We start from the raw sequence: 112,557 nt of genomic DNA on the forward strand, positions 1-112,557 counted from the left end.
CCGTCGTCGCCTTGGTGAGCCATTACCTCACCAACAAGCTGATAGGCCGCGGGCTCATCCTTCACCGCCGGAGCTTTCCAACCTCCAAGATGCCTAGGAGGCTCGTATCCGGTATTAGACCCCGTTTCCAGGGCTTGTCCCAGAGTGAAGGGCAGATTGCCCACGTGTTACTCACCCGTTCGCCACTAATCCCCACCGAAGTGGTTCATCGTTCGACTTGCATGTGTTAAGCACGCCGCCAGCGTTCGTCCTGAGCCAGGATCAAACTCTCCGTGAATGTTTTCCCGTAATCGGGATGAACACCACGAGAGCGGTGCGAGAGGAGGAATAGTCCTCTCGCACACAGCGTCCTCGCTGTGTTTTTCAAAGGAACCTCGACCATCGGATGATTCCGACGGACGGGGTATCAACATATCTGGCGTTGATTTTTGGCACGCTGTTGAGTTCTCAAGGAACGGTCGCTTCCTTTGTACTCACCCTCTCGGGCTTTCCTCCGGGCTTCCCTTCGGTGTTTCAAACTCTATCAGGGTTTTTCCGTCTCTCTGACCACCACCCTGCAGGCATGCAGAAGGTGATCCCGAGATAGGATCTGACGAGTTTGGGTGCTGCTTAACGGAGGCGCTTTCGCGTCGCTCTCCCTCAAGCAGGAGTACGACTGTACACGGGCCCTGGAAGCGCGTGCAAATCGACCGGGCTGGTGGTCTAGACCACTACCTGGTAGCTTCCATACGGAACCGCCACTTCATATGACATACGCTGCTGCTCAGTGCCGTCCGGGACAGGCAGTGACGGCCCGTACGCAGCTCCACTCCTGGGAGGCTTCCCATGACCACCGTGACGTCCCCTCTTGCTGGACTCGCCATCGGACTGGCCGCCGTGCCGGATCCGGTCTTCTCCGGGGCCATGGTCGGCCCGGGCACTGCGATCGACCCCGTGCGTGAGCCCTCCGAGGCCGTGGCGCCGGTGGACGGCGTCATCGTCTCCCTGCACCCGCACGCCTTCGTGGTGGTCGACGAGAACGGGCACGGCGTGCTCACCCACCTCGGTATCGACACCGTCCAGCTCAACGGCGAGGGCTTCGAGCTGCTCGTCGACAAGGGCGACACCGTGACGCGTGGTCAGAGCATCGTGCGCTGGAACCCGGCCGCGGTCGAGGCCGCCGGCAAGTCGCCGGTATGCCCCGTCGTGGCACTCGAGGCCAGCGCCGAGTCCCTCACCGACCTCCGTGACGGCGGCGACGTGAAGGCCGGCGACGGCCTCTTCTCCTGGAACTGACGACAGTGCCGTCGCAGGACGGCGTACCGGACAACCACCGCGGCGGCGGGACCCGCCGCACTATCGGAGACGGGTGAGATGGAGACAACGCTGCGAGGCGTCGGCGTGAGCCACGGTGTGGCGATCGGCGAGGTTCGGCACATGGGAACGGCGGTGCTCGAGCCGCCGGCCAAGCAGATCCCGGCGGAGGAGGCGGAGCGCGAACAGGGGCGGGCGCGCCAGGCCGTGGACGCTGTGGCGGCCGACCTGATGGCGCGCGGCAATCTGGCGGGGGGCGAAGCCCAGGCCGTGCTCGAGGCGCAGGCCATGATGGCGCAGGACCCCGAGCTGATGGCGGACGTGGACCGGCGGATCGCCGTCGGCAGCACGGCGGAGCGTGCGGTGTACGACGCGTTCGCCGCGTACCGCGAGCTGCTGGCCGGTGCCGGGGAGTACCTCGCCGGGCGCGTGGCCGACCTCGACGACGTGCGGAATCGTATCGTCGCCCGGCTGCTGGGCGTTCCCATGCCGGGTGTCCCGGACAGTGACGAGCCCTATGTACTCGTGGCGCGCGATCTGGCTCCGGCCGACACGGCGCTGCTGGACCCGACTCTGGTGCTCGGTTTCGTGACCGAGGAGGGCGGGCCGACCAGTCACAGCGCGATCCTGGCGCGGGCGCTGGGGGTTCCGGCCGTCGTGGCGCTGCCGGGTGCCGGTGAGCTGGCCGAGGGCACGGTGATCGCGGTCGACGGCAGCACCGGCGACATCTTCGTGAACCCGAGCGAGGAGAAGAAGGCGCAGCTGGAGGCCGCGGCTGCCGAGCGCAAGGCCGCGCTGGCCGCTTCGACCGGCCCGGGTGCCACGGCCGACGGGCACAAGATGCCGTTGCTGGCCAACGTCGGCGGACCGGCGGACGTGCCAGCGGCCGTGGAGGCCGGGGCCGAGGGTGTGGGCCTGTTCCGTACCGAGTTCCTGTTCCTGGACGACAGCAAGAACGCGCCGTCCGAGCAGAAGCAGGTGGAGGCCTACCGGCAGGTGCTGGAGGCGTTCCCCGAGGGCCGGGTGGTCGTGCGCGTGCTGGACGCGGGCGCCGACAAGCCGCTGGACTTCCTGACGCCCGCCGACGAGCCGAACCCGGCGCTGGGCGTGCGGGGTCTGCGGACGCTGCTGGACCACCCCGAGATCCTGCGTACCCAGCTGACCGCGCTGGCGAAGGCCGCGGAGGGGCTGCCCGTCTACCTTGAGGTCATGGCGCCCATGGTGGCGGACCGTGCGGACGCCAAGGCGTTCGCGGACGCCTGCCGGGAGGCGGGGCTGCGGGCCAAGTTCGGCGCGATGGTGGAGATCCCGTCGGCCGCGCTGCGGGCGCGTTCGATCCTGCAGGAGGTCGAGTTCCTGTCGCTGGGGACCAACGACCTCGCGCAGTACACGTTCGCGGCGGACCGGCAGGTGGGTGCGGTGTCGCGGCTCCAGGACCCGTGGCAGCCCGCGCTGCTCGACCTGGTCGCGCTGTCCGCCGAGTCGGCCAAGGCCGAGGGCAAGAGCTGCGGTGTGTGCGGTGAGGCCGCGGCCGATCCGCTGCTGGCCTGCGTGCTGACGGGTCTGGGCGTCACCTCTCTGTCCATGGGTGCGGCGTCGATTCCTTATGTCCGGGCGACGCTGGCGAAGTACACGCTGGCCCAGTGCGAGCGGGCCGCCGCGGCGGCGCGTGCGGCGGACAGTGCCGACGAGGCGCGCAGTGCGGCTCAGACGGTGCTGTCCGGCGAGTAGTCCGGCCGGCCTCGTTGTGTGCCGGGTTCAGGGGCGTCCCGCCTGCGGGTGGGGCGCCCCTGGCGCGTTCAGTGGCGGTGTCCCTGTGCCGTGCCCTCCCCTCCGAGGTGGGGTGGTGTGCAGTAGTCGACGCCTGGCTCGGGGGAGATGAGGTCGCCGGATTCGACGTCGGTGCAGTAGGCGTCGAAGACCTCGGACGCGGTGAGGGGTTCGAGTCCGCCGCCGCGGAGCCGCCAGCCGTAGACGCGGTCGTCCGTGTCGGCGGCGGTGATGCGCATGACGAGTCCGCCGGGGCTGTCGGTGGCGAGGCCCAGGGCGAGGACGCTGGTGAATTCGAGGGCTTCGGCCTCGTCGAGTTCGGTGGTGCCGTCGGTGTTCTCGTCGGCGTGGAGGACGGAGACGAGTGTTTCCGGCGGGCCGGAGACGCTGCAGACGAGGTGCCGGTCTCCGGGCGGGGCGGTGTCGAGGATGCGGGCGAGGAGGTCGGAGGCGCGGGTGAAGGCGGCGCGGCCGATGTCCTCGCCGCAGGTGCGGCAGGGGCCGAGCCGGGTCAGGAGGGTGGTGGCGTACTCCCAGGTGGCCTTTCGTACGGCCTCGTCGACGAGGGCGGGCACGAGGGTGGCGAGGGGGCTGCCGTCGTAGGGGATGGTGGGGCCGGTGGCCGCGAGTTCGGCGGTGAAGCGGGTGCGGCTGGCCGGGGCTTCCGGGTCGAGGCCGGTGCCGGCGCAGAATTCGGCGTACTCCTCGGGGTCGAAGAGGGCCAGTGTGGTGTGGTTGCCCTGTGCCGCGCGGCTCCTGAGGAGCGCTTCCACCTGCTGGAGGTAGATGGTGTGGTCGTCGAAGGCGAAGCTGCGGTAGCGCCGCATGGCATGGAAGTCGTGGTCATCGGTGAGCAGGCCGATGGTGCCGGCGATTTCGCGGCGCAGGACGCGTCGCATGGTCTGGTGGTCGGTGTGCGCCATGTTTCCCCCAATGCGCAGTCGATCAATGCTCACTCACGGTAACCGGCGGCACTGACAACGGGCTCGGCTGGAGGCGGTCGCGGTCCAGACGGCGCTGGATTGTGCAGGTCAGGGGGATGGCGCGCGGCTGGCCTCGGACTTCGTTGCCGTGTTCGGCGAGTCCGAGGCCAGCGGTGGACGGGCGGGGTGCCGGCGGGTCAGGAGCGCTTGCGGGCCAGTTCCTCGTAGAAGCCCAGCAGGCCGAGGTTGTCGATGGAGCCGGGGTTGACGGCCTTCTCCAGGGGGGTGCCCTGGAGAAGGCGCTTGACCGGGACCTCGATGCGCTTGCCGGTGAGGGTGTGCGGGATGCCCGGGACCTCGATGATCTCGTCGGGTACGTGGCGTGGCGAGAGCTGTTCGCGGATGGCCTGCTTGATGCGGTTCAGGAGTGCCTCGTCCAGGACGGCGCCGGGCACCAGGTGCACGAACAGGGGCATCCAGTAGCCCCCGTCGGGCTGCTCGATCCCGATGACGAGGGACTCCTTGATCTCGGGCAGGCGCTCGACCACCTCGTAGATGTCGGCCGAGCCCATGCGCACGCCCTGCCGGTTGAGGGTGGAGTCGGAGCGGCCGTGGATGATCACGGAGCCGCGTGAGGTCAGCGTGATCCAGTCGCCGTGGCGCCAGACGCCCGGGTAGGTGTCGAAGTAGCTGTCGTGGTATCGGCTGCCGTCGGGGTCGTTCCAGAAGTGGATGGGCATCGAGGGCATGGGGTTGGTGACGACCAGCTCGCCGACCTCGTCGACGAGGGGCTTGCCGCTCGGGTCCCAGGACTGCAGGTCGGTGCCGAGGCCGGGCGCCTGGAGTTCGCCGATGTACACGGGCACGGTCGGTACGGCTCCGGCGAAGCAGGAGCAGACGTCCGTGCCGCCGCTGACGGAGGCGATCCACAGGTCCTCGCGGACCTCGTCGTGCAGCCAGCGGAACCCGTCGGGCGGCAGGGGGGAGCCGGTGGTGGCGACACACTGCACCCCGGAGAGGTCGAAGTCGCGGGAGGGGTGCACGCCCGCCTTGCGGCAGGCCATGACGTAGGCGGCCGAGGTGCCGTAGAGGGTGGCTCCGGTGCGTTCGGCGATGCGCCACTGCGCTCCGGTGTCCGGGTAGCCGGGGCTGCCGTCGTACAGGACGATCGTCGTGCCCGTGAGCAGGCCGGAGACGAGGAAGTTCCACATCATCCAGCCGGTCGAGGTGTACCAGAAGAAACGATCCTCGGGGCCGAGGTCGCAGTGCAGGCCGAGCTGCTTGAGGTGCTCGACGAGGATGCCGCCCTGGGACTGGACGATGGCCTTGGGCAGACCGGTCGTGCCGGAGGAGTACAGGACCCACAGCGGGTGGTCGAAGGGGACCTGCTCGAAGACGGGCTCGGTGTCGGCGGCCGTGAGCGCCGACCACTCCAGGGCGCCCTCGGGTGCCTCGGTGCCGAGGAGCGGGACGTGGACGACGGCGCGCAGTGTGGGCAGCTCACGGCGCAGCTCGGCGACGACCTCGCGGCGGTCGTGTTCCTTGCCGCCGTAGCGGTAGCCGTCGACGGTGAACAGTACGACCGGTTCGACCTGTTGGAAGCGGTCGAGGACGCTGCGGGCGCCGAAGTCGGGGGCGCAGGAGGTCCATACGCCGCCCACGGCGGCCGTGGCGAGGAACGCGACGACGGCCTGGGGGATGTTCGGGAGGTAACCGCTGACGCGGTCGCCGGGGCGGACGCCGAGGTCGCGGAGTTCGGCGGCGAGGGAGCCCACCTGGCGGCGCAGCTCGGACCAGGTCACCGGGCGCGGTTCGTGGGTCTCGTCGACGCACAGGAGGGCGGGCTCGTCCGCTCTGTCGGCGGCGGCGCGCAGGGCGTGCTCGGCGTAGTTGAGGGTGGCTCCGGGGAACCACTGGGCGCCGGGCATCGAGCGGTCGCCGAGCACGCGCGCGTAGGGGGTCGAGAACCGGACGTCGAACCACTCCGTCACGGCTTTCCAGAAGGTGTCCAGCTGTTCGACGGACCACCGGTGCAGTGCCGGGTAGCCTCCCTCGGCCGGGGCACCGTGGTGCTCGGCGGCCCACGCCTGGAACTTGGTGATGCGTGCCTGGGCGATCCGCTCGGGATCAGGCTGCCAGAGCGGCTGGGGGTTCGCTGTCGACATTGGGGCGGCTCCCGGGCTGTGCGCGTCGTGTGCGTCGGTCCGCGCACGAGCTGGGGTGTGCGCGTGACGCGGCTGACAGGGACGATGCCATGTGATCGACTTCTACACCAGGGTGCGCCCCACATAGTCCGTGTCGTGAAGATGTGGTCCTGGCACGGGTGAACGGCAGTTGAACGACACGCGCGCGTGGGGCGGTCAGTGGCAGGGTGAGCAGCATGGACGGTCGTGACCTGGTGCGTTCGGTGAGTGTGGTCGGTTCGGGGAGGGCGGCTCAGGGGTTGCGTACCGTGCGCGCCGCATGGCGTAGGAGGCGTATCGATGCCGCGGGGCTGCCGCCGCGCGGCGCCGAGCGCGCGCGGGTGCCGGGGCAGCTGCAGGGCGTGGAGCCCGGGCCCGGGGGCGGTCTGATCCGGTTCAGCCGGTCCGAGCTGCGGATCACCGTCGCGGTGAACGGGGCCGTTTTCTGGGGCTGGGACGGGGCGGGTCCGGAGCCGTCGTACGCGCTCGCCGGGAGCTGTCCCGAGCCGGATCCACGGGTGGTGCTGGAACCGGACAAGGACGGCGGCTGGCGGGTGGTGGCCGAGCGGGTGACGGTCGTCGTCTCCCGGCACGGCGCGCTTGAGGTGTGCACGCCCGGTGGGGTGGTGCTGCGGCGGGACATGCCGCCGCGCTGGTGGGAGCCGGTCGACGGGGGTGCGGCTCGGTGGATGCAGCGGTCCGAGGTGGCCGCGGACGCCCGCTTCTTCGGCCTGGGCGGGCGCGCCGCGGGTCCGCGGCTGCGGGACGGCACGTACCGGCTGTGGAACACCGACCAGGGCCGGGCGTTCGGTCCCGGGGACGATCCGCTGTACCTGACCATGCCGGTGCAGCTCGTGGTGGCCGACGCCGCGGCCCATCTGGTCTTCCACGACACCTCCTGGGACGGCACGGTGACCTTGCGGGAGGGCGAGGAGGGCGCGGGGTCCGGGCACGACCGCGTGGGGCGCTGTGAGCTTCGGATGGACGGCGGTCCGCTGCGCGGCTGGGTCATGGTGGGCACCCCCGCGCGCGTGCTGCACGCCTGGGCCTCGCTGACCGGGGCGCCGGCGCTGCCGCCCGCGTGGGCGCTCGGCCATCATCACGCGCGCTGGGGGTTCGGCAGCGAGCAGGAGGTGCGTCGGATCGTCGCGGGCTACCAGGAGCGCGGTCTGCCGCTGGACGCCGTCCACCTGGACATCGACCACTACGCGGACCACCAGGTGTTCACCGTCGACCAGGAGCGTTTCCCGAAGCTTCCGGGGCTCGCGGAGGAGCTGCGCCGGGACGGGATACGGCTGGTGTCGATCGTCGACCCGGCGGTGAAGGCCGCGCCGGGCAACGCCGTCTACGACAGCGGGAAGGCGATGGACGCGTTCGTGCGGGACGCCTCGGGGCGGACGGTGCGGGGTGAGGTGTGGGCCGGCGAGTCGGTCTTCCCGGACTTCACACACGCGCGCGTGCGCAAGTGGTGGGGCGGGCTCTACGAGGAGCGGCTGGGACAGGGCTTCGCGGGTTTCTGGCACGACATGAACGAGCCGACGTCGTTCAACGCCTTCGGTGAGCCGACGCTCCCGCGTTCGGCCCGGCATGCCCTGGAGGGGCGCGGCGGCGACCACCGGGAGGCCCACAACGTGTACGCGCTGTGCATGGCCAGAGCGGGCTATGAGGCGCTGCGCGAACTGTCGCCCCAGCAGCGGCCGTTCCTGTTCTCACGGTCCGGCTGGGCGGGTTTGCACCGCTACGGGGGGACGTGGTCGGGAGACGTGGCGACGGGCTGGCCGGGGCTGCGGGCTTCCCTGTCTCTGGTGCTGGGGCTCGGCCTGTGCGGCGTGCCGTACTCGGGGCCGGACATCGGCGGCTTCGACGGGTCTCCGTCGCCGGAGCTGTATCTGCGGTGGTTCCAGCTCGGCGCGTACCTGCCGCTGTTCCGTACGCACGCAAGTCTGCGGGCGGGGCGCAGGGAGCCCTGGGAGTTCGGCCCCGAGGTGCTGGAGCACGCGCGCGCGGCGCTGCTCGAACGCCGGCGTCTGCTGCCGTACTTCATGACGCTGGCCCACCTGGCCCGGCGCACCGGCGCGCCCTATGCGCGGCCGCTGTGGTGGGGGGCGCCGGAGGACCGCGCGTTGCGCGACTGCGAGGACGCGTTCCTGCTGGGCGACAGCATCCTGGTGGCGCCCGTGCTGGACCCGGGGGCGGACCGGCGTGCGGTGCAGCTGCCGCGAGGCCGCTGGTACGACACGGTGACGGAGGAGGCGTACGAGGGCCCGGCGCAGGTTCTGGTCGACGCGCCGCTGTCGCGGATTCCGGTGCTCGCGCGCGCGGGTGCGGTCGTTCCCGTGCGTGGCGAGGACGGCGGGCTCGAGCTGGAGGTCTGGGCGCCCGCCCGGGGACGGACCGGGGGTGGACTGGTCGTGCCGGACGCGGGCGACGGGTGGGACGAGCCGGAAGTGGAGCGGTACACCGCCCGCTGGCAGGGCCGGCGGGTTGTCGTCACCCGGGAGCGGGAGGACGGCGCCGGTGAGCCGTCTCACCCGGTGCACATTCGGGGACTCGGCTGAGCGGTCCGCTCAGATGTAGCGGCCCTCGAACCATGCCCGCACGGCCGCAGTGTGCAGCGGGAAGGCGAGTTCCTCGGGCCTGCGCAGCAGGTGCCAGCCCTCGGTCTCGTCCGTGGCGTCGGAGGGCGGCAGTCCTTCGGCCGGGCGTTCCGGGAGGAGTCCGAACAGCAGCAGATGCCCGTCGGGCGAGCTCATGGCGTCCACGAGGCGCACGTCGCGGACGGCCGCGTCGATGCCCGTCTCCTCCTTGAGCTCGCGGACGACGGCGTGCCTCCAGTCCTCCCGGTCGTCGATGTAGCCGCCGGGCAGTGCTGTGCCTCCGCGCGCGGGGGCGATGGTGCGGGTGATGACGACCAGGGCGGTGCCTTTGGTGTCGTACACGGGCAGGAGCGCGATCGCGACCGGCAGGGGATTGCGATAGGCGACGGTCCCGCAGGACGGGCAGGTGCGCGGCCACCCGGAGACGCCCTCTCCGTAGGACGCTCCGCAGCTCGAACAGTGGGAGTCCCGAGCGGAGTTGGCAATCGGGTGCTGAATTTCGGACACGCGCGGACTGTATCCGATCAGAGGAAGGACGTGTTCCGTCAGCGGCGAGCAGTGCGGCGGCTGGGTCCGGAGGGGCGTCCGGGACCACCCCCGTCGACCCCGGCCGCCCCTCCTGATACCACGACGCCGGAAGGGGCCGTCCGGTTCGCCGGGACGCCTGCCCATTTGCAGATGCCCGTGACAGACTTCTGATGCATCGTCAGATAGCTGTGCCGGGAGGAACATTGACGCGCACACGCACACCCGCGGTCTCCGACTGGTTCACCGGCGAGGGGGACGACTTCCGGCTCCTGGGCACCCGTTGCACGTCCTGCGCCTCGGTCTTCTTTCCGCGCGAGGACGTCCACTGCCGCAATCCGCACTGCGCGGGCGGCGCCGCCCTGGAGGAGGTCCCGCTGTCACGAACGGGTCATATCTGGTCGTACACGGACAGTCGTTACCGCCCTCCGTCACCCTATGTGAGCAATCCGGAACTTCCGTGGGAGCCGTACGCGTTGATCGCGGTGGAGCTGGAGTCTGAGCGGATCGTGGTGCTGGGACAGGCGGTTCCCGGGGTCACCGTCGCCGATCTGACGGTGGGCATGGAGGTGGAGGTCGTCCCCGGGGTGCTCGACGAGGGCGCGGAGACGACCTGGACGATCTGGCAGTGGCGGCCGACGGGGGTGACGGCATGACGGCGGACGTGGCGGTGCTCGGCGTGGGCATGCATCCCTGGGGCAAGTGGGGGCGCAGCTTCGTCGAGTACGGGACGGCGGCGGCCCGCGCGGCCCTCGCCGACGCCGGTCTCGACTGGCCGGATGTGGGCTCGGTCGTGGGCGCGGACACGGTGCGTGGCGGATATCCGGGATATGTGGCGGGGGCGACGTTCGCCAAGGCCCTGGGCTGGCAGGGAGCCCGGGTCGCCAGTGTGTACGCGGCGTGTGCCTCCGGCGCGCAGGCGATCGCGACGGCGCGGGCGCAGATCCTCGCCGGGCTCGCGGACGTCGTGCTCGTGGTGGGGGCGGACGCCGCGCCCAAGGGGTTCTTCCGGCCGGCGGGCGGGGATCGGCCCGACGATCCGGACTGGCTGCGCTTCCGCCTGCTTGGTGCGACCAACCCGACGTACTTCGGGCTGTACGCGCGCCGTCGGATGGCGGTGCACGGTGACACCCCGGAGGACTTCGCGCTGGTCAAGGTGAAGAACGCGGCCCTCGGGGCGCTCAACCCGTACGCGCGCTACCGCAAGCGGGTCACCGCGGAGGAGGTGGCCGCCTCCGCCGTGGTCGCCGATCCGCTGCGGCTGCTCGACATCTGCGCGACCTCCGACGGCGGGGCGGCGCTGGTGCTGTCCAGCCTGGACTTCGCCCGGCGGCACGGTGCGGCGCGGCCGGTGCGGATCCGGGCCGTGTCGACAGTGACCCCGCGGTTCCCGAACACGGTGCTGGACCTGCCGGACATCGCCACGGACTCCGCCGTCGCGGTGCCGGCCCCGGACGAGACCTTCCGGGCGTCCATCGCCCGAACCGCCTACGAGGAGGCGGGCATCGGCCCCGAGGACCTGTCCCTGGCGGAGGTGTACGACCTGTCGACCGCGCTGGAACTGCAGTGGTACGAGGATCTGGGACTGTGCGGCGAGGGTGAGGGCGCCAAACTCCTGCGGGAGGGCGCGACGGCCCCTGGCGGCCGCATACCCGTCAACACCAGTGGCGGGCTCGCCTCCTTCGGTGAGGCGGTACCGGCCCAGGCCATCGCCCAGGTCTGCGAGGTGACCTGGCAGTTGAGGGAGGCAGCGGGCGACCGGCAGATCGCCGGGGCGCGCGTCGGGATCACGGCGAACCAGGGGCTGTTCGGGCACGGATCATCGGTGGTCGTGATGCGCTGAGCGGAGCCCCGCCCGGGCATCGCATGACGGGAGAGACGCATGAGATCTTCCACGCTGTGTGACCACCCCGGAATCCTGCGTGAACGTCTCATGAACTGCCCCTGGGCGTACGCGGGCAGCGCAATCATGCTCCCGTGCACTCCTGGACGGATACTCTCCGCTTCGCCTTCCAGCCAGTGGTCAACCTGAGGACGGGCGCGGTCGCCGCACTGGAGATACTCGCACGCCCGGAGACCGGCGACATCCTGGCCGAGGCCCGTCGTGACCCCGAACTCGACGGCAGGCTGGCCGTGTTGGCGCTTCGGGCGGCAACGCGCAAGGAGACGCTGCTGCCGCTGCACGTCAACGTGTTCGCGGCCACGCTCGCCGACCTCGGCGGCCTCACCCCGCTGCACGACGCCGTGCGCGCGGTGGGGCGGCTGCCGTGGGAGGTGACCCTCGACATCGTGCCGCCCTACACGCACGTGCCGCAGCGGGCGCTTCTGGAGGCGGTGGCCTCGCTGCGCGAGCAGGGGTTCCGGATCAGCGCGGACGGCATCGGGGACGGGGACGTGCCCCTGAGACTGCTCACCGACCTCTCCCCCGACCTGGTCAAGCTCGACAGCTCTCTGCTGTCCCGGCCGGCCGCGGTGCGGGCGATGCGGACGCTGTGCGAGCAACTGGGCGCGCTGGTGGCGGTGGAGGGCGTGGAGACCGAGCTGCAGTGCGCGGCCGCGCTGGCGGCCGGTGCCCAGCTCGCCCAGGGCGAGCTGTTCGCGCCGCCGGCCCGGATCCCGGCGGCGGACGTATACGTTCCGCCCCGCTCCCCCGGCGCCCTGGCCATGCCCCGGCCCGGGCCGTCGGTGAGGGAGTTCGTGCGGCCCGCCGCCGTCCTGCCGGTCGCCGCTTCGGCCGGGCAGGTGCGGGCGCTGCTGACCGGCTCGCCGGAGGTCTCCGGGGTGTTGCTCGTGGACCAGGCCGGGGTGCCGGTCCGGTCGGTACACCGGTCGCGCTTCCTGCTGTCGATGTCCGGCCGGTACGGACACGCCCTGTACGCGGACCGGCCGGCCTTCAAGCTGAGCGACGCGCCACGCACGGTGGGTGTCGACGCCACCGCCTGGGAGGTGCTGGACGTGGTGGCGATCGGCGGCCGCGACCGCACCTCGGACGACGTGGCGGTCGTCGACCACCGCGGACGGTGCGTGGGCGTCGTACGGCTCGCGGACCTCGTACGGGCGCTGGCCGAGAACCGGGTGGAGGAGGCGGCCGGACTCAATCCGCTGACCCGGCTGCCCGGTTCGGACGCGATCACGAGTGAGGTGGACCGGCGGATCGGCGACGGGCGGGCATTCGCGCTCAGCTGGCTGGACATCGACCACTTCAAACAGGTCAACGACGGTGCCGGGTTCGCGGCGGGTGACGAGCTGATCCGCTCGGTCGGCCGGGCGCTGGAGCAGGCGGCGGCGCGGGACGCGCGCGTGGGGCACATCGGCGGCGACGACTTCCTGCTGCTGGCCGAGGAGGAGGTGCTCGATCCGCTGGTCGCCGGGGTACTCGACGCACCCTGGTCGGCGGGCGGGCGCCCCGTCACGCTGTCCCTGGCGACCGTCGTGTGCCTGCCCGGCAGCGTGTCCGACCACCGGCAGGCCGCCGCCCATCTCGCTCCGCTGAAGAAGGCGGCGAAGGCGCTGCGCGGGACCAGCTGGGTGCTCGCGCGCGCGGGGCTGCCCGGACACGAGATCCGGCGCGGTAGCGGAGCGGCCCCGGCCCAGGCGGGGTACGCGACGGTCGAACCCCTCGGATGAACGGACCTGCCGTATACGGCCGTTGAGTGCTCACCTGCAGGAAGGAAGCGGTCGGCTGCCGTTCCCGGGTAACCGCTGTCACCGTTGCCGTCAGCAACCTTGACGGTCCCGTGGTGCCGGTGAACACTTCCGGGTGTCAGCCGACATCGCCGTACATTCTCGGCGTAATCAGGCACTGCGCCACGGGCCTTGTGCTGCTCTGCGCCCTTTCCCCAGAGGCGATCCGGCTGCGAAGGCACGCTCGTCACGGACGCCGGGCGGGGCACGGGGCCCTCCCTGCCTTCGGCTGAAGTCGCCAAGGGAACCGTTCCTGCACGGAGGGCCGGGGCGCTCGCCCCGTACCGGCGCCAAGGGAGCCGCCATGAGCAACGGAGACATTTTCATCGGCGAAGTCATCGGCACCGCGATCCTGATCCTCCTCGGTGCCGGTGTCTGCGCCGCCGTCACTCTCAGACACTCCAAGGCACGCGCGTCCGGCTGGGTCGTCATAGCGTTCGGCTGGGGATTCGGCGTGCTCGCGGGCGCGTACACCGCCGCTCCCCTCTCCGGCGGCCAGCTCAATCCCGCGGTCACCATCGGCATCGCCGTGGACACGGGCAAGTGGGGCAAGGTCTGGATCTATCTGCTCGGCCAGATCGTCGGCGCGATGCTGGGCGCCGTCCTCGCCTACCTGGTGTATCTCGCGCAGTTCCAGGCCAACGTCCGCAAGGAAGGCACGGACGAAGGAAGCGCCGACGAGCCGGTGGCGACGCTCGGCATCTTCTCGACCATCCCGGAGATCCGGAACCCGGTCGCCAACCTCATCACCGAGATCATCGCGACGATGGCCCTCGTGCTGCCGATCCTCGCCTTCGGGCTGACGAAGGGGCTCGGCGAGTCCGGCATCACGGTGCTGATCGTCTCGCTGCTCGTCGTGGGCATCGGACTCTCCCTCGGCGGGCCGACCGGATACGCCATCAACCCGGCGCGTGACCTCGGCCCGCGCATCATGCACACCTTCCTGCCGATCCCGAACAAGGGCACGTCCGACTGGGGTTACGCATGGATCCCGGTCGTCGGCCCGCTGATCGGCGGTGCACTCGCGGGCCTCGTCTACAACGTGGCCTTCTGACCCAGCGACCCGACCCAGCGACCCAGGGACAGCCATGACGGATTCCGCCGAGAAGTACGTCGCCGCCATCGACCAGGGCACCACGTCCAGCCGCTGCATCATCTTCGACCACGGCGGCGCGATCGTCGCCGTGGACCAGCGCGAGCACCGCCAGATCTTCCCCAAGCCGGGCTGGGTGGAGCACGACGCCACCGAGATCTGGTCCAAGGTGCAGGCCGTGGTGGCGGGGGCGCTCGCCAAGGCCGGGCTGCGCGCCGACCGGTTGAGCGCCCTCGGCATCACGAACCAGCGGGAGACCACGGTGCTGTGGGACCGCGCCACGGGCAAGCCCGTGCACAACGCGATCGTCTGGCAGGACACCCGTACCGCGGCGCTGTGCAACGAACTGGGCGGCGCCGACGGCCAGGACCGCTTCCGCGACCAGACCGGACTGCCGCTGGCCAGCTACTTCTCCGGGCCCAAGGCGGCCTGGCTGCTGGACAACGTGCCGGGCCTGAGGGACCGCGCCGAACGCGGCGAGATCGCCTTCGGCACCATCGACTCCTGGCTGATCTGGAACCTCACCGGCGGCACGGACGGCGGCCGGCACGTCACCGACGTCACGAACGCCGGCCGCACCATGCTGATGAACCTGGAGACTCTCCAGTGGGATCCCTCCATCCTCTCCGCGATGAACGTGCCCGAGGCGGTGCTGCCCGAGATCAAGTCGTCCGCCGAGGTGTACGGCACCGCCGTCGGTCAGCTGACCGGTGTGCCCGTCGCCTCGGCGCTGGGCGACCAGCAGGCCGCCGTGTTCGGGCAGGCCTGCTACGACGTCGGCACCGCGAAGAACACCTACGGCACCGGCAGCTTCCTGCTGCTCAACACCGGTGACCGGCCGGTGCCGTCCAAGAGCGGGCTGCTGACGACGATGGGCTACAAGATCGGCGGTGAGGCGCCGGTGTACTGCCTGGAGGGGTCCATAGCGATAACGGGTGCGCTGGTCCAGTGGTTCCGCGACCAGCTCGGCATCATCCGCAGCGCCGACGAGATCGAGACGCTGGCGGCGAGCGTCGAGGACAACGGCGGCGCCTACATCGTGCCCGCCTTCTCGGGGCTGTTCGCTCCCTACTGGCGCTCCGACGCGCGCGGGGTCGTCACCGGGCTGACCCGGTACGTCACCAAGGCCCACCTGGCGCGCGCGGTGCTGGAGGCGACGAGCTGGCAGACGAGGGAGGTCGTGGACGCCATGTACCAGGACTCCGGGGTGCGGATCACGACCCTGAAGGTCGACGGCGGCATGACGAAGAACAACCTGCTCATGCAGCACCAGGCGGACGTGCTCGGCGTGCCGGTGATCCGGCCCCGGGTCTCCGAGACCACCTGCCTGGGCGCCGCCTACGCGGCCGGCCTGGCAACAGGCGTGTGGAACGACCTGGACGAGCTGAAGTCGCACTGGCAGAAGGACGCGGAGTGGACGCCGGCGATGGAGGCGTCGGCGCGTGACCGCGAGTACCGCAACTGGCGCAAGGCGGTGGAGAAGAGCCTCGGCTGGCTGGAGGACGACGAAGCCTAGGAGTCGCGCGCACCACACGCGCGTGCGGCCCCGCCCAGAGCCCACGGCCCGTACCCCGGTCGGCGGGGGTACGGGCCGTGCCGTGGCTCAGGTGGTGAGGGCCTGGCGGCGTTCGGCCGCGTACTCCATCGCATGCTGGACGACCCCGATGAGGACCTCCTTGACAGACTCCCGGTCGCGGGCGTCGGTCAGCAGGACGGGCACGTCGTCGTCCAGGTCGAGGGCCTGACGGACGGCGTCTGCGGGGTAGCGGGCAGCGCCCTCGAAGCAGTTGACGCCGACGACGAAGGGTATGCCGCGCCGCTCGAAGTAGTCGACGGCGGCGAAGCAGTCTTCCAGGCGGCGCGTGTCGGCGAGGACCACGGCGCCGAGCGCACCCTCGGACAGCTCGTCCCACATGAACCAGAACCGTTCCTGCCCGGGCGTTCCGAACAGGTACAGCACGAGGTCCTCGCGCAGGGTGATGCGGCCGAAGTCCATGGCCACGGTGGTCGTGTGCTTGCCCTCCACGCCGCTGACGTCGTCGACCGGGCGCCCGGCCTCGGTCAGCGACTCCTCGGTGCGCAGCGGCCTGATCTCGCTGACCGCGCCGACAAGGGTCGTCTTGCCCACGCCGAAGCCGCCGGCCACCAGGATCTTGAGCGTGACGGGCTCGACCGGGGGCATGCCGCGTTCAGTACGCCCGAGGATCATCGATCTCTTCTCCTGCTTGATGGTGGTCGGGCGACGGTCGGCCGTAGCCGCCGCCACCGGGGGTTTCGATGACGAGTACGTCGCCGGGACCGACGTCCGCCGATCCGCTTCCGCCGAGTTCGGTGACCGTGCCGTCGGCCCGCTCCACCCGGTTGGCGCCGAGCGCGCCGGGCTCGCCGCCCGCCATGCCGTACGGCGGCACCCGGCGGTGCTGGGAGAGCGTGGAGACGGTCATGGGTTCGAGGAAGCGGATGCGGCGCACGGCACCGTCCCCGCCGCGCGAGCGTCCGGCGCCGCCGCTCCCCCGCCGGACGGCGAACTCCTCGAGCCTGACGGGTAGCCGCCACTCCAGCACTTCGGGGTCGGTGAGCCGCGAGTTGGTCATGTGCGTCTGTACGACGTCGGCGCCGGGGAAGCCGTCGCCGGCACCGGATCCGGAGGCGACCGTCTCGTAGTACTGGTGGCGTTCGTTGCCGAAGGTCACGTTGTTCATGGTCCCGGAGCCCTCGGCCTGGACACCCAGCGCGGCGTACAGGGCACCGGTGATCGCCTGGGAGGTCTCGACGTTGCCCGCGACGACGGCGGCGGGCGGCTCGGGGGCGAGCATCGAGCCGGGAGGCACGACGATGTCCAGGGGGCGCAGACAGCCGTCGTTGAGCGGGATGTCCTCGGCGACCAGGGTGCGGAAGACGTACAGGACGGCCGCGTTGACCACCGAGAAGGGGGCGTTGAAGTTGGTGGCGAGCTGCGCGGAGGTGCCGGTGAAGTCGATGGTCGCGCGGCGCCCTGCACGGTCGACGCGCACGCGGACGCGGATGACGGCGCCGGAGTCCGTCTCGTAGGCGTACTCCCCGTCGTCCAGGGCGTCGACGACCCGGCGGACCGCCTCCTCCGCGTTGTCCTGGACGTGCCGCATGTAGGCCTGTACGACGTCGAGGCCGAACTCCTCGATCATGCGGCGGACTTCGTCGACGCCCTTGCGGTTGGCGGCGATCTGGGCGCGCAGGTCGGCGAGGTTGGTGCGGACGTTGCGGGAGGGATAGGGCGCCTCGGCGAGCAGGCGGTGGGTCTCCTCCTCGCGGAAGCGGCCGTTCTCGGCGAGCAGCCAGTTGTCGAAGAGGACGCCCTCCTCCTCGATGGTGCGGCTGTGCGCGGGCATGGAGCCGGGGGCGATGCCGCCGATCTCGGCGTGGTGGCCGCGGGAGGCGACGTAGAAGAGGATCTTCGGCTCACTCTCCGTGTCCGTCGCGGAGTCGATGTCGAAGACCGGGGTGATCACGGTGACGTCGGGCAGGTGGGTGCCGCCGTGGTACGGGTCGTTGACGGCGTAGGTGTCACCGGGTCGCATCGACGTGCCGCGGCGGCGGATGACCTCTTTGACGCTGGTGCCCATGGAGCCCAGGTGGACGGGGATGTGGGGCGCGTTGGCCACCAGGTTTCCGTCCGGGTCGAACAGGGCGCAGGAGAAGTCCAGACGCTCCTTGATGTTGACGGACTGGGCCGTGGACTCCAGCCGGGCGCCCATCTGTTCGGCGATCGACATGAAGAGGTTGTTGAAGACCTCAAGCCGAACCGGGTCGGCTTTTGTGCCGAGATCGGAACTCTGCGTAACCGCCGCGCGTTCCATGAGCAGATGCCCGTCGTCGGTCGCAGCGGCCCGCCAGCCGTCGTCGACGACGGTCGTGGCGCCGGGCTCGGTGATGACCGCGGGTCCGGTGACGGTCTCGCCGGGCGGAAGGGCCTCCCGGCGGTGGAGGGGTACGTCGTGCCAGGCGCCGCCGGTGTGGAGGCGGACGGTCTCGGGGGCGGCGGGGTGGCCCTCGTACGGGGCGAGGGCGGAGAGATCGGGGGGTGCGGTGATGCCGGTGGCTTCGACGGAGAGGGCTTCGACGACGATCGGGCGGTCGAGGGTGAAGGAGTACGTGGCGCGATGACGTTCTTCGAAGGCGTGCCTCATGGTGTCGGGCCCGGTGAGCGCGACGGTGAGGGTGGTGTCCGTGCCGTCGTAGCGCAGTTGGGCGCGGCGGGTGACCTCGACGCGGTCCTCCGGGACGTCCTCGGCGAGGAGTTCGGCGCGCGCGGCGGCCTCCAGGTCGTCGGCCGTCTTGCGGATGCCGGGCATGGAGGCGGCCTCCAGGGGGGCCTCGACGGACTGTTCGCGCATGGCTGTGGTGTCGGCGAGGCCGATGCCGAGGGCGGAGAGGAGACCGGCCATGGGGGGCACGAGGACGGTGCGGATGCCGAGCGAGTCCGCGACGCTGCACGCGTGCTGGCCGCCCGCGCCACCGAAGGTGGTGAGGGCGTAGCGGGTGACGTCATGGCCCTTCTGGACGGAGATCCGCTTCACGGCGTTGGCGATGTTGGCGACGGCGATCTGCAGGTAGCCCTCGGCCACCTGCTCGGGGGTGCGGTCGTCACCGGTCCGCTCACGGATCTCGCGCGCGAGGGCGGTGAAGCGTTCGCGGACCAGGGCCGCGTCCAACGGCTGGTCGCCGTCCGGGCCGAACACCGTGGGGAAGTGGGCGGGCTGGATGCGGCCGAGCATCACGTTGGCGTCGGTGACGGCGAGCGGGCCGCCGGCGCGGTAGCAGGCGGGGCCGGGGTCGGCGCCGGCCGAGTCGGGGCCGACGCGGTAGCGAGAGCCGTCGAAGTGGAGCACGGAGCCGCCGCCCGCGGCGACGGTGTGGATGTCCAGCATGGGGGCGCGCAGCCGGACGCCCGCGATCTGGGTGGTGAAGACGCGCTCGTACTCGCCGGCGAAGTGCGAGACGTCGGTGGAGGTGCCGCCCATGTCGAAGCCGATGACGCGGTCGAAGCCGGCCCGCTGCGACATCCGGGCCATGCCGACGATGCCGCCGGCCGGCCCGGAGAGGATGGCGTCCTTGCCGCGGAACTGCCCCGCCTCGGTGAGCCCGCCGTTGGACTGCATGAACATCAGCCGCACACCACGGAGTTCGTCGGCGACGTGCCGGACGTAGCGGTGCAGCACGGGCGAGAGGTAGGCGTCGACGACGGCGGTGTCCCCGCGCGGGACGAGCTTCATCAGGGGGCTGGTCTCACTGGACAGCGAGATCTGCGGGAAGCCGGTGCGGGCGGCGAGGTCACCGATGGCGTGTTCGTGGGCGGGGTGGAGGTGGCTGTGGAGGCAGACGACGGCGACCGCGCGGATCCCGTCGTCGTACGCCTGCTGGAGGGGGCCCGCGAGGGCGTCGAGGTCGGGGGCTCGCAGGACGGTGCCGTCGGCGGCGATGCGCTCGTCGGCCTCGATCGCGCGTTCGTAGAGCAGTTCGGGCAGTTCGATGCGGCGGGCGAAGATGCTGGGGCGGTTCTGGTAGGCGATGCGCAGGGCGTCGCGGAAGCCGCGGGTGATCACCAGGAGAGTGCGTTCGCCCTTGCGTTCCAGCAGGGCGTTGGTGGCGACGGTGGTGCCCATGCGGACGGCGTCGATGGGCTCCGGGGCGCCGTCGAGCAGTTCGCGTACGCCGGCGACGGCCGCGTCCGCGTATCGGGCGGGGTTGTCGGAGAGCAGTTTGTGCGTGAGCAGGCGGCCGTCCGGGCGACGCGCGACGATGTCGGTGAAGGTGCCGCCTCGGTCGACCCAGAACTGCCAGCCTGTCACGTCACTACTCCGCTTCCGCGCCGGTCACAGCGCCCGGAGGCCGTTGATCACGTCGCGCAGAATACTCTCGTCCGGCAGATCCGCCGGGGGCACCGGACGCGTCACATGGACGAGTTCCGCGTGCACGAGGTCCCCGATGAGGACGCGGACCACCCCGATGGGCAGGTCGAGCTCCGCGGCGAGTTCCGCGAGCGACTGCGGTGCCGTGCGGCAGAGCCCGACGATCTCCACGTGCTCCGGGGAGAGCGTCGGGTCCGTCTCCGGGTCCCCGGCGTCGGATTCGGTGACGACCACCGCGATCAGATCGAGGCGGTGCTGGGCCGGACTGGTGGTGCGGCCGCGCGTCATGGCGTACGGACGGACGACCGGTCCGGCCTCGTCGTCGAACCAGTGGCTTCTTCCCTGACCGTCTACGCTCATGTCATCCCACTACCCGCCTGCGGGCAGATCGGTGCGCGGAGCGGCGCCCAGATGTACACCGACCCGCTTGACCAGCAGCGTCATCTCGTAGGCAACCTGACCGACGTCGGAGTCGGCGTCCGAGAGGACCGCGAGGCAGCTGCCGTCCCCGGCGGCGGTGACAAACAGGAAGGCGTCGTCGAGCTCGACCACGGTCTGCCGGACGCTGCCCGCCTCGAAGTGCCGGCCCACGCCCTTGGCGAGGCTGTGGAAGCCGGACGCGACCGCGGCCAGGTGCTCGCTGTCCTCCCTGGTCAGGTCCTTGGACACGCCCGTGGGCAGACCGTCGCCGGAGAGCACGACGGCCTTGCGGATGCTGGCGACCCGGTCGACGAGCTCGTCCAGGAGCCAGTTCAGCTCGCCCTTGTTGGTCTCCGTGTGGCCGGTGGCCTTCGGTGCGGTCATCGACCGTCCCCCTTAGTCGTTCCTTGTGCTGTGCCGTTCCGGGCGTCGCCCGCGGCGTTCTCCTCACGGCCACGCTGCCAGCCCCGCTGGAGCGAGGCCATCCGGCTGCGGACCTCGTCGGCGTCGCGGTCGGCGGGCTGCGCCGCGGGTTCCGGGCGCCGTTCGGCTTCCTGCTTCAGCTGCGGGGCCAGGTTGGCCTGTCGTACGCGCCGGGGCAGCGGCCCGGAGGCCGGGCCGCCGGTGGGCGGGACGCCGTCGTCCCGGCCGCCGCCGGAAGCGGCCGCCGCGGGCCGGGTCCGTCTGGGCAGCGCCGGGGCCTGGGAAGTCTGGTTCCCACCGTCGGCCGCGGTGGCCGTGCGCTCGTCGACGCGGTCGGCGAGTCCGGTGCGCCGATCGGCCTCAGCGCGTCGGCGGGCGGGCAGGGGAGCCAGTCCCCCGGTGTCGGGGCGGCGCGGGCCGGCCGCAGGCTCGTCCGGTTCGCCGCGGCGGGACCGCTGCTCGGTGACGGGCCTGCCGTGTGAGCTGACCAGCTTCGGCGTCTGGCGCCGGGGCAGCGGTACGGGTCCGCCGGAGCGGTCGGCGGCCGGGGTGTCGTCGGCGCGCGGGGAGGCGGGCTGATGGGGCTCGATCAGCCGGGAGGCCCCGTCGTCCTCGGCACGGCCGCGGGGGCGGCGGGGGCGGAACAGGCCGCCGCGCTCGCTCTCCTCGTCGGTCAGGGCACCCGGGAAGTCGGCGATGGCGTCCAGGTCCACGGGAGCCTCCAGCTCGACGGGGCCGTCCAGCAGGGAGGTCGGCAGGCCGGGCAGCTGCACCGGGGCCTGCAACCGGGCGGGGGTGAGGCTCGCCGCCGGCTCGGCTTCCTTCGAGGGGCGGTCGAGGCGGAAGCCGATGCCGTTGGTGTCCGGGACGTCGTCGGTCAGCAGCGCGTCGGGGACGAACACGACGGCGGTGGTGCCGCCGTAGGGGGACGGCTGCAGGGAGACGCGGACGTTCTGGCGCTGGGCGAGACGGCTGACCACGAACAGGCCGAGCCGGTCCGTGTCCGAGAGTTCGAACTCGGGGGTCTCGGCGAGCCGGAGGTTGGCGTCGAGCAGCGCCTCGGCCGTCATGCCGAGTCCGCGGTCGTGGATCTCCAGGGTGAAGCCGTTGGCGACCCGCTCGCCGAGGACCTGGACGGCGGTGTGCGGCGGCGAGAAGACCGTGGCGTTCTCCAGGAGTTCGGCCACGAGGTGGGTGACGTCGGCGACGGCCGGACCGGTGACCGCGACCCGTGCCAGCCGCCGCACCTCGATGCGCTCGTAGTCCTCGACCTCGGCGACGGCGGCCCGGACGATGTCCATCAGCTGCACCGGGCGGCGCCACTGCCGCGACGGTGCGGCGCCGGAGAGGATCACCAGGCCCTCGGCGTGGCGGCGCATACGGGTGGTGAGGTGGTCCAGGCGGAACAGGTCGGCGAGTTCGTCGGTGTCCTCGGTCCTGCGCTCCATGGTGTCGAGCAGGGTGAGCTGCTTGTGCAGGAGGACCTGGCTGCGGCGGGCGAGGTTGACGAAGACCTCGGAGACACCGGCCCGCAGTTCGGCCTGTTTGACGGCGGCCTCGACGGCTGCGCGCTGGAGGGTGTTGAGGGCCTGGCCGACCTCGCCGATCTCGTTCTTGTCGTACTCCAGCCGGGGCACCTCGGTCTCGACGTCGACCTGTTCCCCGGCGGAGAGTCTGCGCATCACGCTGGGCAGCCGCACACCGGACGCCTCGTGCGCCTCCAGGCGCAGCTGCCGCAGGTCGCGGATGAGACTGCGGCCGACGCGCACGGACAGGACGATCGAGAGCAGGAGCGCGACGAGACCGAGGACGCCGGCGACGGCCGCCTGCACGATCACGCCCATGGCCACCGGCTCCGTGCGGTCCTGGAAGCGGTCGCCGACCTGGTCGTCCAGGGTGCCGAGTTCGCCGAGGACGCTCGCCGCGGTCGAGTCCCAGCTCTGCGCCGTGACACCGCGCGGGGCTCCGGAATTCGTGCCGATGGCGGTCTGTTCGGCCGCGCGCAGCGGGGCGGTGGTGGCGCTCTTCCAGAAGCGTTCGTACCGTTCGCGCTCCGAGGCGGGCAGCAGCGGCAGGCTGATGTCGTACAGCAGGGTGCGCTGGGCGACGAGATCGGAGATGCCGCGGCTCTCGTCGTGGAAGAGCCTGCCGACCACCAGCGCCGAGCCGAGCAGGGCGTCCTCGCGGGAGAGCAGTTCGCGGGCGCGGTTCACGTTGACCAGGGCCCTGGCCTGCTTGTCCATGTCGACGTCGTCGATGCCGTCGAGGGCGTCCAGCAGGGTGTAGCAGGGGTCGACGAGCCGGTTGTAGCGGTCGAGGGCCTGGGCGCGGTCGACCGTGCGCTGCTCGACGCTGCGGCGCAGGGAGTCGAGGCTGTCGAAGGCGTCCAGGACGGTGGTGAGGCGCTCGTCGTCGTCCGCGTCCATGGCGTCGCGGACGTCGTGGTCCTTGGCGTTCCTGCGGATCTCGGCGACGGCCCGGTCGGTGGCGGTGCGGGTGCGGTGCAGTGCCGTGAGGGCGTCGGCCGCGCGCGGGTCGGCGAGGTAGACGAGGGTCTGTCGGCGTTCCTGCTGCAGACCGCGGACGGTGTCCTCGGTGGGATAGGCGACGTTCTGGACGATGTCGGACACATGGAAGAGCCGGGTGACCTCCCGCCCCGTGAGCACCGTGGCGAAGCCCCAGATGGCAGTCAGGGACACCAGCGGCACGAGAAGCAGCGCCACGATCTTCCGGCGGATCGACTTCCCGCGAAAGCGCATGGCCTCCCCCAGCTCGACCCCCGCCGGTCGGGGGTACATATGTCCGTCAGCAAACGTGCGCGAGCCTACTACCGCCCCACAGGTAACTCGAAGACATGTCCGGAGGGTGAAGTTCCGCACCGGCGGCGAGACATGGCGAGTTGTCCGGGCATTGGGGGAGATTGCGCCCGGGATCCGGGTGCCCGTGACGGGACGGGCCGAAGCTGTACGGACAGTCAGTTGGCTGGAATTTTTCGCAAGTGGGGAATCTTCGAGGGTGGTTGTTCGTCTTTCTCTACGGGAAATGGGGGCGGAATCGGCCACAGGAGCCGCATCCCGCACCCCGGCGGCGTAAAACAGCGCAAGCCGGGCAGCCACTGGGGAGTCGGTGTCCGCGGACACCGGGGCGAGCGGTGTGCCGGCGGTGGGGAGTGACACGGTGATGGGCACGGCGGAGCGGCGCGGGGCGTCCGAGAAGAGCGTGGCGGTGCGCTCGGCGGCGCGGCGGGAGCACGAGGCGCCGGATCGCGACATTCCGACGCATGGGCCTGCCGGGGAGTCCACCGACGGTCAGGAGCAGCCGTATCACCGGCAGCTGTGGATCGAGGAGCCGGCCCGCCGGCGCCGGATGCCCGACCCGGTGCGTACGGCGGCGGTGCGGGCGGTGCTGATCATCGCGGTGACGTTGATCCAGGCCATGGTGGCGTTCCTGTGCACGCTGGCCGGGTCCTGGCTGGCGTTCCCGATGGTCATCAGCAGCGTGGTCGGCACGGTGGTGGCCACGTGGGCCGTGGTCGACGTGTGGGTGACCCGCCAGGTGTGGAGCCAGCGCAACGGAGTGGTCTCCGAGCCGAGCAGCACGGCCCGGTCACTGCGCCGCGAGCGCCGGGCCCGCCGGCGTCAGGAGCGGGCCGCCCTGCGGGAGCAGGAGCGGATACGCCGGCGGGGCGGCTCCGGGCAGCTGTCGCACTCCTGACCTGCGGGCGGCCGGCAGGCGGCCCCGCGCCCCTCAGGGCGTTGTGGCTGCCGGCTTCTTGAACATCCGCGTCGCCGTGATCTCGCTGTGCACCGCCTCTCCGGCCTGGGGCTGCTGCGGCAGTCCGGGCCGGAGGTGTTCCTCCACGCTGATGTACTTCAGGCCCGCCCTGAGGTCGGCGTCGTTGCGCAGCCGGATGACCAGCGGGAACTCGGCCAGCGCGGTCGTGTCGAACAGGCCGGTGGTGTACAGCAGCTGGACGCCCAGCGCGTCGGAGACGGCCCGCTGCAGCTCCAGCAGATACGTCGCGTTGGCGCGGCCGATGGGGTTGTCCAGGAACAGCGTGCCGGCGTGCCGGTGCTTGTCGCGGCCCCGGTCGTTCGAGCGCAGGGCCGCCATCGTGCAGTACAGGGCGATGGCGGCCGTCAGCAGCTGACCTCCCGAGAACACGTCGCCCATCTGCCCGACGGGCACGCGCTCGGCGCGCAGTACGGCATCGGGCTTGAGGATCTCGACGGCCACGCCCTTCGGCTCCAGCGCCGCCGCGACTCCGCGCAGCAGCAGGGACATGCCGTCCCGGCGCAGGTCGGAGTTCTTCTTGACGGCCGCGCGTGTGGCCTCGTCGATGACCTCGCCGAGCCGCTCGGTGAGCGTGGCCTGGTCGGGCTCCTCGAAACGGATGCGCAGGAACTCCTGCCCTGACCACTCGCCGAGCCCCTCCGGGAGGCGGGAGAGCCGCTGGGCGGAGCGCAGGGTGGCGAGGGCCGACTCGACCAGCCCCCTGAGCCGGTCCACGATCGAATCCCGGTTGCGCTCCAGCTGTGCCAACTCGTCGGTGAGGACGCGCAGTCGAGGCGCGAACGCGTCCGCCCACCGCTGGGCGTGCTCGGGCAGCGCGGAGGCGGGCAGCTCGCGGATCTGCTGCCGCGCGGGGGTCCGGACCTGCTCGTACCGCGTGGAGTTGGCGTGCCGGACGAGCACGTCGCTCGCTTCGCGCACGGCCGACTCGGCGGCGGACAGGTCGGCGGAGCAGCCGCGCAGCGAGCGGCGGGCCTCGGCTGCCGAGTGCCGGGCCTCCTCCAGGTTGCCGGGGTACGGCTCCGGCTCCTCCTGCTCCTCCTCGGGGGTGTGCTCGCGCAGCAGATCGCGGAGCATCGCGGCGATCTCGTCGAAACCGCCGGCCGCGTCCTCGGCGGCCCGGTGGGCGTCGAGCAGCTCGGCGTGGGCCTCCCGGGCCTCGGCCAGAGCCTCGGTGCGCGTGGCGAGTTCGGCCGTGGCAGTGCGCAGGAGGGCCTGGGCGTGCTCGGCGTCGCGCGGGACGAGTTCCTCGGCCAGATCGGTGTGCGCCTCGGCGTCCTCGGGGGCGTGCCGCTCCGCCTCGCCGCGCAGCCGGCCGAGCTGTTCGCTCGCGGTCGACATCCGGGTCTCCAGGAGCTGCACCAGCTCCTCCGCGCGCGCGGCTGCAGCCTGCCGGGAGGGGCCGTCAGAGCCGTCGGGCGACTGGAGCAGCTGTTCGGCGCGGGTGCGGACCTTGTTGCTGAGCCGGTCAAGTTCGGCGAGGGAGGCGCTCTCGTCGCTCTCCGCGCGGGCCTGCTCGGCGCGCAGGTCGGCACCGACGCCGACCTTCTCGTAGACCTGCGAGGCGGCCCGGTAGGCCTCGCGCAGGGCCGGCAGGGACGCCTTCGGGGCGTCCGCGTCCGCCACCGGTACGTCGTCGGGGGCGCCGGCGATCTCGGAGCGCTCGGCGCGCAGGGCACGCGCGGTGCGGCGGGCGTCGTCGGCGGCCCGCTGGGTGGCGCGGCGGTCCTCGTCGGCGGCGCGGGCGCGGTCCAGGCAGGTCTGGGCGCGGGCCTCCGACTCGGCGGCATCGTCGGCGAGTTCGCGGAGCTTGACCTGCCAGCCGGCGCGCTCGCGCAGCCGGTAGGCGAGTCCGGCGAGGGCGTCGGCGGCACGGCGGGCCTTCTGCGCGGCCTCCTGCCGTTCGTCACGGACCTGCGTGGCCTCGGCGGCGGCCTCGTCGGCCTCCGCGCGCGTGGTGCGCGCCTCGGCCAGCTCGGCCTCGGCCTCCTCCGTGAACGCGCGCGCCTCCCGGGCGGCCTCGGCGAGTTCGGTGAGGCGTCCGGCCGGACAGCCGGTGCGCCAGGACGCGAGCCGCGCGGCCAGTTCGCGGTCCTTGCCGAGGCGGGCGGCGAGGGCGCGGATCTCCTCGTCGCGTTCGGTGGCCCGCGCGCGCAGCGCCTGCCGCTCCTCGTCGGCCGCGTGCTCGTCGTGCATGGCCGGGTTCGGCGGCACCAGGAAGACGTCACCCGGGGCGGCGTCGGGCGCAGGGGTCGGGGCGAGCAGGGCGGCGGCCGTGCCGACGGCCACGGCGGAGCGCGGCAGCAGGGCGGCGTCGCTGAGCGCCTCGCGGGCACGCGCGTGCGTGTCCGGGTCGGTGATGATGACGCCGTCGACCAGTTCGGGGCGGGCGGCGAGCACGCGCGCATGGTCGGCGGGGTCGACGGCCTGCGCGAGGTAGCGCCAGCCGGGCAGCGCGGGGATGCCGTGCTCGCCGAGGAACTCAACGGTGGCCAGCACGTCCGGCCCGGGCGGCAGCAGTCCGCCGTCGCCGAGGGCACCGAGGATGCGGGCGTCGTCGGCCGCGGCGGTGCGCAGTTCGAAGAGGTGCCGTTCGGCGGTCGACACGGCGTCGTCGAGAAGCCCGCGCAACTCGTCCGCGAATCGGTCGAGTTCCTCGGGGCTGAGCGGGCTCTCGGCGAGGGAACGCGAGCCCTCGGACGAGTCGCCTCCGCGCGCGGGCGAGCCGTCGGCCGCTCCGGACCTGGGGCCGGGCACTCCGGCCCGCGCCGTCCCGGGCGCCCCCGGCAGGCTCAGCAGCTCCGCGAGCCGTTCCTCGGCGGCGAGGGCCTCGGCGAGGCGCCGCTCGGCCTCGTGGCTCCGCTCGGCCGCCGTCGCCGCGTCCGCAGCGCGGGCCGCGGTCAGCTCCGCGCGGGACTCGGCGGAGGCCGCCTCGCGCGCGTGCTCGGTCGCCTTGCGAGCCGCCTCACGGGCGGTGTCCCAGGCGGCCACGGCGGTCTTCTCGGCGTCGCTGGCGGCGAGGGCGGCCCGGGCCGGGTCGGCGTCCGGTGCGCTGTCGTCGAGCCAGCCCGCGCGGACCGCCTCGGCCGTCTCCTGCTCGACCTCGGCCAGACGCTGGCGCAGGTGCCCGGCCTCACTGCGGGCGCGCTGCGCCTCGGTGGCGGCGGAGGTGGAGTCCCGGTAGGCGGAATCGCTGGCCTCCTGGAGCGCGGCGGAGCGCTCCTCCTCCTCGTTTGCGAGGGCCTCGGCGCTCTCGGCGGCCGCGTGCAGGGCCCGTACGAGGTCCACGGCGGCCTTGGCGCGGGCGGCGAGCGCGGGCGCGGCGTCCCGCTCGGCCTCCTGGATCGCGGCGGACACGCGCGCGACGCGGTCGGCGGCGGCGCGGTGCCGCAGCACGGCTTCGGCGGCCTGCCAGGCGGAGTGCAGCGTGCGCGCGTCGGCCAGCTCGCGCTTCTGCGCGGCGGCGGACTTCTCGGCGGCGGCGAGTGCCAGGGAGGCGTGCCGGAAGGCGAGTTCGGCGGCGATCAGCGCGCTGCGCTCCCGGGCGCCCTCGGAGTGCGTGACGGCGTAGGCGGCGGCCGTGACGCGCTGCGCGAGGTCGGCGGCCCGCACCCGCTCCTGCACGGCCCGCGCGGAAAGGCGCCGGGCCAGCGTGCGGGTACGGCGCTCGGCGCCGGCGTGGATGTCACGCGCACGTGAGCGTGCCTCGGCGGCCTCGACGATCCGCCCGAGCAGGTCCACGGAACCGGCCGTGAAGTCCCGTTCGGCGATCAGCTCGGCACGCCGGCCCAGCTTGTTGCCGAAGCCGCTGACGAGGTCGGCGAGGCCGTCGGTGTCGCGGGTGTCGGTGACCGCGCGCAGCAGCAGGTCGGTGAAGTCGGAGTCCTTCTTGACCGCGAAGAGCCCGGCCGCCTCGCCCTCGTCGGCGTTCATCTCCCGCTGGTAGCGGAAGAGTTCGGGGTCGAGGCCGAGGTCGCCGAGGTGCTCGATCCAGCGGTCGTGGATCTCCTCCCAGTGCACCTCCAGATGCGGGTAGGCCTTGCCGGCCTCGGTGAGGGCGTCGCGGAAGCCCTTCATGGTGCGGCGGCGACCCTGGGCGCCGGAGGCACCCTCGACGGGCGGCCGTACGGCGGTGGACTCGGCGACGGGCAGGTTGTCCAGGCTCAGGCCGGGGCCGGGCCGGAAGGAGTACCAGGCTTCGGCGAACTTCCGTGGATCGTTGGAGACCTGGCGTCCGCGCCACTCGCTGACCTTGCCGACGACCACGCACTCGCCGGTCAGCACGTGCTGCCACTCCAGCGCCACGTGCCCGCAGTCGTCGGCGAGCAGGAACTTGCGCAGCACGCCGGAGCTGGCGCCGCCGAGGGTGTTGCGGTGGCCGGGCAGCATCACCGAGAAGATCAGCTTGAGCAGCACGGACTTGCCGCCGCCGTTCTCCAGGAACAGCACGCCCGCGGGCGCGGGGCGGCGCGGCGGTCCGGCCGGCTCCTCCTCGAAGAACTCCGCCTGCATGGGCGCGGGGTCGGGCACGGGCTCGCCCACGTCCCGCAGGTCAAGCACGGTGTCGGCGTAGCGCGCACCGGCCGGCCCGATGGAGTAGAGGCGGACCCGGGACAGCTCGTACATGGCGGACTCTCGTCAGTCTTCTGGCAGATCGGGGAGGTTGTCAGGGGTGCGAAGGCGCGTGGAACGGCAGTCCGGCGTCGGCCACCAGGTCCAGATCGTCGGTGTCGTCGGCGGGCAGCAGGCTGGCCGTGCCGTCGGTGACCGGGACGACGCCCAGCTCCAGCAGTTCGGCCATCGCGGCGCTGCCGGCCATGTCGCGCACCTGGAGCTGGTAGCGGGCCGTGGTGCGGTAGGTGCCGCCGTGGTCGTCACCGGTGCGCTGCAGGAACCCCGAGTCGGTGAGGAAGGCCGCCGCCTTGCCGACGATGCCCGTGGTGGATCCGGCGAGCCGGCGGGCGTCCTTGGTGGCGCCGGTCGCGCTGCGTCTGGCCCAGATCCGCCAGGCGGCCTCCAGCCCGGGTGCGTCGGTCGCCGGGTCGGTGTTGTCGCCCTGCTCCTCGGCGCGCTCCTCGAGGCGGCGGCACGCCTGGCGTACGAAGGCGTCGACGCCGTTGACGGTGATCCGGCCGATGTAGGAGTCGTCGGCGAGGTCCTCCGGGCGCGGGAACGCCAGCGCGGCCACGGCGAGATGGGCCAGTCCGTGCAGGAACCGGTCCCCCGAGTCGGCGGCGGTGCGACGCGCGTAGTCGCCCATGCGGACGGCGAACACCGAGTCCTCGGCGGCCGTCACGGCCATCCCCGCGCGCGGGGACACCTCCAGCACGACGAGTCCGAGACCGGCGGCGACGGCGTCCGCGAGCCGCGCGAACGCCGGGTCGTCACGGTAGCGGCGCAGCAGCTCCGTGTACTCCTGGTCACGCGCCGGCTGCAGCTTGGGCTGCAACCCGAAGGCGACGAGCCGCGCCGCGTCGGCGGCGTCGGCGGGGGTGACGGCGGTGGTCGCCGACGGGGCCGGGGCCTCCGTGTCACTCCACTCGACGTGCTCGCTCACGACTGCAACTCCTCGGTCTTGAAAACAGGGCTGGGGGCAGGCGCCCCGAAAGGGGCGCGGGGCTGCATCCATTTGCGGCTCCGCCGCGGGGCGCGACCAGCCACCACCGGCCCGCGCCCGGCAGACGACCTCACGCCGCCTCCGTCCGATCCGCCGCCATCCCGGCCGCATCCAGCAAGGCGGTCCCGACGATCAGATCAGCCCCACCGAAGTCCGGATCATCCAGCTCGGTCCCGTCGTCCACGGCGAACAACAGCTTCTCCTCGCCCTGGCGATACGCCGTACCCACGGCGGGACTGGCCGCATGGACCGCCAACAGGGCCACCAGGTACGCCAGATCGAACCCACCGGAATCCCTGGCCTCCGCCAGCAGCCCGGACAAGCGCCGCGGCGCATCGGCGGGCAGATCCAGCAACTCCATGGCCACGGCCAGCTGTTCCTCGCTGAACCGGCTGTCGTCCGGCGTCGCGATCAGGTCGGGCTCGGGCATCTCCGCGCCCAGGTGCTCCCGCTCCACCGGTGGCGTCAGCAGTATGTCGACGAGGTCGGCGACCCGCACCGACACCGGCGTACGCAAGCCCGTGCCGTTGGCGAAGAACGCGTCCGTGACCCGGATCGCCTGTTCCAGGGGCAGCGGCAGCACGGGCGCGACCAGGTGTCCGTACAGGTCGATTCCGGAGGTCGCGGCGGGTGTGGCGAAGGCCTGCCGGTCCTGTTCGGCGCGGAACAGGGGGCCGGCCTCCAGCAGGCGCGACTGGAGCTGGGTGTGCCGTCGGATGCAGTCCTTGACGATGTCCACCAGCTCGGCGGCGCGCCGCTTGTGCTCGGAGTCCTCGGTCTCGTCGCGGGCCTTGCGGATGTTGGTGAGGATCGCGTTCTCGTGGCGGTACCGGTCGGCCACGTGGTCCAGGGCTTCGGCGATCATGTCGGGCACGGCGTGGAGCCAGTCGACCGCGCGGACGTTGCGCCGGGTGGCGTCGAGGGCGCGGCGCAGGGTCTCCGAGTACTGCACGGTGCGGTAGCGGGCCTGCTCGGCGGCGAGCTGGGCGTCGGCGAGGCGGCCGCGGTTGATCAGCACCTCCAGCTTGACCTCGGCGGCGATCTGCGCGCTGGTGACATCGGTGTCCAGGGCGCCGACCAGGACGTTGACCGCCTCGTCCGTCGTACGGAGGTAGACCGTGCCGCCGGGGCCGGGGACCTCCTCGATCAGCTTGAAGTCGTAGTCACGGCGGACATAGGTGCCGTCCGACGCGAACGTGCCGTACACCGCGCGGAAGCCGCGGTCCACGCTGCCGACGTTGATCAGGTTCTCCAGGACCCAGCGGGCCACGCGCTCGTGCTCGGCGACGGGGCGGTGCGGGGCCTGGGCGGCGATGCGCGGGACGAGCCGGGCCACGATCTGCTCGTGGTCGGCGCCCGTGTCGAAGTCCATGTTCAGCGTGACCAGGTCGATGGCGGCCAGGGCCACCTCGGCCATGCCGTACACCGAGTACTCGCCTGCCAGATTGGCTTTGCGTGCGTCGAGGTCGTGCAGCGGCGCGGTGCAGGCGAGCGCGCGCAGCCGACGGGCCAGCCCCTCGTCGGCGGCCGGGCCCGGTGCCGGGCGCGGCCCCGCGCTGAGCTGGGCCGGAACGCTGTCCGTCGATGCAGGCGAAGTCACGGTGCACAGACTAGGTCCTCGGTCTGACAACGACTAAAACGGCGCAGAAACGACGGCCGTCACAGACGCACAAGAGGCGTAGGCGCGGCCCGCAGCTCAAGAGACGCCTGTGCGGCCCACAGCTCAAGAGACGCCTGTGCCGTCCTCGCCAACCCTCCGCAGATACACCTCGACGACCCGCTCCAGCGAGTCCGCGAGATAGGTCTCCAGCAGCCGCTCCGCGCCGCGCCGGTCCCCGTCCTGCAGCGCCTGGAGGATCTGGCGGTTGCGGGCGAGGTAGGGCTCGTGCAGCCGGTGCGGGTCGTCCACGACGTGGAAGGCGAGCCGCAGCTCGGCGAAGACGCTGCGCATCAGCTCGTCGGTGCGTTCGCTGCCGGCGAGGGCGACCAGTTCCCGGTGGAAGTGGATGTTGGCCGTACCCAGTGCTTTCCAGTCATTCTCGTGGGTCGCCAGCTGCCCCTCGGTGACGGCGGCGGCCAGGCCGTCGAGCCGGTAGGGCGGCTCGCCGAGGCCCCGGACGACCGCGCACTCGACCAGGGCCCGGGTGCGGTAGATGTCCTCGACGTCCGCCACGGTCAGGACCCGGACGAAGACCCCGCGGTTGAGTTCGTGTACGAGCAGACGCTCGTGGGTGAGCAGCCGGAACGCCTCGCGCAGGGTGTTGCGGGAGACCCCGAGCGCGCCGCCGATGGCGTCCTCGGACAGGCGGGTGCCCGGCGGGAAATAGCCCTCGGCGATCCGGCTCCGGAGGATGTCGGAGACCCGTTCGGCGGTGCTGGTGCGCCCGAGGAGGGCACGGTCGTCGGCCAGTCCCGTCAGCTGCTCTGCCATGCCCGGAATTCAATCGCAGACCCCGGAACGAGACAACGTGGGTATTGAAGGATCGTTGAACGATCCTCTACGGTGCTCCGCACGCAACAGCTTCAGCACGGCACAGCTTCCGCACGGCACTGCTCAGTTCCCGCACCCTCCGTCCCCTCTCTGCGAGGTGCCCATGAGCACGACCCCTCCGCCCCGGCCCGTGACCGCGGGCGTACGACCGGAACAGGGTGAACGCGCCGCCGAGGACAGCGCGTTCGGCTGGCTGCACGCCCTCGGCCCGCGCGGCCGACGCGCGTTCGCCGGAGCTTTCGGCGGATATGCCCTTGATTCGTACGACTACTTCACTCTGCCGCTGAGCATGGTGGCGCTCGCCGCGTACTTCGGCCTGGACAGCGGCCAGACCGGCCTGTTCACCACCGTCACGCTGGTGGTCTCCGCGATCGGCGGTGCCGTGGCGGGCGTGATCGCGGACCGCGTGGGCCGCGTCCGGGCCCTGATGGTCACCGTGATCACGTACGCGGTCTTCACCGTGGCCTGCGGCTTCGCGCCCAACTACGAGACTCTGCTGGTCTTCCGCGCCCTGCAGGGCCTCGGCTTCGGCGGCGAGTGGGCGGTCGGGGCGATCCTGGTCGCCGAGTACGCGAGCGCGAAGCACCGGGGCCGTACGCTCGGCGCGATCCAGAGTTCCTGGGCGGTCGGCTGGGCACTGGCCGCGATCGTCTACACGCTGGTGTTCTCCTTCGCCGGTGACGATCTGGCCTGGCGCATCATGTTCTGGACCGGGGCGCTGCCCGCGCTGCTCGTGGTGTGGCTGCGCCGCCGGGTGCACGACGCGCCCGCGGCGACGGCGGCCCGTGAACAGAACCCGCGGCGCGGCTCGTTCGCGGCGATCTTCCGGCCGGGCAGGGACGGCGAGCCCGGCCTGCTGCGCACGACGGTCTTCGCGGGCCTGCTGTCCACCGGCGTGCAGGGCGGCTACTACACGCTGGCGACCTGGGTGCCGACGTACCTGAAGACCGAACGCGGCCTGTCCGTCGTCGGTACCGGCGGCTATCTGACCTTCCTGATCTCGGGCGCCTTCCTCGGCTACCTGACCGGCGGCCACCTCACCGACCGGCTCGGCCGGCGCCGCAACATCTGGCTGTTCGCCCTGCTCTCGGCCGTGTGCATCCTCGCGTACGCGAACATCCCGCACGGCGCCGACACCCTGCTGCTGGTGCTCGGTTTCCCGCTCGGCTTCTGCATGTCGGCGATCTTCAGCGGCTTCGGCTCCTACCTGAGCGAGCTGTATCCGACGGCGGTGCGCGGCACCGGGCAGGGCTTCACGTACAACACCGGCCGCGCGGTAGGCGCGGTGTTCCCGACCCTGGTGGGCTTCCTGGCCGACAGCTGGGGCGTGGGCGGTGCGCTGGTCTTCGGCGCGATCGGCTACGGCCTCGCGGCACTGGCGCTGCTCGGGCTCCCGGAGACGCGCGGGAAGGAGCTGACATGACGCGGGTGAACCGTACCGAGGACCGGCCCGTGGCCCTCGCCGATGAGCACGCGCACGCGTGGAGCGCGAAAACGGCACGGGCCCGCTTCCGGGAGGGCCTGGCGGGTCCCACGGCGGGCGTCGCGGCCGGCAGCACTCAGGCGAACCTGATCGCGGTACCGGCCGACTGGGCCTACGACATGCTGCTGTTCTGCCAGCGCAACCCGAAGCCGTGTCCGGTGCTGGACGTCACGGACGCGGGCGCCACGGCCACCGTCCTCGCGGAGGGCGCGGACCTGCGCACCGACCTGCCGCGCTACCGGGTGTGGCAGGACGGCGAGCTGGTCGAGGAGCCGACGGACGTGCGCGCGCACTGGCGGGACGACCTGGTGTCGTTCCTGCTCGGCTGCAGCTTCACCTTCGAGTGGGCGCTGGCCGGTGCGGGCGTCCCGATCCGGCATGTCGAGCAGGGCCGCAACGTGCCGATGTACGTGACCGGCAGGCAGTGCCGCCCGGCGGGCCGGCTGCGCGGCCCGATGGTGGTGTCCATGCGCCCGGTGCCGCCGGAGCACCTGCGCGCCGCGATCCGGGAGAGCGGCCTGCTGCCGGCCGTGCACGGCGGCCCCGTGCACTGCGGCGATCCCGCGGCCCTGGGCATCGCGGACCTCGGTCGGCCCGACTTCGGCGACGCGGTGGACGCCGCTCCCGACGACATCCCGGTGTTCTGGGCGTGCGGGGTGACCCCGCAGGCGGCCGTGATGACCTCGCGACCGCCGTTCGCCATCACCCACGCACCGGGCCAGATGTTCCTGACCGACGCCCGCGACGAGCAGTACCGCGTGGTGGGCGTCGACTGACACCGGCGAGCCGGCCGACGCCGGCGAGCAGCACGCGACACGAGAACCGGAGACACGGAAGACCATGACCGCGATCGATCTGAACGCCGACCTCGGCGAGGGCTTCGGCCGCTGGCGGCTGACCGACGACGAACAGCTGTTGTCCGTCGTCACCAGCGCCAACGTGGCCTGCGGGTTCCACGCCGGAGACGCGGCCACCATGCGCCGGGTGTGCGAGCTGGCCGCCGAGCGCGGGGTCAGGATCGGCGCGCAGGTCTCCTACCGGGACCTCGCCGGGTTCGGGCGGCGCGCGATGGACGTGCCGCCCGCCGAGCTGGCGGCCGAAGTGGCCTACCAGATCGGTGCGCTGGACGTGTTCGCGCGGGCGGCGGGGGCGCGCGTGGCGTACGTCAAGCCGCACGGCGCGCTCTACAACCGGGTCGTGCACGACGAGGAGCAGGCCGCGGCCGTCGTCGACGGCGTCCTGCTGGCGGACGGCTCGCTGCCGGTGCTCGGGCTGCCCGGCTCGCGGCTTCTGGAGCTGGCCGCGAAGGCCGGCCTGCCGGCCGTCACGGAGGCGTTCGCCGACCGCGCCTACACCGACGAGGGCACGCTGGTGCCGCGTGGCCGGGGCGGCGCCGTGGTGACCGATCCGGACGCCGTCATGGAGCGCTCGGTGAGCCTCGCGCGCTCCGGCGCGGTGGTGACGCACTCCGGCGCGAACATCCAGGTGCGCGCCCGCTCGCTGTGCCTGCACGGTGACACGCCCGGCGCGGTCGAACTGGCCCGCCGGGTGCGCGAGCGGCTGGTGGCGGCGGGCGTGCGGGTGGAGGCCTTCGCGTGAGGGCACTTCCTGTCGGTGACGACGCTTTGCTGGTGGAGGTCGCCTCGGGCGAGCAGGCGCAGGCCCTGCACGCGGAGCTGCTGCGGCGCCGCGCGGAGGGCTCGCTGGCCGTCCGCGAGATCGTCCCGGCAGCCCGTACGGTCCTGCTCGACGGCCTGGCCGACCCGGTCCGTTGGGCATCCGAACTGACCTCCTCCGAGGTACCGCCCGCTCCCCCGCGCGCGCGGGAGCTGATCGAGCTGCCGGTGCGCTACGACGGCCCGGACCTCGCCGAGGTCGCCGCCCACTGGGACGTGTCCGAGCACGAGGTGGCCCGGATCCACGCGAGCGCCGAGTTCACCGCGGCCTTCTGCGGGTTCGCGCCCGGCTTCGGCTACCTCACCGGGCTGCCCGCCCGCTACGACGTCCCGCGCCGGGCCACCCCGCGCACGGCGGTACCGGCCGGTGCCGTGGCGCTGGCGGGGGCGTACACGGGCGTGTACCCGCGTTCCTCGCCGGGCGGCTGGCAGCTGATCGGCACGACGGAGGCGGTGCTGTGGGACCACGCGCGCGTACCGGCCGCGCTGCTCTCACCGGGCGCGCGCGTGCGCTTCGTACCGGTGGGAGAGGCATGACCGGCCACCCCCGCAACGGCCTCGCGCCCACGGGGGCCGTATGACCGACCGTGCGCTTGTCGTCGTGCGCGCCGGGGCGCTGACCACCGTGCAGGACCGTGGGCGGCCCGGGTACGCGCACCTCGGCGTGCCCCGCTCCGGAGCGCTCGACCCGCAGGCGGCGGCCCTCGTCAACCGGCTGGCCGGCAATCCGCCGGACGCGGCCGTCCTGGAGACCACCCTCAACGGCTGCGCCCTGCGCCCCCGTTCGACGGTGACCGTGGCCGTCGGGGGCGCGCCCTGCCCGGTCGCCGTGGGCGGCCGCCCGGCGGCCTGGGGCGCCCCGGTCGTCGTGCCCGCCGGTGCGCTGCTGGAGGTGGGGGCGGCCGTGGCCGGTGTGCGCGCCTATGTGGCCGTGTCCGGCGGGATCGCCGTGGAGCCGGTCCTCGGCAGCCGTGCCACCGACCTGCTGTCCGGACTCGGCCCCGCGCCGCTCACGGACGGCACGGTGCTGCCGCTGGGCACCCCGGCCGGCCCTCCCGCGCGCGTGGACGCCGTCCCGCAGCCGGGTCCGCCGGCCGAACTCGTGCTCCGGGTGACGCCGGGCCCGCGCGACGACTGGTTCGCCGCGCGCGCGGTCCGGGATCTGACCACGCGCGCGTACCGGGTGTCCTCGGCGAGCAACCGGATCGGCCTGCGCACCGAGGGGCCCGCCCTGGAGCGGGCCCGGACCGGCGAACTCCCCAGCGAGGGCATGGTGCTCGGCGCGGTGCAGGTACCGCCGGACGGCCGTCCTGTGGTGTTCCTGGCCGACCATCCGACCACCGGGGGCTACCCGGTGATCGCGGTGGTCCGCGCCGCCGATCTCCCGGCGGCCGCACAGGCGGTCCCGGGCACCACGGTGCGGTTCGTGGCGGTGCGGCGCCGCTGAGCCTCGGCGTCGGCACCGCCGGCATCGGGCTGCTCCGTTCTCGTCAGCGCGGCCAGCGCCTCGGACACCGCGGCGGAGGCGTGCAGGTCGAGGCGGGCGCTGGTGCCCCGCGCGCGGTGGCGTACTTCGTCGGCGGCCAGCCGCAGCAGTTGCGGCAGCAGATCGTTGCAGCGCCGGATCACCCAGGCGGTGCCGGCGGTGGCGAGCCACAGCAGGCTCGCCGAGCGGGTCGGGGCGGGGAACTCCGGTTCGGGTGACGGCGGCGTGCCGGTGGCCCGGCCCGCCACGGTGAGCAGGCCGTGGAAGTGCACGGCGAGCCGCCGGTGGCCGCGCTCGCCCGGGTGCAGCCGGTCCGCGCTCCACAGGGCGCGGTCGGTGAGCCAGGTGCCCTCCGCGGCGTGCAGGTGGACGGCCCCGTACCGGTCGGACAGTTCGTGGACGACCGCGTTGACCGCCCGCTGCCGGCGGGCCAGCGGGCGGGCGAGGGCGCCCGGGAGGCCCAGCATCGCGCCGGGGTCGGGCAGGCAGGCGGTGAGCAGCGTGGCGCCCTGGGCGGTGAAGGCCGCGTACACCTGGTCGAGCCGGCCCGCCACGGCATGGATGTCGAAGGTGTGGCGCAGCGTGTCGTTGACGCCGATGACCACGGACACCACGTCGGGGCGCAGTTCGAGACCGGCCGGGGTCTGCCGTTCGAGCACGTCCTGTGTCTGCGCCCCGCTGACGGCGAGGTTCGTGAACTCCACCTGCCCGGCGTCCTCGGCGAGGCCGCCGGCCAGCAGCGCCGCCCAGCCCCGCCAGCCGTCCCCGGCGGGGTCGCCGACGCCCTCGGTGAGCGAGTCCCCGAGGGCCACGAAGCGGACGGGTCTCATGCCACGCCCTCCCGGGCACCGGGCCGGGCCGGGGCGTCGGTGCGCTTCAGCACTTCCGTGTCGTGCGCCACGAGGAACGCCTCCACCGCCGTTCCCCAGCCGAAGCACTCGGCACGCGCGCGTGCGGCTTCCCGTCGCTCGGGCTCGGTGCGCGACAGGAGCAGTTCCACGGCGTCCGCGAACGCGTCCGCGCGGTCGGCGGCCGCGGCGCCCGCGGCCCCGATCACCTCGGGCAGCGCCGACGAGGCGCTGGCCACCACGGGTGTCCCGCACGCCAGGGCCTCCAGGGCGGCGAGGCCGAAGGTCTCGGCGGGCCCGGGCGCCAGGCACACGTCGGCGGACGCCTGGAGGGCACCGAGCGCGGCCCGGTCGGCGACGTACCCCAGGAACGTCACCGGCAGCCCGCGCTCCCGCGCGCGCTGCTCCAGCCGCGCGCGCAGCGGGCCGTCCCCGGCCACCACGAGCACTGCCCGCCGGCCGCGCCGCAGCAGCGCCTCCAGGGCGTCCAGGGCGGTGCCGGGCCGCTTCTCCACGGACAGCCGGGAGCACATCACGAGCAGCGCCTCGTTCCCGCGCGCGTGCACGGCGCGCAGCGCCGGGTCACGCAGCGCGGGGTGGCGTTCCATCAGGTCGACGCCGAGGGGGGCGCGTACGACGTTGCGCGCGCCGATCCGTACGAACTCGCGCTCGGCGAACTCCGTGGTGCACACGATCCGCGAGTAGACGTGCGCGGTGCGGGTGTTGAGGGAGTCGGCCGTCCGGGCGGCGAGCTTCTCGGACAGGCCCCAGGTGCGCAGCACGCCGTCGGCGGTCTCGTGGGAGACCATCACGGCGGGCACGCGCGCGCGCCGCGCCCAGCGGCCGGTCCACCGCAGGGTGGTGCGGTCGGAGACCTCCAGGCGGTCCGGGGCCAGGTCCTCCAGGAGGGCGGCCACGCGCCGCTTGTCGGTCAGGACGCGGTAGCCGCCGGTGCCGGGCAGCACCGGTCCTGGCAGGGTGATGACCCGGCCCTGCTCCGTGTCGCGGTCGGTGTGCCGCTCGCCCGGCACGATGAGCACCGGCTCGTGGCCCGCGGCCCGGAAGCCCTTGCCCAGTTCGTGCAGGGCCGTGCGCAGGCCGCCGGAGGCCGGGGTGACGAAGTTGGCCAGCCGGACGATGCGCAGGGGTGTACCGGTCATACCGTCACCACCGTCTTCTGGCGCGCGGCGAGCACGTCCTCGTAGTGCGCGATCAGCTGGTCGCCGACGGCGGCCCAGGTGCGACCCTCGACCATGGCCCGCCCGGCGGCGCCGTACGCGGCCAGCAGGTTCGGATCGGCGGTCAGGGTGCGGACGGCCTCCGTGACGGCGTTCGCGTCGCGCGGCGGGACGAGCAGTCCGGTGCGGCCCTGGTCCACCAGGTCCAGCGGGCCGCCCGCGGCGGGTGCGACCACCGGAACGCCGCTGGCCATGGCCTCCTGGACGGTCTGGCAGAAGGTCTCGAAGGGGCCGGCGTGCACGAACAGGTCCAGCGAGGCGAAGATCCGGGCGAGTTCGTCGCCGGTGCGGCGGCCCAGGAAGACCGCGCCGGGCAGGGCCTCGTCCAGGTGGGGCCTGCTGGGGCCGTCGCCGACGATCACGACCTTGACGCCCTCCAGGCCGCAGACACCGGCCAGGAGTTCGACCTGCTTCTCGGGGGCGAGCCGGCCGACGTAGCCGACGATCAGCTCGCCGTTCGGGGCCAGTTCGCGGCGCAGTGCCTCGTCGCGGTGCTCTGGCCGGAAACGGACGGTGTCGACACCGCGCGGCCACAGCCGTACCCGGGGTACGCCGTGTGCCTCCAGGTCGTGCAGGGCGGCGCTGGACGGGGCGAGGGTGCGGTCGGCGGCGGAGTGCACGGAGCGGATCCGGCGCCAGGCGGCCGCCTCTCCGGCGCCCATGTAGGTACGGGCGTATCCGGCCAGGTCGGTCTGGTAGACGGCGACGGCGGGGATGCCGAAGCGGGCGGCGGCGGCCATGCCACGGACGCCGAGGACGAAGGGACTGGCCAGGTGGACCACATCGGGGCGGTGCTCGGTGAGCGCCGCCGCGAGGCGCCGGCTGGGGAGGGCGACGCGGACCTGGGGGTAGCCGGGAAGGGGGAGGGAGGGGACACGGACGACGGGGCACGGAGCCTCGTGGGCGTCGGCCTTGGTACCGGGTGCGGTGGCCGGCGCGACGACGAGCGGGTGGTGGCCGCGATCCACGAGGTGCCGGGCGGTCTGGAGCGCGCAGTGGGCGACGCCGTTCACATCGGGGGGAAAGGATTCGGTCACTATGACGACACGCATACGGGTGTTGTCGCCGCGCCGGACGTGGCGGCGTCAACGTCGATCTTTCCGGACGGGGAACGTCCCATGAGCGTTGGACTGCACACCCGAGCAGGTCAGCCGGCCGCCATGTCCGCCTGACCCGCGGGTCACCCGGTGTTCACCCGACGGGCGGTCTCCCGCCCGTCCCGTATGCGTGTGACGGTGCGCGGCGAGGTCACATGGTCTGTGCGTCCGGTCCGAAGCGGCTGCGGACCGCTGTCTGCACCTCGTCCTCCTCGGCCGGATCGGCGGCGAGGCGGCGGAGTCGTTCGACGACCCGCGCGTCGCCGGTCTCGGCGTGCCGGGCGGCGATCTCCCGGGTGGTCTCCTCGCAGTCCCACAGGCACTCGACGGCGAAGCCGGTGGCGAAGGAGGGATCGGTGGCGGCCAGGGCGCGGGCGGCGCGGCCGCGGAGATGGGAGGAGGCCGTCTCCCGGTAGATGTGGCGCAGGACGGGGGCCGCGCAGGCGATGCCGAGGCGTCCGGTGCCGTCCACCAGGGTCCACAGGGTGGGCGCGTCGGGGCCTTCACCCCGTACGGCCTCACGCAGGGCGCCGAGGACGAGGTCGCTGTCCTGGGCTCCGCCGCGGCAGGCGAGCATGCGCCCGGCGGCGGTGCCGAGGGCGTCGGGGCGCTGGGCCCAGCGGCGCGCACGGTCCACGGCGGCGATGCTGCGCATCCGTTCGAAGGCGTCGACGGCGGCCTCCACGACGACCGACGCTCCGTCGGCGACGGCGGCCTCGATCAGGTCGAGGGCGTCGGGGTCGTTGCTGTCGGCCAGGTAGCGCAACGCCGTGCAGCGGGCGCCGTCGATGCCGTTCCGCGCGGCCTGGAGGATCTCCGGCCGGTCCTCGGGGCCGGCCACGGCGACCAGGCAGCGGGCAGCCGGGACGTGCAGCGCGGCACCGCGCTCGATGCCCTGCTGGGCCCACTCGAAGACGGCTCGCACGCTCCACCCGGGGCGGGGCCCGGTGGGCCGCATCTGGCGCTGCCAGCGGTCGAAACAGCCGGTCTCCTGGGCGGCACGCACGCGCGTGGCGATCGATTCGCGCGGATCCTCGGCCCACAGCCGCCAGGGCCTCGGCTCGAAGGCGTCGCGCACGGCGGCGGCCAGCTCGGCCTCGCCCTCGGGGTCGATGGAGAAGCGGGCCAGGACCGGGGCGGCGAGGGCGCGCAGGCCCGCGTCGTCGTCCCTGAGGGCCAGCTCGTCCAGGGCCCAGGCCCAGCTGGCCCCGTGAGCGGCGTACCTGCGCAGCAGTTCGAGCGCGTCCCGCCTGCCGTAGGAGGCGAGGTGCCCGAGGACCGCCAGGGCCAGGCCGGTGCGGGACTCGTCGGTGTCGAGGACGTCCTCGGGGTCGAAGAGGTGCGCCTCGATGGCGTCCAGCTCGCCGTTCAGGTCGAGGTAGAGCCGGGCGTAGTAAAGGGAGCGGTTCTCCACCTGCCAGTCGTGGCGGGGGTCCCGCAGCACACAGTGGTTCAGGGCCGCGAGCGCCTCCGCTCGCGGGGCGGTGAGCGCGTGCAGCGTGCCGTCGCCACGGCCGCGCTGGAGCAGGCCGAGCAGCGTACCGCTGGGCGCTATGACCGGATCGAACATGGGAAACAGCCTCACATCAAGCGTCGACGCAACCGGGAAACACGCACTACCTGGCCGCGTGACACAACGTCGGAGCGCCCGCCGTCTCTTGCTTGCTGTAGACCATTTCTCTCTGCCTCTCGTCGTTGGCCCATGCGGACCGCATCACGGTCCGCGCGGTGCGGCAACACCTGCCCAGCCATCGCGTCCGTGAATCACGTCGTCATGATGACCCGCGGTGTGTGCTGCCGCGACCGTATTTCCGGCGGCCCTGTACCGCCTCCCCCGTTTTCTGTGTCGTACCTGGTCAGGACGTCCGCATCAGTGTGCGCCGAACAGTTCCAGGAGTTCCGTCTTACCGAACATGCGTGCCGTTTCCACGGCCGAGGGAGTACCCGCGGCGGGATCGGCACCGCCCTCCAGGAGGGCCCTGATCACTTCCGTCTCACCCTTGAAGACGGCCCCCGCGAGCGGGGTCTGGCCTCGGTCGTTGATCCGGTCCACGTCCCCGCCCCGGGCGAGCAGGGCGCGCACCGCGTCGGCGTGACCGTGGTAGGCGGCGAGCATCACGAGGGAGTCGCCGCGGTCGTTGGTGAGGTTGGCCGGAACGCCCTTGTCGACGTACGCCACCAGCTCCTCGGTCTGCCCCTGCCGGGCCAGATCGAAGATCTTGGTCGCCAGCTCCACGACCTCGGGGTCGGGGGCTTCGCTCATCGGCCGGACCGCCTCTCTTACAACCGTTCAGGTGAATCGCAAGGGTACTGGCTCGCGCCTCACATGACCCGAAGTGCCCGAGGTAAAGATCACCGCAGAACCCGCCGGACGCAAGCGCCCTGCTCAACCGGCCCATGACAGCTCCGCCACCCGGGGGAAATCAACCGAATTTCACCCAGTTGCACCTTTTGTCGTATAGACACATCCTGTGATCCTGGAAGTACTCATGGTGACTGTCCCCTCTCGACACCAGGAGACCTCAAATGATCCTCTCCCTGTCAGGCGTGCTCCTGCTCGGCATCATCGTCTTTCTCTTCTTCAGGAAGGACGGGCTCAAGGGTTCGCACGCCGCCGTCTCGGCCCTGTTCGGCTTCTACCTGTCGAGCACGGCCATCGCCCCCAGCATCAAGGCCGGCGGCGAGAGCCTGGCGAGCCTCCTCGGCGGCATCAAGTTCTGACGCCCCACCTCCCGCCCGTACGCACCAACAGGAGACAGCAGTGGCCCGGCGCCCTCTCCCCCGCATTCTGAGCAAAGACAGCGCGCAGATCGCCCGGACGCAGATCGCCCGGAGCCGGGAGCTGGCCCGGACGGCGGCCGACAGTGCCACCGATGTCCTCCACCCGCTGATCACCATCTCGCGCGGGCTGCGCCGGCTGGCCTCGGCCGGACGGCGCAGGTGGGCCGAGACACCCAAGGACAAGCGTGGGCCGCTGCTGTTCCTGGCGGCCACCGTGGTCCTGTTCGTGGTGATGGTGCCGTACGGACCGCTGCTCGCCGCCATCACCCTGATGGCGGCGGCGGCCTGGCAGGGCCGCGACCGCACCCCGCAGGCCCCCGAAGGGCCGGACGAGTCCCAGGCCGAGCGGCTCCAGTCCCTGTACGAGGCGCTGGTGCCGTACTTCTCCACCGCCGAGGACCCGGCACCGCTGTACGCGCACGGCGGAGAGTGGGAGAAGGCCTTCGACACACACGAGTTCGACGACGGCGGGCGCTTCGGTCATCTGGTGATCCGCTACCCCGCCTACTTCCCGGACGGCGAGCCCGCGGCCCGCGCGCGGATCGAGCAACTGCTCACCGCGAAGGCCGGGCGGGGCCGTGAGTACCACTTCGAGTGGGACGAGGAGGGCAACCGGCTGACGGTGACCGTCCTCGCCCCGCTGCCCACCGACATCGCCGCCCAGCGTTTCGTCACCGCGCCGGGCGAGACCGTGCTCGGGTTCACCGATCCGAGCGAGGTCCAGCGGACGCTTCCCCTCTCCTACGGAGAGGAACAACGCGACGTCCCGCCGGTCGTCTGGCGCACCGGCATCCGCTCGACCGAGCCGCACCTGCTGGCCATGGGCCACCCCGGCAGCGGCACCTCGACCCTGCTCCGCTCGATCGCCCTGCAGGCGCTCCAGTACGGCGACGTACTGATCGTCGACGGCGGCGGCACCGGCGAGTACGCCTGTCTGATCGGACGGGACGGCGTGCTGGCAGTGGAATGCGCGCCGGCCGGGGCGCTGGCCAGCCTGGAGTGGGCCGCGCAGGAGACCGAGCGGCGACTCATCGCCATCAACCGGGCCCGGCAGGCGGGCGACGCGCCGCCCGAGGACACCCGGCGCCCGCTGTGGATCCTGCTGGACCGGCCGAGCGTCTTCACCCACCTCATGGCGGCGGACGGCCGCAAGGATCCGCAGGCCCTCCTCCAGATGCCGTTGCGGCACGGGCGCGCGGCGAACGTGACCGTGGCCGTGGCCGAACAGTTCGACAGCGCGGACACGTTGAGCGAGGGCGTACGTCAGCACACACGCGCGCGTGTCGTGCTGGGGCCTGCGGCGCCTGAACAGGTGGAGGCGGTGCTGGGGATGCGGGCGCGCACGACGGCGCCGGCACAGGTGCCGCCGGGGCGGGGCTATGCGCGGCTGGGGTCGGGGCCGGTGCATCGGCTTCAGGTGCCGTCGACCCCCGATCCCTACGACGACGCGACCACCGACGCCGACCGGCAGGCGGTGCTGGAGTTGCTGCCGCCGCGGACGACTCCTGTCGAGGCCGCCCCTGAGACGGAACCGCTGGCTGCGGAGGCAGTGGCCGCCGAGAGTTCGTAAGTGCCCGTCGGCTGCGGTTGGGCTGGGGTGGGCTGCGCTCACCCGCGCTCGCGGGGTGCCGCTGCGCCCGCACTCCCCCAACCACCCAGGGGCGCGGGGCTGTATCGACATGCGACTGCGGGTGCGTGGGCGCGACCAGCCCCACACACCCGCAGCCGAACTCCGAGCGACCGACTCATCTACGCCACGAACGTACGGGGCGCCTCGGCGTCACCAGTCGCCCCCGTCTCCACCAGACGCGCCGCCGCCGCAAGGCGCGCAGCCGCCTCATCCGCCACCGCTCCGCCGACCGTGAACGGGAGGCGGAGGTAGCCCTCGAAGGCGCCGTCGACGCCGAAACGGGGGCCGGAGGGGACGCGGACGCCGACCCGCTCCCCCGCTTCGGCGAGCCGCGAGCCCGAGAGGCCGCCGGCGCGGACCCACAGGGTCAGGCCGCCCTGGGGGATCTCGAACTCCCAGTCGGGCAGTTCGCGGCGCACCGCGGCCACCAGGGCATCCCGGTTCTCCCGCGCCTGGCTCCGCCGCAGGGCGACGGCCTGTTCCCAACCGCCCGTGCTGAACAGCCAGTTCACGGCCAGCTGCTCCAGCACAGGGGTGCCGAGGTCGGCGTACGCACGCGCCGCGACCAGACTGCGGATCACGTCCGGGGCGGCACGCACCCAGCCGATCCGCATGCCGGCCCAGAACGCCTTGCTGGCCGAGCCGACCGTGACGACGGTCGAGCCCGCCGGGTCGAAGCTGCAGACCGGGCGCGGCATGGCACCCTGGCCGAACGACTCGTCGAGCCACAGCTCGGTCATCGTCTCGTCGGCCACGAGCACGGTCCCGGCCGAGCGGGCCGCGTCCACCAGCCGGCGCCGCTGGTCCTCGTCGGCGAGCGCGCCCGTCGGGTTGTGGAAGTCGGCGACGACATAGGCGAGCCGGGGCGCGGCCTCGCGCAGGACCTGGCGCCAGCGGTCCATGTCCCAGCCGGTCAGCCCCTCGGCCATGGCGACGGGCACGAGTCGCGCGCCCGCCTCCCGCATCAGCTGGAGGATGTTGGCGTAGGACGGCGACTCGACGGCGATGCGCTCACCGCGGCCCGCGAAGAGATGGCAGATCGCGTCGATGGCGCCCATCGCGCCGGTCGTCACCATGATCTGCTCAGGCATGGTGGGGATCCCGCGCGCGGTGTAGCGCTCGGCGATCATCGCCCGCAGGGCCGGAAGTCCGGCCGGGTAGTCGCCGTGTGTGTGGGCGTACGGCGGCAGTTCCTCCAGCGCCCCCTGCACGGCACGGGTGAGCCACGGCTCCGGGGCCGGCAACGAGGCGCAGCCCAGGTCGATCACCGAGCCGAGGGACTCCGGGGGCAGCGGCTCAAGTCCGCGCGCGGGAAGCGGGTTGCCCGCCGGTACGGCCGTCCAGCTGCCGGCGCCGCGCCGGGACTCCAGGAAACCCTCGGTGCGCAGGGCCTCGTAGGCGGCCGCGACCGTCGTACGGCTGACGGAGAGGGACAGGGCCAGTTCGCGCTCGGCGGGGAGCCGGGCGGCCACGGGCACGCGGCCTTCGAGCACGAGGAGCCGGATGCCGTCGGCGAGGGCGCGGTAGGCGGGCGGGCGGCGCGTGCCGGGGCCTGCCGGGCGGTCCTGCTGGGAGGTGAGCAGCCGGGCGAGCTGCGCGGCCCCCACCGCTGAGGTCCACTGCGCCATGACGATCAGTCCACCTTCCCCGAATTGGCCATGGATGGGTTTTCATCCCAAGCCACAGAGTGACATGCATCAGGCCACTGCCACCACCCAGGGGGGTATTTCGTGTCCGCTCCCAGTCGCCCCGGTCGTCTCGGAACCGGTCGTCCCGGATCCACTCGTCTCGGCCGACGTCTGTTCATGCTGTACGCGGGGCTCGCGCTGTACGGCGCCAGTTCCGCGCTCCTGGTGAAGGCGGGTCTCGGGCTGGAGCCCTGGAACGTCCTGCACCAGGGGCTCGCCGAACTCACCGGGCTCAGCATGGGTCTGGTCCTGACGATCGTGGGGGCGGCCGTCCTGCTGCTGTGGATCCCACTGCGGCAGCGCCCCGGGCTCGGCACCGTCTCCAACGTCCTGGTGATCGGGTTCGCCATGGACGCCACCCTTGCCGTGCTCCCGGACGTGCGCTCCCTGGCGGTCCGCGTGCCCCTTCTCCTCGCGGGCGTCGTGCTCAACGGCATGGCGACCGGCCTCTACATCTCCGCCGCCTTCGGGCCGGGCCCGCGCGATGGCCTGATGACCGGGCTGAACCGGCGCACGGGCCGCTCGATCCGGCTGATCCGCACCGTCGTTGAGGTCACCGTCGTCGCGACCGGCTTCGCCCTGGGCGGCACCGTCGGCATCGGCACCGTCCTGTACGCGCTGTCCATCGGACCGCTCGCCCAGTTCTTCCTGCGCGTCTTCGCCGCCCCTTCGGCACCGGGGCGAAGCACAATCGTTGCCACCGGGCAACCGGAAGGGGCGATACTGCGTCCGTGACCACCGCGATACGCCACCCCTATCTCGACCACCCGGGCCCCATCGCCTTCGCCCACCGCGGCGGGGCGGCCGACGGGCTGGAGAACACCGTGGCGCAGTTCCGGCGCGCGGTCGACCTGGGCTACCGGTACATCGAGACCGACGTCCACACGACGGCGGACGGCAAGCTCGTCGCCTTCCACGACGGCACGCTCGACCGGGTCACCGACGGCGCGGGCCGCATAGCCGACCTGCCGTGGCAGGACGTGTCCCGCGCGCGCGTGGGAGGACGGGAACCCGTACCGCTCTTCGAGGAGCTGCTGGATGCCTTCCCCGAGGTCCGCTGGAACGTGGACCTCAAGGCGGAGCCGGCTCTGCGGCCCTTCCTGGAGCTGATCGAGCGCACGAACGCCTGGGACCGGGTCTGCGTGGGCTCCTTCTCCGAGGCGCGGGTGCTGCGGGCGCAGCGGCTGGCCGGGCCGCGCCTGGCCACCTCGTTCGGCACGCGCGGGGTGCTCAGTCTGCGGCTGCGCTCCTGGGGGCTGCCGGCCTCGGTGCGCCGTTCCGCGGTCGCCGCGCAGGTTCCGGAGGCCCAGTCGGGCGTCCCGGTGGTCGACGAGCGCTTCGTCCGTGCCGCCCACGCGCTCGGGCTGCAGGTCCACGTGTGGACGATCAACGAACCGGAGCGGATGCACCGGCTCCTCGACCTCGGTGTCGATGGCATCATGACCGATCACATCGACACGTTGCGCAAGGTCATGGAGGACCGCGGCGTCTGGGTCTGAGCACCCGGGGCGACCGGGCCGCGCCTTCGCACAGCACTTCTGCGGGGAAGCGAGGGCACGGGTGGGCACCGAGACCGTGCGGACACAGGCGGCCGACGAGGCCGCGGGGCTGCGGCGCGAACAGCGCGGCTGGTACTTCTACGACTGGGCGTGCTCGGTCTATTCGACGACCGTCCTGACCGTCTTCCTCGGCCCGTACCTCACCGCGGTGGCCGAGAAGGCAGCCGACGCCGACGGCTTTGTGCATCCGCTGGGGATACCGGTCCGGGCGGGCTCCTTCTTCGCCTACTCGGTGTCCCTGTCGGTGATCGTGGCCGTCGTCCTGATGCCTCTGGTGGGTGCGGCGGCGGACCGCACCGGCCGGAAGAAACCGCTGCTCGGTGCGGCCGCGTACACGGGGGCGGCCGCGACGACGGGCATGTTCTTCCTCGACGGCGACCGCTATCTGCTCGGCGGGCTGCTCCTCGTCGTGGCGAACGCGGCGCAGTCCGTGGGGATGATGCTCTACAACTCCTACCTGCCGCAGATCGCCCCGCCCGAGGAGCGCGACGCGATCTCCTCCCGGGGCTGGGCCTTCGGCTACGCGGCGGGCGCCCTGGTCCTCGTGGCCAACCTCGTCCTGTACTCGGCGCACGACTCCTTCGGCCTCTCCGAGACGGCCGCGGTCCGGGTCTGTCTGGCCTCGGCCGGACTGTGGTGGGGCGCCTTCACGCTCGTACCGATGAGCCGGCTGCGCGACCGGCACGCGCGCGTGGAGCGTGCGACGGCCCCCGGGCTGCGGCAGCTCACGGCGACCGTCCGGGACATGCGCCGGCATCCGCTGACGCTCGCGTTCCTGCTGGCGTACCTCATCTACAACGACGGCATCCAGACGGTGATCTCCCAGGCCTCGGTCTACGGCTCCGAGGAACTGGGACTCGGGCAGTCGACGCTCATCGGTGCGGTGCTGCTGGTACAGGTGCTGGCCGTGGCGGGGGCGCTGGCGATGGGACGGCTGGCCCGGACCTACGGGGCGAAGCGGACGATCCTCGGTTCGCTGGTGGCCTGGACGGTCACGCTGGGGGCCGGCTACTTCCTGCCCGCCGGGGCGCCGGTGTGGTTCTTCGTGCTGGCGTCCGGAATCGGACTGGTCCTCGGCGGCAGCCAGGCGCTGTCCCGGTCGCTGTTCTCTCATCTGGTGCCGCCGGGCAAGGAGGCCGAGTACTTCTCCGCGTACGAGATGAGCGACCGCGGGATGAGCTGGCTGGGCCCGCTGCTGTTCGGGGTGACCTACCAGCTGACCGGGAGCTATCGCTCCGCGATCATCTCGCTGGTGGCCTTCTTCGTCATCGGTTTCGTCCTGCTCGCGAGGGTTCCGGTACGGCGGGCGATCGGCGAGGCGGGAAACCCCGTTCCGGAAAGGATCTAGGAACGATTTAGCGCTCGACGCGAAAGGGCGGTAGTGTACGCGTTTGGCCTGCCAGGCGTACCGTTACTGCGCGTCAAAGATGCCGAAACGCTGGGTGACATCTGCTAGCAGATGTGACAAACCGGGCGCCTGTGGGTAGAACAAGGGGCGGCTACGACGGCGACGCATGACCCGGAACGGGACTCGGAACGGGAATCTTTACCGCCGACCGGACGTTGACCGGATGACGACGACAGCGACACCTGTCCTGTGGGCGACAAGCCCGGGAGGCACGATTCATGAGTGAGCGAGCTCTTCGCGGTACGCGCCTCGTAGTGACCAGCTACGAGACGGACCGCGGTATCGACCTGGCTCCGCGCCAGGCCGTGGAGTACGCATGTGAGAAGGGGCACCGCTTCGAGATGCCCTTCTCGGTCGAGGCGGAGATCCCGCCGGAGTGGGAGTGCAAGGTCTGTGGGGCCCAGGCACTCCTGGTGGACGGCGACGGCCCTGAGGAGAAGAAGGCCAAGCCCGCGCGTACCCATTGGGACATGCTGATGGAGCGGCGCACCCGTGAGGAGCTCGAAGAGGTCCTCGAGGAGCGCCTGGCGGTTCTGCGCTCGGGGGCGATGAACATCGCCGTTCACCCGCGAGACAGCCGCAAGAGCGCGTAACGCGAGACACACGAGTAACCGCGGGCGCCGTATGTGAAGACGTACGGCGCCCGCGGTTTCGTGCTGCCCGGAGACGTCCTGCCCGGAGACGTCTGGGCGACAGCTTGGAGAAAGTCGCGCGGCCAAGATCTCGACTCAGCCGCGCAGCCGAGCCTCACTCAGCGGGTCAGGGGCGGCCACTGCTCCCCCGGCTCCCGGCTGGTGTCCTCCCTGATCACCTCGCCCTGCACCACCTTGCCGTCGGGGCGGTGGATGCGGGCCTGCTGGAAGGCGTCGCCCAGGGTGCCCGGGGCGGCCTTGCGCAGGCTCCGGTCGAAGGCGCGCTCCGCGAAGCGGCTCACGGCCTTCTGGACAGGCGGGAGCAGCAGGAGCAGGCCGGCCGCGTCGGAGATCAGGCCCGGGATCATCAGCAGCAGGCCGCCGAGCATCATCAGGCCGTTGCCGCCGCCGCGCGTCGGTGACCCGCCACGCTGCAGCGCCTCGTTGAGGTTCTGGAAGGCGCGCCGCCCCGCCCGCTTGATGACCACGGAGCCGGCGGCGAAGCCCGCCACCAGGAGCAGGAACACGGTGAGACCGCCCGCCACACCGGCGACCTGCGTCAGCAGCCAGATCTCCAGCACCAGCCACGCGGCGATCCCCAGGGGCAGATACCTGCGCAGCCGGGAACGCCGGGGCCGGACGGTGGACGGAGAGGTGGGAACGCCAGTCGTCATGCTCCCAGTGTGCCTGGACGCGGCTCAGTGCGGGATAAGGGGCCCTAGGCCTCCTAGGCCTGCTTGTCCTTGCCCGTGAGCTTGCCGACGCGCTCGCCGAAGCCCCAGGCGGTGACCCGCCACAGCGCCTCCACGACGATGTCCCGGCTCATCTTGGAGTCGCCGAGTTCCCGCTCCACGAACGTGATGGGCACCTCGACGACGTGGTAGCCGGCCTTGACCGCACGCCGGGCCAGGTCGACCTGGAAGCAGTACCCCTGCGAGGCGACCTTGTCGAGTCCGAGCCCTTCGAGGGTCTCGCGGCGGAACGCGCGGTAGCCGCCGGTCACGTCACGGATCGGCACGTCGAGCATGAGGCGCGAGTAGGTGCTGCCACCGCGCGAGAGGAACTCCCTGGACTTGGGCCAGTTCACCACCCGGCCGCCGGGCACCCAGCGCGAGCCGAGCACCAGGTCGGCACCCTTGAGGGCGGTGAGCAGCCGGGGCAGCTCCTCGGGCTGGTGGGAGCCGTCGGCGTCCATCTCGACCAGCACGCCGTAACCGTGCTCCAGGCCCCAGCGGAAGCCCGCGAGGTAGGCGGCGCCGAGGCCCTCCTTGCCCTTGCGGTGCAGCACCTGGACGTGGTCGTCCTCGGCGGCCAGCTCGTCGGCCAGCTTGCCCGTGCCGTCGGGGCTGTTGTCGTCCGCCACCAGGACGTGCGCCTCGGGGACGGCCTTGCGCACCCGGCCGACGATGGTCTTGATGTTCTCCGCCTCGTTGTAGGTCGGGATGATCACCAAGGCCGTGCCGAGCGGACCGAACTGCCTCCCCTGGGCCTTGGCCTCGAGGGTCCCGTCGCCGTCGTTCACTGCTGCCCCTTCATGTCGTACGCAGGCGTCCACCATAGTGGCCGCGGCCTGGGATGACGCGCCCTCCCGTTCGTACGCTGGTGTCGATTCCACAAGAGTGGGGTAAGAGCGTACTTTTCGGCACCTGCGTGCCGCGACGGATGGGGGCCCGGCGCCCTTCGGGCCGACCTGGGCCCCGCTGGCTGCGGGACGACCGAAAGCCGTTGTCTACTGAGCGCCCGGGCCCCACCCGGGTCACACCTTGCCGACCGGCCGGAACGTTCCCTCGTCGGCGCGGGCGCTGAGCCTGGCTCCCAGTGACGGTGCCCCGGTGCGGCACACCGTCCCTGACCCAGCGGCGCTGCGACGAGTGAACACTCCCCGGTCGGGCGTCCGGTGGTGGACTCGGCCGAACCTATCGGCCCCCGGCCGTCGACTGTCAACAACCGCCTGACCTGCACTGATGCCTACCCGACGGTGGTGAACCCAGAGGATTCGCAGGTCGGGCGACGCCGCGGCGGGCAACGATCACCACCGCGCCACCCCGGGAGATCACTCGCCCGGCCGTACGAACACGGTCCGTCCGCCCACGACGGTGCGCAGGCAGACCGGCAGGTCACGGCCCGGTGTGAGGTCGGGCAGGCCGGGGGTGCCGGAGCGCGGGTCGGTGGACCAGCGGGCCACGCGGTCGTCGGGGGCCTGGACGATCAGTTCGTCGGTTCGCCAGACGGCGTAGTCGGCGGGCGCGCCGGGAATCAGGACGCCCGCGTCGTCGCGGCCGGTGGCCCGCCAGCCACCGCGCGTGTGCGCGGTGAACGCGGCTCGTACGGAGACCCGGTGCTCCGGGGTCCGGTGGAACGCGGCGGCGCGGACCGTGCCCCAGGGGTCGAGCGGGGTGACCGGGCTGTCGGAGCCGAACGCGAGCGGCACGCCGGCGCGCAACAGGGTGGCGAACGGGTTGAGGGTGCGGGCCCGCTCGGCGCCGAGGCGGTGGGCGTACATGCCGTCCTCCCCGCCCCACAGCGCGTCGAAGGCGGGCTGGACCGAGGCGATCAGGCCCAGCTCGGCGAAGGCGGCGACGGTCTCGGGGGTGAGCATCTCGGCGTGCTCGACGCGGTGCCGGGCGGCGCGGACGCGGGCGAGGCCGACCTTCTCGGCGGCTGCGCGCAGGCCCTCCACAACCGCGTCGACGGCGGCGTCGCCGATGGCGTGGAAGCCCGCCTGGAGCCCGGCCTCGGTGCAGGCGACTACATGGTCGGCGACGGCGTCGGCGTCCAGGTAGGCGGTGCCGGTGTGGGCAGCGTCGGCGTAGGGCTGGTGCACGCAGGCGGTGTGCGAGCCGAGGGCGCCGTCCACGAAGAGGTCGCCCGCGGCGCCGTGGGCGCCCAGCGCGCGCGCCTTGTCGACATCCTGTTCCGCCCAGTAGCCGATGACGCGCGGCCCCGGCACCTCGCCGGCGAGCCCCAGCAGGTCCGTGAAGTCGTCCTCGGAGGAGATCTTCGGGCCGCCGCACTCGTGCACGGAGCCGATACCGAGGGAGGCGGCGTGGGCGAGGGCGGTGCGCTGGGCCTCGGCGCGCTGGGCGGGGGTGATGGCGGCGAGCGCGGCTTCGCGCACGGCGTGGTGGTCGTCGGCGGTCAGCGGGCCGTCGACCGGGCCGAGACCGGGCACGAGGTCGAGCAGTGCCGAGGTGACGACGGCCGAGTGGACGTCGATGCGGGAGAGGTACAGGGGGCGGCCGTCGGTGGCCGCGTCGAGTTCCGCGCGGGTCGGCGGGCGGCCGCCGGGCCAGCGGGCGGCGTCCCAGCCGTGGCCGAGCAGGACCCGGTCGTCGGGGCGGGCCGCGGCGAAGTCGCGGACGAGCGCGAGGGCCGCTTCCAGGGACGGGGCGTCTGACAGGTCCAGGCCGGTCAGGGCGAGGCCCGTGGCGGTGGTGTGCACATGGGCGTCGGTGAACGCCGGGGTGACCAGGGCGCCGTCGAGGTCGACCACCTCGTCCACGCCGTTGGCGAAGGCGTCGGCGGCGCCCTCGGAGCCGACCCAGGCGACCTGGCCGTGCTCCACCACCATCGCGGTGGCGAAGGGGCTGGCGGGGCTGTGGACCTCTCCGCGGCGCAGCAGGACGGTCTTGGGGTCGGCGGACTGCTCACTCATGCCCCACAGTCTCTCGCGTACGCGGGAGACCGGGGGCACCGGGGCGGCCGGTTCAGATCTTCGGGGGACGCGCCTCGTAGGGGGTGGACAGCACGACGGTGGTGCGGGTGGAGACGCCGGCCAGGGTGCGGACCCGGGCGAGCAGCTCCTCCAGTTCGTGCGGGGTGGCCACGCGCACCTTGAGGATGTAGTTCTCGTCGCCGGCGACGCTGTGGCAGGCCTCGATCTCGGGGACGCCGGCGAGGCGGTCCGAGATGTCGTCGGGGGCGCTGGGGTCGAAGGGTTTCACCGAGATGAACGCCGTCATGGGCAGCCCGACGGCCTCGGGGTCGACCACCGCGGCGTAGCCGCGGATGACACCACGCTGTTCGAGCCGGCGCACCCGCTGGTGCACCGCCGACGTGGACAGGCCCGTGGCCTTGCCCAGGTCGGTGTAGCTCATCCGCCCGTCTTTGACGAGCAGCTGCACGATCTGACGGTCCAGCTCCTCCATGGCGCCAAAACCTACAGTGCGGTTGATCTCCTCGGATAGCTCAGCAACGCAGGTCACACCCGCTCCGGCACAAAAAGGACCGCACCGGGCACCTGCGCACGGCATGTGACGAACGCCACAGCTCTCGAACGGGCTCCGTGATGTTCTCGTGATTACCGCCGAGAGCGGGCGGGAAGTGCTTGCTGTGGTCGAGGCCGCAGCGCCGTCACGGCCCAGCCTTAGGGGGAGAAACCCATGCAGAGTCTCAAGCGCCCTGGTCGTTCCGCGTCCAAGCGGCAGCAGCCGGTCGTCGAGCCCGAGCCGGAGGGCGTCGAACCCGACGCCCTGGAAGCCGACGAGTTCGACGCCTACGACACCTTCGAGATGTACCGGGTGATCTGCCCGGACTGCGCGCAGCCGATCGCGCTCCTGGCGGACGAGGAGATCCTGCCGGAGCACGCGCTGTGCGCCTCGCCGTGGAACCCGTTCGGGCTCACGGTCTGCGCGGGCACCGGCCGTGCGGCGGCCGACGCCCGCCCCGCGGACGAGTCCTTCGAGCCGCAGGAGCAGGACATGGCCCTGCTGCTCACGCTCCCCCAGGGTCTGAACTGGCGGACGCAACCGTTCTCGCACGTCGGCGGCCCGGGCTCGCGCCCGATGCGCGTACCGGAGATGCGCCGCCAGGCCGCCTGAGTCCGCGCGGACCGGCCCGGCTCAATCCCAGTAGCTGCCCTGCACCATGGCGCGCAGACTGCCGTGGTGCAGGATCAGTGTGTCCGGGTCCGCCGGGACGGCGACCTCTCCGAAGTACGCCTGACGGTAGGCGACGCGCAGCATGACGATCGCGTGCCGCAGGGCCGCGTAGAGGGTGTAGAACTCCATGTCCCGCGGGGCGTGGCCGGTCAGTCCGGTGTAGCGGTCCTCGACGCGGTCTCGGCGCAGGAAATCGGGCAGTCCGCGCTGTCCGGAGGCGATCGTGAGGTCGTGGAAGAAGCGGTGCAGGTAGATGGTCCAGCCGAGGTCCACCTCGCGCGGGGCGAGGGCCGCCATCTCCCAGTCGAGGACGGCGACGGGGTCGAAGCCGTCGTAGACGACGTTCCCGATCCGTGCGTCACCCCAGTTGAGGACGGGTGTGCCGGGCTCGCGCGGCCACAGCTGCTCCAGCCGGTCGAACGCGGCCTCGATCAGGGGTGAGCGGGCGAGCCCGTCGATCACCCAGGAGTAGTAGGCCCGTTGGGCCGTCATATGCCGGCGCAGGGCGTCACCTTCGCCCGGCAGGGCGAGGAAATCAGCTTCATGCAAGGGAACTTGGTCGTGGAGCCGGGCGAGCAGAGCGATGGTGGCGGCCTCCAGGTGCTCGCGCTCCGCGTCGCTCGCCGCGTGCAGCCAACTGCCCTCGTACGTGTACGGCATGACATCCGGCGGCACCCGTCCGGCGACCCTTTCCATGACGAAGAACGGCGCCCCGAGCGGCCCCGGGTCCTCCTCAAGCCACAGCACCCGGGGCACCGGAACGTCGGTGCGGTCGGCCACGCGCTGCAGGGTGCGGTACTGGCGGGCCATGTCGTACTCCGGGAAGACGGTGTACGCCGCCGGGTCCGCCGCGAGCCGCAACGCGCAGGAACGCAGGGGTGGTCGGGGGTGCTCGATGTCGAACAGCAGGGTCTCGCTGGACATCCCGTTGGAGGCCGGGACGGTGACGCCGACGGCCTTGGCCCCGGGCAGCCGGGTGCCGAGCCAGGCCGTGAGGCGCCGGGTGAGTTCCTCGGGGTCGCGGGTGCTGGTGCGCGGACGCGGTGCCGTGGCCATCTCGTCCTCCCTCAGGGTGCGACCGAGTCGAAGCCCGTGAAGCCGCTCGGGTCGTGCCGGCCGAACGAACCGTGCTCGAAGATGCCGTAGCCCGTCCGTCCGTCCATCCGGAAGCGGGCGGAGTGGTCGGTGACGCCGTAGGCGGCCACGGGGTGCGGCGACGCCATGTCGTACGTACGGCGGTCGGCCCATCCCCGGCCCTGCCAGGTTCCGTGCTGCCAGTCGTCCGCCGGCGGATAGCCCGCGCCGACCGCGAGCGGCGAGGAGGCCAGGATCTCCGCCTCCAGCTCCAGCGGTTTGCGAGGGTCGCCGAGGTGGACGACCGCGCGCTCGGGGTGGCGGGTGCCGGAGCGGTAGGTGATCTCGGCCTGGGGCCAGCCCAGTTGGCGGTCGCGGTGGCCGGGGCGGAGCAGGGTGGCGTCGTTCAGGGAGCGGTGACCGTCGGCGTCCTCCTGGGTGATGAGCATCAGGAAGCGGTTTTCGAAGCGGACCGGGCACCAGATCCAGTGGAAGCCCTCGGTCGGGTGGTCCTCGGCGAGCCGTCCGCCCTCCTCCCCCGGCACCGGTCGCACGCCCCAGCTGCGGTCCCGGGTACCGGTCCAGCCGTCCGAGGAGACCTCGAACTCCGTGCCGCCCGCCTCGATCACGCCCGTCACCGTGCCCGCCTGGACGAACCTGCGCCCCTCCAGGGTGAGCCGGTCGCCGCGGCGCTGGAGGTGGTGGGGTTCCCACAGGGCCGGGAAGGCCGCGGTCCAGGTGAGGTCGTACGACAGGTCGTCCTCGCAGACCAGGCGCAGCCGCCTCAGCGGTTCCTGGACCTCGATGCGCAGCGGGCCGACGGCGAGCCGCATCCGGTCCTCGCCGAGCGCGTCCGAGGCGCGGACGGCGTGCAGGGTGTCCCCGGTGCGAAGGGTCGCGTAGGCGTCGATCACGCCCAGGTTGGGGTAGACCCCGAGGCCGAGGATGAGCAGGGCGCGGCCGGCGTGGTCGAAGACGTGGAAGATGCAGCGGTCGTAGGCGTTCCGGTCCCCGGTCGCCACGTGCTTCATGGACAGCGGCACCTGGTGGACGGGGTATTCGTCGAGCGGTACGGGACGGTCGTCGGCCACGGACACCCCCTGGGAGACAGTCCGCTGACGGTACGTCAGGTGCTTGGAGGAGGCCAGAGCCGGAACCGGACGTCCGTGAACTCGCGCTCGATTCCGCCCGGCCGTGACCTGCCCGGTGTCCGTCGCGTTCCCCAGGCATGACCACCGCCACGTACTGGGCGACCGGGCGTCAGCGCCGCATCTTCGCGCCCCGCCCTGCAGAATCGGTTCCGCCGCCCGCGCCGCAGGACCCGCCCATCTACCGTGCCCTGATGCGCACCTGGGAGGACCGGGGCCGCACCCTGCCGGGCCGCCACGACCCGGAGTGGGTCAGGCTGGCGGCTCCGGCGGTCCTCAGGGGGCAGTTCAGCGACCCTCCGACCCTGCCACGTGACGGGCGATGACCATCCGCTGGATCTGGTTGGTGCCCTCGACGATCTGCAGGACCTTGGCCTCGCGCATATAGCGCTCGGCCGGGAAGTCGGCGGTGTAGCCGTAGCCGCCGAGGATCTGCACGGCGTCCGTGGTGACCTTCATCGCCGTGTCGGTGCAGTGCAGCTTGGCCATGGCCGCCTGCTTGGCGAACGGCTTGCCCGCGTCGCGCAGCCGGGCTGCCGCAAGGTACAGCGCGCGGCCGGCCTCGATCTGGGTCGCCATGTCGGCGATCATGAAGCGCAGGCCCTGGAAGTCGGCGATGGGACGGCCGAACTGCCGGCGCTCGGTGGCGTAGCCGACCGCTTCGTCCAGCGCGGCCTGGGCCACGCCGATGGCGCAGGCCGCGATGCCGAGCCGCCCCGAGTCGAGCGCGGACAGGGCGATGGAGAAGCCCTGGCCCTCCTCCCCGATGCGCCGGTCGTCGGAGACCCGGACGCCGTCGAAGTGGACCTGGGCGGTGGGGCTGCCCTTCATGCCCATCTTCTTCTCGGGCACCGCGGCGCTCAGCCCCTCGGCGTCGCCCGGCACCAGGAAGGCGCTGATTCCGCGCGGGCCGTCCTCGCCGGTGCGGGCCATCACGGTGTAGAAGTCGGCGATCCCGCCGTGCGTGATCCAGGCCTTGGTGCCGGTGATCACCCAGCCGTCGCCGTCCCGGACGGCCTTGGTGCGCAGGGAGGCCGCGTCCGAACCGGAGGACGGCTCGGAGAGGCAGTAGGCGCCGAGCAGGCCGCCGCCGAGCATCGCGGGCAGGTGCTCGACCTGCTGCTGCTTGGTGCCGTAGGCGGCGAGGGCGTAGGAGGCGAGCGTGTGCACGCTGACGCCGAGGCCGACGGTGAGGCGGGCCGCGGCCAGCTCCTCCAGGACCTGGAGGTAGACCTCGTAGGGCTGGTCGCCGCCGCCGTACTCGGAGTCGTACGGCAGGCCCAGCAGGCCCGAGTCCGAGAGCAGGGTGAAGACCTCGCGCGGGAAGCGTCCGGCGTCCTCCTCCTCGGCCGCCTTCGGCGCGATCTCGCGCTGCGCGATCTCACGGACGAGTGCGAGCAGATCCCTCGCCTCTTCCGTGGGCAGTTGACGCTCCACCGGCTGCGGGTCGCGGTCGGACATCGCGTCGGTCTCCTCCCTGTTCGGGCACATCAGCGGATGCGCCGTGGGTGGGGCGGCTCCGCCTGGTCGTTCATGTTCGCCGAAGGCGCCCGCTCCCGGGTCTCGGAAGCGGCTGACCAGCGGCTCTGTGCCGTGAGTATGCCCGATCAGCGGCCTCCCGTCACCAGTTAACGACCGCTTACTTCAAGAATCCAATCGGAACTCTCCCCACCCCTCAAATTGGTCCGAACCATTGACGCAGTGGTCTAGTCCTCCTACTGTGCATGACCAACGCTTTACCGCGTTCATGCCAATCGGCGCGCGTTCCCCTCTCCCCCACGAGGAGCCACCCGATGCACACTTCCCACCGCCCCCGCGCCTGGTTCCGGGCGCTTGTCGCCACCGCGTGTTCCGCCGCGCTCGGCGCCGGGCTGCTGGCCGGGGCGGGCACCGCCACCGCGGCCGCGCCGGCCGCTCCCAAGATCAAGGCCGGCTCCAAGGTCGTCGGCTACTTCACCGAATGGGGCACCTACGACCGCAAGTACTACGTCAAGAACATCGAGACCTCGGGCTCCGCGGCCAGGCTGACCCACATCAACTACGCGTTCGGCAACGTCACCGGCGGCAAGTGCGCCATGGGCGACTCCTACGCCGCCACCGACCGCGCCTACACCGCCGCCGAGTCCGTGGACGGGGTCGCCGACACCTGGGACCAGCCGCTGCGCGGCAACTTCAACCAGCTGCTGAAGCTGAAGAAGAAGCACCCCGGCCTGAAGGTCCTGTGGTCCTTCGGCGGCTGGACCTGGTCCAGCGGCTTCGGCGAGGCCGCGAGGAACCCGGCCGCCTTCGCCCAGTCCTGCTACGACCTGGTGAAGAACTCCAAGTGGGCGGGCGTCTTCGACGGCATCGACATCGACTGGGAGTACCCGAACGCCTGCGGCAACACCTGCGACACCAGCGGCCGGGAGGCCTTCAAGAACGTCATGGCCGCCCTGCGGTCGAAGTTCGGCTCCTCCAGCCTGGTCACCGCGGCGATCACCGCCGACGCCACCGGCGGCGGCAAGATCGACGCGGCGAACTACGCGGGCGCGGCCCAGTACGTCGACTGGTACAACCCGATGACGTACGACTACTTCGGCGCCTGGGACTCGACCGGGCCGACCGCCCCGCACTCCCCGCTGAACTCCTACTCGGGCATCCCGAAGGCGAACTACTACACCTCGGCGACCATCGCCAAGCTGAAGGGCCTCGGCATCCCGGCCGCCAAGCTGCTGCTCGGCATCGGCTTCTACGGGCGCGGCTGGACCGGGGTCACGCAGGCGGCGCCGGGCGGCACGGCGACGGGCCCGGCGGCGGGGACGTACGAGCAGGGCATCGACGACTACAAGGTGCTCAAGGCCAAGTGCCCGGCGACCGGCACGGTGGGCGGCACGGCCTACGCCAAGTGCGGCAACAACTGGTGGAGCTACGACACCCCGGCGACCATCGGCACGAAGATGACGTACAAGAACCAGCAGGGCCTCGGCGGCACCTTCTTCTGGGAGCTGAGCGGCGACACCACGAACGGTGAGCTGATCAAGGCGATCAACTAGCCCCGGAGCAGGGGGCCTGGAGCGGAGGACCACGAGCCTCCGCTCCTCGCCGTCAGGCCTCGCGGCGGGCCGGGAGCGGGGCCGGGTAGGACGGGTCCAGTTCCTCGACGGCGCGCAGGGATCCGCCGAGCGCCTTCACCAGCAGGTCACGCATGGTGTCGCGGGAGAGTGCGGGGCGGTCGATCCAGTCGAGGGTGGCCCCCTCGACGCTGCACACCCAGGAGAGCAGGCCCATGCGGGCGAGCGGGGCGATGTCGCTGCGGCCGTAGGCGCCCTCGGCGATGGTGTCGATGATCGCCTCGCGCACACCGTCCCGAATGGCGTGCACCTCGGTGTCGAAGCCGACCCCGCCGCTGACGATGGTGCGGTAGGCGGCCTGGTGGTGCTCGGCGAAGCGCAGGTAGCTGTCGACGGTGCGGTGGACGCGGTCCACGGCGGGCAGTTCCAGACCGCTCGCGGCGAAGGTGACCAGGTCGGCGACGGAGTCCTGGATGATCGCCAGGTAGTAGCCGCGCTTGGACTGGAAGTAGTAGTAGATCAGCCCCTTGGCGACATGCGCCTGCCGGGCGATGTCGTCCATGGACAGCGCGTCGTAGGACGTGTCGGCGAACAGCTTCCGCCCGATGGCGATGAGTTCGGCGCGACGCGCCACGGAACGCTCGGTGCCGCGCGCCCGGGGACGGACGGCGGCACGCTGTTGACGCATATTCAATTTCGACCCTGGTCTAGGAGGTCGGTGGGACATCCGCAGTATGTCAGAACATGCCGACCGGGTAAGACCTCGGGTCAGAGCAGGCCGAGCTGGGTCACGAGCATCGCGATCACCGCGACAAGCACCCAGCCCATGACGTGCTCGAGGATCTTCGGGCCGTCTTCCTGGGGGCCGCCGGTGCGGACGCGGGTGGCGGTGGCCTGCTGTGCGGTCATGGTTTCTCGCAGAGGTCGGACGTACGGAGTGGAATCCCCCCACCCTTTTGTCCACCTTGCCACCCGCGACGGCGTTTGCGGCGGAGACGTTGCTCACACGGAGCGGGTCAGCACACCCCCACCGCTTCGAGCGCCTTGCGCTGGCGCGGGTTCGGGTGGGCCGGGAAGTAGAGGTAGCAGACCCCTCCGGTGCCGGAGACGACCTTGCCGGAGGCGTTGTACCGCTTGGTCCTCAGCCAGATGTTCTCGAACTCGCGGCGCAGGTAGACCCGCCGTACGGCCGCGTCGTCCGCCGAGGCGGGGTCGTTGGCGATCACGTCGCCGCCCGCGGTGAAGCCGATCACCGTCATCAGGTGACCCGAGGTGCCGTACCCGGCCCCGGTCAACTCGGTCTTCAGGAAGGACTGGGACGTTATGGCCGGGATACCGGCCCCGATCAGCGTCTCCAGTTCGGTGAGCGAGGCGAGCCGGGTGACCACGCCCTGGAGGTCCTTGAACGTGGCCGCGTAGGCCGCGTTGAAGGGCCAGTTGCCGCAGCCCTGGTACTGGTAGTCGAAGGTGAAGCGGGCCGCGTGGTCCACCTGCGGGTCGGCGTAGGACGGGTCGACCCAGGACAGCTGCTCGGCGGTGAGCCGGCCGCCCCAGTACTCCACGATCATCTGCGAGGAGGTCGGGCTGCACCAGGCCTCGCCGCCGTTGTCGTACTCCGGGTACTGGCCCTTGTGGATCTCCTGCGAGTAGCGCGGGACGCCCAGTTCCCCGGCGAGCCCGGGAGCGGAGGCCGGCACGGTGAAGCGGTCGGGGATGTCGGAGCCCATGGCGCCCAGCCGCCAGACGGTCGGCGTGAGCCGGGTGTCCGGCCTGCGGTAGAGGGTCAGGCGCAGCCGGTACGAGGCCAGCCGCAGGCCGGTGCTCGCGTCGTCGATGGCGAAGGTGTCGGTCCAGATCGTGCTCCTGCCGTCCTTCTGGCCGTCCACCGAGGTCCGCTTGATGTCCTCATCCCCGGACGCCCAGCGGCCCATCACGTACCAGGGCGTGTCGGTGCCGTCGGAGTACGTGCCCCGCAGCTCGACCTGGAGCCAGGTGCCGTCGGGGGTGTGCGCGTTCCAGGAGGCGATGACCTCCGTCGCGGGCACGGCGAGCCGGTGGACCGGGGAGGTCCAGGTCGCGTACTCCCAGCCGGCGGTGGTGCCGGTGTGCGGGTCGGTGTAGTCGGTGCGGCCTGCGGCGGTCTCGATCTCGACGCCGGGGCGAAGGCCGGAGACGGCCCGGACGCCCTCGGCGGTACCGGAGCGCCAGTCGCTGTACGTGGTCCAGGCGTGGTAGTCGATGGGTCGGGCCGGCACCCGGGCCCGGTCCTCGGCGGCGGGCGCCTTCGCGGTGGCGGCGGCCGCGGGTACGGCCCCGTAGGCGACCGCGGCGACCATGGCGGCGGTGAGGACGGTGCGGCGGGACGGCTGCTGGGCTCTGCTCATGGGCTCGGTTACCCCCAAGTATCCGAGTCGTTCCTGGTCCGGTGTGGTTGTGCGCCAACTATGGAGGAGACTGCATGCCCCGGCCAGCACTTGCGCACACGGCGCGCCACCAATATTGGTCTGGGCCACTGAAATGACTCACGCGGGGTGCACGACGGCCCCGGCGCGGACGGGTTGCCGTGCGCCGGGGCCGTGGCCGGTGCGGGTCAGACGAGGTCCATCGCGGCGACCTCGTCGGGGCGGCCGTAGCTGACCGGGCCCTGGAAGCGGCGGCGGGCGGTGGCGAACCACCACACCGTGGCCACGACCAGGACGACGGCCAGCGCGATCGGCGCGTAGTTGAAGGAGTCGACGGTGATCGGCGAGGCCTGCGGCAGCATGAACAGGACGCTGCTGAGCCCGATCCAGATCACCGCGAGCCAGCCGATCGGCCTGCCCCAGCGGCCCAGGTGCCAGGGGCCGGGCTGGAACTCGTCGCCGAGCCGCAGCCGCAGGAAGATCGGCACGGCGTAGGCGAGGAAGAGTCCGACCACGTTGACGCTGACGATCGCGGTGAACGCCGTGTGCGACCACCAGCCCGGGACCACCAGGGCGAGCGAACAGGCCACCGCGAGCCACACGGCCTTCACGGGCGTACGGGTGCGCGGGGAGACCGAGTGCCACAGGCGGGAGCCGGGCATGGCGCCGTCCCGGGAGAAGGCGAAGATCTGCCGGGTGTTGCTGGTGAGGTTGGCGAGGCCGCAGAAGAGCATCGCGCCGATGACGATGAGGAGCATCACCTTGGCGGTGCCCAGTCCGAGGCCGTCGATGAGAATCTGGACGGGCGGAGCTTTGGAGCCCGCCACCTTGCCGTAGTCGCTAATGCTGTAGACCAGTGCAAGCATCAGGATCAGCCCGGTGATCGCCGAATAGCCGATGGAGCGGGTGATCCCCCGCGGTGCGTTCACCGTCGCGCGGACCGTTTCCTCGGACATGTGGAAGCTGCCGTCGAACCCGGTGAAGGTCCAGCTGGTGACCAGCAGCCCGAGCATGCCGCCGTAAAGGCCGCTCGTGAAGCCGGTGTTGTTCTCGAAATGCGTCACGAAGGACGCCGGCTGATGATGGTCGGGCATCACTATGAGTGTGCTCACGATCACCACGAGTCCGATCAGCAGCCACCACACGGAAATCCGGTTCAGTACGGCGACGAGCTGGACCGTGTACGTGTTGGCGAGGCCCTGCAGCACGATGATCACAGCCGTGATCAGGACGGTCTGGTGCGCGGTGGGCCGGTACGAGGTCCACTGCAGGGCGACGAAGGCCTGGATGAAGGTGGCCGCGGCATAGCCGGTGGCGGCGGTGCCGCCGATCTGGCCCACGAAGTTCAGCCAGCCGGTGAACCAGGACCAGGCGCCCTTGTGCCGCTTGGCGAGTTTGCCCGCCGAGAAATACAGCGCACCGCTCGTCGGATAGGCGGAGGCGACCTCTGCCATTGCGGAGCCGATGAACAGCACCATGACGGACACGCCGATCCAGCCGAACACGAGAATGCGGGGGCCGCCCGCGTTCATGCCGTATCCGAAGGACGAGAAAATACCCGAGATGATATTGATGATGGTGAAGGAGATCGCGAAATTGTCGAACGCCTGGAAACGCCGGGTGAGTTTCCGGGGATATCCCATCGCATGCAGGGTCGCGTCGTCGTCGATCACGACCGGGTCCTCTCCCCCACGAGCCTTCGCCCGGGAAGTCGATATCCGTTCGGACACAGATCTGCCTTTCTCTCGGTGGGGGGTCAGAACACGTGCGGCGTCAGGCGGCTCCCGGGACGGGCAGGCCGCAGGCGCGCCGGGCCCGGGAGAGCTGCTCGGCGGGGTCGCCGAAGGCACTCCAGGGCATGCGCGAGGCGTACGGCCCCATCGCAGTGAAGACCGCCCGTGCCTCGAACTCGCGCTGGGCCATGACCAGCGCGTGCGCGAGGTAGGCCAGGTCGAGCACCGGGGTGAAGCGGTAACCGGCCGCCGCGGGCAGCCAGTTCTGGTAGATCGCCAGCGCGGTGGAGCGCCACTGGGGCTGTTCCCAGACGCGGTCGGCGAGCAGTTGGGTGGGGTTGTAGCTCTCCACCAGGGCGACCAGTGGCAACAGCCGGAGAGCGGAGTCGGCCGCCGCCCGCTGGCTGAGGAAGGCGGCGACGTCCCAGGCCGCGTTGACCGAACCGCCGTGGCGGGTGAAGAAGCACGACAGGAAGCGGTGGTGGCCCTCGCGGTGCCACGGGTCCAGGGACAGGATGTGCGCGAACAGCCGCCAGGGTCCGGGCGGGGCGGTGAGCAGACCCTGCGGGGCGGGGTCGCGCAGCCGGTGCAGCCGGGCCATGGCCAGCTTGGCGACCCAGGGAGTGGGGTCTTCGGGGGCCATGGCGGCCGCCCGGTCGCAGGCGGTCAGCGCGATCCGCTCCAGCGCCTCGGCGCGCCCGTCGCGTGCGTCGGCGGCCCGCGTCGCGCGCTGCACCGCGACCCGGGCCCACATCAGCGCCGCCTCGGGGGTCGGTTCCTCGGCGAGCCAGCGTTCCACCAGGTCGGTGCCGGCCGCCTCGGAGGCCAGCACCAGCGAGCGGTGGGCGCGCAGGGCGAAGTCGGAACGCGTCTCGGCGAGGGCCTCGGACGCGTATCGATAACGGCCGGCGCGCACATCGACGCATACGCTCGCCAGGACACGGTCGTCGGCCGCCGGATGCCATACATAGTGCCCTTCGAATAACTCCGCGACCATGTCCCCCTGTCCGTCCCCGTTCGGCGCATCGCAGTTGCGCACCAGGCACCTTACTCAGCATTCGGTGCACCGGGAACGCCGGGTTTCACATGCCGGTCAGCGGGACGGAAATGATAATGCTTTCGATTGACCGGCGGTCAGCCAGTGGTTCAAGGAGTGACTTTTTCGGCCACCCGATTGGTCCAGTCACTATGGGCCGCTACTAGACTGTTTCCGGAAAACACCCCCACACCGCATCACACCTCACACCGCACCACACCTCGGGAATCGCCATTCACGACCTCGCCGCCCGGCTGCGCGGGCTTCCCCCCTCCGTGGGGCCGGTCCGGCTGATCGCCGTCGACGGGCACGCAGGCTCCGGAAAGTCCACCTTCGCCGGGCAGTTGGCCGCCGCGCTCGGCGGGGCGCCCGTGCTGCACCTGGACGACATCGCCAGTCACGAGCAGCTCTTCGACTGGACCGACCGGCTCCTGACCCAGGTGATCGGTCCCCTCTCCCAGGGCGAGAGCGCGCAGTACACCCCTTACGACTGGCACGCCCGCGCGTTCGGACCGCCGCTCCCGCTGCCGCCCGCTCCCGTCGTCGTGATCGAGGGGGTCGGCGCCGGCCGCCGGGCGCTGCGGCCGTATCTGGCCGAGCTGCTGTGGATGGAGCTGTCTCGCGAGGACTCCTGGGCACGGGGTCGGCTGCGGGACGGAGAGGAGCAGCGGGAGTTCTGGGCCGGGTGGGTCGAGGCGGAGCACGCGCACTTCGCCGCCGACCCCTCGCGCCCCCATGCCGATCTCCTGGTGCGCCAGACGCCGCAGGGGTACGCGGTGCTGCCGGGGCCCGCGAGGACCGCTGAACCGGACCGGATGGTCACCCAGGGTGAGGGACCGCCCGCAGTGTGCTGAACTTGTGAAGACCCTTGCGGGGGAACTTCTTTGAGTGCTTCGAGGGCGCTTGACCCGGGGACCGTACAGGACTTACGTTCTGAATGTGCGGCCATTCGAAGCCGCCCTCATACGCGAAGCCCCCGGTTGTTCCCCCGTGATCGGGGGCTTCGTTCTGCCCGCGGCCGGTTTTCCGGGCGCCCCGCGCACCGATCCGCTCACCCTCGGTCACCGTCCCGTGTGCGCCCCGTCTGCTCCCACCTCGTCAAACGGCCCGTGCGGCACCCTTCGGTGCGCGGTCGTCCCACGGGTACGATGCCCTCGGTGCGACCTTCGAGCGGCTGCCTCGCGCACCTGCAACTCCGGTCCGCGGCACGGCGGTTCGACCGCGGCGGCCGTCGGGCGACTGCCCGGCGGTGAACCAACGGGGGCACGGTCTGTGGGGGACGTGATGGACTTCGGCACGCAGGGCCCCGAGGCCCCGGCCGACCTCGCCTGGCTGCGAGGTGTGGACGCCTACACGATGGGTGCCTATCCGCAGGCGGAGGAGGAGTTCCGCGCCGCGGCGCGGATGGACCCGGGAATGGCGGACGCCTGGCTCGGGCTGCACGCGCTGCGGGTCGACACGACGACAGCGCTGCTCAGAATGTTCCGGCACCGGGACCGCTTCGGGGAGCAGCGCGCCCGGCACCGTCGGACCCTCAACTCCTGGTACTGGCTGGGCTGGTGGGTGCAGCCGGTGCTGGAGAGCCCCCGCGATCTGCTGCTGGCGCACGCCTCGCACTGGCTCGACGGCCGGCACGTCCCGGAGCTGGACCGGGCGCTGGCCGGGCTGCCCCCGGTGGACACCGACCCGCAGGTCCGCTTTCTGCACGCCTGCCGCGCCTATCTCGTCAAGGACTGGGACCAGCTGGTCCGGCACACCGATCCGCTGCTCGACGATCCCCTGCTCGGCATCGAGGCGGGCCTGTTCGGCGGCATGGCCCGGGTCCGGCTGGAGATGTACGGCCAGGCCGAGCCGCTGCTCTCGGCGGCCCTGATGCGCTGCCGCAGCGAGCAGCCGCAGCGCAAGGAGCTGCGGTACTGGCTGGCGCGGGCGCACGAGGGGACCGGGCGCAGCGCGGCGGCCATGCCGTTGTACCGCGCGGTGCACCGGGTGGACCCGGCCTTCATGGACACCTCGGCCCGGCTCGCCGCGATCGCCGAGGGCGACGGGTACGACGATCCGGCCGACCTCGCGGCGATCACCCTGACCGGCGCCGGCGCGGACGCCATGGACGGCCCGGACACGCTCGACCCGCTCTTCGGCACCGAGGGGCGCGATCTGCGCCTGCCGGACCCGGACCTGCCGACCGGGCCGGTGCCGTCGGTCCCCGATCCGGGGGTGCGGGTGAAGAGCGGGATGCCGTCCTCGCCCCTTCCGGCGGGGCCGACCGACGCCGCATTACTCGAGGAGGCGCTCGCCGAGCTGGAGCGCATGGTGGGTCTCGAACCGGTCAAGCGCCAGGTCAAGGCCTTGTCCGCGCAGTTGAACATGGCGCGGCTGCGGGCCGGGCAGGGGCTGCCGGTGCAGCCGCCGAAACGGCACTTCGTGTTCTCGGGTCCCTCGGGGACCGGCAAGACCACGGTCGCCCGGATCCTCGGCCGGGTGTTCTACGCACTCGGTCTGCTCGGCGGGGACCACCTGGTGGAGGCGCAGCGGGCCGATCTCGTCGGGGAGTACCTGGGGCAGACGGCCGTGAAGGCCAACGAGCTGATCGACTCCGCGATCGGCGGGGTGCTCTTCGTGGACGAGGCGTACTCGCTGTCCAACTCCGGGTACGGCAAGGGGGACGCGTACGGGGACGAGGCGCTGCAGGTGCTGCTGAAGCGGGCCGAGGACAACCGGGACCACCTGGTGGTGATCCTCGCCGGCTATCCCGAGGGCATGGACCGGCTGCTCGCCGCGAACCCCGGGCTCTCCTCCCGTTTCACCACCCGGGTGGACTTCCCCTCCTACCGGCCGCTGGAGCTCACCGAGATCGGCAAGGTGCTCGCGGCGGAGAACGGCGATCTGTGGGACGAGGAGGCGCTGGAGGAGCTGCGGTCCATCGCCGGGCATGTGGTCGATCAGGGGTGGATCGACGAGCTGGGGAACGGCCGGTTTCTGCGGACGCTGTACGAGAAGAGCTGCGCTTACCGGGATCTGCGGTTGTCGACGTATCCGGGGGCGCTGTCCCGGGAGGACCTGGCGACGCTACGACTGCCGGACCTGATGCAGGCGTACGGAGAGGTCCTGTCGGGTCGGGGCCCACACGATCCGTCGGCCATGTAGGTGCGGTGGGCGGCGGCTGGGCGGGGGCGGGGACGCTTGTCGGCGCTGGCAAGGTGCCGCTGCGCCCACCTTTGTCGATCTGCGGCTCCGCCGCGTGGGCGCGACCAGCCCCCGCCCGCCCACGGACGGAGACGGCGTCAGGTAGCCAGTGCTTCCTCCGGTTCGCCGCTGGTCCTCGGCTCGGAGAGCTTCGGTTCCGGGGTCTCGCGGTGGGCCGGGTCGCGGACCTCGCCCACCAGGAGTTCCAGGGCGTCCTCCAGGGCCACCAGGCCCAGGACCCTGCCGGAGGCGTCCGCGACCTGGGCCAGGTGGGTGGCCGCGCGGCGCATGACCGTCAGGGCGTCGTCCAGGGGGAGTTCCGCGCGCAGGGTGGCCATGGGGCGCCACACGTGCTGGGGAACGGCCCGGCCGGAGTCCTCAAGATCCAGGACGTCCTTGACGTGGATGTAGCCCATGAACGCTCCCGTCCCGGCCGCCACCGGGAAGCGGGAGTAGCCCGTGCGGGCCGTCAGGTCGACGATCTCCCCCGGCGTGACCGACGGAGTCACCGTCACCAGGGACTCACGCTGCAGCAGGACGTCCGTCACCGGGCGGGAGCCCAGCTCCAGGGCGTCCTCCAGCCGCTCCCGCTCCTCGGGGCCGAGGAGGCCCGCCTGCCCGGAGTCCTCCAGCAGGCGGTTCAGCTGCTCGCTGGTGACGACGGCCTCGACCTCATCCTTGGGCTCGACGCGGAAGAGCCGCAGGATGGCCTGGGCGCAGGCGCCGAGGGCCACCGTGATCGGCCGGCACACGCGGGCGAAGGCGACCAGACCGGGGCTCAGCCACAGCGCGGCCTTCTCGGGAGCCGCCATCGCGAGGTTCTTCGGCACCATCTCGCCGATCACGAGGTGGAAGAAGACCACGGCGGCGAGGGCGATCACATAGCCCAGCGGGTGGATCACGCCGTGCGGCAGGTGGATCGCCTCGAACAGCGGCTCCAGCAGATGCGCCACCGTCGGCTCGGCCACCGCGCCGAGCGTCAGGGAACAGACGGTGATGCCGAACTGCGCGGCCGCCATCATCTGCGGCAGCCGCTCCAGGCCGTACAGCACCTGCCGGGCCCGGGCCGTGCCCAGCGGTTCGATCTGGCTGCGGCGCACGGAGACGAGCGCGAACTCGGCGCCGACGAAGAAGCCGTTGGCGAGCACCAGCAGCGCGGCGAAGACCAGTTGGAGGACGCTCATCGGACGGCCTCCATGACATTCACCGCGGGGACCGTCCTGACCAGGCGGACCCGTTCGGCGCGGTAGTGGCCGACCTGGCGCACGGACAGCCGCCAGCCGGGCAGTTCGGCCCGGTCGCCGGGGGCCGGGATCCGGCCGAGCAGGTCGGCGACCAGGCCGGCGACGGTCTCGTACGGCCCCTCGGGCACGTCGAGGCCTATCCGCTGCAGGATGTCGACACGGCAGCTGCCGTCGACGTCCCAGGCGGGCCTGCCCTCCTCCGGCGGGGCGGGGGCCAGATCGGGCATGTCCTTGGCGTCGTGCTCGTCGCGGACCTCGCCGACGAGTTCCTCGACGATGTCCTCCAGGGTGACCACACCCGCCGTGCCGCCGTACTCGTCCACCACGACCGCGATGGGCTGCTCGCTGCGCAGCCGGGCGAGGAGGGGCTGGACCGGCAGCGTCTCGGGGACGAGGAGCGCCTTGCGGGCGATACGGCCGACCGGCGTGCGCAGCCGGTCGCGCACGGGGACCGCCAGCGCGTCCTTGAGGTGGGCCATGCCCACGATCTCGTCGATCTTCTCGCGGTAGACCGGGAAACGGGACAGACCGGTGGCGCGGGTCAGGTTGACGACGTCCTCGGCGGTGGCCGTGTCCTGGAGGGCGCTGACCTTCACGCGCGGGGTCATGACGTGCTGCGCGGTCAGGTCGCCCAGCGACAGGGTGCGCACGAACAGGTCGGCCGTGTCCTGCTCCAGGGCACCGGCCTGGGCCGAGTGCCGGGCCAGGGACACCAGTTCGCCCGGGGTGCGGGCGGAGGCCAGTTCCTCGGCGGGTTCGACGCCGAGGGCGCGCACCAGCCGGTTGGCGACCGTGTTGAGCACGGCGATCACCGGGCGGAACAGGCGGGAGAAGTGGTGCTGGGGGCCCGCGACGAAGCGCGCGACCTGCAGCGGCCGGGACACCGCCCAGTTCTTGGGCACGAGTTCGCCGATCACCATCTGGACCGCGGAGGCCAGCAGCATGCCGACGACCACGGCGACACCGGAGACGGCGCCCTCGGGGATGCCGATCGCCGTGAACGGGCCGCGCAGCAGCTCGACCAGGGCCGGTTCGGCGAGCATGCCGACGACGAGGGAGGTGATGGTGATGCCGAGCTGGGTGCCGGAGAGCTGGAAGGACAGTTCCTTCAGCGACTCCACGACCGTACGGGCGCGCTTGTCGCCCTCGGCGGCGGCCTTCTCGGCGTCCGGACGCTCGACCGTCACCAGGCCGAACTCGGCCGCCACGAAGAAGCCGTTGGCGAGAATCAGCAGGAACGCCGCTCCGAGGAGCAGCAGGGGGATGGTCATGATGCCGCCGCCTCGGTATGTCGGGAGGGGGCGGCGCAGGTACTACAGGACGATCCGTCCATCGCTGGAGGGAGTCACTCCTCGGGTAGCAGGGGGCCTCTGAAGACCAGGGGGCAACATCAGTGGCGGAGGCGCAACGAAAACGCCTCCGCCAACAGATTAATCAAGACATGGCCGTCTACGGCAGATCCCGCATCGAGCGGGCCTCGGCCAGCGCCCGGAGAGCCTTCGCGTCGGCGATGGCGTGCTGCTTGGCGATGCCCGGCTGGATGCCGAGCGCGGGCAGGCTGGTGCCGTCGCTGAGGTTGAGGAACACCCAGGGGTCGCCCGGACGGAGGTTCACCTGGACGATCTCCGCCCAGTCCAGGTGCCGCTTGCTGGCGATGTTGACGACGGTGACGCCGGTCTCGTCGGCGACCACCTTCACCCGGGCGAACTGGGCCAGCGCCCAGAAGATCAGTGCCCCGGTGATGACGAAGCTGAGCCGCTCTCCCGGGCCGAGGTGCTCCAGCAGCATCGCGATCCCGGAGACCACCAGGAAGATCACGACGCCGGCGGTGAGCAGGACCGCCCGGGTGCGGCCCGGCCGGAAGGTGACGGGGAGGGTGGGCAGGGGGGTCTGGTCGGACATCTCGGTGCGTACCTCTCAGAGGCGGCAGGCGTGGATGGCCGTGGTCAGGATGGCCCGCGCACCGATCTCGTACAGGTCGTCCATGATCCGCTGCGCCTCCTTGGCGGGGACCATGGCGCGGACGGCGACCCAGCCCTCGTTGTGCAGCGGGGAGACGGTCGGCGACTCCAGGCCCGGCGTCAGGGCGACGGCCTTCTCGAGCTGCTCGACGCGGCAGTCGTAGTCCATCATCACGTACGTCCGCGCGACCAGGACGCCCTGGAGGCGGCGCAGGAACTGCTGGACCTTCGTCTCCTCGCCGCCTGCGCCGGTGCGGCGGATGACGACCGCCTCGGACTTCATGATCGGCTCGCCGAAGACCTCCAGGCCCGCGTTGCGCAGCGAGGTGCCGGTCTCGACGACGTCGGCGATGACCTCGGCGACGCCCAGCTCGATCGCGGTCTCGACGGCGCCGTCGAGGTGGACGACGGAGGCCTCGACGCCGCTGTCGGCGAGGTGCTTGGCGACGATCCCCTCGTAGGAGGTGGCGACCGTCTTGCCCTTCAGGTCCTCGACGCCGTTCGACGTGCCGGGCTTGGAGGCGAAGCGGAAGGTGGAACGGGCGAAGCCGAGCGGCAGGATCTCCTCGGCGTCGGCGCCGGAGTCGACGAGCAGGTCGCGGCCGGTGATGCCGATGTCGAGGCGGCCGGAGGAGACGTAGATCGCGATGTCGCGGGGGCGGAGGTAGAAGAACTCGACCTCGTTCTCCGGGTCCACGATCCGCAGCTCTTTGGACTCCCGGCGCTGCTGGTAGCCGGCCTCATGCAGCATCTCCGCCGCAGGGCCGGACAGTGAACCCTTGTTGGGGACGGCGATGCGCAGCATGAGGTCGGCTTCCTTTGCGTGAAGGGGAGTGTGCTGGGGGCTCTTTACGGCGTGGGGTTTACAGGTGGGCGTAGACGTCGTCGAGGGAGATCCCGCGGGCGACCATCATCACCTGGACGTGGTACAGCAGCTGCGAGATCTCCTCGGCGGCCGCCTCCTTGCCCTCGTACTCGGCGGCCATCCAGACCTCGGCGGCCTCCTCGACGACCTTCTTGCCGATGGCATGGACGCCCTTGCCGACCAGCTCGGCGGTGCGGGAGGAGGCGGGATCGCCGTGGGCGGCCTTGTGCTGGAGCTCGGTGAACAGCTCCTCGAACGTCTTCTTGGACATGGTGAGCCCCACCCTACGCGGTTCGGGGGACTCCCTAGTGCCAGGGTTCAGATACTGAGCGGAGCGTGGCCGCCGTGGCCACCGCGGCCGTCACGGCCTCGTGCCCCTTGTCCTCGTTGGAGCCCTCGATGCCGGCCCGGTCCAGGGCCTGCTCCTCGGTGTCGCAGGTGAGCACGCCGAAGCCGACGGGGACGCCGGTCTCGACGGCCACCTGGGTGAGGCCCTGGGTGACGCCCTGGCACACGTAGTCGAAGTGGGGGGTGCCGCCGCGGATGACGACACCGAGCGCGACCACCGCGTCGTAGCCGCGGCCCGCGAGGACCTTGGCGGCGACCGGCAGCTCGAACGTGCCGGGGACCCGGATCAGGGTCGGCTCGTCGATGCCCAGCTCGCGCAGGGCGCGCAGGGCGCCGTCCACCAGACCGTCCATCACCTTCTCGTGCCACTGCGCCGCGATGACGGCGACCCTGAGGTCGCTCGCGTTGCGTACGGACAGTTCCGGTGCACCCTTGCCGCTCACGTCTCTCCTTAGTGCTTTCGCTTACTGGTAGTGCTTTCGCTTACTGGTTGGCACAGGTGGCCGCGGATGCGGCCACAGGGGCTGTCGCGGATGCGGCCACAGGGGCTGTCGCGGATGCGGCCACAGGGGCTGTCGCGGATGCGGCCACAGGGGCTGTCACGGCAGGCGTGTCCAGCCAGGGCAGGTCGTGCCCCATCCGGTCCCGCTTGGTGCGCAGGTACCGGAGGTTGTGCTCGCCCGCCTGGACGGGCATCGGCTCGCGGCCGGTGACCTTCAGGCCGTGGCGCAGCAGCGCGTCGGTCTTGTCGGGGTTGTTGGTCATCAGGCGGACGCTGCGGACGCCGAGGTCGGCGAGGATCTGCGCGCCGGCGCCGTAGTCGCGGGCGTCGGCGGGCAGGCCGAGTTCGAGGTTGGCGTCCAGGGTGTCGTGGCCCTGCTCCTGAAGCTCGTAGGCGCGCAGCTTGGACAGCAGGCCGATGCCGCGTCCCTCGTGTCCGCGCAGGTAGACGACGACTCCGCGGCCCTCCTCCTGGATGCGGTCCAGGGCGGTGTCCAGCTGGGGGCCGCAGTCGCAGCGCAGGGAGCCGAAGACGTCGCCGGTGAGGCATTCGGAGTGGACGCGGACCAGAACGTCCTCGCCCTCGCCGATCTCGCCGTGCACGAGGGCGACATGCTCGACGCCGTCGAGGGTGGACCGGTAGCCGTAGGCGGTGAAGGTGCCGTGCGCGGTGGGCAGGCGGGTCTCGGCCTCGCGGCGGACGGTGGGCTCGCTGCCTCGGCGGTAGGCGATCAGGTCCTCGATGGAGATGATCGTCAGGCCGTGCTTGCGGGCGAACGGGATCAGCTCGGGCAGCCGCAGCATCCGGCCGTCCTCGCCGGCGATCTCGACGATGGCGCCGGCCGGGCGCAGGCCCGCGAGCCTGGCCAGGTCGACGGCGGCCTCGGTGTGGCCGTTGCGGACCAGGACGCCGCCCTCCCGGGCGCGCAGCGGGAAGATGTGGCCGGGGCGGACGAAGTCGGTGGGCTCGGCGGTGCCGTCGGCCAGCAGCCGGAGCGTGGTGGCGCGGTCGGCGGCCGAGATGCCGGTGGTGACACCGTGCGCGGCGGATGCGTCGACGGAGACGGTGAACGCCGTCTTCATCGACTCGGTGTTGTCCGCGACCATCTGCGGCAGCTGCAGCCGGTCGAGTTCGTCGCCCTCCATGGGCGCGCAGATCAGGCCCCGGCACTCGCTCATCATGAAGGCGACGATCTCGGGGGTCACCTTCTCGGCGGCGACGACGAGGTCGCCCTCGTTCTCCCGGTCCTCGTCGTCGACGACCACGATCGGGCGGCCGGCGGCGATGTCGGCGATGGCCTGCTCGACCGGGTCGAGCGTGAAGTCCTCGATGTCGTCCGCGCTGTAGAGGACGGGTGCCGTAGTCATGCCGGTGCTCCTTCCAGGACCGGCTGCGCGGTCCGGCGGGAGCGCAGCCACCAGTCGCGCATGCCCCACAGGACGAGCGCGCCGTAGATGACGTAGACGAAACCGGAGAAGGCGTAGCCGTTGGCGAAGTTGAGGGGCACGCCGACGAGGTCGACGAGCAGCCAGGCGAACCAGAACTCGACCATGCCCTTGGCCTGGGCGTACATGGCGACGATGGTGCCGACGAAGATGTAGGCGTCCGGCCAGGGGTCCCAGGACAGCTTCGGGTAGGCCGTGAACAGCAGGGCGACCGCGACGGTGCCTGCGGCGGCCGCGGCGAGCATCGCCGCGCGCTCGCGCCAGGTGGCGAACCGGGGGGCGATGTGCCCGTCCTCGGCCGTGCCCTTGCTGCGCTGCCACTGCCACCAGCCGTACAGGGCGACGGCCATGACGACTGCCTGCTTGCCCGCGCTGCCGGTCAGGTGGCCGTAGAAGGCGGCGAAGAGGACGAGGCCGGACAGGAACTGCACCGGCCAGGTCCACAGGGAGCGGCGCCAGCCGAGGGCGAGGGTGATGAGGCCGAGGATGTTGCCGACCATGTCGGACCAGATGATGTGCTGGCCGAACATGGTGAACGCCTCGGAGTTCAGCCAGCTCACCGGCCGGCCCCCTGACCGGCCGCGAGCAGCCGCTCCACGTACTTGGCGATGACGTCCACCTCGAGGTTGACCGGGTCGCCGGGCTGCTTGTGGCCGAGCGTGGTCAGGTCGAGGGTGGTCGGGATGAGGCTGACGGTGAAGTAGTCCGGGCCCGCTTCGACGACGGTGAGGCTGATGCCGTCGACGGTGATGGAGCCCTTCTCGACGACGTAGCGGGCGAGTTCCGCGGGCAGCGAGATCCTGACGATCTCCCAGTTCTCGGAGGGCGTGCGGGCCAGCACCTGCCCGGTGCCGTCCACGTGGCCCTGCACGATGTGCCCGCCGAGGCGCGCGCCCACGGCTGTGGGGCGTTCGAGGTTGACCCGGGAGCCGACGGTGAGCACGCCCAGGCTGGAACGCTTCAGGGTCTCGGCCATGACGTCGGCCGTGAACTCGTCACCCTCGTGCTCCACGACGGTGAGACAGACGCCGTTCACGGCGATGGAGTCGCCGTGCTGCGCGCCCTCGGTCACGACGGGGCCGCGGAGCCGGAAACGGGAGGCGTCGCCGAGATTCTCGACGGCGGTGACCTCACCCAGCTCTTCGACGATTCCGGTGAACACTTCCCGGGTCCTCCTGCCTCGTTCGGGCACGGACTCCGGGGCCTGTCGATGACGACAGAATGTACGGGTGAGCAAGACCGTGAACTCAGCCGACGCCGAAAAGGGACCCGTCCGCACACGGACGAGCCCAGATACGGCGGCGCGCACACGAACATGCCCGCCCGCCGCGCACTGCCTCCCATCCGGACTTTAACCGTCGGTCCAGGAATTTCACCTGGTCAACCGGCCGCTGGAAGCGACCGGGTCGCGGACTGTAACCGCCGGTTCGGACTTTCACCGACCCCGGAGTGCGCTGCTTCTGGTACACGGCCAGTGTGCCACGCCGGGTCGCCTTCCAGACAGACGGAGGGTGTGGGCTCCCTCACAGCATGTGTCGCTGGACTTGCGCACTGGAACCGGCCTGGTCAACTGCCCTGCAAAGAGCGAGGGTTGACCTTGGTCCGGACCCATTGACCGCACTGGTCTAGTCCTTTTAGGGTGCGGGCGGGCCCGGTGGCGGTGACGACGGCCCTTGCCCGCCGCCGGGTCGCCATGCCTCTGACAAGGTGGACCCATGACGACGCCACCCCTGCTCGCCGACGAGTTCGAGTCCCACCGCCCCCGGCTGTTCGGCCTGGCCTACCGCCTGCTCGGCTCCGCGCAGGAGGCGGAGGACGCGGTGCAGGACGCGTATCTGCGGCTCAGCGGCGTCGACCGCGCGGGCATCGAGCATCTCGGGGCGTGGCTCGCCAGGACCGTCACCAACCTGTGCCTGAACCGGCTGACCTCGGCCCGGGCGCGCCGCGAGGAGTACGTCGGTCAGTGGCTGCCGGAGCCGGTGGTCACGTCCGACGGGACGCTCGGGCCGCTGGAGTCGGCGGAGGCGCGCGAGCAGGTCTCGATGGCGATGCTGGTGCTGCTGGAGCGGCTGACGCCCACCGAGCGCGCGGTGTACGTGCTGCGCGAGGCGTTCGGGTACGGCCACCGGGAGATCGCGGACGTCCTGGACCTGAGCGAGGCCAACTGCCGTCAGCTGTACCGGCGGGCGGTGGGCCGGGTGGCCGCGCCGGAGCCCCGGTTCGACCCCGCTCCCGAGCGACGCGAGGAGCTGGTCACGTCGTTCCTCACGGCGGCCCGGGAGGGCGACCTCACCGGCCTGGAGAAGCTGCTCGCGGCGGACGTGACCTGGTGGAGCGACGGCGGCGGCAAGGTCACGGCGGCCCTGCGGCCGATCGAGGGCCGGGAGAAGGTCGCGCGCTTCGCGGCGGGCGCCTCGCAGCGCTTCGCCGTGGGTCTGGAGTACACGGTGGTCGAGGTCAACGGCGCGATCGGGGTGGCCTCGTGGGTGGGCGACACGCTGGTCGGGATCGTCGAGTTCGAGCTGGTGGACGGGTTGGTCGCGGGCGTGTGGGCCGTGATGAACCCGGACAAGCTGGAGTATGTGCGGCGGCAGCTGACCCGCCCGTAGCCGGGGCCCGCCGGGGCTTGTCACATTTCCCGGGGCTGCGCGGTCTCAGCTGGCGAAGGGCGCTCCGACCGGGGGCGTCCTGGAGTCCGGAGGGACGGAAACAGCATGACCACGATCCTGGTGACCGGCGGAACCGGCACGCTCGGACGGCTCGTCACCGAGCGGCTGCGGGCGGACGGGCACGAGGTACGGGTGCTCAGCCGGCACACCCAGCCCTACGCCGTCGACCTGCGCGAGGGCGGGCCCGGCCTGGACGCGGCCCTGGACGGCGTGGAGACGGTCGTGCACTGCGCGAGTTCTCCGCGCGGCGACGAGCAGGCGGCGGACCACCTGATCGCGGCGGCGCGGCGGGCCGGGGTGGGCCATCTGGTGTACATCTCCATCGTCGGCGTCGACCGGGTGCCGTTCGGCTACTACCGGTCCAAGCTCGCGGTGGAGCGGCGGATCGAGGAGTCGGGGCTCCGCTGGACCGTGCTGCGCGCGACGCAGTTCCACGACCTGGTGGTGACGATGCTCCAGAAACTGGCCAAGCCGCCCGTCGTGCTGGTGCCGGCCGGGGTGTCGGACCAGCCGGTGGAGGTGGCCGAAGTGGCCGACCGCCTGGCCGAGTTGGCGCTCGCGGCACCGGCGGGGCGGGTGCCGGACATGGGCGGGCCGCACGTGCGGACGTTCGACTCGCTGGCCCGCGCCTATCTCCGGGCGACGGGACGGCGCCGGCGTGTGCTCGGCATGCCCCTGTTCGGAAAGACGTACCGCGCCTTCCGCGCAGGCGGCCATCTGGCTCCGGAGCAGGCGGTGGGCAAGGGGACGTTCGAGGAGTACCTGGCTCGCCGCTTCGGGCAGTGACGCCCCGGTACGGCCGGCGCTCCGCCGGCGCCCTGGACGACAGACCCTGGTGCCAGGCGTCGCGGGGCAGGCGGGAACTGTCGGACAGGACCTAGCGCTCCGCCGGTGCGAACAGTTCGTCCTGGGCCCGGTCCCGGGCCGTCAGCAGGGCTCCACGCAGGACCGCGGCGCCGCCGAGGCCGCTGGCCCGTACCTCGGTGGCCAGCGGTGACATACGGCGGAGCCGCTCCTCCACGCGGGTGGCGAGCGCCGCTCCCCCGGCCTGCCCGACCTCTCCGCCCAGGACCACGCAGCCCGGGTCGAGGATGGAGGCGACGGAGGCGGTCCCGATGGCGACCCGGTGGGCGAGGGCGTCGAGGAAGCGGTCGGCGGGGCCGGAGCCCCCGCCGGGCGTGCCGGTCACCTCCGCGACTGCCTCGCGCACCACCACCGCGACGCCGGGCCCGTCCATCGGCTCCGCTCTCGGCAGGCCGAAGTCCCGGGCCAGTGCGCCGACCGCCGCCGCTCCGGCCAGCGAGTGGAAGCCGCCGTCGCAGTCCGTCGCCGAGGGCAGCGCGGTCGTCCCCGGGACCGGCAGGAAGCCGATCTCGCCCGTGCCGCCGGAGGCGCCGCGGCGCAGGGTGCCGTCCAGGACGACCGCGGCGCCGACGCCATGGCCCAGCCAGAGCAGGACGAAGGTGTCCCGGTCGCGGGCGGCGCCCTCGCGCTGCTCGGCCAGGGCCGCCAGGTTGGTCTCGTTCTCCACGGTGACCCGGCCCTCGGGCAGCCGTTCCTGCAGGGCCGTGGCCAGGCGCCGGTGCCAGGCGGGCAGGCCGCCGGAGTCGCGCAGGTCGCCGGTGGCGGGGTCGACGAGACCGGGCGCCCCGATGCCGACGGTGTGCAGCCGGTCGGCGCCGGCCTCCTTCGCGGTGCGCTCCACCGCCGCGACCACCTGCTCCACGGCCGGCCCGGTCCCGGTGTCCCCGCCGATCGGCACGGCCGCCTCGGCCAGCACCCGCCCGACGAGGTCGGAGACCAGCACGAAGGCGCCCCCGGTGCGGACATCGAGCGCGGCCAGGTGGGCGCGGTCGGCGACGATGCCGTAGAGCCGGGCGTTGGGGCCCCGGCGCTGCTCGCCGGACTCGCCGACCACCGTGATCAGACCGGAGGCGGTGAGCCGTTCGACGAGGTCGGCGACCGTCGGCCGGGACAGTCCGGTCAGCTGCTTCAACTGCCCTGCCGTCAGCGGGCCTTCCTGCTGCAACAGGCGCAGGGCGAGCCGGTCGTTGATGGCCCGGGCGGTGCTGGGTGATGCGGGCATGACCGGAATCCTCCCAGACGTGGACGGCCGTAATACTCACTATCTATCAGGCAGGCTCCCTGATAGTTTACGGCGGCGCCGCGACGAAGCGGTGGGAGAACTCCCGGGGAGGGGCTGGAACATGGGTGACGTGGGGTACACGCGAGACGAGGTCAGGCGCGCCCGCTATGCCGTGGCGGCCGTGTTCGCCGTGCACGGTGCCGTCACCGGCTCGTTCGCGACCCGCGTGCCGTGGATCCAGGACCACGCCTCGCTGAGCACGGGACAGCTCGGGTTCGCACTCGCGTTCACGGCGTTCGGCGCCTCGTGCGCGATGCCGCTGGCGGGCCGGATCAGCCACCGCTTCGGCAGCCGTACGGCGCTGCGCGGGCTGCTGGCGCTGTGGACGCTGTCGCTGGTCCTGCCGTCCTTGGCGCCGAACCTGTACACGCTGTGCCTGGCGATGTTCACCTTCGGGGCGAGCGCGGGCATGGCCGACGTGGCGATGAACGCGCTGGGTGTCGAGGTGGAGCGGCTGCTCGGGAAGTCGATCATGTCCGGACTGCACGGCATGTGGAGCGCGGGCGCGCTCATCGGCTCGGCCGCCGGCACGCTCGCCGCCCACCTGGGCTCGGACGCGCGCCTGCATTTCGCACCGGCCGCCACCGTCCTCACCCTGCTCGGCCTGCTGGCCTGCACATGGGTGCTGGACCTGCAGCCCGCCGCGGACGAGGAGCCGCCGCCGCGGTTCGCGCTGCCGCCCCGCTCGGCCCTGCTGATCGGCGCGGTCGGCTTCTGCGCGGTGTTCGCGGAGGGGGCGAGCCTGGACTGGTCGGCGGTGTTCCTGCGGGACCGGCTGGACACCTCGGCCGGTCTGGCGGCGGCGTCGACCACCGGGTTCATGCTCACGATGGCGGTGGCCCGGATCGCCGGGGACGCGGTGGTGAACCGCTTCGGCGCGGTCCGCACCGTCCGGGCCGGCGGGGTCCTGGCCGGTCTTGGCGGCCTGCTGGTCGTCGTCGCGGGGCATCCCGCGGTGGCGATGGCCGGGTTCGCGCTGATGGGGCTCGGGATCGCCGTGGTCGTGCCGCTGTGCTTCGCGGCGGCCGGTCACGCCGGCCCCAACCCCAGCCAGGCGATAGCGGGCGTGGCGACCATCACCTACACCTCGGGACTGATCGCGCCCAGCCTGATCGGCGGGGTGGCGCAGGCGACCAGCCTGGTGGTCTCGTTCGGCGTGGTGACCGTGCTGGCCTGCGGACTCGCCGTGTTCGCGGGGGTGCTGCGCACCGCCGGGGGCGGCGGCCGGACGCAGGTCAGTCCGCAGGCCGCAGCAGTTCCCGACCCGCGGCCCTGAAGGAGTCGCTCCACGGCGCGGGGCGCAGGGTCGTCGCGTCCAGCCGGACCAGGACCCGGGCGCCCTGCGCGTAGGTCTGCGTGCCGTCGGCCGAGCAGAAGCGGAAGCCGTAGGTCAGGCCGGTGGTGCCGAGCCGTTCCAGCCAGAGGTGGACGGCGTAGCCGCCGGGGCGGGTCACGGGTGCCTCGTAGCTGATCCGCAGTTCGCGGACGGCGTTGCAGGCGTCACCGGCGGCCACCCAGTCGCCGTCGAACCGGATGCCGTACTCGTTCCACAGCTCGGCCCAGGCGCGCTCGACCATCAGCGGATAGCGGGCGTTGTGGAGCAGCCCGAGCGCGTCCAGGTCGTCGAAGTGGACGGTGACGGGGATCAGCCGGCCATGTGCGACGGCGGGGGCGATCGGGGCTTCGGCGGTCACGGGAGGGGCTCCTGAACGTGCGGTACGGGGCGGTGGGGACACTCCATACTAAGCGACCGCTCAGGAGCCCCGGTCGGGAAGGGGCCTGGTCAGACCTGGCCGGACCCGGTCAGCCCGCTATCGGGTCCACCGGTCAGCCCGCTATCGAATCCAGCTGCTCGGCGGCGGGCCGCAGCGCCCACAGGTCACCTCCGGGAGGCGCCTGGAGGTCGGGCACGGCCGCCTTCGCCGCCGCGTCACCGGCGTCCGCCGCCGCGTGGACGACGTCGCTCGCCGCGTAACGATGGAACTCCAGCTCGGGGTGCGGCCAGGCGGCGGCTCCGGTCGCGGCCGGCAGCAGGTAGTCCACCGCCTTGAACACGCTCTGCCCGTCCGGCCCCTGGTAGGCCCAGAGGTTCACGCCCACGTGCCGGCCGATGGCGGCGAGGCGGGTGTAGGCGACGAGGTCGAAGGTCGAGTAGTGCCAGCTGCGGGTGCGGGCGAGTTCCTGCGGCTGGCTGCCGTCGGCGGCGATCTGCGGGTCGATCCGCCCGGCGCGCGCGTCGAGGACGGTCCGCCGGGCCAGGTCCGTGTCGCCGGTGGCGTAGGCGAGGGCGGCGAGCTGCAGGTCGTAGAAGGTTCCGTGGTTGTTGGCGGCCGCTGCCTCCTGCCTGCCGAAGTCGCTGTTCTTCAGCCAGCCGAGGAAGTCGGTGTTCCACTTGTCCATCGCGGTGCGGTCCCGGGCACTCCAGCCGGGGGCGCCGGTGGCGAGGATCGCCTGGGCGTCCAGCACGCTCGTGTACGACTGCGAGAAGTCGATGATGCCGATGGCCCGGCCGTCGTACTTGCAGGGGATGAACTGGGCGTGGTCCAGATTGGGGTTCATCCGGGTGGCCGGGGCGAGGAACCAGGTGCGCAGGATCTGCCCGGCCTTCTCGGCATAGCTCCGCTTGCCGGTGTAGTACCAGGCCAGCGAGAGGTCGTACGTGGAGTCGAAGACCTTCTCCACGTCCTGCCGGTCGGTGCCGCTGTCCACCTCGGGATTGCGCTGACCGTCACGCTGGACGTACGGACAGCCCCAGGGGTTGTCGGCGGTGGGGTTCGTGGTGGGCCACCAGTAGGGGGCCTGGCTCAGGTAGTCGTGGACGTCGCCGCCGGGTGCGGGTTTCGGCTTGTCGACGACCGTCCAGGGGCCCTGGTCGAGCCAGGCGTCGGCGCGGGTGGTCAGGTCCTCGAGCGCGCGCCGGAGTCGGGGGTCGTGGTCCAGACGGGACCGGGTCTGCTGGAGGCGGGTGCCGTCCAGGACGGCCGTCCGGGGGGCCTTGGGTGCCGCGTGGGCGGAGGGGACGAGCACGGCCGCGAAGGTCACCACGGCGGCCAGCAGCACGGTCGCACGGGATCTTCCACTCATCGAGCACTCCGATCATCATGGTCAGGTTGATCAGTCGATCAAGTATGTGAACGTGGTTCATGAATAGGACCGTGCGAGCGTAGAGCGGCCAGGTAACCGTGACAATGGTCCGGACCGTCTTCACGTACAGAGAAAGCGAAACCCCACCATGGACCTCGGCGTGCGCTGGAAACTGCACGGTGACGGGCGCACGCCCGCACCCGGAGCGGTGGTACGCCCCGACGAGCGGCTCTCCTGGCCGCGCACGGTGGGTCTAGGCGCCCAGCACGTCGTGGCGATGTTCGGGGCGTCCTTCGTGGCACCCGTCCTCATGGGCCTCGACCCGAACCTGGCGATCATGATGTCGGGCGTGGCGACCGTGATCTTCCTGCTCGCCACCCGTGGCCGGGTGCCGAGCTATCTGGGCTGCTCCCTGTCGTTCGTGGGCGTGGCCGCCGTCATCCGCGCGCAGGGCGGTACGAGCGCAACGGTGACCGGCGCGGTCTTCGTGGTCGGTGCCGCGCTGTTCGGCGTGGGTCTCGCGGTGCAGCGCTTCGGGGCGCACATCATCCACGCGGTCATGCCGCCGATCGTCACCGGTGCGGTGGTCATGCTGATCGGCTTCAACCTGGCCCCGGTCACGGCCTCCACGTACTGGCCGCAGGACCAGTGGACGGCGCTCCTGGTGATGCTCTTCACCGGTCTGGCGGTCGTCTGTCTGCGTGGTTTCTGGTCCCGTATCGCGATCTTCCTGGGCCTGGTCTTCGGGTACGGCATCTCCTGGGCCTTCGACCAGATCTTCGGGAAGATCCACTCGGTGGACGCGAGCGGCAAGCTCACCGACCACTGGCGGCTCGACCTCTCCGGCGTCGCCAAGGCCGACTGGATCGGACTGCCCACCTTCCACGGGCCGTCCTTCCAGTGGTCGGCGATCCTGGTCGCGCTGCCCGTCGTCATCGCGCTGGTCGCGGAGAACGCCGGGCACGTCAAGGCGGTCGGCGAGATGACCGGCACCCGTCTGGACGACAAGCTCGGTACGGCCATCTCGGCCGACGGCGTCGCCTCCATGCTGTCCACCGCGGTCGGCGGTCCGCCCAACACCACGTACTCCGAGAACATCGGCGTCATGGCCGCGACCCGTGTCTACTCGACGGCCGCCTACTGGGCCGCCGCCGGCTTCGCGCTGCTCTTCGGCGTCTGCCCGAAGTTCGGGGCGGTCGTGGCCGCGATCCCGGGCGGTGTCCTCGGCGGCATCACCGTCATCCTGTACGGCATGATCGGCCTGCTCGGCGCGCAGATCTGGATCACCGCCAAGGTGGACCTGCGCAATCCGCTGAACCTGGTCCCGGCGGCCGCGGGCATCATCATCGGCGTCGGCAACGTCTCCATGAAGTTCGGCGAGAACTTCACCCTGAGCGGGATCGCGCTGGGCACGCTGGTCGTCATCACCGGCTACCACGCCCTGGGCGCCTTCGCGCCCGCCCACCTCAAGCCGCAGGAGCCGCTGCTGGACGAGGGCACGTCCACGTACGACGAGGAGGACGGTCAGCGCGCCAAGTCGTAGGCGTACGACGGCGTGAACGTCCCGGCCGCGCCCCGGCAGCCGTCGGACTCCCCCGGCAGCTTCACCCACAGGTAGGCGTCGATGCGGGCCTCGCCCGTGGTCAGGGTCGGTGCCCGGCCGATTCTCCGGCCGGCCGGGTCGCACCACTGGCCGTCGGGCGGTGCGCCGTTGCCGTTGCGGCTGGTGTCGATGACCGCGCCGAGGCTCGCCGGGCCGCCGAGCGCGTCGAGGACCTGCCGGTCGTAGGCGATCTCGTCGGCGGTGGTGCGGAAGTTGGAGACGTTGCTGAAGATGCCGTCGGCGGCGTCGGCTCCCGCCTGTTTCAGGAGGGCGGCCTGCTTGGCGGGCGGGTTCCAGCCGGAGTGGCCTGCGTCGTAGAAGACCCGCGCGCGCGGGTTCGCGGCCTTCAGGGCCCGGCCCGCCCGGGCCAGCGAGGCGAAGCGGGCTGCCCGGTCCGCGTCCGGGAGACAGTCGGACTGGGCGATCGAGTCCGGCTCCAGGATCACGATCACCTCGCCGGAGCCCAGCCCTCGGGCGAAGGCGTCGATCCAGGCGTCGTAGGCCACAAGGTCCGGCGCCCCGCCCCGGGAGGCGCCGCCGCAGTCGCGGTCCGGGATCGCGTACGGCACGAGCACCGGAACCCGGCCCTGTGCCGCCGCACCCGCGGTCACCGAACGCACCCGGACGGCGATGGTCTCCGGGCTGTACGCGGCGAACCACACCGCGGCCGGCCGACCGGCGATCCGGGACGCGATGAGGGCGGTGCGCGGGTCGTCGGGGTGGGCGCGGACCCAGTCCAGCACCTGGGAGTCGGGATGGCGGTAAAGACGGGGACGAGGGGTCACGGGGTCGGTCCGCTGCTTTCTCTCGGTGCGGGTCGAGGTGGGGCCGGTGGCCGACGGCTCCGGCACCTCCGACTCGGCCGTGGGAGTCCGCGTGGTCCTCGACGGGGAGGACGACGGCACGGGGCGGGCGGGCCGCGGCACGGGAGTCGGAGTATGGGTCACCTCAGACCGAGCCCGATCGGAGCCCCGGCCGTGATCCAGCGCCGAGATCATCCCGCTCACGGTGCCCACCAGGGTCACCACCGAGGCCACCGCAACCATCGCCGCCCGCCTGCGGGCCCGCCTGCGCGCGGCCCGACGCGCAGCCAGCCGCCGAGTACGTAAGCCTGACACGGTCTCCCTTCCCCTCCCCCACGTGCGCCGCTACACCCGTTCTTCGGGCACGGCGCGGCTGCCGCTCTTCGGGCACGGTGCCGCTCCCGCTCTTCCGGGCACGGTGCCACCCTCCGCCCCTCCCGGGCGGTACCGGTCCCGCATCTCCCGCTGCAGCCCTTCCGCGCGGTGCCGCCCCTGGTCCTCCCGGCAAGTCCGCCCCGCCACTACCGCACGAAGTTGCACCCGCTCCTCCCCGCGCGAAGCCGCCCCCGCCCCTCCCGGGCGAAGCCGGTCCCGCCTCTCCCGCCGGATGCCCCTTCCCGTCCGGTGCCGCACCCGCCCTTCCGCGCGGTGGCGCCCCCGGTCCTCCCGGCAATACCGCCCACGCCACTACCCGCGCAAAGCTGCACCCTCTGCTCCCGGCACAGAGTCGCCCTCACCCCTCCTGCGAAGCCGATCCTGCCCCTCCCGGGCAATCCCGCTCCCGTTCCTCCAGCGCGGAGTCGCCCCCGCCGCTGGCTGCGCCACCTCGACCACAGCGCACGAGCGCACCTGCCCTCCAGCGCGATGTCGCGCCTGCCCCTCCCGCCCGGAGCCCCCCCCTTTCCCCCGCCGCTGGCTGCGCCGCCCGGGCCACAGCACACGAGCGCACCGCCTTCCAGGGCGACGTCGCCCCCGCCCCTCCCGTCCGGTGCTGTCCCTGCCCCACCCGCTCGGCACCGCCCTCACCGCCGCTGGCTGCGCCACCTCGACCACAGCGCACGAGCGCAACCGCCCTCCCGGGCAATGTCGCCCCGCCCCTCCCGCCCGGTGCTGCCCCTGCCCTTCCCCCCTCCGCGCGGTGTCGCCCCCGCCCTTCCCACCCGGTGACACCCCCACGAGTCCCGAGCTGCACCGCCTCCCCAACCCCTCCTGCGCGAAACTGCCCCCGCCCTCCCCGAGCGATGCCCCTCCCCCCCTCCCCACCCCGCATTCCCCCGTTCCGGCGAAGCGTCGGGGCGGGTGGTGCGTGGGGTGGGGTGGGGCTGGGACCCTTCCCCCATGGCGCAGTCGGAACACCTCAGCACGCCTGTCGACGTTGTGATCGCGCGGATGCGTGTGCTCGACGCGGAGTTGCCCGAGCGGGACGGGGTCGGTGTGTTCAACCGCGTCTATCTCGCCGTCACCGAGGAGGTCGACCGGCGCCTGGACGCCGGGGAGTTCGCGGACCGGCGGGCGGCGTCCGCGCTGGACGTGCGGTTCGCCGAACGGTATCTGGCGGCGGTCGACGCGGTGGAGCGGGACCGCCGTCCGCCCGCCTGCTGGCGGCCTCTGTTCCAGTTCCGCCGCCATCCCGGGGTACGCCCGCTGCAGTTCGCGCTCGCCGGCATCAACGCGCACATCGGGCACGATCTGGCGCTCGCCGTGGTGGACACCTGCCGTACGCTCCGCTGCGAACCGGCCGATCTGGAGGACGAGTTCGAGCGCGTGGGCGACCTCCTCGTCTCGCTGGAGGAGCGCATCCGCGAGGATCTGATGCCGGGTCCCGACGTGCTGCAGATCGCCGACCCGATCACCCATCTGCTGGGCTCCTGGAGCCTGGAGCGGGCGCGGGACGCGACCTGGGCGGCGGCCCGGGCCCTGTGGGCACTGCGCCGCTGCGAGGACGTCGTCGAGGAGTTCACCGAGCGGCTCGACGCGGCGGTCGGCTTCGCGGGCCGCATGCTGCTCACGCCGCTGGCCGACTGACCTGGCCGGATCCGGCCCGTGGGCGAGCCTCCTGGGGAACTGGCCCGTCATCGCCCTACGTTGACGGTTCAACACCCAGCACAGAGGAGCAGCGGTATGGCGACCCGGCTCGGCCTGAGTCTTCCCCAGATGCGGCAGTACTCCCTCGGCAAGGACGTGCCCGACGTGGCGCGCGCCGCCGAGGAGATCGGTTACGACAGCCTGTGGGTCTTCGAGCGAGCCCTCTTCCCGGAGCCCGCCGCCCAGGGCCTGTACGGCATCGAGGGCCTGCCCTGGCCCGACCAGTACCGGAACGTGGCGGACCCGCTGGTCACCCTCACCCTGGCGGCCGCGGCCACCGAGCGGGCCCGGCTCGGCTCCAGCGTGCTGGTCGCTCCGCTGCACATCCCGTTCCAGCTCGCCAAGGCCCTCGCCTCGCTGGACGCGGCGAGCGGCGGCCGGGTGATCGCGGGCTTCGGCACCGGCTGGTCGCTGGACGAGTACGCTGCCGCCGGCGTCCGGCCGATCGCGGAGCGCGGCAAGGTGCTCGACGAGATCATCGAGGTGTGCCGGGCGGTGTGGGGTCCCGACCCGGTGCGCTACGACGGCCGCATCACCAAGATCGAGTCCGCCGTGGTCGGGCCCAAGCCCGCGCGGCCGATCCCCATCCTGCTGGCGGCCAGTAACAAGAAGGCGCTGACCCGGCTCGTGGACCACGCCGACGGCTGGCTTCCGGTGGGCATGGGCGTGGAGCAGATCACCGAGCAGTGGCAGCGGTTGCAGGACCTGGCGGCCGAGCGCGGCAGGAAGGAGCCGATCCAGACGGTCCTGCGGGTGAACTGCGTCCGCCTGCCCAAGGCGTACGAGGGTGCGGACCGCCGCCCCTTCCAGGGCGACGTCGACCAGATCGTCGAGGACCTGGTGGCCCACGCGCAGATCGGTCTGGAGGAGATCCTCGTCGACCTACAGGGCACCGCGCGGGACGCGCAGGAGCTCAAGGACGTCGCCGCCGAGGTGTTTGAAAAGGCGCGGACGGCCGGAGTCTGAGTCCGGCCGCCCGCGCCTTGGTCCAGGGGACGTGATCCCGGTCAGTCCTCGGGCAGTTCCACCGGGGCGATCTCGTCGTAGACGTCGCCCGGGCCCGGGTTGGTCGGGTCGGTGGCACCGCCGAGCTGGTGCATGACGCCCCAGACCGCGTTCAGCGCGGTCGTGACGGCACCCTCGGCCCAGCCGGCCGTCCAGGAGATGTCGTCACCGGCGAGGAAGATGCCGCGCTTGTCCTCGGGCAGGCGGTCCTGCATGAAGTGGGTGTACAGACGCCGCTGGTAGCGGTAGTGGCCGGGCAGGTTGGCCTTGAACGCGCCCATGAAGTAGGGCTCGTTCTCCCAGGAGACGGTCGCCGGGTTGCCGATGATGTGCTTGCGGATGTCGACCTTCGGATAGATCTCCGACAGCGACTTCAGCATGACCTCCATCCGCTCGTTCGGGGACAGCGGCAGCCACTTCAGGCTGTCGTCGCACCAGGTGTACGACAGGCAGATCACGGCGGGCTTGTCCGGACCGTTGTCCAGGAGGTAGGTCCCGCGGGTCATGCGGTCGGTGAGCGTCATCGACATGACGTCACGGCCGGTCTCCTCGTCCTTGTCCAGCCAGAACGGGCGGTCGACCGGAACGAAGAGCTTGGAGGACTCCATGTAGTGGGTGCGCTCGACGGCCGTCCAGTGGTCGGCCGGGAACAGCGACTCGTCGCACTCGATCTTGGAGAGCAGCATCCAGGACTGGGCGGTGAAGATCGCCGCCTTGTAGGTGCGGATGTCGCCGTTCGCGTCCGTCACCGTGATCTGGTTGCCGGCGGTGCGGTGCAGCCGGGTCACGGCGGGGCGGGGCTCGCCGTCGACGTGCAGGGTCTTCAGGGATGTACCGAGCGGCCAGTGGACGATCTTCGCCGGCTCGTGCTCCCACAGGCGCAGCGGAAGCGCCTGCGAGCCCTCCGCGATGCCGCGGTGGTGGTCGTCGGCCTCGGTGTAGACGACCCGCAGGATCTCCAGAATGGAGTTCGGGAAGTCGGTGTCCCAGCCGCCGGTGCCGAAGCCGACCTGGCCGAAGATCTCGCGGTGCCGGAAGGACTTGAAGGACTCCGACTCGCAGAGGAAGCCGTAGAAGGTCTGGTTGTCGAGCTTCTCGACCAGCTTCGCCCAGATCTCACGGATCTTCGGGACGTCGCGCTCACGCATGGCGCGGTTCATGTCGGAGAAGTCGGCGCCCTCGTCCAGGCACTTGTTCCAGGCGTCGGCGACGTCACGGTAGACCTGGGGCAGGTCGTCGATCGTCTCGGCGTAGTGCGACTCGCCCTTGAGGTCCACGACGGTGGACGGGGTGGCCTCGGCGAGCGGGTTGGGGAACGGCTTGGTCGTCAGGCCGACCAGGTCGATGTAGTGCTGGAGGGCGGTCGAGGACGGCGGGAACCGCATCGCGCCGAACTCGCAGTTCAGTTCGGGGTCGCAGCCCTCGAAGCCGACCGTGCGCAGTCGGCCGCCGAGCTGGTCGGCCTCGTACACGACGGGCTTGAGACCCATCTTCATCAGCTCGTACGCGGCCACCAGACCGGACAGGCCGCCACCGATGATCGCGACCTCGGCTCCGTGCTCGGTCGCCGGGATCTGGCCGAGCCCCGCCGGGTGGGCGAGGAAGTCGTCGTAGGCGTAGGGGAAGTCCGGGCCGAACATGGTGATGGGCGGCTGCTGCTCGTCGGCGTGCTCGACGGCGTTGGGCACCGTGGACGTCATGGGGTACGGACTCCTTGCGCGGGGGTGATACGGGGAGGGGAGGGCTCGGGGGGTCAGACCAGGGACCCGTACAGGCCCGGGCGGCGGTCCTGCAGGTACGGGTTGGTCTCGCGGGAGGCGGCCAGGAAGCCGGGGTCGGCGTCGGCGAACACCAGCTCCTCGCCGCGGCCGGCGCGGGTGCGGGCGATGCCGTCGGGGCCGGCGAGGACGGACAGTCCGACGAACTCGAACTCGCCCTCGGGGCCGACCCGGTTGACGTACGCGACGTACATCTGGTTCTCCCAGGCCCGCACCGGCACGAGGGACTCGGCGACGAACTGGAAGGGGTGCATCTGCGCGGTCGGCACGATCAGCAGGTCGGTGCCGGCCAGCGCGTGGGCGCGGACGTTCTCCGGGAACTCGACGTCGTAGCAGATCATCATGCCGACGGTCAGGCCGTTCAGCTCGGCCTGGACGACCGGCTGCTCGCCCGGCGTGAAGTGGTCGCGCTCGAAGCAGCCGAAGAGGTGGGTCTTGCGGTAGTTCGCGAGCCGGGTGCCGTCGGCGGAGATCAGCTGGGCGGAGTTGTAGACGGTCTGGCCGTCGCGCTCCGGGTAGCCGTAGGCGACGGCCAGGCCGTGCCGGGTGGCGATCTCGGCGATCGCGTCGGCGGAGTCGCCGTCGGCGGGCTCGGCGAGGCGGCCGATGGCGTCGCCGATCGCGTAGCCGGTGAGGAACATCTCCGGAGCGGCCACCAGCGCGGCACCCGCGGCGGCGGCACGGCCCGCGGCCTCGTCGAGGACCTTGAGGTTCTCGGCGATCGAGCCGGGGCGGCCGGAGCTCTGGAGCAGTGCGGTGCGCATGCGGGTTCCTCACCGGAAAGGGGGGTTTTGGGGCCACAAAAAAGGTACGGTCGGCGCGCTCGGCCGGACAAGCGGGAGCCGTTGCGCGCCGGTGCGCGGTTCGTTGCGTGGCAGGGGGGCCGGGCGGCGATTCGTTGCGCGCCCCGAGGCGGGGTTCCCCTCCACCCGGAGGCGCAGGTCACGGCGGGGCTTCCCCGCCGGACGGGGGAGGCGGGATGCCGTCTGCGGGGCGATGTGCCGACGGCCCGCCGCCAGGAGAGTGGTGAACGTTCAGTTCACACGCTTGACCTGCGGAAAGGACCGTCATGCAGCGTCGTACGAGGATCGCCGCCATCACCTGTGCCGCCGCCCTGCTGATCACCGCCGGGACGGCGGGCGCGGCTGTGGCCTCGGGAGCCGGGATGCATCATCCCCAGCGTGAGGCCGCCGCGCTCACCGGCACGGCCAAGCTGTACCGGTCGGCCGGGGACGACATCACCTTCTCCTTCGACGCGCATCTGGCGGCGAAGGACAACAGGAATCCGCGGAAGGCCACCGGAACGTTCGAGTTCAGCCACTACCTGCACGGGGACGGCGCCTGGGCCAAGGCGAAGGTGGACTGCCTGGTCACCGGCGGGAAGGTCGCCGTCGTCTCCGGCGTGATCACGGCCTCGGACCTGCCGGGGGCCAAGGGCAGGCGGGTCGGCGTCACGGTCCACGACCTCGGCCGGCACGACCGGCTGGGCTACAGCTGGGCGGGGGTCGGCAGCCCCACGGACACCACGGACCTGCCGCCGTGCGTGTCGTCGGCCCCCTTCGAGAAGGTGAAGCAGGGCACGGGCGACTTCAAGGTCGTCCCGTGGAACCCGGCGCTGTGACGGTCACCCGACACCGATGACCACCTTTCCGAGCGGGCTCGCCGACTCGTAGTACCGGTAGGCCTCCGCCGCCTCCTCGAAGGGGAACACCCGGTCGGCCACCGGTCGCAGCCGGTGCGCGGCGATGGTGTCGTTCATGGCGGTGGACTGGGTGCGGCTGCCCACGGCGACCGCCCGTAGGGCGGCGGCACCGAACAGCAGCCGGGGGTCGAGCGGGGACCAGTCGCCGGAGACGGACCCGACAAGGGCGACATGCCCGTCGACGGCGACCGACCTCAGCGACTGGTCCAGCGTCCCGGCGGTACGAACGACACGGTCGACGCCCCGCCGGTCAGCTCCCGGACCGCGCCGTGCCGGTCCGGGACGTCGCGGTGGTCGACGACCTCGTGGGCCCCAGTGCGCGCGGGCGCGCCTCCTTGGCGGGTCTGCCGGTCGTGGCGATCACCCGCGCGCCCAGGAGTGTCGCGAACTGCACCGTGAACAGCGACACCCCGCCGGATCCGGTGGCCGGCACCGTCGCCCGCCGGTGAGCGTTCCCCGGGTGCTGCTGCATCCGCAGGGCCTGGGGCCCCGCATCGTCAACCTGGAGCAGTGGGCGTGGCACATCATCGACGCGGTCCGGGCCGAGAGCGTGCGCAACCCGGACGACCGGCCGCGGCGGCCGGCGGCCGACCTCGCCGAGCCGACTCCGGCACGCCCGCGCGAGTCGCCCGACCACCTGGGTTTCGCCGTACCGCCGCGGCTGCGGGCGGCCGGTCCGGACGACGACCGCGAGCCGACGCTGATCACCACGCTCACGCAGTTCGGCACGGCCACCGACGTCACGGTGGCCGAGCTGCGCCTGGAGGCCTTCCTGCCGGCGGACCGGGAGACCGCCGGGGTGCTGACCGAACTCGTCGGCGCGGCGGCTACAGCTCCTTCAGCCGCGCCATGATCTCCCGCAGCAGCCCCGGATCGGCGGCCGGACCGCTGACCGGCAGCCGGCGGGGCTCGTCGATACGGATCAGGCCGGCCTCGGCCAGGTCGCCGAGCAGGACCCGTACGACGGTCAGTGGCAGGTCGGCGTCCGCGGCCAGCTCGGCCACGGGGCGTGCGCCACGGCGGATCAGGTCGAGCAGCACGGTGCGGGCGTGGTCGAGTTCCGGGTGCGCCGCGCCGTTCGGCTCCAGCGCGGTGACCCGGGACATCAGGTCGATGGTGTGCCGGTCCGAGGGCCGGGTGCGGCCCCGGGTCACGGTGTAGGGACGGACCATCGACCCGGTCTCGTCCTCGTACCAGTGCTCGTCGCTCACCGCGGGATCAGGGGGCCGAGCGGGTGGCGGCGTCCAGGTGGCGGCCGAGGCGGCGGACGAGCAGGGCCATCTCGTGGGCGAGCTGTCCGACGTCGGTCCGCGCCTCGCTCAGCACGGCGAGACGGCTGCCGTGACCGGCCGGGGTGATGAAGAGGTAGGCGTCCTCCAGCATGACCATGGTCTGCCGCACCTCCCCCGCCTCGAACCGCTCCCCCGCCGAGCGGGCGAGGCCGTGGAAGCCGGAGCAGACGGCGGCCAGGTGCTCGATGTCCCGGCGGCGCATCCCCTCCGAGCAGCTGAGCGGCAGGCCGTCGGCGGTCAGCAGCACCGCCTGGCGGACATGGTCGGTCCGGGCCACCAGGTCGTCGAGCAGCCAGCCGAGATCCGTGCCGGGCGCTCCGCTGGGCTCGACGGACTGCTCGGGTCCGTGTTCGTCACCGGGCATCGTCGGTGTCCGTCCCTTCGTGGTCGGGTGCGGGTTGGTGGGGGCTGGTCGCGCCGTTCCTCGCGCCCCTGGGGAGCTGCGGTGCCGTCTGCCCGTGAGGCGAGGGAACGCCCTTGCGGCCTCGGTCCAGGCCTCGCTGGAAGGCGCCGAAGATCGCCCTCATCTCGTCGGCGTCGACCTCGCGCTCGGGTTCCGTGTCACGGGGCGGCGGATCGTCGCGCAGCTCGCGGACGAGGGACGCCTGGCGGGTGCGGGTGGGAAGGGCGGGGGTGGGCTCCGGGTCGGAGGCGACCTCCAAGCCGGGAGCGCCCCCCAGACCGGAGGCAACCTCCAGGCCGGGAGCGACCTCCAAGCCGGGGTCAGCCTCCGGACCGGGGGCGACCTCCAGGCCGGGAGCGCCCCCCAGACCGGGGGCAACCTCCAAGCCGGGAGCGTCCCCCGGGCCGGGGGCGACCTCCAGACCAGGGGCGACCTCCGAACCGGGGGCCTCCAGCCTGCGGGGCTCGTGCGGTGCAGGTCCGGGTGCGACGGCGGGCCGGGACGTCGGCCGCTTCCTGGTGGGCAGCTCCAGCACCGGCGCCTTCCGCTCGACCGGTGCCGTCCGCTCGACCGGCCTCGGCAGCTCGGCCGAGGCCGGCGGGTGGGCCACCGGGTCCCGTCCCTCGGCCCCGGCGGACGGCGCGCCCGTCGGCTCCACCGCCGCCAGCACCCCCTCCGGGAGCAGCACCACCGCGGTCGTACCGCCGTACGGCGAGTCCCGCAGGTTCACCTCGATGCCGTGCCGGGCGGCGAGGCGGCCGACGACGTACAGGCCGAGCCGGTCGTGCCGGGTGGGGTCGAAGGCGTCGGCGTCGGTGAGGGTGCGGTGGGCCTCCGCGCGCTGCTCGGCGTCGAGGCCGAGCCCGCGGTCGTCGATCTCCAGCACGAAGCCGCTGCCGACCCGCCCGGGGCGCAGGGTGACCTGGGTGTGCGGGGGCGAGAACGCCGTGGCGTTCTCCAGGAGTTCGGCGACGAGATGGACGACGTCGGCGACCGCGTCCGCCGCGACGCCGACCTCGGGCATCGGCGGCACCACCACGCGCGCGTAGTCCTCGATCTCGCTCACCGCCGAGGCGACGACGTCCGCGACCGGCACGGGCCTGCGCCAACGGCGGCCGGGCGCCGAGCCGGAGAGGATGATCAGGCTCTCGGCGTGCCGGCGCATCCGGGTCGTCAGATGGTCGATGCGGAACAGCTGGCGCAGGATGTCCGGGTCCTCGGTGCGCCGCTCCAGCGTGTCGACGAGCTTCAGCTGCCGGTGCACCAGCGCCTGGTTGCGGCGCGCGATGTTGAGCAGCACCGCGAACAGGCCCCGGCGCAGGGTGGCCTGCCGGACGGCGGCCTCCACGGCGGCGAGCCGCGCGGTGTTGAAGGACCGGCCGACCTGGCCGATCTCGTCGTCCCTGATCTCGTCGGCGGCGAGCGGCGGCGCCTCGGCCAGCGCGTCCACGTCCTCGCCGGCGCTCAGCCTGCGCATCACGTCCGGAAGCTTGCGTGTGCTCAGCACGTCGGCCGCGTCCCGCAGGATCTCCAGGCGCCGCGAGATGCGCCGCGCACCGCGCACCGCGAACCACAGGGACAGTGCGACGGCGGCCAGTCCGACCGCGCCGACGACGGCGGCCTTGGTCAGCTCGTGGTAGGCGAAGTCCCGGCCGCGCGCCGCGGAGTTCTCGGCGGAGCGGGTGCACAACTGCATATAGCGCTTGACGGCACGGTCGGAGGTGGTCCGCCAGGTGTCCGCCGCGACGGCCTGCCCGGCTCCCGCGGCCCCGGACCGCAGCAGCGCGTCCTCGCCCTGCGTCAGCGAGCGGTAGAGGTCACCGCGCTGGAACTCCTCGAAGAGGCCGCGCGAGTCGGCGGGCAGGTCCGGTACGTACGTCCGCTCGAAGACGCGCCGGTCCTCGATGGTGGCGGTCAGGGTGTCGTACTGCCGGTCGGTCAGGATCCCGGCCGCCCGCGCCCCGGCGACCAGGGCGTCCTCCCGGGACACGAACTCCCGTACCCGCACCAGCTCGATGACGACCTGCGACTCCCGGGCGAGCTGCCCGGCCTGGAGCGCGGTGAGCGTGGACTGCACGTCGAAGCCGGGCTCGACGAGCGCGCTGTAGTCGTCGACCGCCTGGTCCCAGCTGATGTTCCTGGACAGGACGCGCTCACGCAGCGCCTCCAGCTTCCCGGTGGCGGCGACCATGGTGTCCAGGGCCTGCCGCTGCCGGTCCGTGAGCCGTCCGCGGTCGCCGTCCCGGACCGCGTGCCGCATGGCGTCGACGGCCCGGTCGGTACGGCGCTGCTGGCCGAGCAGGTCCCCCGCCGTCGCCGTGTCCAGGCGGGCGCCCAGGTAGGCGGCGGACATCCGGCGTTCGATCTGGATCTGCCCGATCGCGGTGTCCACGGGGGTGCCGAAGTCCTCGTACACCCCCTGGAGCCGGATCAGCGCGCGCAGTTCGGCGGTGACCGACACCATGGCGAAGCTCCACAGGGCCATCAGCGCGACGGCCGGGGTGAGAGCGAGCGCCACGATCCGCGCGCGGACGGTGGTGGGGCGGCCGACGGGCCAGCGCATGGGGTACCTGCCCGTGTTACCAGTCAGTAGCAGTGGAAAGTCCGGCACAACCTACGGGATCGCCACCTGGTCCGCAATGGTGACCTGCGGTAACCACGGGTCACTTCCGAGGCAGTTCGAAGGTGGTCACGACGGCCGCGTGGTCCGAGGGCCAGTCGTTGCCCGCGACGTCGGGCCACGGGCGCGGGGTGCCGACGACGAGGGTCCGCGCGTCGCGCACGCTCAGGCCGCGGTGCAGGACGTAGTCGATCCGGTCCTGCGGCTCCGGACGTCCGCTGCCGTCCTCGTGCACCGGGTGGATCGGCGACCAGGTGTGTCCCGGCTCGGCCACCGGGTCGGGGTGGACCTCACGGTAGGAGTCCGCGAACCCCGCGTCCGCCGCCGCCCGCGTCACCGGCCAGGCCACGTCCGGCCAGTCCAGGTGCGAAGGGCAGTTGAAGTCGCCGACGAGGACCACCGGCACGCCGTCGCGGGACGACTCGGCGATCCGGTGCAGCGCGTCCCGCAGCTGAGCGAGCCGCACGTCCTCGTGGGCGATCAGCTCGGGTGCGCCGAGCCCGTCGAAAACGGCCTCGTAGGGCCCGTACGGCGTGTAGTGCAGGTGAGCCGTCCACACGTCGACCTCGCGGCCGGGCGCGACCCGGATCCGGACGCCGGCGGCGCCGTAGAAGCCGACCTCGGGGTCGCCGAAGCGAGCGGTGATCGGGTGCCGGCTGATGACGCCGAGGTTCTCGCCCGCCCGGTGGTGGTGCCAGCCGAGGGCCTCGGCCAGCTCCTGGGCGGCCGTGCCGGCGATCTCCTGGAGCCCGACGACGTCGGCGCCGCTCTCCAGGACGGCCTTGACCTGCTTGGCGCGGTGGTCGTCGACCTCACTGCCGCCGAGCCACAGGTTCCAGCTCATGACGCGGAGTTCGGGCGCGATCATCCGGCGCAGCTCCTCGGGCGTGACACCGACCAGGCTGTCGCGCACGGTCCGCCCGGGTGCGGCGCCGATCGGCGCGAGGGACGGCACGGCGAGCACGGCGCACCCGGCGGCCTCGGCGGAGGCCACACCGGTCTCGGTGTCCTCCACGGCCACGCAGGCGGCCGGGTCGACGCCGAGCGCCCGGCAGGCGGCGAGGTAGGGGTCGGGTGCCGGCTTGGTGCGGGCGGTGTCGTCGGCGGTGACGGAGACCGCGAACCGTCCGGCGCCGAGGGCGTCGAGCACGACGTCGGCGACCGCGCGCGGGGACGCGGTGACCAGGGCGGTCGGGACGCCGGCGGCGGCCAGCGCGTCCAGCAGGTCCAGTGCGCCGGGGCGGGGCACGATCCCGGTGCGGACGCGGTCGGCGAACTCGCGGTGCAGCTCGGCCGCGACGTCGGCCTCGGTCCGACCGGTGGCGCCGGCGGCGAGCCAGGCGGCGGTGTGCTCCACGGCCCGGCCGAGCACCTCCGGCTGGTCGGCCTCGCTCAGCGCGCGTCCGGCGACCTGCTCGACCGCCTCCCACCACAGGCGCTCGGTGTCGACGAGCGTGCCGTCCATGTCGAAGAGGACGGCCTGCAGCGGGAGTACGGGGTTGTGGGGGGTCACGTTGTTGTCGTTCCTCACTTCTGGATACGTTCGGCCACCAGCACGGGGCGCTCGGGCAGCGACACGGCGACGGCGGCTCCGGCGCCGAGCCCGGCGGCCTCGTGGGCGGGCAGGTCGGCCTTGGCCTCGGTGCCGTCGGCGAGCCGTACGGTGACCCGGACGACGGCGCCCAGGAAGGCGGTGGCGACGACTCGGGCGCTGCCCTGCTCGTCGGCCCGCACCTGGACGGACTCCGGCCGCACCAGCACGTCGACCGCGCCGTCCGGCACCTCGCCGTCGGCCGGGAGCCGCTGCCCGAGTACCTCGACGGTGCCGTCCTTCAGCTCGCCCGGGATCCGGCTCATCGTGCCGACGAACTCGGCGACGAAGGCGGTGGCGGGGCGGCCGTACAGCTCGGCGGGTTCGGCGCACTGTTCGAGCCGTCCGGCGCGCATGACGGCGACCCGGTCGGCGACCGAGAGGGCCTCCTCCTGGTCGTGGGTGACGAAGAGGGTGGTGATGCCCAGCTCCTGCTGGAGCCGGCGGATCTCCTCGCGCAGGGTCAGGCGCACCTTGGCGTCCAGCGCGGACAGCGGCTCGTCGAGCAGCAGGACGCGCGGGCGCAGGGCGAGGGCGCGGGCGAGCGCGATGCGCTGCTGCTGGCCGCCGGAGAGCTGGTGCGGGTACCGCTCGCCCTTGTCGCCGAGCCCGACCAGCTCCAGCAACTCGGCGGCGCGGGAGCGCCGTTCGGCCGTACGGACCTTGCGCATGCGCAGCCCGAAGGCGACGTTGTCGACGGCGTTCAGATGCGGGAAGAGGCTGTACGACTGGAAGACCATCCCGGCGTCCCGGCGGTGGGCCGGGACGTGGGTGACGTCCTCGCCGTCCACCAGCACCGCACCGGAGTCGGGGTGTTCGAACCCGGCGAGCATGCGCAGCGCGGTGGTCTTGCCGCAGCCGGACGGGCCGAGCAGGGCCAGGAACTCCCCCGGGTGCACGGTCAGGTCGAGCCCGTCGAGGGCGACGGTGGCCCCGAACTCCCTCCGCAGCCCCCGGAATTCGACGGTGGCGGCCGTTTCGGCGGTCGCCTTCTCAAGCGTGGTGACGGTCATGGTTCATCCCCGGGAGGAAGCGGTTCGGGTACGTCCGCCGGCGCCGGCGAGCGCGAGCAGCAGGACCCAGGTGACGAGCAGGCTGAGCACGGACACGGCGACGGACATCTGGGCCTGCGAGCCGCCGACGTTGTAGATCCACACGGCGAAGGGCTCGTAGCCGAGCAGGTGGGAGACGGTGAACTCGCCGAGCACCAGCGCCAGCGTGAGGAAGGTCGCGTTCAGCAGCGCCCCGCGCAGGTTCGGCAGCACGGCCCGGACGAGGGCCTGCGGCCAGGAGGCGCCGCAGCTGCGGGCGGCCTCGACGAGGGTGCGTACGTCGATGGCGCGCAAGCCCGCGTCCAGGGCTCGGTAGACGAAGGGCAGGGCCATCACGACGTACGCGAGGACCAGCACGATCGGAAAGTTCTCGTTCTGGATCACCACGAACGTCTGGAACAGCGGGGTCCGGGACAGATGCTCCGGGCCCCACTTCAGCACGGTCACGATGCCGGCGACGAACGCGATCGGCGGTACCACCAGCGGCAGCGAGCAGACCACCTCGACCACGGGCCGCAGCCGGGGCGCGCCGAGCCGCAGCGCGACCACGGCGGGCACCATCAGCAGCAGGACCACCGCGATGGTGGCCACGGACAGCTCCAGCGAGAGCAGCAGGCTGGAGGTGAAGCCCTGCGTGGACAGGATCCGGGTGTAGGCGTCGAAGGTGACGCCCTGGCCGGGCACGTCGACCGTGAAGATCACGGACGCGGCGAGCGGCACCAGGAAGTACAGCGCGGCCAGGCCGAGGACGGCCCAGCGCCAGGGGGTCAGGCGTCGAGCCATCGGGCGCTCCGTCGTTGCAGGGGCAGGTACACGGCCATGACCAGGCCCGCCACCAGCACCATGTCGAGGCTGAGGGCGAGGGCGACGTTCTCCTGGCCGACCAGCACGTTGCCGGAGAGGGCGTCGGCGATCTGCAGCGTGACGAGCGGGACCGCACTGCCCACCATCGCGGCGGCGGTGGCGTAGGCCGCGAAGGCGCTGCCGAACAGCAGCACGAGACCGCCGAGCAGGGAGGGCGCGAGCACGGGCAGGGCCACGTGCCGCCAGTACTGCACACCGGTGGCGCCGTTGTTCAGCGCGGCCTCGCGCCACTGGACGCGCAGACCGTCCAGGGCCGGGGTGATGGTGAGGACCATCAGCGGGATCAGGAAGTACAGGTAGACGAGGACCAGGCCCCAGAAGCTGTAGAGGTCCCAGCCCTTGTCCGTGAGGCCCAGGTGCACGGTCAGGACGCCGGCGTTGCCGAGGGTGGCGACGAACGCGAAGGCCAGCGGGACGCCGCCGAAGTTGGCGAGCACACCGGAGGCGGTCAGCACGGCCTCGCGCAGCGCGCGGGAGCGGGAGCTGACCACGGCCTGCGCGAGCGGCAGCCCGAGCAGGGCACCGAGCGCGGCGGAGATCGCCGACAGCTTCACGCTGCCCACCAGCGCGGTGAGGTACGGGCCCTGCAGCGAGGTCGAGAGGTTCTCGGCCGTGTAGGAGGCGGCGCCGGTCGTCTGGTCCTTGACCGTGAAGGCGCCGTCCAGGATGGCTAGGGCGGGCAGCCCGAAGGCGATCGCCGTGAACACCAGCAGCGGCACCACGGCCAGCCAGCCGGGGGCGCGGCGCCGCCGCTTCGCCGAAGCGACGGGCGCCACGTCCGTACGGGGGAGAGCGGTGGTCATCCGGAGACGGCCTTACCCCAGCCCTGCGCGATGACCGTCTTCGCCTTGCTCTGCTGGTCCTCGGTCGGGAAGGAGGGCGTGCCGGTGACCTTCGGGAGCTTGGCGGCGGCGGTCTTGTCGAGGGTGCCGGCCTTCTCCATGGCGGTCATCAGCGCCGGGCGGGCGTAGCCCTTGAGCCACAGGTTCTGGCCCTCGGCGCTGTACAGGTACTCCTGCCACAGGCGGGCGGCCGCCGGGTGCGGGGCGTCCTTGTTGATGGCCTGGGAGTAGTACTGGGCGTACTGGCCGTCGCTCGGGATGGCGACCTTCCAGTCGACGCCCTTGGACTTGAACTCGTCGGCGTAGCCGGCGTTCAGGTAGTCCCAGTCGATGCTGATGGGCGTCTCGCCCTTCTCGACCGTGGCCGGGGTGGACTCGACCGGCGTGTAGTTGCCGTTCTTCTTCAGCTTGGCGAAGAAGTCGAGGCCGGGCTGGATGCTGTCGAACGAGCCACCGCTCGCGAGGGCCGCCGCGTAGACGCCGCCGAAGGCCGAACCGGACTTGGTCGGGTTGCCGTTGAGCGCGACCTGGCCCTTGTACTGCGGCTTGAGGAGGTCCTTGAAGGTGGTCGGGCAGGCCTTCACGCGCTTGGCGTCGCAGCCGATGGAGATGTAGCCGCCGTAGTCGTTGAACCAGCGGGCCTGCGGGTCCTTCTGGCCCTCGGGGATCTGGTCGTAGGAGGCCACCTTGTAGGGCGCGAGCAGGCCCTGCTGTGCGGCGCTGAGGGCGAAGGAGGAGCCGAGGTCGAGGACGTCCGGGGCGCGGTCCTGGCCCTTGCGCGAGGTCACGGCGTTGATCTCGTCCTGGCTGGAGCCGTCGGGGCTCTCGTCCTCGATCTTGATGCCGTACTTCTTCTGGAAGCCGTCGATGATGGCGCCGTAGTTCGCCCAGTCGCGGGGCACCGCGATGATGTGCAGCGTGCCCTCCTTCTTGGCCGCCTTGACGAGGGCGTCGAGGCCGCCGAAGTCGGCCGCGGAGGTGGCGGTGGCGGCGTTCTTGCCGTCCTTGGTCTTGGTGGACGCGTTGTCGGGGGCGGCGCCACAGGCGCTCAGCGCGAGCGCGGCGACGACGGCGAGGGAGCCGCCGAGGACGGCGTTTCTCGGCAGGGACACGGTCACGGTCTCTCCAGGGGTGCGCACGAGGGTTGGGCGGTGCGTTGGGGAACTGCGGAGAACTTGTATGAACAAGTTGCGTCACAGTACGCCCGGCGCAGGTGTCCTGTCTGTAAACCGCGACGAAACTTTGAGCCCTTGTTGTGTGCACAATCCAGACCGTTACAGATCACGCTCAGGTCTCGATTACGCTGGTCACGTTGTGCACAGCGACCTGAGCAGAGGGGAAGCATGACCGCGCGACACGAGGAGATCGCCGACGAGCTGCGGCGCGCGATCGACCGCGAGCAGTACACGGTCGGCAGCCGGCTGCCCTCGGAGGCGGAACTCGCGACGCGCTACGGCGTCTCGCGCGGCACGGTCCGGCAAGCCGTCGCCGCCCTCACCTCCGAGGGCCTGATCGGCTCCCGCCAGGGCGCCCGGCGCGTGGTCCTCGCCAGCCGCCGCAGTCAGAGCTTCGAGGAACTGCGCAGCTTCGCCCAGTGGGCGCGGGCGATGGGCCGCGAGGCCACCGGACACGTGGTGGCACAGGAGTACCGCCCGGCCACTCAGGAGGACGCGGTACGGCTCCAACTGCCCGCCGGGACAAAGGTGTTGCACGTGCTGCGCGTGCGCGGCCTGGACGGCGAGCCGGTGCTGCTCGAGCGCACGGTGTACGCCGACTGGATCGCACCGGCGGTCGAGCCGATCGAGCCCGAGTGCCCCTCCGTCACCCAGCGCCTCTACGACGACACGGGCCTGGTCTTCGCCTACGGCGAGCACGTCATCGACGCGGTCGCCTGCGGCGCGCAGGACGCCGAGTTGCTGGGGGTTCGCCGCACGAGTCCGCTGCTGCGGGTGCGGAGGGTCACCACGACCCGCGAAGGGCGGCCGGTGGAGTGGTCGGACGACCGGTATCGGCCGGACGCGGTGAGCTTCAGCGTGCGCAACTCGATAGGCAACAACGCGCTGGCGCGGAAGACCCCGGAATAGAGCGCGGGGCGCTTTGCCATCCGGCAAAGCGCCCCGCGCTGGAACCCGCCCTTACCCCGGCGCCCCTGACGAAAAGCGGCGCAGCAACGGCGAAAGCACCAGCACCGACTTGGTCCGCTCGACGAACGGCTCGCCGGCGATACGCTCCAGCACCCGCTCGAAGTGACGCATGTCGGACGCGAAGACCTGCGCGATCGCGTCCGCGTCGCCGGTGACGGTCGACGCGGCCACGACCTCCTGGTACCGCTCCAGGCCCCGCTGAATGGTCTCCGGCGAGGTGTTGCGCCGGCAGTAGATCTCGATGTACCCCTCGGTCTCCCAGCCGAGTGCCGCCGGATCCACCCGGACGGTGAATCCGGTGATGGCTCCGGTGGCCCGCAGCCGGTCCACGCGCCGCTTCACGGCGGGCGCGGACAGGCCGACCATCTGCCCGATGTCCGCGTAGGAGCGGCGGGCGTCCTCGGCGAGGGCGTGCACGATGCGTTCGTCGAGATCGTTCAGCACAGGGGGTGGTTCACTTCACTTCTTGTGTCGCAAGAGCTTCTTGCGTCGCGAGACGGGAACGGCGGTATCCGTACAGGAAGTAGAACACGAGCCCGGCGGCCATCCAGCACCCGAAGACGACCCAGGTGACGGTGTCGAGGCTGAACATGTTGTACGCGCAGAACAGGAAGCCCAGCACCGGCAGGACCGGGCCGAACGGCACCCTGAACGTGCGCTCCAGCTCCGGCCGCTTGTAGCGCAGGACGACGACCGCGACGTTGACCAGGGCGAAGGCGAACAGCGTGCCGATGCTGGTGGCGTCGACGAGCTTGCCGAGCGGGATGAGCGCGGCGAGCACACCGCAGAAGAGGGACACGAGCACCGTGTTGAGGCGGGGAGCGCCGGTCTTCGGGTGGACCTTGCCGAGCGCCCTCGGCACCAGGCCGTCGCGGGACATCGCGAAGAGGATGCGGGTCTGGCCGTAGAGCACGGTGAGCACCACGCTCGCGATGGAGATGACCGCGCCCAGCGCCAGCAGGGTGCCCCAGAAGGTCTGGCCGCTGACATCGTTCATGATCGCGGCGAGAGTGGCCTCCGAGCCGTCGAACTTCTTCCAGTTCCAGGCGCCCACGGCGACGCCCGCGACCAGCACGTACAGCGCGGTCACGATGATCAGCGACAGCATGATCGCCCGCGGCAGGTCCCGCTTGGGGTTCTTCGCCTCCTCACCGGCGGTGGAGGCGGCGTCGAAGCCGATGTACGAGAAGAACAGCGTGGCACCGGCGGCGCTGACCCCGGACATGCCGAGCGGCATGAAGTCGGCGTAGTTGCCGGACTTGAAGCCCATGAAGCCGATCGCGCAGAACAGCACGAGGGCGGCGATCTTCACGCAGACCATGATCGTGTTGGCGCGGGCGGACTCACGCGCGCCACCGAGCAGGAACAGCATCGCCAGGAGGACGACGATCAGGGCGGGCAGGTTGATGATGCCGCCCTCGCCCGGGGCCGAGGACAGGGCGTCCGGGATGGTGACGCCGATGGTGCCGTCGAGCAGCTCGTTCAGGTACTCGCCCCAGCCGACGGCGACGGCGGCCACCGACACGCCGTACTCCAGCACCAGGCACCAGCCGCAGACCCAGGCGACCAGTTCGCCCAGCGTTGCGTACGCATACGAGTAGGAGGAGCCGGCGACCGGGATGCTGCCCGCCAGTTCGGCGTACGACAGGGCCGAGAAGAGAGCCGTGAGACCGGCGATCACGAAGGCCAGGGTGACCGCGGGACCGGCCTCCGGGACGGCGTCACCGAGGACGACGAAGATGCCGGTGCCGAGGGTGGCACCGATGCTGATCATGGTCAGCTGCCACAGCCCGAGAGAGCGCTTCAGCTGCCCTCCCTCGCCCTGGCCGCCCTCCGCGACCAGGTGTTCCACCGGCTTGCGACGCATGAGGCGCGCGGCGACGCCCAGGGACGCGGGGGCGGCCGTTGTGTGGTTCTGCGGGGGTGCGCCTTGGTCGAGCACGCGCTGGCTCCTTGTTCGATGCCGGGAAGGACGGACGGGGACCGGCAGGGGCCTGCAGGGCAGGAACCCACCGAGCGGAGTCCCCGCCACACCACGTACAGCGCAGCACCCTATGAGGCGGGCCTTAACGGGCGTAATGCAGCAACCTTGCGCATCCCCGCATGATCATTGCGTTCATCGGGCCGGTATGACAAATCGTTGCGCGTGGGCTGCGGACCGTTGCACGGGCACCTCACCGGCCCCACGGTGCACCCTCTTCCGGCTCCCCGTGACCCCGTGCACGCGGACGGCCCCCGCCGTTCCCGAGAGGGGAACGACGGGGGCCGCGGGGAAGCGATTTCGGGGTCAGCTCCAGCTGGCGTGCAGCGGCTTGCCCTCGGCGTAGCCGGCGGCGCTCTGGATGCCGACGATGGCCTTCTCGGCGAACTCCTCCAGGGAGCCGGCACCCGCGTAGGTGCAGGAGGAGCGGACGCCCGCGATGATCGAGTCGATCAGGTCCTCGACGCCCGGGCGGGCCGGGTCGAGGAACATCCGGGAGGTGGAGATGCCCTCCTCGAACAGCGCCTTGCGGGCGCGGTCGTAGGCCGACTCCTCGGACGTACGGTTGCTCACCGCGCGCGCGGAGGCCATGCCGAACGACTCCTTGTACAGGCGACCGCCCGCGTCCTGCTGGAGGTCCCCCGGGGACTCGTAGGTGCCCGAGAACCAGGAGCCGACCATCACGTTGGACGCGCCGGCCGCGAGGGCCATGGCCACGTCGCGCGGGTGCCGGACACCGCCGTCGGCCCACACGTGCTTGCCGTACTTCTTCGCCTCGGCGGCACACTCCAGGACGGCCGAGAACTGCGGGCGGCCCACGCCGGTCATCATGCGGGTGGTGCACATGGCGCCCGGTCCGACACCGACCTTGATGATGTCCGCGCCCGCGTCGATCAGGTCCTTGACGCCCTCGGCGGAGACGATGTTGCCCGCGACGATCGGCACCTGCGGGTCGAGGGCGCGCACCTGCCTGATCGCGCTGATCATCGACTCCTGGTGGCCGTGCGCGGTGTCGATGACGAGCGTGTCCACGCCCGCGTCGAGCAGCTGCTTGGCCTTGTCCGCGAAGTCGCCGTTGATGCCGACGGCGGCGGCGATGCGCAGCTTGCCCTCGGCGTCGGTGGCCGGCGTGTACAGCGTGGCGCGCAGGGCGCCCTTGCGGGTCAGGATGCCGGCGAGCTTGCCGTCCTTGTCGACGGCCGGGGCGTAACGGCGGTTGTGCGCGTCCAGGGTGCTGAAGGCCTCGTGCGGGTCGATGTCCGCGTCGAGCAGCAGCAGGTCCTTGGACATGACCACTTCGAGCTGAGTGAAGCGGTCGACGCCGCTCAGGTCCGCGTCGGTGACGACACCGACGGGCCGGTGGTCCTCGTCGACGACCACACCGGCGTTGTGCGCCCGCTTGGGCAGCAGGGCCAGGGCGTCGGCGACGGTCTGGTGCGGGGCCAGCACGATCGGGGTGTCCAGCACCAGGTGGCGGCTCTTCACCCAGGTGATGACGTCGGTGACCACGTCGATCGGGATGTCCTGCGGGATGACCACCAGACCGCCGCGCCGGGCGACCGTCTCGGCCATGCGGCGGCCGGCGATGGCGGTCATGTTGGCGACCACGAGCGGGATGGTGGTGCCCGTGCCGTCGGGCGAGGCGAGGTCCACGCCCTGACGCGAGCCCACCGCGGAGCGGCTGGGCACCATGAAGACGTCGTCGTACGTCAGGTCGTACGCGGGCTGGATGTCATTGAGGAAACGCACGTGCCGCACATCCCAGTCGATCAGAGGTGACCCCCCGACGGGTGCGCCAGGGGGAAAAGAGCACGTACTTCATTGTCCCATGACGGGGTGCCCGTCATGCCCCCACAGAACATCCAGGCTGGTCGGGGCGGGTCTAGGAGGATCCTCCAAGGGCCAGGACGACGGCGAGCGCGGGGGTGCGGTCCACCGCCTCGGCGAACACGTCCTGCGCGGTCCGCCACTCGCCCGGGTTCGCCTCGGCGTAGGGCCGCCAGTCCCGCACGACGACCAGCAGTCCCTGCTCGACGGCGCCCTCGGGCCAGACGGTGTGGTCGGAGAGGGAGTCCACCAGCGCGTCCCAGTTGCGGCCGAACCAGTCGGGCAGCGCCAGGGCCCGGGCCGTGCGGTCCATCAGGCCCGCCTTGTCCGTGACACCCCCGAGGTCGAGGGTGACCGTGAGCCGGCCCGCCAGGTCTTCACTCATCTCAGCACCGCCCGGAACGAGTTGTAGTGATCACAGCAACCCTTCGAAGTTCCCGAAGACGACCCCGTCCCGGGCGTACGGGAAGGGCCCGCCCTTGCCCGACGAGCAGCCCGTCAGCAGGACGGAGAGCAGCGCGGAGAGCAGCACGGAGAGACAGACCAGCAGCCCGGCGAGCGCGCGGGGAGCGCGCCGCGGGAACGGCGAGGGGACGAACCGCAGCAGCATGCCGAGGATGCTGCCACGGCCGTCCCGTAACGGCGTCGCCACGACCCGCCGTCAGACTCCGTCCGGGTCCGTGCGGCTGAGCGCGGGCTTCGGCGTCGGCCCCGCCGTCATCAGGTAGTCGGCGGCCGAGGTGTCCGTCACCAGGCTGGTGACCAGCCCGGAGCGCAGCACCGCGTCGATCGCGGAGGCCTTGCGCTGCCCGCCGGCGATCGCCACGACCTCGGGGATACGGCGGAGCTGGTCGGCCTTGACCGTGATGCACCGCTCCCCCAGGTCCCGTCCGACCCGGCGCCCCTCGGCGTCGAAGAGGTGCGCGGCCATCTCGGCGGCGACACCGAGCGAGGCGTAGTGCGCGCGCTCCTCGTCGCTGAGCATGTCGTGCACCGTCGAGATGCCCGGCTCCCAGGAGCCGATGGAGACGCAGGCGACCGTGACCTTGTCGAAGTACTCGTAGGCCCGGGCGATCCCCGTCTGGTTGCGCAGCGCGGCCGCGGTGGCCGCGTCCGGCAGCAGCATCGGCGCGTAGATGGGGTGCGCGTCACCGCCCGAGACCTGTGCGGCACGCCGCACCGCCTCGACCGAGCCGCGCTCGGACGTCCCGGCGTCGTACACGCCCGTCAGCTGCACCACCGTGCACGGCGGCAGCCGGTCGAGCGCCGCCGCCATGTGGATGGTGGACCGGCCCCAGGCCAGCCCGAGCACGTCCCCTTCGTTGACGAGTTCGCCGAGCAGGTCGGCGGCGACCTCGCCGAGGTTCTCGGGGTCGGGGGTCTCCTCGGCCTCGGCCGGGGACTCGACCACGACGGCGTGCCTCAGGCCGTACCGGGCGCGGAGCGCGTCGGAGCGCTCGGCGTCCAGTTCGGCCGGCACACGGATCTCGATACGTACGAGATCCCGTTCGAGAGCGGTCTCCAGGACCCGGGCCACTTTGAAGCGGCTGACGCCGAACTCCTCCGCGATCTGGATCTTGGACTTGCCCTCGAGGTAGAAGCGGCGGGCCATGGCCGCCGCCTGCACCAGCTCAGCGGGTCCCATCCGCATGGCTGACCGGCCCGCCGACATACCCGACACGGCGATCTCCTCACTGCTGTTCACACTCTGGATTCGCCGTTCATCCTTGCAGATTCGGCGGAACTGACGTGCCCTGAAGGGCGCCGAGCACTTAACCGTTCACGTAGCCGTGGCTCAGTGGTCGCATGCCCATGAGGCCTTGGCGGTCGCGGAATCCGCCTGGGCGCGCAGCGCCCGCACCGCCTCTGCCGGGTCCGCGGCCCCGTAAACCGCCGAACCGGCGACGAAGACGTCCGCCCCCGCGTCCGCGCACTGCTCGATCGTGGACGCCGACACGCCGCCGTCGACCTGCAGCCACAGCTGGAGGCCGTGCTTGCCGATCAGCTCACGGGTGCGGCGGATCTTGGGCAGCATGATGTCGAGGAAGGCCTGGCCGCCGAAGCCCGGCTCGACCGTCATGATCAGCAGCATGTCGAGCTCCGGGAGGAGGTCCTCGTACGGCTCGATCGGCGTTGCGGGCTTCAGCGCCATGGAAGCGCGGGCGCCCTTGGCGCGGACCTCCCGGGCGAGCCGCACGGGGGCGGCCGCCGCCTCCACGTGGAAGGTGACGGACGAGGCCCCCGCCTCGACGTACTGGGGCGCCCAGCGATCGGGGTTCTCGATCATCAGGTGGCAGTCCAGCGGGGTGTCCGTCGCACGGGCCAGCGACTCCACGACCGGCACGCCGAGCGTGAGGTTGGGGACGAAATGGTTGTCCATGACGTCGACGTGGAGCCAGTCGGCTCCCTCGACCGCCTTCGCCTCGTCCGCGAGGCGGGCGAAGTCGGCGGACAGGATGCTGGGGTTGATCTGCGCGGCCATGACCCAAGCCTGCCATGTCCGGGGCACTGATGTTCGCGCCGGTCCACAGGCGAGACCGTTCATCACACTTGTAGGACTGTATGCGGGTACCTGTGGACAACCGGCCGGCAGGACATGTGGCAAGGCTGTTTCACGCGGTGAGCTGGTAGATGCTCTTCCCGGTGAGGTAGAGCCCGAGGCCCAGGCAGAGGATCACGATCGCCTGCTGCTGGTGGCCCTTCGTCCAGGCACGCAGCCGGAGCAGCCGGGGCTTGGCCTTCTCCGGCACGAACACCACGTACAGCTCGATGGCCAGCAGACTCGCCGTGGCGAGCAGGCAGAAGGCGAAGAGGACGAGCCAGGTCACCCGGTGGGACAGATCGGCGGACACCACCGTCGTCGCTCCCGCAGCGACCATGCCCCAGGGCTGCAGCAGCACGGCCAGGCCCGCCGAGGTCCACACCGTGGTGCGGTCGAGGTCGGACGTCAGGCTCGGCTGCTCCGGTGGGCGCCGGTGGCCGAGTTCGGCGACCATGCGGCGGCGTCGGAGTTCGCCGTAGACGACGAGCCCGACCCCGATCGCCAGCTTCGCCGCGAGCACGGCCGTCGACGGCGCCGATCTCGGTGCCGGAGGATGTCCACCGGTCAGGGCCAGGACGATGGCGATCATCGCGACCAGGGACGCCAGCCAGCTCAGGATGAAGACGAGTCCCTTCCACACGCCCTTCGCCGAAGCCACCACCAGGACGAACGCGGCGAGCGGCAACGGATCGAGCGTGATGGCAAGGGCGATCAGCATCAGATCGAGGACCATGGCGACCCCACCGTGTCGGGACATCCCGAGCGTAAGCGGGGGCGGCCGACCGCACCTCCCGGCGGCGGCCGCCGGTGCCGTCAGCCGGTGCGGCGGATGAGCGCCAGGTACATCGCGTCGGTGCCGTGCAGATGCGGCCACAGCTGCACGTCCGGTCCCTCGCCGAGCGCGGGGACGCCGGGAAGCAGCGGCCGGGCGTCGATCAGCTCGGCCTCCGGGTACTGCTTGAGCACGTCGGAGACGACCGCCCGGGTCTCGGCTAGGTGCGGCGAGCAGGTGGCGTAGCCGACGACGCCGCCGACGCGCACCGAATCCAGCGCGGTGCGCAGCAGGGCGCGCTGGAGCGGCGCGAAGTTGTCCAGGTCCTCGGGGCGCCGCCGCCACCGGGCCTCGGGGCGCCGCCGCAGAGCGCCGAGCCCGGTGCACGGCACGTCCATCAGGACGCGGTCGAAGGTGCCGGGCCGCCACGGCGGCCGGGTCCCGTCGGCGGCGATGACCTGGTACGGCCCCGGGTTGCCGTGCAGGGCCTTCGCCACCAGGCCCGCCCGGTGCGGCTGCTTCTCGGAGGCGAGCAGCGCGGCTCCGCGTTCGGCGGCGAGGGCGGCCAGCAGCGCGGCCTTGCCACCGGGGCCGGCGCAGCCGTCGAGCCACTTCTCGTCGGGGCCGTCGATCGGGGCGTTGGCCAGCGCGAGGGCGACCAGCTGGCTGCCCTCGTCCTGCACACCGGCCCGCCCGTCGCGCACGGCCTCGACGGCACCCGGCTCGCCGCCCTCGGTGAGCCGCACTGCGTACGGGGACCAGCGCCCCGGCACAGCCGCGTCCTCGCGGAGCAGCTCCTCGGTGGTGGCCCGCCCGGGCCGCGCCACGAGGGTCACCTCGGGCCGCTCGTTGTCGGCCTCCAGCAGATCCTCGATCCCGGCCCGCCCGCCGCCGAGGGAGTCCCACAGCGCGGAGACGACCCAGCGGGGGTGCGAGTGCACCACGGCGAGGTGGTCCTCGGGATCCTTGTCATAGGGCGGCGCGACCTTCTCCAGCCACCCGTCGAGGTCGTCCTGCGCGACCTTGCGCAGCACGGCGTTGACGAACTTGGCCCGCCCGTCCCCGAGCACCACCCGCGCCAGCTCCACGGAGGCGGACACGGCCGCGTGGGTGGGAATCCGCGTCCCGAGCAGCTGGTGGACACCGAGGCTCAGCACGTCGAGCACCGGCGGGTCGACCTCCCTGAGCGGCCGGTCGACACACGCGGCGATGACGGCGTCGTACGTCCCCTGCCGGCGCAGCGTCCCGTACACCAGCTCGGTGGCGAGGGCGGCGTCCCGCGCGTCGAACTTTTCGGGTCCCTGCTTCTCCCGCGCCTTGCGCAGCAGCGGCGGCAGCACGAGGTTGGCATAGGCGTCCCGCTCGTCCACCGCGCGCAGCGCCTCGAAGGCGAGCATGCGGACGGGGTCCTTCTGGGGACGGCGGTAGGGCTTGGCCGGCCTGTGCGGCCGCCGGGACTGCTCGCTCACGAAAAAGGTGCTCCGGATGTGAAGAAGAGGGTGCGGTTCCCAGCGTACGTCGGGACACCGCCACCCCCACCTTCCGGGGCCCGGGCTCAGGTGCGCGGGCCTCAGCTCCCGAGCCGCTCGCCCTCGGCGATGCGCACCCCGCGCGCCCAGTCGGCGGCCCGCATCGGCTTCTTGCCCTGCGGCTGCACCCACAGCAGCTCGACGGCGTACGACCCGGTGCCCACGTGCACGCTGTTCTTGCCGACCGCGAGCTGCCCCGGGGCGAGGTCGGTGCGCTCGGGCACGGGCCGGACCTGGATGAGCTTGAGCCGCTCGGCGCGGAAGGTGGTCCAGGCGCCGGGCGCCGGCGTGCAGCCGCGCACCACCCGGTCGACCCGCAGCGCGGGCGCGGCCCAGTCCGCCTGGGCGTCCTCGACGGTGATCTTCGGCGCGAGGGTGATGCCCTCCCCCGGCTGCGGTACGGCCTTCAGCGTGCCGTCCTCGATGCCGTCCATGGTCGCCGCGAGCAGCCCGGCACCCGCGAACGCGAGCCGGGTGAGCAGGTCCCCGCTGGTGTCGGTTGCCCGGATCTCCTCGGTGACGGTGCCGTACACCGGACCCGAGTCGAGCCCCTCCTCGATGAGGAAGGTGGAGGCGCCGGTGATCTCGTCGCCCGCCATGATGGAGTGCTGCACGGGGGCTGCCCCGCGCCAGGCGGGCAGCAGCGAGAAGTGCAGGTTGACCCAGCCCTGCGCCGGGATGTCCAGAGCCGCCTTGGGCAGCAGGGCGCCGTAGGCGACGACGGGGCAGCAGTCCGGGCCGATCTCCTTCAGCCGCTCCAGGAACTCCGGGTCCCTGGGCCTGACCGGCTTCAGCACCTCGATCCCGGCCTCCTCCGCCCGTTCGGCCACGGGCGACGCGACCAACCTGCGCCCCCGCCCGGCCGGCGCATCGGGCCGCGTGACGACGGCGGCCACCTCGTGCCGCCCGGAGGCGATGAGAGCGTCCAGAGCGGGAACGGCGACCTCGGGGGTACCGGCGAAGACGAGCTTCATGGGTGGGTTGGGGCCTCTCGGGCGGGGTCGGACGGGCAACGCACAAGTCTATGACGATGGAATCCGGGGGGTGCGCGGGTGGGAGATCAGGCGTACGCATATGCCCGCACGCCCCCACCCCGTGACCAGCGGAGCGCAAACGCGTTGGTC

Annotated in this window: 98 protein-coding genes, 1 rRNA gene, 1 pseudogene and 1 riboswitch; of the genes and pseudogenes, 35 read left to right on the plus strand and 65 right to left on the minus strand. The window is 72.0% G+C overall.

Translation table 11 applies throughout. The features are described from left to right. Positions 1-277: ribosomal RNA gene (locus ACFY3C_RS09410) — 16S ribosomal RNA — on the minus strand; the annotation flags it as partial. 548 nt (positions 278-825) lie between these two features. Here ACFY3C_RS09410 and ACFY3C_RS09415 point away from each other — a divergent pair. Together ACFY3C_RS09415 and ptsP are read left to right on the plus strand one after the other, a co-directional pair. Then, positions 826-1,275, plus strand: coding sequence for a PTS glucose transporter subunit IIA (locus ACFY3C_RS09415; protein WP_390770368.1), 450 nt, complete (start codon positions 826-828; stop codon positions 1,273-1,275). Between the two features lie 78 nt (positions 1,276-1,353). Next, positions 1,354-3,024, plus strand: coding sequence for a phosphoenolpyruvate--protein phosphotransferase (gene ptsP / locus ACFY3C_RS09420; protein WP_386574997.1), 1,671 nt, complete (start codon positions 1,354-1,356; stop codon positions 3,022-3,024). A 68-nt stretch (positions 3,025-3,092) separates the two neighbouring features. On the opposite strand, the gene ACFY3C_RS09425 is transcribed toward ptsP, so the two are convergent. Together ACFY3C_RS09425 and ACFY3C_RS09430 are read right to left on the minus strand one after the other, a co-directional pair. After that, positions 3,093-3,986 carry a hypothetical protein gene (locus ACFY3C_RS09425; protein ID WP_390770369.1) on the minus strand — a complete coding sequence of 298 codons (894 nt, stop codon included), beginning with the start codon at positions 3,984-3,986 and terminating at the stop codon, positions 3,093-3,095. Positions 3,987-4,183: 197 nt separating this feature from the next. Beyond that, on the minus strand, positions 4,184-6,151 hold the full coding sequence (locus ACFY3C_RS09430; RefSeq protein WP_386574995.1) for an acetoacetate--CoA ligase: 1,968 nt from the start codon (positions 6,149-6,151) through the stop codon (positions 4,184-4,186). Between the two features lie 215 nt (positions 6,152-6,366). On the opposite strand from ACFY3C_RS09430, the gene ACFY3C_RS09435 reads away from it, so the two are divergent. Then, complete coding sequence (locus ACFY3C_RS09435; RefSeq protein ID WP_390770370.1) at positions 6,367-8,727, plus strand: glycoside hydrolase family 31 protein; 2,361 nt, start codon at positions 6,367-6,369, stop codon at positions 8,725-8,727. A gap of 9 nt (positions 8,728-8,736) precedes the next feature. On the opposite strand, the gene ACFY3C_RS09440 is transcribed toward ACFY3C_RS09435, so the two are convergent. Next, positions 8,737-9,273: an NUDIX domain-containing protein gene (locus tag ACFY3C_RS09440; protein ID WP_386574993.1), complete on the minus strand. Its 537-nt coding sequence runs from the start codon at positions 9,271-9,273 to the stop codon at positions 8,737-8,739. Between the two features lie 191 nt (positions 9,274-9,464). Here ACFY3C_RS09440 and ACFY3C_RS09445 point away from each other — a divergent pair, with 191 nt between their 5' ends. The 5 genes from ACFY3C_RS09445 (at position 9,465) to glpK (ending at position 15,584) form a co-directional block, all read left to right on the plus strand. Further along, positions 9,465-9,947, plus strand: coding sequence for a Zn-ribbon domain-containing OB-fold protein (locus ACFY3C_RS09445; protein WP_390770371.1), 483 nt, complete (start codon positions 9,465-9,467; stop codon positions 9,945-9,947). After that, a complete protein-coding gene (locus tag ACFY3C_RS09450) occupies positions 9,944-11,134 on the plus strand; it encodes a lipid-transfer protein (RefSeq protein WP_390770372.1) in 1,191 nt (396 codons plus the stop codon). Before ACFY3C_RS09445 ends, ACFY3C_RS09450 begins: the two co-directional genes overlap by 4 nt. Before the next feature lie 134 nt (positions 11,135-11,268). Then, on the plus strand, positions 11,269-12,918 hold the full coding sequence (locus tag ACFY3C_RS09455) for an EAL domain-containing protein (protein ID WP_390770373.1): 1,650 nt from the start codon (positions 11,269-11,271) through the stop codon (positions 12,916-12,918). Between the two features lie 361 nt (positions 12,919-13,279). Continuing rightward, positions 13,280-14,029, plus strand: coding sequence for an MIP/aquaporin family protein (locus ACFY3C_RS09460; protein ID WP_386574988.1), 750 nt, complete (start codon positions 13,280-13,282; stop codon positions 14,027-14,029). Positions 14,030-14,063: 34 nt separating this feature from the next. Next, a complete protein-coding gene (gene glpK, locus ACFY3C_RS09465) occupies positions 14,064-15,584 on the plus strand; it encodes a glycerol kinase GlpK (protein ID WP_390770374.1) in 1,521 nt (506 codons plus the stop codon). Positions 15,585-15,671: 87 nt separating this feature from the next. Here glpK and ACFY3C_RS09470 read toward each other — a convergent pair whose 3' ends face one another. From ACFY3C_RS09470 to ACFY3C_RS09490, 5 genes are read right to left on the minus strand one after another with little or no spacing between them, the layout of a single operon-like run. Further along, positions 15,672-16,277 carry an ATP/GTP-binding protein gene (locus tag ACFY3C_RS09470; protein WP_386574985.1) on the minus strand — a complete coding sequence of 202 codons (606 nt, stop codon included), beginning with the start codon at positions 16,275-16,277 and terminating at the stop codon, positions 15,672-15,674. After that, positions 16,258-19,896, minus strand: coding sequence for a hydantoinase B/oxoprolinase family protein (locus ACFY3C_RS09475; RefSeq protein WP_390770375.1), 3,639 nt, complete (start codon positions 19,894-19,896; stop codon positions 16,258-16,260). The genes ACFY3C_RS09470 and ACFY3C_RS09475 overlap by 20 nt, the downstream gene beginning before the upstream one ends. A 24-nt stretch (positions 19,897-19,920) precedes the next feature. Next, positions 19,921-20,316, minus strand: a complete 396-nt coding sequence (locus ACFY3C_RS09480; RefSeq protein WP_386574982.1) for a DUF742 domain-containing protein — start codon at positions 20,314-20,316, stop codon at positions 19,921-19,923. A 9-nt stretch (positions 20,317-20,325) separates the two neighbouring features. Then, positions 20,326-20,760, minus strand: coding sequence for a roadblock/LC7 domain-containing protein (locus tag ACFY3C_RS09485; RefSeq protein ID WP_094220789.1), 435 nt, complete (start codon positions 20,758-20,760; stop codon positions 20,326-20,328). Then, the gene (locus ACFY3C_RS09490) at positions 20,757-23,558 is read right to left on the minus strand and encodes a nitrate- and nitrite sensing domain-containing protein (RefSeq protein ID WP_390770376.1); all 2,802 of its coding nucleotides are present in this window, start codon (positions 23,556-23,558) and stop codon (positions 20,757-20,759) included. The genes ACFY3C_RS09485 and ACFY3C_RS09490 overlap by 4 nt, the downstream gene beginning before the upstream one ends. 421 nt (positions 23,559-23,979) lie before the next feature. Here ACFY3C_RS09490 and ACFY3C_RS09495 point away from each other — a divergent pair, with 421 nt between their 5' ends. After that, complete coding sequence (locus tag ACFY3C_RS09495; RefSeq protein WP_390770613.1) at positions 23,980-24,513, plus strand: hypothetical protein; 534 nt, start codon at positions 23,980-23,982, stop codon at positions 24,511-24,513. A 33-nt stretch (positions 24,514-24,546) separates the two neighbouring features. Here the strand turns inward: ACFY3C_RS09495 and ACFY3C_RS09500 are convergent, their stop codons facing one another. The 4 genes from ACFY3C_RS09500 to ACFY3C_RS09515 all read right to left on the minus strand — a co-directional run bounded on the left by ACFY3C_RS09500 (position 24,547) and on the right by ACFY3C_RS09515 (position 32,639). Then, on the minus strand, positions 24,547-29,217 hold the full coding sequence (locus ACFY3C_RS09500) for a hypothetical protein (protein ID WP_390770377.1): 4,671 nt from the start codon (positions 29,215-29,217) through the stop codon (positions 24,547-24,549). 40 nt (positions 29,218-29,257) lie between these two features. Further along, positions 29,258-30,148: a hypothetical protein gene (locus tag ACFY3C_RS09505; RefSeq protein WP_386574978.1), complete on the minus strand. Its 891-nt coding sequence runs from the start codon at positions 30,146-30,148 to the stop codon at positions 29,258-29,260. Between the two features lie 130 nt (positions 30,149-30,278). Beyond that, positions 30,279-31,808, minus strand: coding sequence for a hypothetical protein (locus ACFY3C_RS09510; RefSeq protein WP_389183435.1), 1,530 nt, complete (start codon positions 31,806-31,808; stop codon positions 30,279-30,281). A gap of 123 nt (positions 31,809-31,931) precedes the next feature. Continuing rightward, complete coding sequence (locus tag ACFY3C_RS09515) at positions 31,932-32,639, minus strand: GntR family transcriptional regulator (protein ID WP_386574976.1); 708 nt, start codon at positions 32,637-32,639, stop codon at positions 31,932-31,934. A 163-nt stretch (positions 32,640-32,802) separates the two neighbouring features. Here ACFY3C_RS09515 and ACFY3C_RS09520 point away from each other — a divergent pair, with 163 nt between their 5' ends. The 5 genes from ACFY3C_RS09520 to ACFY3C_RS09540 all read left to right on the plus strand — a co-directional run bounded on the left by ACFY3C_RS09520 (position 32,803) and on the right by ACFY3C_RS09540 (position 37,305). Beyond that, positions 32,803-34,122 carry an MFS transporter gene (locus tag ACFY3C_RS09520; protein ID WP_390770378.1) on the plus strand — a complete coding sequence of 440 codons (1,320 nt, stop codon included), beginning with the start codon at positions 32,803-32,805 and terminating at the stop codon, positions 34,120-34,122. Beyond that, a complete protein-coding gene (locus tag ACFY3C_RS09525; protein WP_390770379.1) occupies positions 34,119-34,958 on the plus strand; it encodes a putative hydro-lyase in 840 nt (279 codons plus the stop codon). Before ACFY3C_RS09520 ends, ACFY3C_RS09525 begins: the two co-directional genes overlap by 4 nt. A 64-nt stretch (positions 34,959-35,022) precedes the next feature. Further along, positions 35,023-35,781: a LamB/YcsF family protein gene (locus ACFY3C_RS09530; protein ID WP_386574973.1), complete on the plus strand. Its 759-nt coding sequence runs from the start codon at positions 35,023-35,025 to the stop codon at positions 35,779-35,781. After that, on the plus strand, positions 35,778-36,395 hold the full coding sequence (locus ACFY3C_RS09535; RefSeq protein ID WP_390770380.1) for an allophanate hydrolase subunit 1: 618 nt from the start codon (positions 35,778-35,780) through the stop codon (positions 36,393-36,395). Before ACFY3C_RS09530 ends, ACFY3C_RS09535 begins: the two co-directional genes overlap by 4 nt. A 40-nt stretch (positions 36,396-36,435) precedes the next feature. After that, complete coding sequence (locus ACFY3C_RS09540) at positions 36,436-37,305, plus strand: biotin-dependent carboxyltransferase family protein (RefSeq protein ID WP_390770381.1); 870 nt, start codon at positions 36,436-36,438, stop codon at positions 37,303-37,305. On the opposite strand, the gene ACFY3C_RS09545 is transcribed toward ACFY3C_RS09540, so the two are convergent. From ACFY3C_RS09545 to ACFY3C_RS09565, 5 genes are all read right to left on the minus strand, one after another. Continuing rightward, positions 37,206-38,174 (minus strand): SGNH/GDSL hydrolase family protein, encoded by a 969-nt coding sequence (locus ACFY3C_RS09545; protein WP_390770382.1) that lies wholly within the window; start codon positions 38,172-38,174, stop codon positions 37,206-37,208. The genes ACFY3C_RS09540 and ACFY3C_RS09545 overlap by 100 nt on opposite strands. Next, positions 38,171-39,352: a glycosyltransferase gene (locus ACFY3C_RS09550; RefSeq protein ID WP_386574968.1), complete on the minus strand. Its 1,182-nt coding sequence runs from the start codon at positions 39,350-39,352 to the stop codon at positions 38,171-38,173. Before ACFY3C_RS09550 ends, ACFY3C_RS09545 begins: the two co-directional genes overlap by 4 nt. Beyond that, on the minus strand, positions 39,349-40,482 hold the full coding sequence (locus ACFY3C_RS09555) for a glycosyltransferase family 4 protein (protein ID WP_390770383.1): 1,134 nt from the start codon (positions 40,480-40,482) through the stop codon (positions 39,349-39,351). Before ACFY3C_RS09555 ends, ACFY3C_RS09550 begins: the two co-directional genes overlap by 4 nt. 196 nt (positions 40,483-40,678) lie before the next feature. Beyond that, entirely contained in the window at positions 40,679-42,097 is a 1,419-nt protein-coding gene (locus ACFY3C_RS09560) for a HEAT repeat domain-containing protein (RefSeq protein WP_390770384.1), read from the minus strand. 300 nt (positions 42,098-42,397) lie between these two features. Then, positions 42,398-42,790, minus strand: coding sequence for an ankyrin repeat domain-containing protein (locus ACFY3C_RS09565; protein WP_389183405.1), 393 nt, complete (start codon positions 42,788-42,790; stop codon positions 42,398-42,400). Positions 42,791-43,053: 263 nt separating this feature from the next. Here ACFY3C_RS09565 and ACFY3C_RS09570 point away from each other — a divergent pair, with 263 nt between their 5' ends. Further along, on the plus strand, positions 43,054-43,248 hold the full coding sequence (locus ACFY3C_RS09570; RefSeq protein ID WP_094220804.1) for a hypothetical protein: 195 nt from the start codon (positions 43,054-43,056) through the stop codon (positions 43,246-43,248). A 40-nt stretch (positions 43,249-43,288) separates the two neighbouring features. Beyond that, positions 43,289-44,878: a hypothetical protein gene (locus ACFY3C_RS09575; RefSeq protein WP_390770385.1), complete on the plus strand. Its 1,590-nt coding sequence runs from the start codon at positions 43,289-43,291 to the stop codon at positions 44,876-44,878. A gap of 179 nt (positions 44,879-45,057) precedes the next feature. Here the strand turns inward: ACFY3C_RS09575 and ACFY3C_RS09580 are convergent, their stop codons facing one another. Continuing rightward, positions 45,058-46,566, minus strand: a complete 1,509-nt coding sequence (locus ACFY3C_RS09580; protein ID WP_390770386.1) for a PLP-dependent aminotransferase family protein — start codon at positions 46,564-46,566, stop codon at positions 45,058-45,060. A gap of 177 nt (positions 46,567-46,743) precedes the next feature. Between ACFY3C_RS09580 and ACFY3C_RS09585 the strand changes: the two genes are divergently transcribed. From ACFY3C_RS09585 to ACFY3C_RS09600, 4 genes are all read left to right on the plus strand, one after another. Further along, positions 46,744-47,361, plus strand: a complete 618-nt coding sequence (locus ACFY3C_RS09585) for a YitT family protein (protein WP_386574962.1) — start codon at positions 46,744-46,746, stop codon at positions 47,359-47,361. Then, a complete protein-coding gene (locus ACFY3C_RS09590; protein WP_386574961.1) occupies positions 47,358-48,125 on the plus strand; it encodes a glycerophosphodiester phosphodiesterase in 768 nt (255 codons plus the stop codon). The genes ACFY3C_RS09585 and ACFY3C_RS09590 overlap by 4 nt, the downstream gene beginning before the upstream one ends. A gap of 61 nt (positions 48,126-48,186) precedes the next feature. After that, positions 48,187-49,533: an MFS transporter gene (locus ACFY3C_RS09595; RefSeq protein WP_386574960.1), complete on the plus strand. Its 1,347-nt coding sequence runs from the start codon at positions 48,187-48,189 to the stop codon at positions 49,531-49,533. 278 nt (positions 49,534-49,811) lie between these two features. Next, the gene (locus tag ACFY3C_RS09600; protein ID WP_003977404.1) at positions 49,812-50,186 is read left to right on the plus strand and encodes an RNA polymerase-binding protein RbpA; all 375 of its coding nucleotides are present in this window, start codon (positions 49,812-49,814) and stop codon (positions 50,184-50,186) included. Positions 50,187-50,344: 158 nt separating this feature from the next. Here ACFY3C_RS09600 and fxsA read toward each other — a convergent pair whose 3' ends face one another. The 4 genes from fxsA to ACFY3C_RS09620 form a co-directional block, all read right to left on the minus strand. After that, positions 50,345-50,899: an FxsA family membrane protein gene (fxsA, locus tag ACFY3C_RS09605; protein WP_390770387.1), complete on the minus strand. Its 555-nt coding sequence runs from the start codon at positions 50,897-50,899 to the stop codon at positions 50,345-50,347. Positions 50,900-50,952: 53 nt separating this feature from the next. Then, positions 50,953-51,747, minus strand: coding sequence for a polyprenol monophosphomannose synthase (locus ACFY3C_RS09610; protein WP_386574958.1), 795 nt, complete (start codon positions 51,745-51,747; stop codon positions 50,953-50,955). Between the two features lie 531 nt (positions 51,748-52,278). Then, complete coding sequence (locus ACFY3C_RS09615; RefSeq protein ID WP_390770388.1) at positions 52,279-53,880, minus strand: amidohydrolase; 1,602 nt, start codon at positions 53,878-53,880, stop codon at positions 52,279-52,281. 52 nt (positions 53,881-53,932) lie between these two features. Then, positions 53,933-54,373 carry an Lrp/AsnC family transcriptional regulator gene (locus ACFY3C_RS09620; protein ID WP_094220813.1) on the minus strand — a complete coding sequence of 147 codons (441 nt, stop codon included), beginning with the start codon at positions 54,371-54,373 and terminating at the stop codon, positions 53,933-53,935. A 234-nt stretch (positions 54,374-54,607) separates the two neighbouring features. Here ACFY3C_RS09620 and ACFY3C_RS09625 point away from each other — a divergent pair, with 234 nt between their 5' ends. Next, on the plus strand, positions 54,608-55,045 hold the full coding sequence (locus ACFY3C_RS09625; protein ID WP_386574955.1) for a hypothetical protein: 438 nt from the start codon (positions 54,608-54,610) through the stop codon (positions 55,043-55,045). Between the two features lie 21 nt (positions 55,046-55,066). Here the strand turns inward: ACFY3C_RS09625 and ACFY3C_RS09630 are convergent, their stop codons facing one another. After that, positions 55,067-56,161, minus strand: coding sequence for a phosphotransferase family protein (locus ACFY3C_RS09630; protein WP_390770389.1), 1,095 nt, complete (start codon positions 56,159-56,161; stop codon positions 55,067-55,069). Between the two features lie 11 nt (positions 56,162-56,172). Then, on the minus strand, positions 56,173-57,270 hold the full coding sequence (locus tag ACFY3C_RS09635; protein ID WP_390770390.1) for a hypothetical protein: 1,098 nt from the start codon (positions 57,268-57,270) through the stop codon (positions 56,173-56,175). A gap of 137 nt (positions 57,271-57,407) precedes the next feature. On the opposite strand from ACFY3C_RS09635, the gene ACFY3C_RS09640 reads away from it, so the two are divergent. Then, positions 57,408-57,653 (plus strand): hypothetical protein, encoded by a 246-nt coding sequence (locus tag ACFY3C_RS09640; RefSeq protein ID WP_390770391.1) that lies wholly within the window; start codon positions 57,408-57,410, stop codon positions 57,651-57,653. On the opposite strand, the gene ACFY3C_RS09645 is transcribed toward ACFY3C_RS09640, so the two are convergent. Beyond that, positions 57,616-58,788 carry an acyl-CoA dehydrogenase family protein gene (locus ACFY3C_RS09645; RefSeq protein WP_386574952.1) on the minus strand — a complete coding sequence of 391 codons (1,173 nt, stop codon included), beginning with the start codon at positions 58,786-58,788 and terminating at the stop codon, positions 57,616-57,618. The genes ACFY3C_RS09640 and ACFY3C_RS09645 overlap by 38 nt on opposite strands. Positions 58,789-59,120: 332 nt before the next feature. On the opposite strand from ACFY3C_RS09645, the gene ACFY3C_RS09650 reads away from it, so the two are divergent. Beyond that, complete coding sequence (locus ACFY3C_RS09650; protein WP_390770392.1) at positions 59,121-60,359, plus strand: glycoside hydrolase family 18 protein; 1,239 nt, start codon at positions 59,121-59,123, stop codon at positions 60,357-60,359. 52 nt (positions 60,360-60,411) lie between these two features. Here the strand turns inward: ACFY3C_RS09650 and ACFY3C_RS09655 are convergent, their stop codons facing one another. The 5 genes from ACFY3C_RS09655 to ACFY3C_RS09675 form a co-directional block, all read right to left on the minus strand. Next, on the minus strand, positions 60,412-61,071 hold the full coding sequence (locus ACFY3C_RS09655) for a TetR/AcrR family transcriptional regulator (protein WP_390770393.1): 660 nt from the start codon (positions 61,069-61,071) through the stop codon (positions 60,412-60,414). A 74-nt stretch (positions 61,072-61,145) separates the two neighbouring features. Continuing rightward, positions 61,146-61,286 carry an SCO1431 family membrane protein gene (locus ACFY3C_RS09660; protein ID WP_386574949.1) on the minus strand — a complete coding sequence of 47 codons (141 nt, stop codon included), beginning with the start codon at positions 61,284-61,286 and terminating at the stop codon, positions 61,146-61,148. Positions 61,287-61,393: 107 nt separating this feature from the next. Beyond that, positions 61,394-62,761: a peptidase C39 family protein gene (locus ACFY3C_RS09665; RefSeq protein WP_390770394.1), complete on the minus strand. Its 1,368-nt coding sequence runs from the start codon at positions 62,759-62,761 to the stop codon at positions 61,394-61,396. Positions 62,762-62,967: 206 nt separating this feature from the next. Next, complete coding sequence (locus ACFY3C_RS09670) at positions 62,968-64,509, minus strand: amino acid permease (protein ID WP_390770395.1); 1,542 nt, start codon at positions 64,507-64,509, stop codon at positions 62,968-62,970. Between the two features lie 43 nt (positions 64,510-64,552). Further along, positions 64,553-65,509 carry a hypothetical protein gene (locus tag ACFY3C_RS09675; protein ID WP_390770396.1) on the minus strand — a complete coding sequence of 319 codons (957 nt, stop codon included), beginning with the start codon at positions 65,507-65,509 and terminating at the stop codon, positions 64,553-64,555. 272 nt (positions 65,510-65,781) lie between these two features. Here ACFY3C_RS09675 and ACFY3C_RS09680 point away from each other — a divergent pair, with 272 nt between their 5' ends. Further along, a complete protein-coding gene (locus tag ACFY3C_RS09680; protein ID WP_386575020.1) occupies positions 65,782-66,402 on the plus strand; it encodes a uridine kinase in 621 nt (206 codons plus the stop codon). 430 nt (positions 66,403-66,832) lie between these two features. After that, positions 66,833-68,695, plus strand: coding sequence for an AAA family ATPase (locus ACFY3C_RS09685; protein ID WP_386574945.1), 1,863 nt, complete (start codon positions 66,833-66,835; stop codon positions 68,693-68,695). A 137-nt stretch (positions 68,696-68,832) separates the two neighbouring features. On the opposite strand, the gene ACFY3C_RS09690 is transcribed toward ACFY3C_RS09685, so the two are convergent. The 9 genes from ACFY3C_RS09690 to ACFY3C_RS09730 all read right to left on the minus strand — a co-directional run bounded on the left by ACFY3C_RS09690 (position 68,833) and on the right by ACFY3C_RS09730 (position 76,261). Next, positions 68,833-69,918, minus strand: coding sequence for a hemolysin family protein (locus ACFY3C_RS09690; RefSeq protein WP_386574943.1), 1,086 nt, complete (start codon positions 69,916-69,918; stop codon positions 68,833-68,835). Further along, positions 69,915-71,249, minus strand: a complete 1,335-nt coding sequence (locus ACFY3C_RS09695) for a hemolysin family protein (protein WP_390770397.1) — start codon at positions 71,247-71,249, stop codon at positions 69,915-69,917. The genes ACFY3C_RS09690 and ACFY3C_RS09695 overlap by 4 nt, the downstream gene beginning before the upstream one ends. 178 nt (positions 71,250-71,427) lie before the next feature. Beyond that, the gene (locus ACFY3C_RS09700) at positions 71,428-71,880 is read right to left on the minus strand and encodes a PH domain-containing protein (RefSeq protein ID WP_386574939.1); all 453 of its coding nucleotides are present in this window, start codon (positions 71,878-71,880) and stop codon (positions 71,428-71,430) included. 15 nt (positions 71,881-71,895) lie between these two features. Then, on the minus strand, positions 71,896-72,744 hold the full coding sequence (hisG, locus tag ACFY3C_RS09705) for an ATP phosphoribosyltransferase (RefSeq protein ID WP_390770398.1): 849 nt from the start codon (positions 72,742-72,744) through the stop codon (positions 71,896-71,898). A 58-nt stretch (positions 72,745-72,802) separates the two neighbouring features. Further along, positions 72,803-73,075 carry a phosphoribosyl-ATP diphosphatase gene (locus tag ACFY3C_RS09710; RefSeq protein WP_028423093.1) on the minus strand — a complete coding sequence of 91 codons (273 nt, stop codon included), beginning with the start codon at positions 73,073-73,075 and terminating at the stop codon, positions 72,803-72,805. Between the two features lie 34 nt (positions 73,076-73,109). After that, positions 73,110-73,595 carry a 6,7-dimethyl-8-ribityllumazine synthase gene (gene ribH / locus ACFY3C_RS09715; RefSeq protein WP_386574936.1) on the minus strand — a complete coding sequence of 162 codons (486 nt, stop codon included), beginning with the start codon at positions 73,593-73,595 and terminating at the stop codon, positions 73,110-73,112. A gap of 40 nt (positions 73,596-73,635) precedes the next feature. Beyond that, entirely contained in the window at positions 73,636-75,021 is a 1,386-nt protein-coding gene (locus ACFY3C_RS09720; protein WP_390770399.1) for a bifunctional 3,4-dihydroxy-2-butanone-4-phosphate synthase/GTP cyclohydrolase II, read from the minus strand. Further along, the gene (locus tag ACFY3C_RS09725) at positions 75,018-75,659 is read right to left on the minus strand and encodes a nicotinamide riboside transporter PnuC (RefSeq protein ID WP_386574933.1); all 642 of its coding nucleotides are present in this window, start codon (positions 75,657-75,659) and stop codon (positions 75,018-75,020) included. Before ACFY3C_RS09725 ends, ACFY3C_RS09720 begins: the two co-directional genes overlap by 4 nt. Next, positions 75,656-76,261 carry a riboflavin synthase gene (locus ACFY3C_RS09730; protein ID WP_386574932.1) on the minus strand — a complete coding sequence of 202 codons (606 nt, stop codon included), beginning with the start codon at positions 76,259-76,261 and terminating at the stop codon, positions 75,656-75,658. The genes ACFY3C_RS09725 and ACFY3C_RS09730 overlap by 4 nt, the downstream gene beginning before the upstream one ends. Positions 76,262-76,425: 164 nt before the next feature. Beyond that, a riboswitch (FMN riboswitch) is annotated at positions 76,426-76,556 on the minus strand. Between the two features lie 258 nt (positions 76,557-76,814). Between ACFY3C_RS09730 and ACFY3C_RS09735 the strand changes: the two genes are divergently transcribed. Both ACFY3C_RS09735 and ACFY3C_RS09740 read left to right on the plus strand, forming a co-directional pair. Next, a complete protein-coding gene (locus ACFY3C_RS09735; RefSeq protein ID WP_390770400.1) occupies positions 76,815-77,708 on the plus strand; it encodes an RNA polymerase sigma-70 factor in 894 nt (297 codons plus the stop codon). A 105-nt stretch (positions 77,709-77,813) separates the two neighbouring features. Further along, positions 77,814-78,554 carry an SDR family oxidoreductase gene (locus ACFY3C_RS09740; RefSeq protein ID WP_390770401.1) on the plus strand — a complete coding sequence of 247 codons (741 nt, stop codon included), beginning with the start codon at positions 77,814-77,816 and terminating at the stop codon, positions 78,552-78,554. A 91-nt stretch (positions 78,555-78,645) separates the two neighbouring features. On the opposite strand, the gene ACFY3C_RS09745 is transcribed toward ACFY3C_RS09740, so the two are convergent. After that, complete coding sequence (locus ACFY3C_RS09745) at positions 78,646-79,854, minus strand: ROK family transcriptional regulator (protein ID WP_390770402.1); 1,209 nt, start codon at positions 79,852-79,854, stop codon at positions 78,646-78,648. Between the two features lie 121 nt (positions 79,855-79,975). Between ACFY3C_RS09745 and ACFY3C_RS09750 the strand changes: the two genes are divergently transcribed. After that, complete coding sequence (locus tag ACFY3C_RS09750; protein ID WP_390770403.1) at positions 79,976-81,190, plus strand: MFS transporter; 1,215 nt, start codon at positions 79,976-79,978, stop codon at positions 81,188-81,190. On the opposite strand, the gene ACFY3C_RS09755 is transcribed toward ACFY3C_RS09750, so the two are convergent. Beyond that, the gene (locus ACFY3C_RS09755) at positions 81,150-81,608 is read right to left on the minus strand and encodes an acyl-CoA thioesterase (protein ID WP_386574925.1); all 459 of its coding nucleotides are present in this window, start codon (positions 81,606-81,608) and stop codon (positions 81,150-81,152) included. The two genes, ACFY3C_RS09750 and ACFY3C_RS09755, sit on opposite strands and share 41 nt — an antisense overlap. Before the next feature lie 133 nt (positions 81,609-81,741). Then, positions 81,742-82,998, minus strand: coding sequence for an alginate lyase family protein (locus tag ACFY3C_RS09760; protein ID WP_390770404.1), 1,257 nt, complete (start codon positions 82,996-82,998; stop codon positions 81,742-81,744). 148 nt (positions 82,999-83,146) lie between these two features. On the opposite strand from ACFY3C_RS09760, the gene ACFY3C_RS09765 reads away from it, so the two are divergent. Then, positions 83,147-84,541 (plus strand): uracil-xanthine permease family protein, encoded by a 1,395-nt coding sequence (locus ACFY3C_RS09765; RefSeq protein ID WP_390770405.1) that lies wholly within the window; start codon positions 83,147-83,149, stop codon positions 84,539-84,541. Here ACFY3C_RS09765 and ACFY3C_RS09770 read toward each other — a convergent pair. Next, a complete protein-coding gene (locus ACFY3C_RS09770; RefSeq protein ID WP_390770406.1) occupies positions 84,523-85,647 on the minus strand; it encodes a glycoside hydrolase family 6 protein in 1,125 nt (374 codons plus the stop codon). The two genes, ACFY3C_RS09765 and ACFY3C_RS09770, sit on opposite strands and share 19 nt — an antisense overlap. 1,095 nt (positions 85,648-86,742) lie before the next feature. Between ACFY3C_RS09770 and ACFY3C_RS09775 the strand changes: the two genes are divergently transcribed. Next, positions 86,743-87,429, plus strand: coding sequence for a DUF5995 family protein (locus tag ACFY3C_RS09775; protein WP_390770407.1), 687 nt, complete (start codon positions 86,743-86,745; stop codon positions 87,427-87,429). A gap of 96 nt (positions 87,430-87,525) precedes the next feature. Further along, entirely contained in the window at positions 87,526-88,455 is a 930-nt protein-coding gene (locus ACFY3C_RS09780; RefSeq protein WP_390770408.1) for an LLM class F420-dependent oxidoreductase, read from the plus strand. Between the two features lie 41 nt (positions 88,456-88,496). On the opposite strand, the gene ACFY3C_RS09785 is transcribed toward ACFY3C_RS09780, so the two are convergent. Together ACFY3C_RS09785 and ACFY3C_RS09790 are read right to left on the minus strand one after the other, a co-directional pair. Then, positions 88,497-90,194, minus strand: a complete 1,698-nt coding sequence (locus tag ACFY3C_RS09785) for a flavin monoamine oxidase family protein (protein ID WP_390770409.1) — start codon at positions 90,192-90,194, stop codon at positions 88,497-88,499. A gap of 53 nt (positions 90,195-90,247) precedes the next feature. After that, the gene (locus ACFY3C_RS09790; RefSeq protein WP_386574917.1) at positions 90,248-91,036 is read right to left on the minus strand and encodes a carbon-nitrogen hydrolase family protein; all 789 of its coding nucleotides are present in this window, start codon (positions 91,034-91,036) and stop codon (positions 90,248-90,250) included. A 305-nt stretch (positions 91,037-91,341) separates the two neighbouring features. Between ACFY3C_RS09790 and ACFY3C_RS09795 the strand changes: the two genes are divergently transcribed. Continuing rightward, positions 91,342-91,893 (plus strand): Repetin, encoded by a 552-nt coding sequence (locus ACFY3C_RS09795; RefSeq protein ID WP_390770410.1) that lies wholly within the window; start codon positions 91,342-91,344, stop codon positions 91,891-91,893. 3 nt (positions 91,894-91,896) lie between these two features. Here ACFY3C_RS09795 and ACFY3C_RS09800 read toward each other — a convergent pair. After that, a pseudogene (locus ACFY3C_RS09800) lies at positions 91,897-92,214 on the minus strand (zinc-binding dehydrogenase); the annotation flags it as partial. Positions 92,215-92,243: 29 nt separating this feature from the next. Between ACFY3C_RS09800 and ACFY3C_RS09805 the strand changes: the two are divergent. Both ACFY3C_RS09805 and ACFY3C_RS09810 read left to right on the plus strand, forming a co-directional pair. Further along, positions 92,244-92,423, plus strand: a complete 180-nt coding sequence (locus ACFY3C_RS09805) for a hypothetical protein (protein WP_390770411.1) — start codon at positions 92,244-92,246, stop codon at positions 92,421-92,423. Then, the gene (locus ACFY3C_RS09810) at positions 92,420-92,827 is read left to right on the plus strand and encodes a hypothetical protein (RefSeq protein ID WP_390770412.1); all 408 of its coding nucleotides are present in this window, start codon (positions 92,420-92,422) and stop codon (positions 92,825-92,827) included. The genes ACFY3C_RS09805 and ACFY3C_RS09810 overlap by 4 nt, the downstream gene beginning before the upstream one ends. Here ACFY3C_RS09810 and ACFY3C_RS09815 read toward each other — a convergent pair. The 8 genes from ACFY3C_RS09815 to ACFY3C_RS09850 all read right to left on the minus strand — a co-directional run bounded on the left by ACFY3C_RS09815 (position 92,802) and on the right by ACFY3C_RS09850 (position 101,756). Then, positions 92,802-93,185, minus strand: coding sequence for a DUF742 domain-containing protein (locus ACFY3C_RS09815; RefSeq protein ID WP_390770413.1), 384 nt, complete (start codon positions 93,183-93,185; stop codon positions 92,802-92,804). The genes ACFY3C_RS09810 and ACFY3C_RS09815 overlap by 26 nt on opposite strands. Before the next feature lie 7 nt (positions 93,186-93,192). Next, positions 93,193-93,630 (minus strand): roadblock/LC7 domain-containing protein, encoded by a 438-nt coding sequence (locus ACFY3C_RS09820; protein ID WP_386574913.1) that lies wholly within the window; start codon positions 93,628-93,630, stop codon positions 93,193-93,195. After that, positions 93,620-96,232: a nitrate- and nitrite sensing domain-containing protein gene (locus ACFY3C_RS09825; protein ID WP_390770414.1), complete on the minus strand. Its 2,613-nt coding sequence runs from the start codon at positions 96,230-96,232 to the stop codon at positions 93,620-93,622. The genes ACFY3C_RS09820 and ACFY3C_RS09825 overlap by 11 nt, the downstream gene beginning before the upstream one ends. Positions 96,233-96,332: 100 nt before the next feature. Then, positions 96,333-97,802, minus strand: a complete 1,470-nt coding sequence (locus tag ACFY3C_RS09830; RefSeq protein WP_390770415.1) for an HAD-IA family hydrolase — start codon at positions 97,800-97,802, stop codon at positions 96,333-96,335. 14 nt (positions 97,803-97,816) lie between these two features. After that, complete coding sequence (locus ACFY3C_RS09835; protein WP_390770416.1) at positions 97,817-98,893, minus strand: ABC transporter ATP-binding protein; 1,077 nt, start codon at positions 98,891-98,893, stop codon at positions 97,817-97,819. A 3-nt stretch (positions 98,894-98,896) separates the two neighbouring features. After that, positions 98,897-99,715 (minus strand): ABC transporter permease, encoded by an 819-nt coding sequence (locus ACFY3C_RS09840; protein WP_386574908.1) that lies wholly within the window; start codon positions 99,713-99,715, stop codon positions 98,897-98,899. After that, positions 99,700-100,599, minus strand: coding sequence for an ABC transporter permease (locus tag ACFY3C_RS09845; protein ID WP_389183196.1), 900 nt, complete (start codon positions 100,597-100,599; stop codon positions 99,700-99,702). The genes ACFY3C_RS09840 and ACFY3C_RS09845 overlap by 16 nt, the downstream gene beginning before the upstream one ends. Beyond that, positions 100,596-101,756 carry an ABC transporter substrate-binding protein gene (locus ACFY3C_RS09850; protein WP_390770417.1) on the minus strand — a complete coding sequence of 387 codons (1,161 nt, stop codon included), beginning with the start codon at positions 101,754-101,756 and terminating at the stop codon, positions 100,596-100,598. Before ACFY3C_RS09850 ends, ACFY3C_RS09845 begins: the two co-directional genes overlap by 4 nt. A 225-nt stretch (positions 101,757-101,981) precedes the next feature. Between ACFY3C_RS09850 and ACFY3C_RS09855 the strand changes: the two genes are divergently transcribed. Then, positions 101,982-102,722, plus strand: a complete 741-nt coding sequence (locus tag ACFY3C_RS09855) for a GntR family transcriptional regulator (RefSeq protein ID WP_390770418.1) — start codon at positions 101,982-101,984, stop codon at positions 102,720-102,722. A 51-nt stretch (positions 102,723-102,773) separates the two neighbouring features. Here the strand turns inward: ACFY3C_RS09855 and ACFY3C_RS09860 are convergent, their stop codons facing one another. The 10 genes from ACFY3C_RS09860 to fmt all read right to left on the minus strand — a co-directional run bounded on the left by ACFY3C_RS09860 (position 102,774) and on the right by fmt (position 112,407). Further along, entirely contained in the window at positions 102,774-103,226 is a 453-nt protein-coding gene (locus ACFY3C_RS09860; protein ID WP_030343799.1) for an Lrp/AsnC family transcriptional regulator, read from the minus strand. 10 nt (positions 103,227-103,236) lie between these two features. Beyond that, positions 103,237-104,724, minus strand: a complete 1,488-nt coding sequence (locus ACFY3C_RS09865) for an amino acid permease (RefSeq protein WP_386574904.1) — start codon at positions 104,722-104,724, stop codon at positions 103,237-103,239. A gap of 345 nt (positions 104,725-105,069) precedes the next feature. Then, positions 105,070-106,512, minus strand: a complete 1,443-nt coding sequence (locus tag ACFY3C_RS09870; protein ID WP_390770419.1) for a GuaB1 family IMP dehydrogenase-related protein — start codon at positions 106,510-106,512, stop codon at positions 105,070-105,072. Positions 106,513-106,645: 133 nt separating this feature from the next. After that, positions 106,646-106,975, minus strand: coding sequence for a barstar family protein (locus ACFY3C_RS09875; protein ID WP_389183179.1), 330 nt, complete (start codon positions 106,973-106,975; stop codon positions 106,646-106,648). Positions 106,976-107,005: 30 nt separating this feature from the next. Continuing rightward, positions 107,006-107,242, minus strand: coding sequence for a hypothetical protein (locus ACFY3C_RS09880; RefSeq protein ID WP_390770420.1), 237 nt, complete (start codon positions 107,240-107,242; stop codon positions 107,006-107,008). 9 nt (positions 107,243-107,251) lie between these two features. Beyond that, positions 107,252-108,295 carry a sugar-binding transcriptional regulator gene (locus tag ACFY3C_RS09885; RefSeq protein ID WP_386574898.1) on the minus strand — a complete coding sequence of 348 codons (1,044 nt, stop codon included), beginning with the start codon at positions 108,293-108,295 and terminating at the stop codon, positions 107,252-107,254. A gap of 90 nt (positions 108,296-108,385) precedes the next feature. Beyond that, positions 108,386-109,072: a ribulose-phosphate 3-epimerase gene (rpe, locus tag ACFY3C_RS09890; protein ID WP_386574897.1), complete on the minus strand. Its 687-nt coding sequence runs from the start codon at positions 109,070-109,072 to the stop codon at positions 108,386-108,388. 130 nt (positions 109,073-109,202) lie between these two features. After that, entirely contained in the window at positions 109,203-109,865 is a 663-nt protein-coding gene (locus tag ACFY3C_RS09895; protein ID WP_390770614.1) for a GAP family protein, read from the minus strand. Between the two features lie 80 nt (positions 109,866-109,945). After that, entirely contained in the window at positions 109,946-111,373 is a 1,428-nt protein-coding gene (locus ACFY3C_RS09900; RefSeq protein ID WP_386574895.1) for an RsmB/NOP family class I SAM-dependent RNA methyltransferase, read from the minus strand. A gap of 101 nt (positions 111,374-111,474) precedes the next feature. Beyond that, entirely contained in the window at positions 111,475-112,407 is a 933-nt protein-coding gene (gene fmt / locus ACFY3C_RS09905) for a methionyl-tRNA formyltransferase (RefSeq protein WP_390770421.1), read from the minus strand. Between the last annotated feature and the right edge of the window lie 150 nt (positions 112,408-112,557).

Source organism: Streptomyces sp. NPDC001410, assembly GCF_042895235.1.
Lineage (GTDB): Bacteria > Actinomycetota > Actinomycetes > Streptomycetales > Streptomycetaceae > Streptomyces.

Coding starts and splice junctions, on each gene's coding strand:
- ACFY3C_RS09415 (WP_390770368.1), top strand. CDS start 826: ATGACCACCGTGACGTCCCCTCTTGCTGGACTCGCCATCGGACTGGCC.
- ptsP (WP_386574997.1), top strand. CDS start 1,354: ATGGAGACAACGCTGCGAGGCGTCGGCGTGAGCCACGGTGTGGCGATC.
- ACFY3C_RS09425 (WP_390770369.1), bottom strand. CDS start 3,986: ATGGCGCACACCGACCACCAGACCATGCGACGCGTCCTGCGCCGCGAA.
- ACFY3C_RS09430 (WP_386574995.1), bottom strand. CDS start 6,151: ATGTCGACAGCGAACCCCCAGCCGCTCTGGCAGCCTGATCCCGAGCGG.
- ACFY3C_RS09435 (WP_390770370.1), top strand. CDS start 6,367: ATGGACGGTCGTGACCTGGTGCGTTCGGTGAGTGTGGTCGGTTCGGGG.
- ACFY3C_RS09445 (WP_390770371.1), top strand. CDS start 9,465: ATGCATCGTCAGATAGCTGTGCCGGGAGGAACATTGACGCGCACACGC.
- ACFY3C_RS09450 (WP_390770372.1), top strand. CDS start 9,944: ATGACGGCGGACGTGGCGGTGCTCGGCGTGGGCATGCATCCCTGGGGC.
- ACFY3C_RS09460 (WP_386574988.1), top strand. CDS start 13,280: ATGAGCAACGGAGACATTTTCATCGGCGAAGTCATCGGCACCGCGATC.
- glpK (WP_390770374.1), top strand. CDS start 14,064: ATGACGGATTCCGCCGAGAAGTACGTCGCCGCCATCGACCAGGGCACC.
- ACFY3C_RS09470 (WP_386574985.1), bottom strand. CDS start 16,277: ATGATCCTCGGGCGTACTGAACGCGGCATGCCCCCGGTCGAGCCCGTC.
- ACFY3C_RS09480 (WP_386574982.1), bottom strand. CDS start 20,316: ATGAGCGTAGACGGTCAGGGAAGAAGCCACTGGTTCGACGACGAGGCC.
- ACFY3C_RS09485 (WP_094220789.1), bottom strand. CDS start 20,760: ATGACCGCACCGAAGGCCACCGGCCACACGGAGACCAACAAGGGCGAG.
- ACFY3C_RS09490 (WP_390770376.1), bottom strand. CDS start 23,558: ATGCGCTTTCGCGGGAAGTCGATCCGCCGGAAGATCGTGGCGCTGCTT.
- ACFY3C_RS09495 (WP_390770613.1), top strand. CDS start 23,980: ATGGGCACGGCGGAGCGGCGCGGGGCGTCCGAGAAGAGCGTGGCGGTG.
- ACFY3C_RS09500 (WP_390770377.1), bottom strand. CDS start 29,217: ATGTACGAGCTGTCCCGGGTCCGCCTCTACTCCATCGGGCCGGCCGGT.
- ACFY3C_RS09515 (WP_386574976.1), bottom strand. CDS start 32,639: ATGGCAGAGCAGCTGACGGGACTGGCCGACGACCGTGCCCTCCTCGGG.
- ACFY3C_RS09520 (WP_390770378.1), top strand. CDS start 32,803: ATGAGCACGACCCCTCCGCCCCGGCCCGTGACCGCGGGCGTACGACCG.
- ACFY3C_RS09525 (WP_390770379.1), top strand. CDS start 34,119: ATGACGCGGGTGAACCGTACCGAGGACCGGCCCGTGGCCCTCGCCGAT.
- ACFY3C_RS09530 (WP_386574973.1), top strand. CDS start 35,023: ATGACCGCGATCGATCTGAACGCCGACCTCGGCGAGGGCTTCGGCCGC.
- ACFY3C_RS09540 (WP_390770381.1), top strand. CDS start 36,436: ATGACCGACCGTGCGCTTGTCGTCGTGCGCGCCGGGGCGCTGACCACC.
- ACFY3C_RS09545 (WP_390770382.1), bottom strand. CDS start 38,174: ATGAGACCCGTCCGCTTCGTGGCCCTCGGGGACTCGCTCACCGAGGGC.
- ACFY3C_RS09550 (WP_386574968.1), bottom strand. CDS start 39,352: ATGACCGGTACACCCCTGCGCATCGTCCGGCTGGCCAACTTCGTCACC.
- ACFY3C_RS09555 (WP_390770383.1), bottom strand. CDS start 40,482: ATGCGTGTCGTCATAGTGACCGAATCCTTTCCCCCCGATGTGAACGGC.
- ACFY3C_RS09560 (WP_390770384.1), bottom strand. CDS start 42,097: ATGTTCGATCCGGTCATAGCGCCCAGCGGTACGCTGCTCGGCCTGCTC.
- ACFY3C_RS09565 (WP_389183405.1), bottom strand. CDS start 42,790: ATGAGCGAAGCCCCCGACCCCGAGGTCGTGGAGCTGGCGACCAAGATC.
- ACFY3C_RS09570 (WP_094220804.1), top strand. CDS start 43,054: ATGATCCTCTCCCTGTCAGGCGTGCTCCTGCTCGGCATCATCGTCTTT.
- ACFY3C_RS09580 (WP_390770386.1), bottom strand. CDS start 46,566: ATGGCGCAGTGGACCTCAGCGGTGGGGGCCGCGCAGCTCGCCCGGCTG.
- ACFY3C_RS09585 (WP_386574962.1), top strand. CDS start 46,744: ATGCTGTACGCGGGGCTCGCGCTGTACGGCGCCAGTTCCGCGCTCCTG.
- ACFY3C_RS09600 (WP_003977404.1), top strand. CDS start 49,812: ATGAGTGAGCGAGCTCTTCGCGGTACGCGCCTCGTAGTGACCAGCTAC.
- fxsA (WP_390770387.1), bottom strand. CDS start 50,899: ATGACGACTGGCGTTCCCACCTCTCCGTCCACCGTCCGGCCCCGGCGT.
- ACFY3C_RS09615 (WP_390770388.1), bottom strand. CDS start 53,880: ATGAGTGAGCAGTCCGCCGACCCCAAGACCGTCCTGCTGCGCCGCGGA.
- ACFY3C_RS09620 (WP_094220813.1), bottom strand. CDS start 54,373: ATGGAGGAGCTGGACCGTCAGATCGTGCAGCTGCTCGTCAAAGACGGG.
- ACFY3C_RS09625 (WP_386574955.1), top strand. CDS start 54,608: ATGCAGAGTCTCAAGCGCCCTGGTCGTTCCGCGTCCAAGCGGCAGCAG.
- ACFY3C_RS09630 (WP_390770389.1), bottom strand. CDS start 56,161: ATGGCCACGGCACCGCGTCCGCGCACCAGCACCCGCGACCCCGAGGAA.
- ACFY3C_RS09640 (WP_390770391.1), top strand. CDS start 57,408: ATGACCACCGCCACGTACTGGGCGACCGGGCGTCAGCGCCGCATCTTC.
- ACFY3C_RS09645 (WP_386574952.1), bottom strand. CDS start 58,788: ATGTCCGACCGCGACCCGCAGCCGGTGGAGCGTCAACTGCCCACGGAA.
- ACFY3C_RS09650 (WP_390770392.1), top strand. CDS start 59,121: ATGCACACTTCCCACCGCCCCCGCGCCTGGTTCCGGGCGCTTGTCGCC.
- ACFY3C_RS09660 (WP_386574949.1), bottom strand. CDS start 61,286: ATGACCGCACAGCAGGCCACCGCCACCCGCGTCCGCACCGGCGGCCCC.
- ACFY3C_RS09665 (WP_390770394.1), bottom strand. CDS start 62,761: ATGAGCAGAGCCCAGCAGCCGTCCCGCCGCACCGTCCTCACCGCCGCC.
- ACFY3C_RS09675 (WP_390770396.1), bottom strand. CDS start 65,509: ATGGTCGCGGAGTTATTCGAAGGGCACTATGTATGGCATCCGGCGGCC.
- ACFY3C_RS09685 (WP_386574945.1), top strand. CDS start 66,833: ATGGACTTCGGCACGCAGGGCCCCGAGGCCCCGGCCGACCTCGCCTGG.
- ACFY3C_RS09690 (WP_386574943.1), bottom strand. CDS start 69,918: ATGAGCGTCCTCCAACTGGTCTTCGCCGCGCTGCTGGTGCTCGCCAAC.
- ACFY3C_RS09695 (WP_390770397.1), bottom strand. CDS start 71,249: ATGACCATCCCCCTGCTGCTCCTCGGAGCGGCGTTCCTGCTGATTCTC.
- ACFY3C_RS09700 (WP_386574939.1), bottom strand. CDS start 71,880: ATGTCCGACCAGACCCCCCTGCCCACCCTCCCCGTCACCTTCCGGCCG.
- hisG (WP_390770398.1), bottom strand. CDS start 72,744: ATGCTGCGCATCGCCGTCCCCAACAAGGGTTCACTGTCCGGCCCTGCG.
- ACFY3C_RS09710 (WP_028423093.1), bottom strand. CDS start 73,075: ATGTCCAAGAAGACGTTCGAGGAGCTGTTCACCGAGCTCCAGCACAAG.
- ACFY3C_RS09720 (WP_390770399.1), bottom strand. CDS start 75,021: ATGACTACGGCACCCGTCCTCTACAGCGCGGACGACATCGAGGACTTC.
- ACFY3C_RS09735 (WP_390770400.1), top strand. CDS start 76,815: ATGACGACGCCACCCCTGCTCGCCGACGAGTTCGAGTCCCACCGCCCC.
- ACFY3C_RS09740 (WP_390770401.1), top strand. CDS start 77,814: ATGACCACGATCCTGGTGACCGGCGGAACCGGCACGCTCGGACGGCTC.
- ACFY3C_RS09745 (WP_390770402.1), bottom strand. CDS start 79,854: ATGCCCGCATCACCCAGCACCGCCCGGGCCATCAACGACCGGCTCGCC.
- ACFY3C_RS09750 (WP_390770403.1), top strand. CDS start 79,976: ATGGGTGACGTGGGGTACACGCGAGACGAGGTCAGGCGCGCCCGCTAT.
- ACFY3C_RS09760 (WP_390770404.1), bottom strand. CDS start 82,998: ATGAGTGGAAGATCCCGTGCGACCGTGCTGCTGGCCGCCGTGGTGACC.
- ACFY3C_RS09765 (WP_390770405.1), top strand. CDS start 83,147: ATGGACCTCGGCGTGCGCTGGAAACTGCACGGTGACGGGCGCACGCCC.
- ACFY3C_RS09770 (WP_390770406.1), bottom strand. CDS start 85,647: ATGGTTGCGGTGGCCTCGGTGGTGACCCTGGTGGGCACCGTGAGCGGG.
- ACFY3C_RS09775 (WP_390770407.1), top strand. CDS start 86,743: ATGGCGCAGTCGGAACACCTCAGCACGCCTGTCGACGTTGTGATCGCG.
- ACFY3C_RS09780 (WP_390770408.1), top strand. CDS start 87,526: ATGGCGACCCGGCTCGGCCTGAGTCTTCCCCAGATGCGGCAGTACTCC.
- ACFY3C_RS09785 (WP_390770409.1), bottom strand. CDS start 90,194: ATGACGTCCACGGTGCCCAACGCCGTCGAGCACGCCGACGAGCAGCAG.
- ACFY3C_RS09790 (WP_386574917.1), bottom strand. CDS start 91,036: ATGCGCACCGCACTGCTCCAGAGCTCCGGCCGCCCCGGCTCGATCGCC.
- ACFY3C_RS09795 (WP_390770410.1), top strand. CDS start 91,342: ATGCAGCGTCGTACGAGGATCGCCGCCATCACCTGTGCCGCCGCCCTG.
- ACFY3C_RS09820 (WP_386574913.1), bottom strand. CDS start 93,630: ATGCCCGGTGACGAACACGGACCCGAGCAGTCCGTCGAGCCCAGCGGA.
- ACFY3C_RS09825 (WP_390770414.1), bottom strand. CDS start 96,232: ATGCGCTGGCCCGTCGGCCGCCCCACCACCGTCCGCGCGCGGATCGTG.
- ACFY3C_RS09835 (WP_390770416.1), bottom strand. CDS start 98,893: ATGACCGTCACCACGCTTGAGAAGGCGACCGCCGAAACGGCCGCCACC.
- ACFY3C_RS09840 (WP_386574908.1), bottom strand. CDS start 99,715: ATGGCTCGACGCCTGACCCCCTGGCGCTGGGCCGTCCTCGGCCTGGCC.
- ACFY3C_RS09845 (WP_389183196.1), bottom strand. CDS start 100,599: ATGACCACCGCTCTCCCCCGTACGGACGTGGCGCCCGTCGCTTCGGCG.
- ACFY3C_RS09855 (WP_390770418.1), top strand. CDS start 101,982: ATGACCGCGCGACACGAGGAGATCGCCGACGAGCTGCGGCGCGCGATC.
- ACFY3C_RS09875 (WP_389183179.1), bottom strand. CDS start 106,975: ATGAGTGAAGACCTGGCGGGCCGGCTCACGGTCACCCTCGACCTCGGG.
- rpe (WP_386574897.1), bottom strand. CDS start 109,072: ATGGCCGCGCAGATCAACCCCAGCATCCTGTCCGCCGACTTCGCCCGC.
- ACFY3C_RS09895 (WP_390770614.1), bottom strand. CDS start 109,865: ATGGTCCTCGATCTGATGCTGATCGCCCTTGCCATCACGCTCGATCCG.
- fmt (WP_390770421.1), bottom strand. CDS start 112,407: ATGAAGCTCGTCTTCGCCGGTACCCCCGAGGTCGCCGTTCCCGCTCTG.